Origin of the sequence: Virgibacillus sp. LDC1, assembly GCF_025792345.1 — a bacterium.
In the GTDB taxonomy this organism is placed as follows: Bacteria; Bacillota; Bacilli; order Paenibacillales; family Paenibacillaceae; genus Paenibacillus_AQ; species Paenibacillus_AQ lautus.
In genome coordinates this window covers 519042-634384 of record NZ_JAOXLZ010000005.1, presented here as the reverse complement: position 1 = coordinate 634384, position 115343 = coordinate 519042, and the positions used below count along the sequence as shown (strand labels likewise).

Sequence of the window (115343 nt, the reverse complement as noted above, 5' to 3'; positions counted from 1 at the left end):
CGCCTGCCACTGTTCCATCGGATACCCTCAGATGGTTTGCATCAAATGAACCCAGCGCTCGGCCGTATGATCCCATCTGAAGCGCTGCCGCACCGTTTCGCGACCGGCCATTCCGATCTGTCTGCGAAGATTTTCGTCCTGTAGCAGAGTGTTAATCCGCTGCGCAAGTCCGGCTGGAAAATCATCGCTCTGGACCAAATACCCCGTCACTCCGTTTTCCACAATTTCCGGAATTCCTCCGGCACTTGAAGCGATTACCGGCACGCCTGCAGCCATGGCTTCGACATTTACAAGCCCAAACGCCTCTCTGGGTGCAGATGGAACCACTACGATGTCTGCAAGCGAATACCAATCCGCAATGGCCGGGTATGGTACAAAGGGGCGGAAGTTTACCCAATGTTGGTATGGTCTTGCAGTTCTTTTCAATTCCCGTACATAAGCGGTTTCCCGATCCGATCCGTATCCGGCGCTCCCGATAATGAGCAGCAGCACATCCGGATGCTTCTCCATGATCTGCGGCAGTGCTTCCAGCAAATGGTGAACGCCTTTATCCGGAATCAGTCGTCCGGCAAACAGGATGATGCGCCGCCCGCTCCATCCGTAATGAGCAAGTCTGGCTTCCCGCAATGCCTTGGCTGCCGGGCTGAAGGGCGGAGTAAAATGCTCCAGACTGACTCCGAGATGATTAATCGTAATTTTATCCGACAGCTCTGGATGTCTTATCGTGATATCTTCCAGCAAAAAACGGCTGTTCACCACGATGCCGTCCATCCACCTGGCAATGTTCCCAAAGCGCTGCTCGCTCATATACGGAGGCGATATAAAGGTATTGGAGTGGAGATTAAGTACAGTCTTTACATCCGGGAGATGCATCTTCAGACGCTGTGCTAACAGCGGGCGATTGTGTACTTCGATAATATCCGGTCTCCATTTCTGAAGCCTCCGCAGCAGGGAAGGATAATAATTCGCTCCCGATGGCAGGCGGTAACACGGAACGCCGTTGATCGTGTCTTTTGAAGGGAGTCCTTTTCCAAGCACTCCGAATATGCGCACATCCATGGCTCCCTGTGCCAATGGAATCGTCTGCTCCACTACACGCTCGACCGAGCTGCTCCTCCCCGAAGGAATAACAAACGACCCCGGCGTCACAACTGCCACCTTCCGCAAACCCATAACTCCACACCCTTCTCACAACTTATCTATATGAAAAACCACTACTGATATATCATAGGTACCCATCCCCTTGATACCAGCAGTGTTTCATTGCCCTAATTCAAAATAACGCATACCTGACATGTGTATGGCCTGATACCTTAACATATACCGAATCAGGGTCAATTGGTGACTAATCTCCGGTAAAGATTAGGCCAACCACGGGCGACACCCGTCCATCCAGGACAAACTTCCTCCTGCATAGGATGTGGTACAAAGACTCCATGATCTATGGTAACAAGGAGGATGACCATGCATCCGGAATTTGTCGGCATTCTGCTCAACAACAACACGTATCGCAGAATTTCCAGCGGGAGAATCGGCACTGAATCACTGGCTAACTATGAAGAAGCCGCTGCCATGTACGGACTGGTTCCTTGTTTTTTTACCATTCATCATATTTCATTGGATACCGGAATGGTGACAGGATATATACCCATTCCATCCGGGTATCGCCGTGTCTATATTCCCATTCCGCGGGCTATCCATATGCGCGCCATCTACCACAACCGACGCGAACTCAAGCGGATCGAGGATCTGATCAAACAAGGAATCTTTGTGTTTAACGGCCGTACGCGCTACGGCAAGGATACGATACACCATATGCTGGAACAGGATTCGGGATTATCGAATGCCTTGCCGCATACGGTAAAGGCAACGCCCGTCTCCATTCGATCCATGCTAAGCCAGCATGGTGACCTCGTCTTAAAACCATGCAGCGGCAGCATCGGCATCGGTATTATGCGGCTGAAAAGAAGCACCGGGCACAGTCAGCTGACGTATTCCCGCTCCTCCCCATCGGCTAAAGGATGGAGAACCGTAACGTTAGCCGAGGGCAAGCTTCATCCTCTAATTTACCAGAGAATCAAGCGTGCGCCCTTTCTGGCGCAGGAGCGGATCCCGCTGGCAGAATACAGGGGACGTCCCTTTGACATCAGGGTCACGGTACAGCGGGGAGGCAGCGGCAGCTGGGAAATCGCGGGCATGTTTGCCAAAACCTCGCCGCCTCAAACCTTCGTCTCCAACATCGCGCAGGGGGGCTCCGCCTATCAGGTACCTGACATTCTAACCCGCTGTATGCCGAATGCCCCTGTTGGAGAAACCCTCGAGCGCATTGCGGAATTCTCCCTGCATATCGCCCGGATCCTGTCCCTGTTTATTCCGTATGCTGCCGATTTTGGGCTGGACATTGGGATCACCGAAGATGGAAGGCTCTATTTCATTGAGTGCAACGGCTGTGATCAACGGTATGGTTTCCTGGAGGCCGGCATGGGAGAAGCGTGGAAGAACTCGTATCGGAATCCAATGGCTTTTGTCCGCTATCTCTACGATAACGATACCTGGCCCCCGCATTGAGATAAACCGAATGCGTTGGCGTTGATGCTTACGGTTTGATACCATATGCGGGATACACAGGCCATTGTCTGTAACTAACCTCATGCCATAGAGTAAACAGCGTAGCCTTGGATCAACAGAGCTTTTTCATTGCGAGTACAGCGAGCACAACCAAAACAGCCACTGCCTTTAAGAATAATCAGGCGTGGCTGTTTTGGTGTTAAGTGAAAACTTTAATGAGGTACCTGGGATCTAAAATCCCCTTTGCTGGACTGATCGGCATGATAGAATATGACATCCCCGTCCATCAGAGAGAACCGCTTACCATATGGATCATTATACGTGCGGCTGTATCCTTCAAGCTGCCATTGATTCATGAGTGGGCCATGAATGTATTGCAGATGGGGTTTGGCCGTATTGCCCTCCCGGATCGTCTCGATGTTGAAATTGACCACGATATACCCTTTTTTCAGAAAAACCGAGGATTTCTCGTCCAGTCGGTTCGTCCGTCCATAAGCGGCCAGGTCGGTCCCTTTCTTCACTACGTACACGTCGGCAGGAAGACTGTATTCACCGTACCAGCGCTGAATAGCCGCGTTAGCCCGCTCCGTGTCAACGGAGGCTGGCAACCCTGACTTCGGGCCGATCAGTGTTCGTATTTCGGATGGCAGCAGCATCCAGTCGAGCCGCCCTATCCAGGTCTTATTCTTGCTGGTCTTCTCCAAATACTGCCTCAAGTAAGCTGCCGCGGACATTCCCGCCGGGGCTCCGCCGCGGTTGTACAAATATGAAGCGTTATCCTGCAGCTCGCCTTGCGGAACATTGCGCAGCCTTTCATTCAGAACGACATAGCGCTTCTCCGTGTCCTGCGGGGAACCGATCCGAATGAACTTTCGATTTCCGCTATGGTAATACAGATCAACGGGCTGCCGTCCGCTGCCATCTGGATGAACGAAATAAAAACTCGGTGTAATGGAAATGCCGTCTTGTACACCAAACATATTGCCCTTTGTCTTCAAATCAAATTTGAAGTGGTAGCCTGTCTTTACGGCCGCATTCTTATATCCCTGTGCCGGATGCTTGCCCGGTGCGATGGGAAGTGTGTACGGCAGCGAGTTCCCGCGTGCTCCACCGTCAATATCGCGAAGTCCTGTCCAATAGGACGCGCCGCTTGGTGCCGCACTCCCTTTTTGTTTGCGGAAGACCGTCTCCCAGTTATAATCGGCTATATCCGTGATATGGAAATCATATACGCGTCCGATCACTTCGACCGGTTCTATATCCGTAGCCACATGGTGAGCCAAATCCAGATTTGCGCTGGGCTGTGTCGTAAAGTCGGAAGGAGCGTTCTCCGCGATCGTACGGAAGTATACCTGATAATTGCCTTCATCCACCCATACCGGCAGGAAAAACTCCGTGTCCAGCTGATCCGTCGGAATTGTGATCCAGGTGTCTTTTGGATAAAAGGTGCTCCTGTCGCTGCTGTAGACATCGAACGGAAAATACACCTGCTTCGATCTTACATACTTCGCATAGTCCCGGTCTCCGTACCCCTGGATGTTCCGATGCTGACCCGAGGTAGGGATGCGTACCGTAAACGGCCGATCCAAGATGAAAGCAGACCGCTTCGGGTTCGGGGTTGTCTTCTGATTGTGGGCCTGATCATCCGTCACCGACGAATAATTGACTACCGGCGTATGGACGGTGACGGTGTTAATGGCATGAATCGGAAATTCCTTATTACTTCCACCATTAATATTCCCTGGTAATAAACCATATTGAATAGTACCTGCGCTCGTTGTATTGGCCCTGTTAATCTTATCAATGCTAATCATATTATTGGGCTTGTACAGCACATTGTCACTAATATGTGTGGGAGCAGGGATGCTGCCAGGAGTGGGTCCTTTTTCGAGTGTTCGATTCGAATTCATAATGGTAGACCCGTTAAAAACCAGAGAGTCATTCGTGACCTCAACTTTTTCTACAGCATTCTCAGCTACGCTCTGCAGATTCTCATTTGGCGGGGAAGGCTTTGTTTTATATGAATTTCCCCCGTAAACTCCTGATGGGGCTACAATGGGATCAGGTGGGGATGGTGGATAAAACGCTCCAGATGCACTGGTTGTAAACTGCGGTGGCTGATACCCTTGTGGATAAATTGTGATTTGCTCACCTGGTAGTGCGTAATTCCTTAGAGTCCCCTGATCGATCTTATAGACTTCAAGGTTATCGATCACCCAATAAGAATATGGCCGTTCCACGGTGTATCGTTCTGTGACCTTCTCTTCGGCTTGTTGTGGATCAGGTACTGTTGTAGGATTACCGCTCGGATCATTTGGTCCTGGTTTTCCTGGATCCCAATGCAACGTCCATGTTTTTTCTACATTCACTTTAAAGGAACAGATACCTGTCATGTTTACAAATGTATTCTGATACAGGTAATTACGAGTCAAAATATTACCATATAGACTTTCAGACGTCGGTATTCCTTGCAAAACATCAAAACGTTCACTTCCACGCAGGTCAGCGAGAATCTTCGCTGTGACCACCGGATCCATGAAACGACCATTCATTTTCGTCCCTGGAGAAGGTCTCGTGCAGGAGGCCTCAGGTGGGTCAGGGTCAGGAGGGCGCGGTGTATCGGTCTCATAGTAAAAAAACAGATAATATGTCGGAAATGAGCCATCATACGTAAAACGGCCAGGGTCACCAGGTGTTATTGATCCGCCACTCGGGGCTGAGACAGTACTTTTCTTATGTCCAACATATGTATAGTCTAGATTCCCAGGTGTATGAGTAAAAGAGTAAGGACTGTTCTTCTCTAATACTTCTTCACGATCAGTAAAACCCGGGATGCCGTTCAGTGAACGACCTGTAGTCGTATAGTGTTTTATAATGGCATTACCTACTTCGGGCTCAAGTTCGATTGTGAAAAGGATTGGGAAGTAATACCGAAGTCCCATAACGTTTTCATTCTGCTCTTGTTTTGTGGTCACAACTGGATCTAGTGCATCCAAGTCCCCGATCACTTCAATATTAAAAGTAACCGCATCAGTACCATATCCATGAACATTACCATCAATTCTTGGCGTGTATCTGTTACTTACGCTTCTGTATCGATCATCCCAAGTCTCTTGCTGATACCGGGAACGAAAATAAAGATCCCTGCCATCTGGATCTGACATACTTACATCAAACCATTCAACTGAAACACTCTTTATTTTCCGGTTAGGGATATCGAAACTATAGGTATATGGCATCTTTTTATTGCGCTGTCCTTTATATCCTTCAGGTGTCCAAGTTACTCCATCAGAGTATCTCCAAATTTCATAACTGAACAATCCAACAAAGTAATGTATATTTCGATTACTAGGTTTTGGAGTGGTAGGTAATGCTGCATAGACACTTTGAATTATTGTAGAATTTAATATCAACACCACTAGCAATCCAAATAATACTTTTTTCATTTTCATGGATTGCACCCTTACTTAAATGGATTCTGAAGTAATATCAGAGAATCAGTACCGATGTCAAATCCAATGTATAGAGCTTTATTCAACTTAAACGACTTATAATTCTTATCCCCGTCTCTTAAATCGTCTCCTTCACTCGTTGTTTGATAGGTTATTGTTACAGTCTTATCTTTATTAATTAAGTAGTTGGTATTGCCTCTACTACGGACTTGATCTCCAAGATAGAAGATGTTTGCCCGAAAGTTAGAATAGCGAATCCTTAATGATTGGTACTCACCAAACTTAACCGGCCACACATCGTATATGATACGATCACCGATTTCTAGTGGAAGATCATCCAAGGTAAAGACTTGGACACTTGGTTTATTGTCGATATAGAATTTCTTTGTAGAAACCAAATCTGCGAACCTTTTACTCATTGGTAGTTTTGGGATACCTGCTTCAGCAATTGTTGGAACTTCCCTCGAACCAATCCAAACCCAATTGCCGACTCCATCCCAATTTACGGGAACTCCAAGATTCTCGCTTACAAATCTTAATGGCACATAAGTTCGCCCTTTAACAGCTTTAGCAGCCGTATCCATAGTGACACTTTTACCGTTTACAACGGCCTCTTTACTCCCTAAGGTAAGAGCAATCGATTTTCCATCTTTCTTATAAGTAACAGTTTTACCGCTAAAACCGATTTCAGCCTTTAAAGCTTCTCCAATACCTCTGAGTGGCACTTGCACCCGGCCATTTTCAAAGACAGGATCTCCGCCATGAAACTTTACCTTTCTTCCGTCTACCAAAACTGCTAATTTAGGACCTCCAACAGCACTATCTGCCTCAACAGGAATAGGATCGTAAAAACCGATCCATGCCGTACTAATCAAAGCCATAACCAATAGCTTAACATTCCATTTTCTTACCTTGCTAGTTAACTCTTTTTTCATGAATATCCTCCTATACAAGTTGTGGAATCAACCTATGCCCTTGCTCCATATCTCCTTCCTACGCCCTTGCTTAGGGACATCTACCGCCGTCTCTCACAATTACACATCCATTACATTTTTGGATGGATAAGAGAAATTATAGTTATATTATCATATAATCTTCCATTTTGGTATAATATCCCTATCCTGATTCTAATTTACTAGTACATTCGCATCTCCACAAGATAATGGTTATTTCCCTATAAACTGATAAAAACCTCGACGATAGTCACATGAATATGTGTGCTTTCGTTCGAGGTTTAATTGTTACACGTAGTGGAACCGTTATAAACCGGTGGAGGATTCATCCCGGTCCCCGGCCTGGATTTCAGCTTTTTCCGCGCTTTGCTTATATACAGCAGCCAACACTTTCTCATAAGCGCTTTCAAATTCATCGGGCAGCATCGGCTTGACTTTTTCCAATATGGTCAACAGTTTAAATAACGCCTGTACCTCCTCTTCCGTTAAACCAAGCGGGTACATTGCAAAATGCCCGATAAATGTGTAACCGCGGCCTCGTCCTTGGTGAGTGATGGGAATATGCATGGCGCTGAGGGCATCCATATCCCGATAAATGGTTCTTTCGCTGGTTCCACAACGTTCGGCAAGCTCTCGAGCCAGTATACCTGGTCTTGCTTGTACAAGGGTAATGATTCTCATTAGTCGGATCAGTCGGTCTGTCATATGGCATTCTCCCTATCTTTCTAGTAAATTAGACATATTTTGCTTGACTGCTAAGTAGTACATTCGACCCTGAAATCATTTTTCCTTTTTTATATACAGATTCTTGATTCCTAGTTAATTTTTAAGCCTAAAGTCCCTTTTTCTGTTCGCATTTTCAGAAGATAATTGCCGATATGTATCCAGATACAAACCAATTAGTTGATAAAGGGTTTCTGCTTCCTTCAAATAATCCCTATCCCGAAATCGTATTGCGTATAAAAGCATCTCATCTGCCTGTCTGCGAATCATTTCTTCCCCTCGAGCCAACTTCCCCCGTTCCAGCTCTCTTCTTGCTTGCTCCAGAATGGAAGCATTCTGGTATAACTTCAGCACCTTCTCAACACGATAATCTGCTCTTCGGTATTTCAATGCCGTATGATTGCTGAATTGAAGCGGTATCGTGCGGGAAGGCTGCAAAACCACCTTCTGCTTCTGAACATCCATATATGTCCATAGGGCGGTAATAATGGGATACACCCCCGATTGCCTAGCTCCGACACTCAGCTCAAGAACCAGCTGTTTGGATCTCCCTTCCAGCAAAGAGCCTAAAGACAACGACATGTTGCGATCATTCAGCATCTCACCATGGCATCCATACATATGTTCCACTTGAACGCGTTCCCCTAATTGAAGGTGTAGTTGGACATCTTCAGCCAAGCGCTGATTAAAGCCATGAGACTGCGTTTTTTGCTGTGACGTACCAACCCTCCACTCGATCAGCAGAAAGACTTGACTAGTCCCCCCAGCGAATACATGGCTGTGGCTCCATGTAAAATCCGAAAACAAGCCAGACTGCAATACATCCACCTCTTTCCTCTTCTTCTAATAATGTACCAATACAGATGGACATCTTACTGTCACGGAACATATGTTCCCATTGCGAATTCGACAAAAAAAGACCACAGCCCTATCAGCTGCGGTCTTTTAGTTATGCAGATTTTTGTCACAATTCGGACAAGGGAATCTTTTACTGCCCCAAATTTCCTTATTCCTACAATAAAACGGTCTGTACAACGGCTAGAAATAGAACATAAATGCCTAAAGCAACCCCTAAAAATTTAATCCATTGGCTTGATCCCATGCGGTACAATTCGATAACGGCTGCGCTGTTCGCTGCCAATCCGGTCATTAAAGCCAATACAAGGATGAGGAATGCCAGCTTTAACGACATGAAACTGATCAATCCGCTTAAGATAAGCGCCGCTCCGAACGGCAGCTGGAAAGAACCCATCTTCGCAATGAATTCCTTCATGTCAAGCTTCTGCTTCGTAACCATATTGCCCGTAAACCAGAAAGAACCCAATAAAATAACGGTTGAGAACAATCCCAGCAAAAGCGCCCGGCTCCCCATGCTGAAATCGCTTATCAAGGCCGACATCATGCCCAGCCCGGAATAGAACATCTGCTTGATCCCAAGACCAAACAACCAAAAACCGATGATGCTGGAAGCCATCCCGATGATGCCGTAGAGCATGCCTGTCTGATCCCCTCGCATGTTCAATGCACTCATCGGATTTTTCAATAGATTCAGCAGCACCTGTCCATCGACTTGAACGGCGGATGAGGTTTTGGCATGCGGAGCACCGGCAGATTCGGAATCTGGACGCCCTTGTTCCGGCTCCGCCGCTGCAGCCGTGTATTTCATAGGATTCCCTGAGCTGTCGTTAACACATTGATGTGTGAGGCCATCCCTTAATTCGTTACCGCAATGTATACAATAGGCCATTTCTTCAAAACTCCTTTTCTCAAATTATGGTTTATGTATATTGGATCATCTTACAACCTAGTATAAAAGAAAATTGTATAAATTTGTAATGATATCTTCCCTAAACCGTCATATTCAGACGAATTCTCTGTTTTATCCCAAGCCCATGCACAAAAGAGCGAAGTTCCATTATGAATCAAACGCAAAAAAACCGGAGGTGTTCTCCGGGTTTCAAAGGCTTTTGATTTCATACACAGCGTCTATTAACCTATTTCTGCTGCCGAAACGGGTTTGGTATCCCCCATATGTCTTGAAGTGCGTTGAATGGGAGCGTACGTTACTTTATCAATTAACAATCCGTTACCCACGGGCTTTCCATTCACTGTAATCATAATTTTCTTCACGTTGTTATCTTTCATCATGATCGAAATCTCCTTTTTATCTGCTAGTTCATTTTATGTTCATTTCGTATGGGATGGCTTCTATGCGCTTGCTTGATTACATTACCCTCCACATGAGCAAGTTAAACAACTTAGCTTCTAATAGATTCACTTCCCATGCGAATGTGGGTAATATATATTAATAGAAACCTGTCGAAATTTGATTCGTATTTACTATAAATAATCGAATGGTGGTGATCCCACATGCATAAGCCGACAAAATCCAGACTCATCCAACTTTCTCTCATACTGCTGGTGGCGGGGATCGCGCTGCCGGCCGGTGGACGGACCGCCAGCGCCAATTACTTTAACAATTTGTACGATAATATCCAGCAGTTCTCCGAACTGCCCGATGAAATAAACCAGCTCAAGAGCAACTATAACCAAGCCCTGCAGGAGCTCGATAAAGCCAGAATCGCTTCCGAACGGCTTCAGCAGCAAAATCTGACCCTGGCGGAGCAGAACTCCAATCTCGCGGAGCAAAACCAGCAATTAACTCAAATGGTAAGCCAGCTTCAAGAGGCTGAAGCCACCCGAAAACGTGGGGCGGAGCGTTTAAAGACCGTGGCGATCACCGCCGTGGCATTGGCTGCCGGATACTTTGTCATCATTCGCGTCCTGCGATTCGGCATGCGCCGAACGAACCGTTCTAAATAGGACAAGCTTTTATCCAGATCCCCACCATCCAACCAGCCAAAAGGAGGCGCGGCCATGATTATCCGAATGGAAGATGCAGCGGGCAGCGGAGCGGGACAAGCGGTTACGTTCTCCCTGACTGAGGGGGACACGGCCCATGTCCTTCATCCTGAGCAAATCGTTGCCTATCGGGGTCCCTCCTCCGGACGCAGCGACCGTCTCATGAACGTAAAGGGCATATACCGCAAGAAAAAATGGATTCGTGCCGATATTACAGGACCCAGCCAATTTACGGCTGCGCTCCCCCCAGGCTTCAACATGCATGAAATTCAGCTGGAAGGCGAACAGGACATGCTCTATGATTTTCGTCATGTTTTCTTTTACACCCAGTTTGTTACGATGCAGACAAGAATACTGAAAATCAAAAACATGCTGGTCACGCGAGATGCCATTAAGATGAAGTTTTCCGGGAATGGCAGCATCGGCATTCTGACCCAAGGTCCGGTATGCAAAGTCAAGCTGCATCCTACCGAGCCATTGTATGTGGACGCCGGAAGCATCATCGCCTATCCCGAAGCGGCTAAACTGGACCTGACCGTATATGGCAATCATCTCGCCAGCCAGCACATGAACTATCACTGGAAGCTGACCGGTGACGGGTATGTGTTGTTTCAAGCGGGACGCCAGAATCAGCGGCTCGTAGACGAATTAAATGATGAAGGCATCATCAAGCGTTTTCTGCGGGAAGCAATTCCCTTTGGCGGAGTGTTTATCAAATAATCGAGCCGTGTTATAATGGAGGGCATAATCAGACTGCATGCTGGATCTTAACACCCATGCGGTCACAAGGACAACAGAAGACAATCCATGCGCCTATCGCGGTGCATGGGAGAGGTTCGTGAACTCCCTCTATAAAAAACTATCGTGTCTTATTCGGTGCTACACCCTAAGAATAAGGCTTGTTTTTTTACGGATTCAGTTCAATGAACTTCTCTTTCTTCTACAGGTTCAGCCCTTTTCGGCTGCTCTTAAATTATGAAGGATGAGAGGTTTTTTTATGCTTAAAAATGAAAAAGCGGTCGTTGTTTTCAGCGGTGGTCAAGACAGCACCACCTGCCTGTTCTGGGCGAAGGAACGCTTCGCCGAAGTCGAAACCGTAACCTTCGATTATGGCCAACGCCATAAGCTTGAAATAGAATGCGCGGCACAGATCGCCAAGGAACAAGGCGTGAAGCAAACGGTGCTCGATATGAGCCTGCTTAATCAGCTGGCGCCGAATGCGTTAACGCGCAGCGATATCGAAATTGCCGAAGGCGACGGCTTGCCTACTACATTTGTGGAGGGACGAAACCTGCTGTTCCTCAGCTTTGCCGCTGTGCTGGCCAAGGGCATCGGTGCAAAACATCTGATCACGGGCGTATGCGAGACGGATTTCAGCGGTTATCCCGATTGCCGGGACAGCTTCATCAAATCGCTCAACGTTACGCTAAATCTAGCAATGGATTACCCGTTCGTCATTCACACGCCGCTTATGTGGCTCGACAAGTCGGAAACCTGGGAGCTCGCCGACCAGATGAATGCACTCGAATACGTTCGTGACCATACGTTAACCTGCTATAACGGCATCAAGGGCGGCGGCTGCGGAGAATGTCCTGCATGCAAGCTGAGAAAAGCGGGGCTCGATAACTACATGCAGCGCCGTAACCGTGTATCTGATGGGGGGCGCCTGGTATGAGCCGCGAGCCAGGGGCTTTCCGCATCGTAGAGCATCTGCAGAAGCTTGGCGAAGACATCGATGCCGGAAGCCTGCGTTACCACCGGAAGCGGGTGCTGGTCTCCAAAGAGTTTACCTTTGATGCTGCCCATCATCTGCATTGCTATGAGGGAAAATGCAAGAACTTGCACGGCCACACGTACAAAGTAGTCTTTGGCATCAGCGGTATTCCCAATGAAGTGGGCATTACCGTGGATTTCGGGGACATTAAGGATTGCTGGAAAACGAGTATCGAACCGTATCTGGATCACCGTTACCTGAACGAGACTTTGCCGCCGATGAACACGACAGCAGAGAACATGGTTGTATGGCTGTTTGAAAAAATGGAGGAAGCCCTCCGCAGCAGAGAGTCGTACGAGCAGCAAGGCACACGAACCGAATTCGTTCGCCTGTTCGAGACGCCGACCAGCTACGCTGAGGTCAGACGGGAGTGGATGATCAATGAATAATGTGCATGTTAAGCCTGAGAACGATTCAAATGCCTCCTCCCCTGTCATAGCAGTGGACCGTCCGATTCCCGTGATGGAGATTTTCGGTCCTACCGTTCAAGGTGAAGGCATGGTCGTTGGACGCAAGACCATGTTCGTTCGTACGGCGGGCTGCGACTATCGCTGTTCCTGGTGCGACTCCGCGTTTACGTGGGACGGTTCCGCCAAGGACAACATATCGCGCATGAGCGCAGACGAGATCTGGCAAGAGCTGTACCGGTTGGGCGGCGAACGGTTCGATCATGTCACCTTGTCGGGTGGCAATCCCGCTCTTCTCTCCCAGCTCGGCACGCTTGTGGATGAGCTGCATCGACACGGAATTACCGTTGCCGTGGAGACCCAAGGCTCACGCTGGCAGGATTGGCTGAATGATATCGATGAAGTGACCATCTCTCCCAAGCCGCCAAGCTCAGGTATGGATACGGACTGGGGCAAGCTCGATGATATCGTCTCCCGGCTGTCCGCACGGGCGCCCGGCAGAACCTTCAGCCTCAAGGTTGTCGTATTTGACGATAAAGACTTAAGTTATGCGGAAACGGTCCATGAACGATACCCGAACGTGCCGTTTTATTTGCAGACCGGTAATCCCGATGTAGGTACAGGCGATACCGCTTCGCTGGTCTCCCATCTGCTGGATCGGTACGAGTGGCTTGTCGATGCCGTCATGCAATCCGACCGGTTGAACGATGTGCGTGTCCTGCCGCAATTGCACACGCTCGTCTGGGGCAATAAACGCGGAGTGTGACGTTGTAATAAAAAAAATCGCTACACTTGATTGTGCATTTATTAATATGAATAAAGGAGCTATCCCATATGGCTGGAAGACAAAAAGAAGAAATGGAAGACGTTACCCTGCTCGGCAACCAAGGCACAAAATACACGTTCGAATATGATCCCGACATTCTGGAGAGCTTTGACAACAAGCATCCCTACCGGGATTACTTCGTCAAATTCAACTGTCCCGAATTTACAAGCTTGTGCCCGATTACAGGCCAGCCGGACTTTGCAACCATCTACATCAGCTACATTCCGGATATTAAAATGGTGGAGAGCAAATCCTTGAAGCTGTACCTGTTCAGCTTCCGAAATCACGGGGACTTTCATGAGGACTGCGTCAATATCATCATGAATGACCTCATCAAACTGATGGATCCGAGATATATCGAAGTGTGGGGGAAATTCACCCCGCGGGGCGGTATTTCCATCGATCCGTATTGCAATTACGGTCGTCCGGGGACCAAATACGAGGAGATCGCCGCGAACCGTCTGATGAATCATGACCTGTATCCGGAAAAAGTGGATAACCGATAGGAAGCCTTTTGCGTGAAATACGTCCGTTCTAATTACCGTAATGATGATAAAAAGGGTTGCCCGCCTATGGTGGGGCAACCCTTTTTTTGTTAATTTATCAGGAGAAATAAACGGTTACAGGGGATGTTCCATATTCCTAAGCCGGTAATTTAGACGCCGCTTCTTGTAGAGCATTTTCCCTGCCTCAGCCACATCGCTAATCGTCCCTTTGTTACTGATCGAACCGAATACAATGCCGGCAATCGGAATCAGCTGAAACAGCTTCTTCATCCCGAAGTTATCGGTATACGACTGAACGACCTCACGCCAGCCCTGCAGCTGAGAGAATACCTGCTCCGTCACTTGTTCATCATCAAAACTGGCGAGCTCCTCAAGCACCGCTTTTTTTCCCACGATATCGGCAGATGCAAACTGCAAGCACTTCACGATAAACACCCGCTCCCGGGGATCGTTCGGATCATACCCGTAACAAAGCGCCATCTCCTGCAGCACCTTGAGCGATTGACCAAGCACCATCGGCAGATCGGCCGCAATCGTAAAGATGCCCCCGATTCCCGTTGCTGCTCCTTGCGCTGCGGCAAATTTGACGCGTTTTACCGTCAGCGTATCCGCTGCGGTATCCATGACTTGGAGCGGCAGCTTCGCTGCAGATGCCAAAGTAAGCCCGGAAGCCGCTGCCACCCCTCCGTCCTCATCTTCCACTTCCATGTATTCCTCCTGAGCGGACTTTTCGGAAGGGCCGGCACCCACATTCGGACCGTTCAATCCTGCTGTCTGCGCCAAAACATTCAGTACCGACTTCTCGCGAACCAGATGTTTCCCGCCGCTCTGAATAAATCCGCCTACCTCATTCAAGGCGCTTCCGATTTTCTCTTGAACAGCCTTGGGCGTGAGGCGATCCAGCAGCATAAAGGGAATTCTTCCGAGCTTCTCCCAGAACATGACGTCCTTCTGCTCTTTCTCCCATTTCAAAATCTCTTGAAGCTGCGATTCCAGCTGTTGTCGTGATTCCATCTCTGTCATCCTCACTACTCCTATCCGCAATTAAAAATAACTATAAACTGTATACGTTGCGCATTGAAGAAAGACGCAATAAATTTCAAATTTAATCTTACAACATCACTCGCAAGGTGAACAAAAAAAAGAGATCGACCCCTATCCGTCGATCTCCCTCCCTATATTCGCAATCCGTCATGAGACGGCAAGCATACAAATGTGAAATTTATTTACCCAAGAAGGCATTCAGCATCCAGGAATGCTTCTGTACATCGCTGACCATACCGGTCAACAGATCGGATGTAGCGTCGTCCCCTTCTTGATCCGCGGCAGCGATCCCCGCCTTCAGTTCACCGGCAAGCTGCTCAAAATCCGCAACCAGTTGTCCGACCATCTGTTCAGCCGTATTCTCATTGGAAACCTCTTGCAGCGTAGCCAGCTTCAAATATTGCGCCATGCTGGCTGCCGGTTTACCGCCAATGGCCAGCATCCGCTCGGCCAGCTCATCCACATAACCTGCTGCTGTGTTGTACAGCTCCTCGAATTTCTCGTGCAGCACGTAGAACTGAGGACCTTTTACATACCAGTGATAGTGGTGAAGCTTTACGCCAAGCAAACTCCAGTTGGCTACCTGCGTGTTCAAAATTTGTTGAAGTTCATCGGTTGTCGTTCCTTGTGTTTGTTGGGTTAAATTACTCATCTATATCGTCTCCTTTGTTTTTGTATTTAGACTTATTCTAAATCCTTGTATTAATCATAACAGATTCTTGTCTCTTTTGCAAAGGGAATTGAAACTTATCAGATGAAGATAGGATGAAGAAATTACCTCCTATTTATACCTATCCTAATTTATTTTTAAGATCGATAGCTATGATAGGCATCATATTTCTCCGGCCGCTAAGAACCCTAAGACAACCCCAGGATCGTTTTCATTTCCTTCCGCTTTTGTTTCGGATTCATCACATATAAAGTATCCCCTGCCTCAATAACCGTACTCCCCCTAGGCGTAATGATACGCTTCTCCCGAATAATAGCCGTAAAGAGGATATCGTCCGGCAGATTCAGCTGCTGAATCTCCTTGCCGATAATGGGCATATCCCCATCCACCAGAATGTGGTTGATCTCGGAATCCGCTTTTCCAAGAGCCATTAACTCTAATAAAGTCGGCGCTTTGGCTTTATCCTTCTCCACCAACGAAAGCTTTTGCGTGAGCGGGGAGATCGTGGTGCCTTGGATCACCGCTGAGGTCAACACAACAAAGAACACGACATTAAAAAACAATTCTCCATGCCTGATTCCCGCCAGAACGGGATATGTAGCCAGGACGATCGGTACGGCCCCACGAAGGCCCGCCCATGAAATTAATATTTTCTCCCGTACGGCAAATTTGGTAAACAACAGGCTGCTGAACACGCCGATCGGCCTGGCAATAAAGATGAGAATCAAGGACAACAACAGTCCTTGCCATACGACTTCCGACAGCTCGTTCGGGAAGACAAGGAGCCCGAGCAGCACAAACATGACGATCTGCATCATCCATGCAAAACCTTGGTTAAATGCTTGAATCGTCTTGCGGTACGTCAGCTCGGTATTGCCGAGCAGCAAAGCCATAACGTATACGGCCAGCAAACCGCTGGCTCCAAGCCATGCGGCAGCGGCATACGTCAGCACCGCGAACCCCAAGGCCGTCACCGGATATAAACCCGAGGAATCAAAATTGATGCGATTGATCACATATACGGCCAGCATCCCGATAAGAACACCGATAACCAGGCCCAGTCCCATCTCCATCACGAAGGAAAAAATAAGACCCATCAAATTTAGTTTCGGATGTTCGATCCATTCGATTAAGGACACGGTTAAAAACACCGCCATCGGATCATTGCTTCCGGATTCAGCCTCCAGCGTCATTCGAATCCGTTTCTTGAGATTCGTTGCGCCGAGAACCGAGAAGACGGCCGCTGCGTCTGTCGAACCAACAATCGCACCAATTAACAGCCCTTCTTGTAACGAAATATCCAGAATGAATGCAGCACATATTCCAACGACAACCGTTGTCAGCAAGACACCTATCGTGGCAAGTGAAATGGCCGTCCCCATAACCGGCTTGATTTCTTTGAAATCGGTCTGCATCCCGCCTTGAAACAATATGACAATCAGCGCAAATATCCCGACCAGCTGTGTGAGCTCCGCATTATCGTAATATATGAAGCGACTGAGAATCATCCCGATGGCGATAAACAGTACTAGGGCGGGCATGCCGAAGCGAGAAGAAAACTTGGTGGTCAGTACGCCTGTCAGAAGCAAAGCGCCGCATAATAAAATCATGGAATCAACAAAACTTGGCAAGCTCATCCCTCCGGTGTCAGATTCGTAAGTTATATTACCCGAAAATCATCCCTTCCTCGCACACAACAAGTGCCTCTTCAAGAATCGATTCGACGGAGCCGGACGGACAAAGAAGTTGCAAACGTTTACTGGATATTCCACACCCAATGACTTTATACTGGTAACAAGTGACATACATAGGGGAGGCGTCAACGAATGAACATTTCTATTATGAAAAGCGATCAACTACATCAAGCTGTCGAGCTGTCCGACCGTATTTTTCTGAAGCAGCCGGAACAGCCTTCGATGGGGGTATCCTTTCCTCCGATATTTTCGCCGGGAATCAGCCATTCCTACGGTGCCTGGGATCAAGACAAACTCGTCTCATTCATGGGATTCGTACCATTTTCCATCCAGACTCGCGGTGCCCGATTAAATATCTATTCCATCGGCTCCGTCTGTACGGATCCGGATTACCGGGGTCAGCGCCTTGCAGGCAGTCTCCTGGAACAGTGCATCCGTCATGGCGAAGCTTCCGGGGCATCCTTAATCCTCATTTCCGGCGGCAGATCCCTGTATACCCGGGCAGGCAGCCGTTTGTTCGGCCGTGCATTCCGCTTCCGTCTTGACCCGGGCTCCATTGAGCCCTTGCGAGCGGTGACGGGAAAACAAGTGCGCATTCGGGCAATGCAGCCGCAGGATCTATTCCACCTTCAAAAGCTGATGGAGCAGCGGGAAGCCGGTTATGTTACTACGGCTTCGGAGCTTAACAAACTGCTGGGTGCAAGCGCCTACTCCAACGTGATCCGCCTTGAGCAGCAGGTGCTTGTCGCCGAAGAAGACGGCGTGTTGACCGCATTTGCCATCATAGCCGTGCCTGGGACCGTGATGACTCCTTCGAGAGAGTCTACCCTTGTAGAATGGGGAGGAAGTCCTGAAGCGGCTGCACTGGTCATCGCCGAGGCGATCTCTTCCTTCAACCTTTCAGCGCTAACGATTCCGCTGCCTTGGCAGGATAAAGAGCTGGCAGCATTAATCCAATCAGCCGGCATTACGCCTGAATATATTCAAAATGAGGGAACCGTTTATGTAGTTAGCGGCCCACAACTGCTACGCCAGCTGGCTCCTGTGCTGCCTGAGGGGTTGATTCAGGCAGATGGCGAGCATGGTCCTTACCGACTTACCCTGAATAATGAAGCATTGGAACTGGATGATGAGGGTTTACTCTCGATCCTGTTTGATCCGGAATCATCTTATCGGGCTAACGGCAGCGTAACCTTTGAAGCCATCCCTCTTCCGTACACAGCGGGTCTTCAATATATTTGAATATAGTAGGTAGACACTGAAGGTGCATTTGATCCTTACCCTTAACGGGGAGGTCATTTGCACCTTTTTATTCACCAGGTGTTATACCTGAATTATTCTGCCCTGACAGCACAGCACTGATATTCATACCGACGATGGACGTCCGCCTAATTTTAACTGGATATGTGCCCTTCTTCTCCGCTTCCACATAGGATGAGATAACGATCTGGCAGAAAGAGGTGCATGGCTTGAGTCATCATCATCCTAAAAGAGGCCTTCAATCCCAAACAAGCCTTGGTATTCCAGGGCTCTTCCCCGGATACCCGTTCTATCCTTATCCATACTATCCACCTTATTATCCATTCTATCCTTACCCTCCGTTTTATCCGGGATATCCTGGTGGCCACGGATATCCCGGACACGGACACGGGCATGGACATGGTCCATGGCATCCTGGGGGTCCTGGACATGGACCCGGCGGTCCTGGTGGTCCTGGACACGGACCTGGCGGTCCCGGTTACGGGCCGAGGGGAGCGCAGAGACAGCGCAGTAAGCGGTAAACACTCGTTAAACGCAATAATAAACCGCCCGGATTTATCCCGGGCGGTTTGTTATTGCCAATTCATATTTTTAACATTAACCCTTATCGTCTCTTCGAGATCTCATCCCGATCCGGACTAATGGCACCGCCATTACCATCACCATAACCTTGATACAGATTAGGGTCCGGGACCGCATCCTCGGTCGCAGCCGCTGCTTCAGAGCGTGAATCTACTGGCGCACCGGTACCGCTATAGGTGCCTTCCTCACGGTAATGATGTTCATTGAGGGCGCTATTGCTGCGGAATATATCATATACCCGGCCACCATTTGTTTCATCTGCATCCACCATGACCAGAATATGGCCTTCGTCCACATATCCCCCGTACTCCTCCGCTTGTTCTTCCGGAATTCCTAGGCCAATCAAACCACCTACCAATCCGCCCGCGCCAGCGCCTACGGCTGCTCCCGTAAGTGTTGCCGCGATCGGACCAGCCGCGATGATCGGACCAATGCCTGGAATGGCCAATGCACCTAAGCCGGCCAGCAATCCGGTTACACCGCCTAACACACCGCCTGTGGCGGCACCGGATGCCAAGCCCTCAGGGGCCTTGGTGCCGGTCTCGTCCTGAATATGAGAAGATTCTCCGCGATCCTTGGCAATGACAGAGATTTCATCGGCTCTGAAACCTTGCTGCTTTAGATCCTCAATGGCCCGGGTTGCTTCCTGCTCCGTCCGAAAAGCTCCTACAATTTTCTGAGTCATATGAATTCCTCCTAAATGGTCATTTTCGATTTATCGCTGTACATCCCTAACTTAAACGCCAGTCGCCATAATCAAACAATAAAACCGATGTACCGCCTGTAAAAGAACCCGTCGCAGCATCAAAAAAACCATATTTAGCCATTTTATGGGACTGGTAATATTTAACTTTATAAATATTCATGTTAATATAGCAAGTAAGCACTTGTTCCTTATATATAGAATAGGTTGGTGATTCCATGAACTGGTTCAAACCTTTCGAGGACGATCTTGCAGCCGCATTCTCAGTCTGCGAAGCAAGGCTATCCGAGCTCCCTGCTCCCTTGAATGAAATTGGTCTTTCATACTTGAGAAAGTTTGACGTGTTCGAGCAGGACAGTTCCAAAAATTACATTTGTTATCTGCTTCCCTTCTGGATGAAAGAACTGACCGCTCTCCCCGCCGATGTATACCGTCACCTCTCAGCGGCCAACATTATCGGCATGTTATACTACTTCATTCAAGATGACATTATGGACTCGCCCCATGACAGTCAGTCTACCATAGAGCCGAAACACCATCTCGCACTTGCCAACCTGCTGTATTACGAATTTCTCACATCCTATCAACCCTACTTTTCAGCGAATTCCGACTTCTGGTCTTATTTCAAAAACTACACACATGAATGGTCCGAAGGCGTCCTCCACGAAACCCGGGACGATTACTTCAAGCACAACCGAGCCATGATCGCAAAAAAAGCGGCTCCCGTAAAGCTGGGAAGCACTGCCTCATTGCTTTTATCTGATCAAGCAGGCCTCATTCCACGAACGAATGATGTGATGAACCATGTTCTGCTTACCTTGCAGATGATGGACGATTGGACCGATTGGAAGCAGGATCTTGCAGATGGCAGCTACAACTGCCTGCTGTCTCTCATTAAATCGGAATTGGGTCGACCACGCGAAGCGAACCTGACGCTGTCCGAAGTTCAAGAAGCCATCTATGTTAACAACATGTTGAAGCCCTATGCAGACATTGCTGCAGCGACCCACGCCCAGCTCTTATCGGTAGATATAGACGCCCCCCATCTCATCTCCTTTCATCAAACGATGGTGGATGAGCTTCAAGCCGAAGCGAATCATATCGAAAACAGTAAAGAAACCCTTTCTTTTGGCGGGTTAAACTATTATTTGTCTATTCTCAGCAAAAAATAATAGATTTTATATTTGTTCCATGGTATTCTTTAAGAGTAAAAAATAACCAATTTATTTGAAAGGGTGATTCTTATGACGACAGAAGCCATCTTTCAAACACAATTGATTCAAAAAGCTTGGGAGGATCCTAGCTTTAAGGCAAAATTGCTCAGCGATCCGAAATCCGCCATCAAGGAAGTTCTTGGGGTACGGATTCCCGACCACATCGAGATTCGAACACTTGAAGAGAACCCTAACGAGCTGTATCTGGTCATTCCTCCGAATCCATCAGGCGTGATCAAGTCAGAAGCCAAAGAAAGAGCCATCTGGTAAAGACTACATAACAGCTTGGACATTTCATAAATAGATGTAATCCGTACAAAGAGTGGGGACGATCACCGTCATCGCTGCCGCAGCTTAGCGAATTATTCGCCAGCTGCGGGAAGCGTAATGACGGCATCCGTCCCCACTCCTTTTTTACTCGTAAAATAAACGTTTCCATCCATGGCCTCGATAATTCGAAAGGTCACCATCAGGCCAAGCCCTGTCCCCTTGGTTTTGTTGGAGAAATAAGGCTCTCCCAGCCGTGCCAACACATCCGGCCCCATCCCTTCGCCATTATCCACAACATGAATAAAAACCTGGTCCTGCTGGCGATAGCAGCGGATATGAACCCATCCCTCTTCGCCCAGCGCCTCGATGCTATTCTTAACAATGTTGATGAAAGCCTGCTTGAATTTCGAGGAATTCCCCCGAATCGTAATATCCTCCGGAATATCCACGGTGATCTTGCCTCCTTGGAGGTGGGCAAGCGGGCCGAGTATGCCTTCGATATGCTTGAACTCCTCCGAAACCCGAAGCACGGTGTCTTTGCCGAACTCCGGTTTAGCAAAGGTTAAGAAATCCGTAATAATGCCGGAAGCACGGTCCAGCTCCACCAGAGCCAAATCCAAATATTCGCGTTCCGTGGCTTGGGCTTTTCCGGTGAGAAGCTGCAGGAATCCCCGCGTTACTTGCAGCGGATTACGAACCTCATGGGCAACCGATGCTGCAAGCTCACTGATAATCTCCATTTTCTCCGAACGCTGCAGTTCATTGTTGAACATCTCAAGCTCCTTGGAGTATTGAAGAATCCGTTCGTGATTTTTGGCAAAATGCCGCCCGAGAATGACGATCAGGGCAATGATGAAGCTGACAATCCCCCATTTCCATAGAAAGAGATTGTAGCTGCCCCGGGTAAGGAAAAATTGCAGCAGCTCGCTTAAGCCCACAACAGCGAATACCGCAAAGCCTGCATTGAAAATAACAGCGTCCTTATTCCCCTTAACGGCATAATACATGGAGCTCCCGACCAGCAATACAAATTGAACGATCATCACAACACCCATGACCTGAACGGAGAAGAAATAATACAGGTCGAACCATTGATTCGAACCCCATTGATTGACAATCAGAAACAACCCGCAAAACAGCGAGTAGCATATCTGGAACTTGCGGAGTTTCCGCAGCGTGCCCTTCCAGCCGGGCCCGAAGATTTTTTCAAAAAAGAGACTGAACGAAGGAAGTAAGATAAATAATGAGATGTCATATAAATGAGTGTAAAGATTTCCATATTGATTAAAAATCGTATAAAGGAACGGGGAGTATGTAAACACCAGTATGCCTACAGATAAAATAATTAAAGATAGGGATAAAACCGTGACCAAATATTTTCTGTTCAAAAAAATAGTGCAGATCAACATCACCAATGCGATAAATATAAAGGCGCTTCCGAGAATGATGTCCATCAAATTCGACTTAACAAACCGATTAAACATGTCCTGATAATCGCCGACAAGGATTTTCCCTTCAATCATCACATGATCCCTAGCGGTCTCCAGCCAGATGTGAAGATCCTTGCCGAGCATGTCCTGGTGCAAAGGAAGCAAGATGTAATTAAGCTCATAATTGTACGTTCGGGTAGATTCGTAAATCTTCTGGTGGTCCGCATAAACCGCAATCTGCTGTCCGTGGAGCTTATCAATCAAAATGCCAGGGGATGCGGATGCGATCTCGGGAATCCTCATATGAATCCACGCGGATGCCTTGGTATGCGGCTTATAAGGCTTCGAATCACCGGGCGAAGTCTCCATCCAGTCATGGATGTGGACGGGCACATTCTCCGGTATCCCCCGGGATTCCGACCAGAGGATTCTCCACTCCTTAATCGCTGCACGAGCTGCCGTTTCTTCGGTGGCAAAGACAAGCCTGGGGAACCCCTGGCTTAAAATAAAAACGATGATCAGGAACACAGCGATCTTCCATCCAGACCTCATTGACGCACCTCAAACATTATAATGAGTAAAACTCTTATTGTGTTATTCGATGCAACAAAACCTTCCACCTTCTAATATTCGGAAAAATGATAAAATTTTCTATTAAAGATAGAACAAAGAGAGATACCGTTATGGCATCTCTCTCGAATTTATACTTCCCCTTCCTGCGAAGCAGGTATGGACGGAAAGCGGATAATAGCCTCGGTCCCGCTTCCTTTTTCACTAACAAAATGAATGGTGCCACGCATTGCTTCGATGATTCGAAAGGTAACCATCAGGCCGAGCCCCGTCCCTTTGGACTTATTGGAGAAGTAAGCCTCGCCCAGTCTCTCAAGATCCCCGGCGTCCATCCCGATGCCGTCATCTTTGATGTGAATGACCACTTCTTCACCCTTGGCATAGGCCCATATGCGAATAACCCCTTCTCCATCCAGTGCTTCTATACTGTTCTTGACGATATTAATCATCGCTTGTTTGAGTTTGGAAGAATTACCGGTCATGTATAATTCCTTCGCGTTATCCAGCTCGATCGAGCCCCCGCTGAGATTGGCAAGCGGCAGCAGGATGCCTTTCACATGCTTGAGCTCCTCATACACATTCAGCTTGACCTCATTCTCCAATTCTGGCTTAGCAAACGTGAGGAAATCCGTGATGATCCCCGAAGCCCGGTCCAGCTCCTTCAGCGCCAGGCCAAAATACTCCTTTTCCGCCTGCTTGGAATTCTGTGCCAGAAGCTGCATGAAGCCGCGTGTCACTTGCAGCGGGTTTCGAACCTCGTGTGCAACCGAGGCGGCCAGCTCGCTGATGATCTCCATCTTCTCCGATCGCTGAAGTTCGTTATTAAACATCTCCAGCTTTCTGGAATACTGCAGCACTTGCTCATGGCTGCGGACGAATTTACGGCCCAGCATGACAATCAGGGAGACAATCAGTCCGATGATGCCCCATTTCCATAGAACGAAATGATATTGCCCGTCATGGTAATAAAAAGCCGCAAGATCTCCGAGCGTCGCTAACGCCATTATCCCGAAGCCAACAGAAAAGATATAAGCGTCCTTGTTCCGCTTGGAAGCATACAGAATCGTGGTACCGACCAGCAGCAGCATTTGCAGGATAACCAAAATGCCCAGGATCTTTACCGAAACAAAATAGTAGATCTCGTAAAATGAATGATGGCTGACAACATGGGCAACTAGAAATATCAGGCACATTCCGGAGTAAGCTATTTGAAATCTTCGGCAGTAGCGAATGACTCGATAGGGCCCGGGACCATATATTTTCTCAAAATAGTAATACAGCGCCGGCAGCACGGCGAAGAGTGAAATATCAAACACCGAGACCCACACGCTGCCTAAGTCTCCATAGAACGTGTATAGGAATGGCGAATACGTAATAAGCATAGCCCCGCTTGCCAGAATGACGACGCTAAGAGACAACCAGCTGGATACCGTATGCTTTGGCAGGAATAAGCAGCAGAAGAACATGACCACCGCGATAAACATAAACGAGCTGCCCAATATGAAATCTTCCAGGTCATTCTTGATAAAATTTCCACGCAGATGCTCATATTCGCCAAGTATAATATCGCCATCGATACCTAACGTCATATCCCTGACGCCGTTTGTCCATATATAAACGGTCTTACCAGCATCATCCGGATGGACCGGAAGCAGAAGAGAATGATCCGTATACATATAGTCTCGTTTGGCTTCATACACCTGTTCGTCATCCAAAAAAGCCAAAACATCCTGTCCCTTGAAGCGGTCAATCATGATGGCCGAATGTTTCCAAGGGAGAGCGGGCAAAGTAAAACGATTCCATGCTGAATACACCCCATCTGACTTTGGGGGTTCCTTCTTGCCTGATATTCCCGCCAACCAACTTCCCTGCAGGTTGACCGGCGAAACAACATCCCGTTGTTCGTCATCCCACATAAACTGCCAATCAGGTATCACGGTTTGAGAATTCTTTGCGTCCGATTTTCCCGGTGATATGATCGATATAAGCAGCAGCAGCGGCACCATCAGCAGAAGCAGGAATATGTATTTGGGCATATCCTTCATCTTGTCAGCACCTCTAACCGTCTATAGTCAATAAAAGTACGCATCTTCTCCATCCAGATGATTCGACAAACTTCGTGTTCATTTACAATCAATATAACATGAAACGTCTGTTCCGTTTGTAAAATTTTTATTACATAAAGGCAAAATGAAAAGGGATTGCCCTTAACCCTAAGGTTAAAAGCAATCCCTTACGTTTCTAGTGTGTGGAGCTTGAAGCAAGGCCGACTTTATCAACCATCCGCTGACTTTCGTCGTTCAACCCCACGAGCGTGACGGCTTTACCCGCTTCCTTGTACTTATTCAATACCTTGGAAATGGCATTTGTGGCTGACTGATCCCATACATGGGATTTGGAGAAATCAATCACGACATGCTCAGGGTCCTCATTCACGTCAAACAGGTTTATAAAATACATCATCGTTCCGAAAAATAACTGCCCCCGGATTTCGTATATCTTCGTACCGTTTGGCTGAACATGCGGTACCGCATGGATTTTTGCCATTTTCCAGCCGAAATTCAGCGCGCTTAAAATAATACCAATCATGACCCCGATGGCCAGATTATGCGTTGCCACCACGATGATTACCGTTGCCAGCATGACAATGGCATCACCTAGCGGAACACGGTGAAGCGTGCGAAGCGATCCCCATTCAAACGTACCGATCGAAACCATAAACATAACCCCGACAAGCGCTGCCATCGGAATTTGTTTCACGACATCGCCGAGCACAATGATGAGAAACAGCAGGAACACACCGGACACCAGCGTTGATAACCGGGTGCGCCCCCCCGATTTCACATTAATCACCGTCTGTCCGATCATGGCGCAGCCGGCCATGCCGCCGAAGAACCCAGTGATCACGTTGGAAACACCCTGACCGCGGATTTCGCGGTTCTTGTCGCTTCCGGTCTCCGTCATCTCATCCACGAGCGACGCCGTCAGCAGCGATTCTGTCATCCCGACGACGGCAAGAGCCAGCGATATGGGCAATATCGTCATGATCATATCCAAGCTGATGGTTACATTCGGAAGGTGGAAGAACGGAAGAGCCTGCGTAATGTTGCCCATATCCCCCACCGTTTGCACAGGAGCTTTGAACCACACCGCGATGATCGTCATCACGATGATGGCAACAAGCGCCGAGGGAACCGCTTTGGTAACGAGCGGCAGCAAATAGATGATAAGCAGTGTTCCGACGACCATCAAGTACATGGGCCACGATTCGCCCTTGAAATTCGGAAGCTGGGCCAGAAAAATAATGATGGCCAGGGAATTCACGAACCCGGTGATGACCGGCTGGGGAACAAACGTAATAAACCGCCCAAATTTGAGCGCCCCCATCAACAATTGCAAGATTCCTGTAAGAATGGTTGCCGCATACAAATACTCGATGCCGTGCATCGCCACGAGCGGTCCCATTAAAGATGCCATAGCCCCTGTCGCTGCGGAGATCATGCCGGGACGTCCGCCGAAGAATGAAATACTGACAGCAATCACGAAAGAGGCATAGAGTCCTACCATGGGATCGACGCCAGCCATGATGGAGAATGCGATTGCTTCCGGTATGAGAGCGAACGCTACCGTCAATCCTGACAAAATATCCCTGCGTGTGTTGCCAAAGAAGCCTTGTTTAATCCATTGAAACAAAGTCCTGATCACTTCCTGTTCTATTGTAGTTGTTTGACAATCCACTCTCAGGATTGTCCCGGTCCGATAGTCACTTTTTCGATTATAACGGGATCATTTCAAAATATCATTATCTAATTTAGCGGATCTATTCCACGAAATCATTCATTTTCTCCAGTTTGTGTTGGATTTCGTCCCTTTTTCTAATTTGAAAATTTTCATAATACGGCAAATGACAGGGAAAGATAGAACTTGTTTGGTTTTATCATAACCTGAAGGTACCCACGATTCATTCTTGATTCAGCGGGTAAAGTCGATGTATAGAAACCTATTGTGTTTGAACTCAAGGAAGGAGATGGACCCTATGCGAGACGAAAACAATCGGAATACGCTGGCAGACTTGACATATTTGGAATTCGAGGCCAAACGGAAAGTCGAGGATACGGATATGATTCCGCAAGATGATCTGAGAGACGTCAACACCTACACGGAGCAAAGCCTTAGCAGCGAAGACGCGGATCATATCGCGTACGATCAGAATGAAGCGGCACCTGCGGATGCGAAACCGGAGGAACGTTTGAACCCGGATCACAGCGCCATCGATGCATGGAAAGCTACCGGCGCCGATCCCGATCAGCGGACCATTGCCGATGAGAGAAACTTTTCCTTATCACCCTCAGGGCAGGCTGAAGCAGACCGGATAGAAAGGGATCGACCCGTCGATGAAACCTACATGCGCGATGTCGCAGATGATGTAACGGATCGGGAATGGCGGGCCATCGAAGGTGAACCCCCTTCTCGCCCCGGAGACGAAATAATAGGCCAATATTCCGGCGACACGGAGCGGCGCCTTGCAGCTGACGCTTCATTAACCGGCAGCGGGACTGCGTTTTTAAACCAGGACATTTTCAAAGATTACCCGTCCGGAGAAGATGAGTACCAGCCGCTGGAGGATGTACCGGATGCGGACGCTATTGCGGCTAATAGCCCGGTGGACCCCGCCGCCCCGCCAACGGAACAGATGCACGGTACCGATCTACTGAACGGCAGCCATGGTGAGGACGACTAAACCTGCACAAAACCCGCCTCTCCTAATAGGAAGGCGGGTCTTTTCCTTATATGGGTACGATCCTCTATTTTCAGAATAGGATATCTAGCCAGCCTAGAAGTGACATCCACAGCAGGATGCCGATCAAGGTACCCCATATGAGTGCTGTTAATATGTTTCCCTTTCTTTCCATGCCTACGCCTCCCATACAACATCTTTTATAGTAAAACAGTATGGGTCGAGCTATCAGTTCTTATACTAGCCCTACATTTCAAAGACTAGATTTAATAGGAGGAACAGCCAATGAAGAAGCATTCTGACGAGAACCCACGTTTAGTGACCGAACGCGACATTGATGAGGATTTCGGTCTGTTTGTTGAGGATTCATATCCGGACAGTATTCCGATTCCCGACAGCATCAAACACGAGAAGCCGGATGGCAGTGAAACGAGCAACCGCGGAAACTCTTCATCTTCCTGATCCTTCACGCCGGATATGCGAACCTCTACGTTCACCCATGTCATACCTTCCAACATACACTACACCATACGACCCTGGAAGGATGATGCTGAATATGAAAGGATTGCCGATCCATCCCTGCGGCCATAAAATCACGCTGCAGCAGCGACTGGCCTCTTTAACCGGTCATCTGGTAGAAATCAACGCACCGAACACGGGTTTGGAACCCGGACGTTTGCAGCGGGTATTCCCCAAAAATTTCATTAAGGTTCAAGGCGAGCTTTTTGTGCCGTCCAGTCTCAACTCGGTTCGGGTATTTGATGTCAAGCCGCCGGTCAAAACGATGCTGGTCGGTGTGCGGACCACCTTCCCTACCCGCGGTGCCTTTAACCGGATTCGTCTGATCAGAATCGGAGCCGATTTTATTGAATTACTCGCCAAGGATAAGAACCGTTCCCGGATTCTGCTCCCTTTAAACAAAGTGGAGGGCATATTTCCGGTGAAGTAGAGACAGTTAAAAGTCCCTTTCCCTTAAGCTTCCAGACTTGCGACAAGTCCGGAGGCTTATTTTTTGATTATAGATGCGGGCTGAACCCAACTCGATCATCGTTTTCAGCGAAGCTGAATCGATTCTATAATCGCAAGGAAAACATCCTCCAAACGCAGTCTCGCCTCTGTGACATTTCTTCGATAACGTTTTCTTAATGTATACTCCGCTTTTTCGATTTTCAGTACTTGTCCAACCTGTGATAAAATATGAAACAGATGAAACACTTAAGGCTTGATAAGGAATTACACAGGAGGAATCAATGATGTTGAAACGCAGAACACGCTGGATGCCCGCCCTATTCGTCATCCTTGCGCTGCTGCTCGTCATGACGGCATGCGGTCAGAATGACAAGGGAGCCGAAAGCGGCGCAGGCGGCGGAACGGGCTCGACGAACGGGGCCACAGCACCCGAAGCGGAACCCCCGAAGGAGACCGAGGTTAAGCAGAATGTGCCGGACCCGAACGCCAGCCACCCCATTGTCACGATTGAAATGGAGAACGGCAAAACGATAAAGCTTGAGCTTTATCCGGAGGTCGCGCCGAATACGGTGAACAATTTCATCTCCCTGGTGGAACAAGGATTCTACGATGGGACGGGCTTTCACCGCGTCATCCCCGGCTTCATGATTCAGGGAGGCGACCCTGACGGTAACGGAACGGGGGGACCCGGCTATGCGATTCCCGGCGAATTTACGTCCAACGGCTTTCAGAATGACCTGAAGCATACAACAGGCGTATTATCGATGGCCCGGGCACAGGATCCAAACTCCGCCGGATCGCAATTCTTCATCATGGTGGCGGATGCGCCTTCCCTGGATGCTCAGTACGCATCCTTCGGAAAGGTAATCGAGGGGATGGAAACGGCTGAGGAGATCGTGGGTTTGGAGCGGGATCAGATGGATAAACCGCTTGAGGTTCCCGTCATGAAGAAAGTGACGGTCGATACGCTTGGCAAGGATTATCCGGACCCCGAGAAGCAGGAATAGCATCTTTCGGATAATCACCGCATCGGAAGTTTTGGCAATGGTGCGCATCCCGGATTACTTGTGAACACAGTGACATCGGCAGGTTTAACGACACAAAAAAACAAGGACCTGTACGCGGAAACGAGCGTACGGGTCCTCTTTTTTTAAGATACAGCCTATTATTGTCTCTTCTAGGAAAGAGCCGGCTTCTCGATAACATACAAGCAAGTGCTGTCAGGCAGCGTCACTGGCTTCCCTTCTTCATCCATGAATTCGATGCGATCAGCCAATGCCTCGGCATATCCTTCCTGCAGATAGTGCTGCTGCAGACGGATGATCGCCTCGGGGCCTAGCGTCCTGCGTATACACTCCGCATACTGCGTAGGCGTAAAGTAGCCGAACTGCTCCTGCACCTCATGAACATAGGCTTCAGCCCCCCAAGTATAGGTATACAGGAACTCCATGGCATCGTTTACGGGCATGAGTACTTCCGTCTCGGCCAGCTGCTCGTATGTTATGACCCGGCCCTTGAAATCCGAGGCATACCGGGTCAGCCATTCCAGCCCGTCCGCCTCCCGGAAACGAATCCTTCTCCAAATGTCCCCGGGCTCGGTCATAATCCCGTCACGGATAATGATACGGCCGCCGGGTGCAAGCACCTCGTAGGCACTGGTCAGCGCGGCCTCCACAGTGGCGGTATTGAAGCGGGATCCGTCCATCTCAATATACGAATACAACTCATGCAAGATCGAGGAGAAGATGACCGTATCGACACTTCCCGGCTTCACGTAGTCCCTGAGATTCAGCGCGTCCCCCTTCATCACTTCCCATGTTTTATGCTCCAGGCGTTTGCGTTTTTCCAGCGCTTCAATCACGTTCGAGGAGATATCGATCCCGACGGGACGCACATGCGGCAGTCGTTCCTCGATCAGGTCAAGCAGCACCCCGCCCCCGGGACCGATATCCAGCACCGCCGTTCCCGTGATATAATCCAGAATCACTTTTTTGTAATCTCCCGTGCTGTTCATATCGCTCAAGTAACTCTCTTCGTTATGAAAGCGGTCGTAAGCATCTCGGCGCAGACCGAACAGGTCAAACAGGAGCAGAACCGCTTTCTCATAGAGCGGCGACTTCTCCGCCTCGATGCAAAATTCAATTAATTTCTCCGCCGCTTGCGAGAATTCGAAGGTAAAGAATACCGTATCCGGCAGCTCCGGCTTCCATTCGATCCGGTGGCTCAGATGCGGATTGGCCATCACCGGCCCATGAAGGCAAGCCTCCCAATCCGTTTGGCGCAAATATTGCTCAATCATTCTCTTCTTGTATACGTTCAGCTTCTTGACGCCTTTGTAATCGTAATACATATCGTTCATCAGCGGCTCAAAGCTTAAGTGGCTCACCGAACCCGGCAGCAGCTGATCTCGCGGCGCCTCCGCAACTTGCCGATCCGGATCCCTCTTCTCCGTATGGAGAGCAAGCAGAAGAACCTTCACGAACTCATTCAACGAGAAATCCTGCAGGGCAGCTTCCACATACCAGAGTGTCATATCCTGAAATCCATGCAGGGCAGCTGACAGATCACTCTGCTCACGAATGCTTTGCAGCTGCTTATCGAAGTCTTCTCCCCGGGCAATCGAAGCGGACCGAAGACGGCGCAGCCGTTCCTCGTAAGTCCAACGATCCGGTACGGTCCCTTGGGCAAGATTGCGGATAAGCTGAGTTATTTCTTCCTGAACGGAATGCCAAAGCTCCTCCGATACGCCACCGATGATGCAGTGATTCAAGGGGATTAGCAGCCGGATCAACTCATCTGAGGTCAGCCGTCCTTCCTCCGTAAGCTTATGCAGTGGCAAGTTTTCTTCGAAGGCGACTTCCCCCCGAATGTGTTGCCCGAGCAGTCCATGGGTAAGTATGAGTGTGTGTACCATCTCTTCATGCGGAGACATGGTTCCATTACGGTCCCGGACATGTCTCTCGTATAGCTGGGCGGACCCGATATTATGAAGGAACAAGTTGATACCCGACTGCTGCCAGCGGAGACGTTCCCGCATGGTGCCGCCCTTGGCCGTTTCCGCCCACACCAGTACTTCTTCCAGCAGTTCTTTGATCCAATAGGAAACAGGCAGCGAATCCAGTATCTTCAATGTCCGTTCTACATAATCCAGCACGGGATTTGCATGGGCCAATTGACCGATGGACGTAATCCGTTCCAGATTCACGATTCGTTCTTCGGCCGATACCAGTTTCATTAACCATGGATGCCCCTTGGCAGCCGCTTCATCCCCCTGCCGAAAAGCGGTTATGATGTCCAGTGCGTGCAGCATAGGTTGTTCCTCCACTTCCTGAAATAATGATGAACACGTTTATGTATGTTTTTTCGCTGCTACGATTATAACAAATTCCTGTCGATGGATCGCAAGCATTTGGTAGCAGCCGATGTTACAGGGTATACTGGTCAACGAAGCCATATTTTTTATTGATGTGAAGGAGTGAGTGTACATGAGCCTGAAAAATAAAACAGCCCTCATCACGGGTGCAGGTAAAGGGATTGGACGTGCTCTGGCGATTGCTCTTGCCAAGGAAGGCGTGCACGTTGGGCTTGTCGCCCGTACGGCAGCCGATCTCGAGCCGCTGAGCGCCCTGATTGTTGAACAATATGGTGTCCGAGCCGTGGCCGCAGTTGCCGACGTTTCCGTGCAAAGCGAGGCTGAGGCTGCTTTTGCAGCGGTAAACATGGAGCTGGGCTCGGTGGACATTCTGATTAACAATGCAGGCATTGCCCAGTTCGGCAATCTGCTGGAGATGGAGCCTGAAGCCTGGAAACGTATCGTCGACGTGAATCTGATGGGGACTTACTACATGACGCGCGCAGCACTGCCCGGCATGATCGAGCACAACAAGGGAGATATCATCAATATCTCTTCTACGGCCGGAGAACGCGGATTCGCCACGGGCTCTGCCTATAACGCATCTAAATTTGCCGTTATGGGACTGACCGAAGCCGTGCTGCAGGAGGTGCGCAAGCACAACATTCGCGTGACCGCGCTGACCCCAAGCACCGTTAATACGGATCTTGCCGTCAATGCCGGCTTAAAAATCGGCGACGAGGATCGGATGATGCAGCCGGAAGACGTGGCTGAGCTTGTGCTTGCTGCGCTGAAGCTGCCGCAGCGGGTATTTGTCAAATCCGCCGGGATTTGGACGACCAACCCGCAATAACGACGCGTCGACAGACGTTCCTATTGCTGTAGCCATTCAAGGGTGTTCCCTGGTCATCGACCAAGGGAGCACCCTTTTTCCGTACAGCCCGGGTATAAAGCGTGCCAGCAACAATTGTTCTTTTTTCCATACGGAATCAAGTGTCAACCATCCTTTGTCATGATATAATGACATGGCGTCATACGACAGCCAGATATATACCTTAAGCTACACTCATGGAAAGAAGATGACAACAGCATGATCGCCGATATTTTACTTGAAGTGGTACTTCCCATCTTTGTCCTGATAGGCTTTGGCATTATTATGCAATATGCTTTTAAACTCGATTTGTACACACTCGCCAAAATCAACTTTTACTACATTACGCCCGCAGCCGTATTTATGAGTATGTACGAGTCCAAGATGTCACCGCAGCTCCTGGGCATGGTGGCCTTATTCTATGCGCTCTATATCGGCGTCCTCTATCTGATCAGCATGCTGGTTGCCAAACAGCGCAAGTTCAATCGGGGGATGAGAGCTGCTTTTACCAACAGCCTTCTGCTCGATAATTCGGGAAACTACGGCCTTCCGATCAATGACCTCGCCTTCAAGGGAGATCCGATGGCCGGCTCGGTACAAGCGCTCATCATGTCTTTTCAGAGCCTCCTTACGTTCACGTACGGAGTTATTTCCATTCAGGGAGCCAAGACGGAAGGATTATACAAACAGGCCATCATCGGATTCCTAAAAATGCCTGTTCCCTATGCCCTAATCATCGGCATTGTGCTGCATGCCCTGGCACTGCCGCTTCCGGTCTTTATTTCGCAGCCGTTGATGTATGCGGACCAGTCCATGGTAGCGATTGCTCTGCTGACGCTCGGCGCACAGATCATTAAATATCCGCTCCGCCTGCGTCGACTCGATGTTTACCTCAGCGTACTGCTGCGTCTCCTGGTCGCGCCAGCCATCGGCATTCTGATTGTGCTGCTGCTCGGCTTAAAAGGGATCCCGGCTCAAGCGCTCATCATCGCTTCAGGCATGCCGGTTGGCGTAAATTCATCCATTTTGGCGGAAGAATATCAGAATGAGCCTGATTTTGCTGCACAAACTGTCCTTATATCGACCATACTAAACGTAATTACGATTACCGGCTTAATCACATTAGCCAAATTTGTAGCTTAACGCTAACTCATCTTTGCTAGGAGGAATTTACATATGAATTTTGATCTTGCGATAAACCGAACCTGTACCGACTGTCATAAGTGGGATAATGTTCCCACCGTCTTCGGCGTGCCGGATGCGCTTCCGATGTGGGTGGCTGACATGGATTTTGCCGCGCCACCCGCCGTTATCAAGGCGCTCCATCAACGGGTGGAGCATGGCGTATTCGGATATACGTTCCCGTCCGACTCTTACCGTGAAGCGATTAGCGACTGGATGAAGAAACGCCACAGCTGGAGCATTCAGCAGGAGTGGATTCAATTCTGTCCGGGTGTCGTTCCGGCACTCAGCCTTATCGTGGATGCGTTCACCGAGCCGGGCGATCAAGTTGTCATCCAGACGCCGGTCTACCCGCCGTTCTATAGCGTCGTTCAGGACCATGGCCGTGAGCTGGTGCATAACCCGCTTCTTCTAAGCGAAGAGGGGGATTACTCGATGGATTTCGAAGACCTGGAGAAGAGTTTTTCTACGGGCAAAGTCAAAATGATCATTCTATGCAGTCCGCACAACCCGGTGGGCCGGGTGTGGACCAGAGCAGAATTGGATCGTCTGGCCTCCCTCTGCCAGCAATACGATGTGCTTGTTGTATCCGATGAAATCCATGCGGATCTGTTGTTTGAACCCGGTGCGCATACGCCATTCGCCGCGCTGTCCGAGGATGCCGCCGAGCGCTCCGTCATCTGTACCGCACCTAGCAAGACGTTTAATATCGCCGGTCTGAACACGGCAAACATCATCATCCCGAATGAGCAGCTGCGCAGCAAGTTCCGCAAAATATTGAACCGATACGCCATCGGCTCCATTACACCGATGGGTGCCGCCGCTACCGAGGCCGCTTACCGCGAAGGCGGACCATGGCTGGATGAGCTTCTGGTTTACATCCGCGGGAATATGGAGCTGGTTTCGAATTACGCACAGGAGCATCTGCCCGAGCTGAAGGTGGTTATTCCGGAAGCTACTTACCTGCTGTGGATTGATTTCCGGGGAATGGGCATGTCCCACGAAGAGTTAAACCGCTTCCTGGTTCAAGAGGCGAAGCTTGGATTAAACAGCGGCGCCGCCTTCGGCAAGGAAGGCGAAGGTTTCATGCGCATGAACTTGGCCTGCACGCGCGCCACCGTTCAGGAGGCGTTGTCCCGCTTGCACAAAGCCATCGAGGTATGGCGGAAAGCGTAAGACATAAGCTCAATCATAAAAGGAGCCGCGCTATATGCGCAGCTCCTTTTGTATTGCTTCTTATATGACGACAGAGACCTATCGGGATGACATCTGTATGTAATCCAGGTACGACTGTAAATCGGATCTGCAGCTTCGGTCATTGTTCGTTAAACTGTTATCCTGTTCCGTACCTCCGATCAGTCAGTCTTACATCATACTTCCGCTGTCGTCCGCACCTGAAGTCAGCCCCTCCGTCGTTACGGCTCCATTCAGACTGTCACCAGTCGCCTGTCCCCGCTCCATCTGATAACCTGCGTCCAGCATCGAGCCATCCAGCTGATGAAGCTGCTGGCTGACTTGGTCCATCTGCTGGAACAGCTGACGATGTTGATAAGCTTCGGCGTACTCACTCTGCTGCATGGTCTCGTCCATTTGCTCGAATGCCGTTTTGTTATCGCCCAGCACTTGGCGGTACTGATCCGCCGTAGCTGTTCGGATATCCTGCACTGCGTTCATCATCCCATGCAGGACCATCCGGCAATTCACCAATTCCTGCCGGACGGCAGAAGAAGTTTCAGGCGTAACCGCAGCCTGGGCGCTTTGAAGCTCGGCTTGGATCTGGCTGAGCTGGCTTACGATCATCCCGACTTCGTTCATTCCCCCGTTTTGCGCTGCAGTAGTCAATTGGCCCGATAGCTGGTTGAGTCTCGTCGACATATTTTGAATATTGCTCATTGCAATTCCCCCTTTTCCGGATAACGTCCATTTTATGAATAGGATGCGATAAACCATGGATTGCTATTCATGTCGTTATCTGGTCAGAAGATTACGTCTGTTGGAATACGGGGCGGGATGCCGATATAATAGAGTAAGCCATCATATGAAAGTAGGTAGATTAAAGAGTCCGCATGATCAAACGCAAAAAAACGACACTTTTCCTAATTGCTGCCTTATTACTCGCCATATTTTACATGCAGCTGCAAACCGCCATACCGGGATTCATCAATGATCTCGATTTTGATTTTAATAGCAAAGAAACCCCTGAAATCTCCCAGCTCCACCCGTATGTATTACAGCAAAAGAATGAGCTTGTCCGTCTCACCAAGAAAAAAGGGATCACCATCATTATAACGGACGGTTACCGCAGCCATGAAGAGCAGACCCGCATCTACAATCAGGGCCGTAGCACCGAGGGCGACATTGTGACGAATGCCAAGGCTGGAGAATCCCTCCACAACTATGGGCTTGCGATTGATTTTGCGCTAAGACTAAAGGATGGCAGCGTCATCTGGGATATGGAATATGACGGGAACGGAAACGGAAAGGCCGATTGGATGGAAGTGGTGGAGATTGCCAAAGGCTTAGGCTTCCAGTGGGGCGGCGATTGGGCCAACTTCCCGGATTATCCGCATCTGCAGATCGATTTCGGACTGTCGATTCGTGATTTGAAACGAGGAAAGCTCCCTCCCATGGACGCTTCCGAGTATTCGGAAGCAAAGTGAGATGCTATAGCAATTTGCAGAACTCGATAGGTATGGTATGTCCAGTTAAACGCAGCCTGAACCCATATATAGAACATTAACGGACACCATCGACGTTATTTACGACTTTATGCCATATTCTCAGAATTTAACGGACACCAAAGTCGCTATTCTAATAAAAATATAGTATATATCCGCTTATAATCGTAAATAAGAGATCCCCTGTCCGTTACGGAGAGAAGAGCGTCTGTTTTTAACGAAATAACGTATACTGAGTCCGTAAGAATTACTGAAATTTTGGTATTACGCATCGTCATGTTTTATTGGAAATCGAGGTTCGCATACGTTAGTTATATTCAAAAATATGACTTATACGCATCCGCGTGTAGATGAGGTCAACCAGATCATGCCTGGTTGGCCTTTTTTATCGTTGTTCTCTGCAAAAGCGTCTTGATGGATTCGTGACAAACAACCAAATGCTTGACATTCCATTCACCTTTTGGTTATATAGTCATATATATAAGCATATAACCTTAGCAGGACAATGAAGGTAAGGCGGTGATTCTTATTGAGCGGTACCGTGCATCCAGATAATAAGCCCCTGTTCATCCAGATCAAGGAGAAGATCGAGGACCAGATCGTCAATGATCTACTGCTTGAAGGTGAACAGGTTCCTTCCACGACGCAGCTGTCCCAATTTTACAAAATCAATCACATCACGGTGTTAAAGGGCATCAACCTGCTGGTGGATGCCGGACTCATCTATAAAAAGCGAGGTGTCGGCATGTTTGTTGCTGAGGGGGCCAAGGAAATGCTGCTCCGGACCCGAAAGAGCGCATTTGCGGAACATTATGTGGTGCCTATGGTACAGGAAGCGGACAAACTCGGTTTGTCCACGGATGAGCTTGTTCAAATCATAACCCAGTTAAAAGGAAGTGATCCCCATGAATCTTGATGTACAGTTTGACCGCGTATCGGTGACATACGGAAGCGTGGAAGCTGTCCGCGATATTTCCTTACGTCTCCCGGCCGGCAAAATTTACGGTCTCCTCGGGCGCAACGGCGCAGGTAAAACCTCGCTTCTTTCTGTTCTTGCTTCATTTCGTGAAGCCTCCTCGGGGTCGGTTACGATTGGCGGCGAGCAGCCCTTCGAAAATGCCAACATCATGAGGGAAGTCTCCTTCATCTACGATGTCGACTATAAAGAGGAGACCGACAAGGTCAAGGCAGCAATTGAATCCGTAGCCAGGTACCGGCCTCATTTTGATACGGGTTATGCTCTTGAGCTCGCCCGCAAATTCAATTTGCCCCTGGATAAACAGCTGAAGGAGCTCTCCAAAGGTATGCAGTCCGCTTATAACGTATGTATCGGTCTCGCCAGCCGGTCGCCGGTTACCATTCTGGATGAAGTTTATCTCGGCATGGATGCGCCGTCACGCGAGATTTTTTACCGGGAGCTGCTGGAGGACCAGGAGCTCCATCCCCGTACGTTCATTCTTTCCACCCACCTGGTATCGGAGATGGATTATCTGTTTGAAGAAGTCATTATCATTCACAAGGGTCGGTTCGTGCTGCAAGACGATTATGAAAGCCTCACGTCCCGGGGAGTATCCATTACAGGCCCCGCGGCAAAGGTAGACGAATTCATCCGAGGCATGAAGGTGCTCAACGTGCAGCAGCTCGGTTCCACCAAGGCCGTCATGGTCTACGGAGAATTAAGCGAGGAAGCTCAGCTGGCCGCACATCGGGCGGGACTTGAGATCGGGCCGATCTCGCTCCAGGACTTGTTTATCCATCTGACGGGGGAGGAATATTCAGCATGAAGAAGACGTCATCTGCCGTAACCAGAGTATCGACGGACATGTTTATTCATCAAGGCAGCTGGGCCTTGGGATTTCTATTTGTTGTGCTGCTGATCAATATTGGAGTCGGCATCGGTACCAGCATGGGTGTCAATGTTCGCGCAGGAATCGCAGAGGAGGATTTCTTCTCTATCACTTACCGCTCAACCAAAGGATTTATGCTCGTCATCGGCATCATTTCGGCCTACGGCTTTCTGAGCTATTATGTGAGACACGGGATTACGCGCAGGGATTTCTTTAAGGGAGCCGCATTGGCGGCCGTCTATCTATCATTGGCCTTTCCAGTCGTGGTGGGTCTGGTCAATTGGATCATCGGGATGGTTACCTCCCATGATGCCAGCAGCACCTTGCTGCTGCAGAAGTTCGATAACAACTGGCTGCTGATACTTGTCTCCTATGGCGTCCAAATCTTTATCTACTATTTGATGGGATGGATGATTGGATCCGGATTTTACCGGTTTGGCTGGATCCGCGGCTTGGGATGGATCGCCGTAGCCCTCGTGTTGATCGGCTTCATGGATGCATTATGGCAATTCGAGCTGGCTTCCATATGGGAACAGTGGCTGCCGGTCACGACAGCCCTTTCCGTCACGCTGCCGATCTCTCTTGCAGGCTCCGCGGCCGTCATTCTGATTGCACTTTTTCTGATTCGGCTGATCACCCGAAAAGTCACGATCAAAATGTAATATATACGCAAAATAAATGGCTGATCCATGGGTAACAGCATCTACCCCGGAGTCAGCCATTTTATTATCTAACGCCATCGTTTAAATTAAGCGGCGCTGCTCTTCTTCTTATTATAAATATCGAAGGCTACTGCAGCGAGGAGAACCAAACCCTTGATGCCTTGCTGCCAGTCGATGCCGAGACCTACGAGTGACATCCCGTTATTGAGGACGCCCATGACGAGACCGCCGATGATCGCGCCGAAGACCGTACCGATCCCGCCGGTAGCCGAAGCGCCGCCGATGAAGCTCGCCGCGATGGCATCCAGCTCGAAGTTCGTACCGGCTCTCGGCGTCGCCGCGTTCAAGCGGGCAGCAAAAATCAAACCGGAGATCGCGGCCATAACGCCCATATTGACGAATACCCAGAACGTGACCTTCTTGGTTTTCACGCCGGACAGTGCCGCCGCTTTCTCGTTGCCGCCAAGCGCATAAATATGACGGCCCATCACGGTTTTGTTCATCACGAAGGAATAGATGATAATGAGCACCAGCAGCAGGATCAGGATGTTCGGCAGACCGGCGTAACTGGCCAGCATGAACGTAAAGGCATTGATCACCGCCGCGATGAGCACCAGCTTCAGGAGGAACAAGCCGCTTGGCAGAACGTCGAAATTGTATTTTTTATGCGACTTTCGCTCCCGCAGCTCATTGATCAGGAAAATAACCGTAAAGACGATGCCGGCCAGAATCGCGATCAGATTGGTGCCGGTGTTGCCGAAATCCGGAATGAAGCCGGAGCTCAGCTTCTGGAAACCGCCTGGAAACGGCGCAATGGATTGGCCCTCCAGCACAATCATGGTTAGACCGCGGAACAGCAGCATTCCCGCAAGGGTTACGATAAAGGCGGGTATCCTCACATAAGCAACCCAGAACCCCTGCCAAGCACCGATCAGACCGCCGACAATCAAGGATACGATAACGGCAATGACCGGATGCAGCTGCATATCGACCATCATGATCGCTGCCACAGCGCCGACGAAGGCGGCCACCGAACCGACCGACAAATCAATATGACCCGTAATGATGACAAGCACCATGCCGATGGCCAGTACGAGGATGTAGCTGTTCTGGAGAATCAGATTCGTGATGTTGATCGGCTCCAGCAGCAGCCCTCCCGTAATGATCTGGAAAAATATCATAATGACAACAAGGGCAATGATCATCCCGTATTGGCGGATGTTGTTTTTAAACATTTTTTTGAGTGTCTCCATGCTTAAGCCCCTCCATTCTTGGTCATGTATCTCATCAAGGTTTCCTGCGAAGCCTGCTCTCTGCTAACTTCTCCGGTCATCCGTCCCGCGCTCATGACATAAATCCGGTCGCAGATCCCTATAATCTCCGGCAGCTCCGAGGAAATGACAAGCACAGCCTTCCCCTCATCCGCCAGCTGGTTAATGATCGCGTATATCTCATATTTGGCCCCCACGTCAATCCCCCGCGTCGGTTCATCCAGAATCAGAATGTCCGGCTCGGCGTAAATCCATTTACTCAGGACAACCTTCTGCTGATTCCCCCCGCTGAGGTTCCCCGTCTTCTGGAGAATGTTCGGCGTTTTGATCTTAAGCTTCTTCCGCATATCCTCCGCCACGAGAATTTCTTCCCGATCATTGATGACCATGTTCTTCGCCAGCTTGGACAGCCCGGTAAGCGAGATGTTGCGCTTGATATCGTCCATGAGGATCAGCCCGTATTCCTTGCGGTCCTCGGTCACGTAAGCAAAGCCATTATCAATGGCCTCGGTGATGGATTGATTCCGGATTTCCTTCCCGTCTTTCCGGAGCGTTCCGGTAATATTCCGGCCGTAAGCCCTGCCGAACATACTCATCGCCAGCTCGGTCCGACCGGAACCCATCAGTCCGGCAATGCCCACAACTTCCCCCCGGCGGATATTCATGCTCACGTTGTCAATGACTTTTCGGCCTGCTTGCAGCTCGTGATACACCGTCCAATCCTTAACCTCCAGGATGACCTCCCCGATCTTCGGGGTCCGCTCCGGGTAGCGGTTCGTCAAATCCCGGCCGACCATGCCCCGGATGATCCGGTCCTCGTTCACCTCGCCGCCTCTCATATCCAGCGTTTCAATGGTCTGGCCGTCGCGCAGAATCGTAATGGAATCCGATACCTTCGACACCTCGTTCAATTTATGGGAGATCAGGATACAGGAAATTCCCTGCTTCTTGAACTCCAGCATCAGCTCCAGCAAATTCTCGCTGTCGTCCTCATTGAGCGCCGCCGTCGGTTCGTCCAGAATAAGCAGCTTCACCTTCTTGGATAAGGCCTTCGCAATTTCGACCAACTGCTGCTTGCCGACGCCGATGCTGCCGACCTGCGTGTTCGGGTTCTCGCTGAGCCCCACCTTATCCAGCAGCTCTTTGGCTCCCAGCATTGTCTCATTCCAGTTCATGATGCCCTTCTCGGCACGCTCGTTCCCCAAATAAATGTTCTCGGCAATCGACAGATAAGGGATCAACGCAAGCTCCTGATGGATGATAACGATGCCCAGGTCTTCGCTTTGCTTGATATTTTTAAATTCGCAGACGCTGCCTTTAAACAAAATATCTCCCTCATACGAGCCGTGTGGATACACGCCGCTCAGTACTTTCATCAGCGTGGATTTGCCCGCTCCGTTCTCCCCGCACAGGGAGTGGATTTCGCCTTCGCGAACCTTCAGATTCACATGGTCCAGCGCCTTCACCCCGGGAAACGCTTTCGTAATGTTTCGCATTTCAAGAATGTACTCTGACATCTGGCTTCACCTTCCTATCGTTTCGTGTTCGCTGCTTAAGACTATTTCAATCCGATTTCTTCCTTGGAATAATAACCCGTCTCCACAACCTCTTTCTCCACGTTGGAAGCATCAACGGATACCGGAGGGAGCAAATAGGCAGGCACGACCTTGATGCCGTTGTCGTACGATTCGGTATCGTTCACCTCGGCCTTTTCTCCCTTCAGCACGCTCTCCGCCATCTTCACTGCCTGCTCGGCAAGCTGGCGCGTGTCCTTAAACACCGTCTGGGTTTGCTCACCGGCCACGATCGATTTGATGGAAGCAAGCTCCGCATCCTGCCCCGTGATGATCGGCAGCGGCTTGCCTGCCGTCCCGTAGCCTACGCCCTTGAGCGAGGAGATGATGCCGATGCTGATCCCGTCGTAGGGAGACAGCACCGCATCCAGATTTTCGCTGGAGTAGTTGGCGCTGATCAGGTTATCCATCCGCGACTGGGCCAGGGCGCCGTCCCAGCGCAGGGTTGCAATCTGGGCCATCGTGGTCTGCTTGCTCCGAACCACAAGCTTGCCCGAATCCATATAAGGCTTCAGCACGGACATCGCGCCGTCATAGAAGAAGTAAGCATTGTTATCGTCCGGCGATCCGCCGAACAGCTCGATATTGAACGGCCCCTTCCCTTCCTTCAGGCCAAGCTTCTCTTCAATATAGGAGGCTTGTTGAACGCCGACCTGGAAGTTGTCGAAGGTGGCATAATAACTCAAATGCTCGGTGATGCGAATCAACCGGTCGTAAGCGATAACCTTGATTCCCTGATCATGAGCCTTCTTGATCACGTCGGTCAGCGTATTGCCGTCGATCGAAGCGATGACGATTACGTCGACCCCTTTCGTAATCATGTTCTCGATTTGGGAAATCTGGTTTTCAATCACGTCCTCGGCGAATTGAAGGTCGGTTTTGTACCCTTTTTCCTGAAACAGCCGCTCCATATTCTTCCCGTCAGCCACCCAGCGTTCGGATGATTTCGTTGGCATCGCAAGGCCGACGTATCCCTTCTCAGCATCGCCGGTTTGGCTTTCGGCGAGGTTGCAGGCCGTCAGGGCCAAGAGCAGCACCGCGATCAGCAATCCTGGCAATCCTCTCTTCATCGGTAGTTCCCCTTTCCGAAAAATGGAATCGAGAGCGCTTACAACCGAAGGGTTCGAAAAGCCTCTCTGTACTAAAAAGGATACCTCCGCTAGGGTGGAGGGGTCTTTCCACGAAAACAACCTTTTTTATAATTTTCATACTTTTGTTGTTCTGGGATTCACGCGGTATGTACAGGGCTGCATAACTTTCCGGCTCCGTTCACACCATGCCCCAAGCGGTTGCCGACATCCAAAAGGGGGAGTCCCAAAAGATCTTAGATCTTGCGGGAGGCCCCCTTGGTTGCTGTTAGAAGACGCTCCATGTACGAATCGTTCCTACCATCGCTGTTGCCCCCACATTTCTTGGAATGGTTCTGAGCAAGGACGAAATGTGGAGGCAAAGGCGAGCGACGCTTGTCCGGAATCGATTCATCCTCTCCGCTACGCCGTGCAGATTGCTTACTTTTTTAGACGCAAAGAAACCGTTCCTTGGTAAATGGAGGTGTCACCCAAACCACCATTTACGTAAGGAACGGTTTCTTTTGTACATTCAATATACATGGACCAATTCACCAGACGACCGAATCTTTGTAAGTGCCTATCCCGGCGGCGGTCGAGACTGCTACCATCCCAAGATGCTGACCAAAGTTTATCGTCTACGCTTACACACAACGTATTTACTCTTCTCGTCAGATCGCCAATGCCGTCCGCGTGCGCGAGAATGTCATGTTCATATGGATTGCCGGGAGACAGCGTCCAGATTTCCGCACCATCAATCGCTTTCGTTCCGAGCGTATGAAAGACGTACTGAGAAGAATCTTCACGAGCGTGCTTCAGTTTCTCGCCCAGGAGAATTACGTCAATTGGAACATTATTTTGTGGACGGCACCGAGATCAAAGCGAATGCCAACCGCTATACGTTCGTCTGGGACAAAGCGGTCGTCAAGCACAAAGCGAAGCTCCAGGAGAAGGTCCAGACATTGTTTTCACCATCGCCCCCACTTCAAGATCCTCGCTCAACCACCTATTCTTCCTGAACCGTCGCCCCTTTGCGGTACCGGTTCGGCGATACCCCCATCACCTTCTTAAAAGCCGTGCTGAAATAATGCTGGCTGTCATATCCCACCCGCTCCGCGATGTCCAGGATACTCAGATCGGTGGAATTAAGCAGCTGGATCGCCTTTTGAATCCGCGTCTGGGTCATAAGTGTAATAAAGGACGTGCCCAGTTCTTTCTTTAGCGTTCGGCTCAGATAGACTGGCGAAACCTGCAGCGCCTGGGCAAACGATTCCAGCGTCAGCTCCCGAACGGCATACTGCTCCTGGATGAGCTGCCGGGCCCGCCGTACTAACGGAGACAGCTGCGCATCCTTGAACACCCCATCCCGGCAGGCCTCATAGGCTGCCGCAACCGCTCCCACTCCTTCCGATACAAACTCCATATGAACGTTGACAGTCAGCTTCAAGTACTTCTGAATGGATTGCTCGGCATCGGCTGCGATTTCCACATCCGTCTCACCCCATAAACAGATGCCAATCCATCCTGTATGATCACGGAACAAAACACAAGGAGCGGGATGGATCAGCTCGGAAATGATATTCTCCATCGCGAACAGATACAGCTGCCGGTCGCTTTCCTTCATCAACGGCTGCGGAGCCGTCATCTCCGGCCATCTGGCGATGCCGACCTGGGTAGGCTCACTAGGAGGAAGCCCGAGAAACTCCAGCTGCTCCAGCGCCTCCTCCTCATCCAGCAGGCCATGCATCCATTCCAGGCAGAATCGTTCCCGCAGCAGCGGAATATTCTTCTCGATTTGCTCGGAGGCCTTCTTCAGATAACTCTCCTGGATTTGCCGGTCATTCAGTTCATCCCTTACGCTTCCAAGCACTCGAATCAGGTGATCCGCATTCACCGGCTTTAATATATAATCCTTAACCCCGAGCCGGATCGCTTCCTGCGCATAAGCAAATTCGTCATGGCCAGTAATAATGACGAACCGGCATTCGGGACGTTCTTCCTTCATCCGCTTCATGAGCCCGATGCCATCCAGGAACGGCATATTCATATCGACCAGCATAATGTCGATCGGCCGGCTGAGCGCAAGCTCCAGCGCTTCCTCGCCATCCTCCGCTTCGGCAGCCACCTCCATGCCAAGTGCCTCCCAATCCACCGCATCCCGAATACCTTCGCGGATAATCGGTTCATCGTCAGCAATCAGGACTTGATACGCTTTATTCATAGCCTGTCTCTCCTATCATCATCGGAGGACGAAGGGCCGGTATGCAGCAGCGGATGCGTAATCATTACCGTGGTTCCCTCGTTCTCTATACTGTCAATTGCGATTCCGTACTCATCGCCAAACGTTAGCTTGATACGAGCCTGTACATTCAGCATGCCGTAGCTGCGGCTTTCGCCTACCCTTTCTCCCGGAGTCGTCTCCATGGCCGCTACCGGGTCGGCAAGCTGTTTGCGAAGCGCCTCCAGCCGCTCAGTAGACATGCCGGCCCCATTATCCTGGACGCCTAGGAGAAGAACATCTCCGTTCACCTGCGCTTTGATGACAATGCGCCCAGGCCCCCTGCGGGCCTTAATGCCGTGGTATATCGCGTTTTCCACCACCGGCTGCAGAAGGAGCTTCAGCACGTACATTTTCTCAGCCTCAGGCGAAAGCTCCATCTCAACCTGCAGCCTGTCCCGGTAACGCGTCTTCTGTATCTGCAGGTAACTGCTGATATGCATCCATTCGTCGGACATGGGAATGATATCATCCCCTTTGCTGAGCCCGATTCGAAACAGCCGCGACAAGGATTCTACCAGATCCGATACATCGTCCGCTCCTTTCTTGCGGGCCATCCAATGGATCGTATCCAGCGTGTTATACAGAAAATGCGGCTTAATATGCGCCTGCAGGCTGCGCAGCTCCGCTTCGCGCTTCTGCTTCTCCCGCAGCTCGCTCAGCTTCATCAACTTGCGGATCTGCAGAAGCATGCGGTTAAAGCTGCGTCCAAGCATGCCCACCTCATCCTGCCGGTTTCCCCAATAACGGGTCGTCAAATCCCCGGATTCGGCTTTTTGCATGAAGGACATGAGCTGCCAGATCGGTCTGGATATCGACTGTGAAAGCGTGTAGGATGCAGCTACGCCAAACAAGCACACCACAAACAAGAAACAAATCATATAAAACCGAATCTCCCGAACCTCATACACCGATTCGCTGGTTGGAAACACCCCGATCGTCCGCCAGCCGGTAAAGGAGGAGGTGCCGTATATCAATTGCAGCCGCTCTCCATTCACCTCACGGATCAAGGCTCCGCTGTCCTCGTCCGGAAACCACGAAGGGGGGATGGACGGGATGATGGCATCCTCCGGCGTGTAAATGCTCGAGCCGCCGGCCTCGGCCACCATCAAATACCCGCTTTTTCCAAGCGTGACATCCCGGACCGCTCTCGCGACTGCCCGCAGCTTCAAATCGATCAATACCGCTCCGGTTACTTCCCTCGTGTCCGGATCCACAAACGAGCGAACGACCGACACCAGCTCTTCGTTGCCGTAATGAACATGGGTGGTGACCTTACGGTCTGCCGGATGGCCCAGCACTGTAAAGATACCTTCATTTAAAACAGCCTCATGGTACCAAGCTTCCTCCGTCAAGGTGGCAGGACCGCGTGCATACATTTCGTTACTGATGTATTCCCCATCACGATTGACCAGAAGAATGGAGGCGATTTCCGGGTACAGCGTCGTGAAGCCTTGAAGATATCGCTTAATTTCGTAATTTTCCTCATTGTCCTGCTTCACCGAGAACGACTGCGGGCCGGAATTCCCCGTATCTTCGGTCCCTGCGGCCGGCTTATCCCCTTGGATTTCCCCCTGCAGAAACCGCTCCGTGCGTGGGTCAAATCCGATCAAATACGTAATATTCTGGAGATTCTCCATATCATTGTCCAAGGTCTGATTGACCTTACCGATTAATTGAATGGTGTTTGAGGTTACCTGCTGATCCACAATGCGGTTAACCGTCCAATTAACGAGGACGCCCAGTGCGATCGAGGGCAGGATGCCAACCATGAGGAACAAGATGACCAGCTTGTATCTCAGCGGCAAATCCCCGAACCGCAGCCACCGCCAGATGCCTTCGCGCCAGGATTCCGCTCTGTTTCTATTTTGCATAATAATCATTCACATTCTCTCGGGTCACGATCGAGATCCCGGTGTCCACCCTAACAGGAAGCGGAGACACATCGTTGCCGAGCGTCGGGGCCGGTACGGTAAGACCATGATGCAGATGAAATAAATACTGCAGCGACCAATAGCCCATATTCCACGTTCCCTGGGCGATCGTTGCCGCGATGGTTCCATCAGAGATCCGGTCCAGCGTCCCTTTATTCGTATCGAATCCGATAATGGTAATCCGGTTCGCTTTATTTGCGCCGATAACGGCATCTGCCACGCCCATTCCGCCACTGGCCTCCGTTACGAAGATCCCTTTGAGATCCGGGTGTTTGTCCAGCATGTCGGCAGCAGCCTCTTTGGCAACAAGGGTATCCCCTTTGCCTTCCCTGATCTCCACCACGGACATGCCCGGATATCGCTGCGCTAAGGTGTCTCTGAAGCCTTCGGAACGGTCATCATGATTCTGCTGCCCAGGCTGGGTAACAATCCCGATCTCCCCTTCCCGGCCGAGAAGCTGCGCCATTTTATCCGCGGCCGCAACGCCAGCGTTGTAATTGTTGGTCGCCAGGAAAGAATAAGCCTTACTGTCAGGTGCATCCGCATCGAACAGCACAACGGGGATCCCGGCTTCCACGGCTTTATTAATCGTTGACGTCAGCGCTTTGGAATCGATGGCCGATAAGGCGATACCGGCGGGCTTTTTGGCAATCACTTGTTCCAGAACGGTGATCTGTTCCTCCACGTCATATTGTGTAGAGCCGCGGTAATCAACCGATACGCCCAGAGCATCCCCTCCATCCTCGAAGCCCTTTAAAATATTCTTCCAATATTCCATGCCGGATTGAAAAGTCACCATGACATAATTCTCCCCAATGCTGCCGTGCAGGCCGCCCTCCTCCCAAGCCGAAGAACGCTTGTCCTCCAGCCTGTACATGAACACATAGGTGAGAAAAGCCAATAGAAGCGCACCGTATACCAGCATCATCTTCTTCATGAATAAGTCCCCCGATCCTTGATCCTTCGTTCGTCATCTGCAGTTGCAATCGGTTACATAAACGTATAATGAATATACTGCAATTCTTTGAAAAAGATCAAACGCTTGCTGGGATTGGGCTCTGGTCAGCAGTAAAAACAGGCCGTCCACGATTATCCCTACCCGTGTCACAGCCTGTTTTCCGATACTTTAATGATCTTACTTTTTATACAATAAATTTCACAGCCTTATGTAGTCCGCTTAGCCGGATAAATGCTGATGCCGTGCATAAATAAACTCACCACATGACGCGCGAGATCCTCAGGAGTACGCTTGCCTGTCAGAAGCTGCTGGGAGGTCAGTCTTTCAATGACACCGACTAAGCACTCCGCAACAATGTGCATATCGGAATCACCGTCAAAGTACCCGTCCCGCTGCTCAGCTTTCAGATTTTGCTCAATCATGGCTGCCATTTCAGATTTTATGATGACAGAGTCATCCCCAATGAAAAAACCGATTTGCGTCAGATCCGGGTCTTTGCCAAGAAACGCGAACAATCCCGTCAGCACACTCTGCAAACGACCGGTCACATGATCCTCATCGATTCCGCTTTCCAATCTGCTACCCTCGAGCAGAATCTTGAGCTCAGAACGAAATTTCTCCACCAGCTCCTTGAAAACAGCTTCTTTGCTCTCAAAATACAAATAGAATGACGGCTGCGTCAATCCAGCCCGGGAAACGATGGTGCTGATCTTTGTCTGATGGTATCCTGACTTTGCAAATTCATTGGCAGCGACAATCAGTAGTCTAGCCCGGCTTTCTTGTCCATTCGCACCCTTCTTACGCAAAGCTATCCAACCTCCGAATCTAGTCATGATGTAGGTAAGTTACCGTCCATTATACTCTATATCGGAAAGATGCTGCTACACATAAAGTCCAAGCTTAACATGCACGAGACTTTACATCGCCACAAGAACGTTATAACGTAAAAGGATAGCGATGTTTATCGTTACAGCCAAGAAGGAGATTAATACCATGCAGAAACAAACCCAATCCAACTCGGTGGATATGACCGAGTCACATAACTCGCCAGACCCGTCTTCCAAGCGCGTGCTTATTGTTACGGCAGTCGATGCCGAAAAAGAAGCCGTACTACGCGGGCTTAAGGGTGCACACGGATTTGATGTGATCGCGGGTGGAGTTGGTCCCGCGGCTACCGCTGCTGCGACTGCCCGCCAGCTGATTCAAGGCACCTATGACTTTGTTGTCAGCGCAGGTATCGCCGGAGGATTTGCCGGCCAGGCTGAGGTTAGTTCCATCGTCATTGCGGACACCATCATTGCCGCTGATCTCGGTTCGGAAACCGAAGACGGCTTCAGCAGCGTCCAGGAGCTCGGCTTCGGAATGGATCGGGTACAGGCAGATCCAGCCTCTGCCAGAAAATTTGCGGAGGCCTTAAAGATTGCCGGCGCGTCCGTAACCCTCGGGCCTGTGCTGACGGTCTCCACCACGACGGGAACAGCAGCTACGGCTGCACGTCTCCTCCATCGGGTGCCGGACGCCGCAGCCGAGGCGATGGAGGGATTCGGCGTGGCCACCGCTGCCGCTGCAGCCGGTGTGCCCGTGCTCGAAATCCGTTCCATATCCAATCAGGTTGGACCGCGAGACCGCAGCGCATGGAAGATTAAGGAGGCGCTGCTGGCGCTTGAGACCGCAAGTTCATTACTACCGGAGGTGCTACGATGAAAATCGCTTTTTCCCCTTGCCCTAACGACACATTTGTATTTCATGCCTGGGTTCACGGACGGATTCCGGGCGCCCCCGAGCTTGATGTATCCTACGCGGATATCGATATCACCAATCACTGGGCGGCCGAGGATCGAGAACATGATATCTTAAAAATATCCTACGCCGCGCTGCCCTGGGTGCTGGATGAATATGCCCTCCTGCCCTGCGGAGGAGCACTTGGCCGCGGATGCGGGCCTCTCGTTCTGACGGCGGACAAGCTGACAGACGGGAAGGCCCCGGACAGTCCGGCTGCGCTGTCCGGCCGGCGGGTAGCCGTTCCGAGTGAGCGCTCCACGGCTTATCTGTTGTTCCGTCTGTGGGCTGCACAGAACGTACCTGGAGGACTCGGCGAAATCGTGGTGATGCCGTTCGATCAAATAATGCCGGCTGTCCGGGATGGAGCGATCGATGCCGGGCTTGTCATCCACGAGGCACGATTTACCTATCCGTCCTATGGATTGAAACTGATGACGGATCTGGGCAGTTGGTGGGAATCCGATACGAATCTGCCTATTCCTCTGGGTGCGATTGTGGCCCGCAGGTCGCTGGATTTGGCAAGCATCTCAAACTGGATCCGCTCCTCTGTCGAATATGCCTGGGAACATCCCGAGGACTCTCGGGCCTATGTCCTCCAGCACGCTCAGGAAATGGACCCGGATGTCGCCGATGCCCACATCGACCTGTACGTCAATCCGTTTACCGCAGAGCTGGGCGAAGACGGCTATGCCGCGATTTCAGCCCTGCTGAACCGTGCAGCCGATGAAGGACTTGTGCCGCGAATCGATCCCGAGCTGCTGAAGCGTCCATGATACGGCAACCTACCTCTTATGAAAAATCTCAATGGAGGTACGATCTCATAAAACAAACCGCGTATAGTGTTTTCTTGCGTGATCGGAAGATTTAGCTTCACGGAAAGCTTATATATTTTATGTTCAAAAGAGGAGCACCAAGAATCCGACAAACCGGGTCTTCTGGATGTTCCTCTTTTTCATTATCCCTATGAATGCTTCTCGTCCAGCTTCCTTGTTTAGAATTCATTCTTCGATATAAAATCATTCAATCGCCGATAAATTCCGATAATCTCATCCATTGGCATTCGTACCAATCCACTGGAAGAAGGAGCTACAAACTCGTGGACGCCGTCCACGACGGAGTCCGGCTGAATTCCCCAACCCACCTTGGCTTTACCGCTGAATTCGGTATACACGCCCTTGCCGACAAAACAAGCAACCTCCGGTCTGTACTCCGCCAGCTTCTCACGCAGCGTCTCTCTTCCGAGTCTGTACTCTTCGCGGGTAATGTCTTCGGCCCCCCGTGTAGGTCTGGCCACAATATTGGTAAACCCATACCCCAGTTTAAGCAATTCCCCATCCTCCGAGGCATCATATAAGCGAGGGGTCAAACCGGATCTATGCAGAATCCTCCAAAAATTGTTGCGAGGGTTCGCATAATGATGTCCGACTTCCCCCGACCGCAAACTGGGATTAAATCCGATAAATACAAGAGTCAATCCATAATCGAGATGATCGCTGACTTCGTTCATTCTGACTCCTCCTATCATCGTCTTATTCTGGGTTATCCTGAATTTAGTGAGAGCTCGATGCGGCAGCGCTGTTGTTGCGTTTGCGTATTTGGTGAATGCCCATCACCACGGTAACGAGCTCCCAGTCTCCGAGAACGTTGCTCTCATTCTGCAGCAGATAGGCCCCGGCCTGAAGCCAGCCGCTAATGCGGGAAAAATGGGCGATTCCCCTTCCAGCATCATCCGTTATTTCATATTCATTGGAAAAGGCAGGCGAAGTGATCTCATATACGCCCCGCGATCCCGCGTTGTATTCGAATTTTTTCGTGAAGAAGCTCATACGCATACGCAGCACGCCCAGCTCTTCCCCGCTGCCGCTCGCGATATGCCACTTGTTGGAGAAGAAACGAAACGAACCGCTGCATACCGGATCTCCCGAAGCGTTATACACGTCCAGCGAGGAGCCGAAAGCGCTCTTCAAATCCAGGCTTCCTATTACACTGCCTTCCCTATCCATAATATCTGTTATACCCGAGCTAAAAAAGTTATCCTTGAAATATAAATGCATACGCCTTCTCCCCTTCCTCGATTCCCTGCATACCTGTTATTCATTACAACGATTTGCACGTTAAATTGTTTCAAATTTTCGGGGGAATCCGGGAACCGATCCTTTGTTCAATTGTCTAATATTCGAGGTGATGCGATTGGAGTACCTGAAACAAATGGTGGCCGTAAATGAAGCAAGCACGGTGCTGAGCGATTTAATGGAGTCCTTCGGCCAGGACGTGTGGAACTATGCGTTCTTCCTAACAAAACGCAAAGATGCGGCTGATGATATCAGTCAGGACGTGTTCTTGAGAGCATTTAAGCACTGGAATGATTTTCAGGGCCGGAGCTCTGTCAAAACATGGCTGTTCACCATCACCCGCAACCTGTCCCTGAACTATCTCAAATCTCCCTTTATGACGAGGGTGTCTCTAACCGGCTGGATCACCTCCAAACAGACTGAGCCCTCCGCCGAAACAGAGTTTATGGATGCTGCTGCCGTCTCGCAGATTTGGAAGTACGTGATGGAGCTGCCGCCCAAATACCGGGAGGTGCTTATCCTGGAATCCCATTATCAGCTGCCGCGAAAAGAAATGGCGGAACTGCTCGGCATATCCGAAGGAACAATCAAATCCAGACTGCACCGGGCTCGCGCCCGAATGGAAAAGATGTTGAAAGGAGAGGATGTCCAGTGAAGACCGAACAAGAGCCGCAGCCGGATTGGATACAGGAACTCGCTTCTTCTCCATTCAATGAGCCGATGTTTACCGAGAAGATGAAATCCCGTGTATTGAACAGTGCCGCTAACGGCTCTGTAAAGAAGGGCCGAAACAAACGGAGGTCTCCAACGCGTCTGCGTGTTATAAGCGCATGTGCATTCATGATTCTTCTTCTAGTAGCGGTATGGGGATGGCGTGAGTCTCCTGCGCTTCAACGGATGATCCCCATCCAGGGCTGGGGATACGCAGCCAAGTGGACTCCCCGGAGCGTATATACGGATGATGGCGTGGATAAACTTCAGGCATTTCCGGGCGGGGATGCTGCCGCGGGCTCTCCGGTCGGTGCCTGGTGGAATCTGTTAACCCCAATTCAAGCGCTTGAAGGGAAAACGATCCGCATAACCGCCGTACACCGGGATACGGGAACTACCCTTGAAGAGCTTGCCGAGACGGTGATTACCTCCGATATGGCTTACGATAACTTCACCCGGGTCTCTTCCCGCTTTGCCCTGCCGCTCTCCGGGTTATGGCGATTCGACGTGATGGTGGACCAGGAGAAATACGGCGATATCGTGATCGATGTGCCGGACAGCAGCTGGGAGCCGAGCCCGAGCTTCGTTTCGGCTGCTTCTGAAGACCCGGTGGAGGCGATGCTGTCCTCCCAGTTTCCTCCCACTGAAATGACCGGCATTAAGGGACATCTCGGCTTTATTGATCCTGGGTTTATCGCAGGTCACCCCAATAAATATATGTGGCACTTTTGGGGAAGCAAAGAGGAATTAACGGGGGATCTGGTCATCACTGCCTTGAAACAAAATACGTCAAAGCTCATCGATGTATTTAAATCTCGCGTCACTCCTTATCCTCATAATGGTGCCGATGCCTCATTGCCGACAACGATGTCACTTCCTTCGCCTGGACTGTGGCGCATTATGGTCTCGATCAACGGTCAATTGTTCGGCAGCGTCATTGTCGAAGTTGCTAAACCATAAATTTGGCGATGCCCAAAGATCCATGAGCCGCTGGCCGTTAACACAAGCACGCCTCACGGCAAGCCTCCTAGTCAAACAACGGAGGAAGCCGTTGCCTTGACCCTACCGTTGAAATGAAATGGATTCCATCAAATAAGGCTGCCTCGGTCTGTAGAACATCTACAGAACCGAGGCAGCCTCTTCATGAGGAATATCAATCATTTCATATTCCGCTTATTTCATCAGCCAAACAGCATTACTCCGCGTTCAAAGCTTCCTTCGGCACTTCAATCTTGCTGATTTCGTTATGCTTGGAGTAAGCGCTCTTCATTTTCATATCCAAGGATACCTTCTGACCTTCGGCATCCATTGCCATTACCATGTCCAAATCGGTTGTTACCGGCAGGTAAGACTCCTTCTGTACGCCATAGATAATATGAATGCTCTTGATATCCATTTGATCCATCATGGCTTCCATCTGCGGATCGTTGCCCGCTTGGCTCATCATGGACTTGGCAAGCTCCTTCAGGTTGTCGCCGGAAACATCCGCCGTCAGGACGTATGTGTCTCCGTCCTCCGTTACTTTGAAGTCCTTAGCGAGGGACTTGAACTGCTCTACCTGCTGCTCTGGACTCGCACTGCTCATATCCAGGCTGTCGCGGATCTCCTGCTCCGATTCCTTCGGAACCTGCATCCATTGACCATCCATAAGCATGTAAATGCCGTCTTCCGTTATATACTGCTTCATCTCGACCTTGCCTTCCGGAGAATCCATCACAACGTTCTGCATCATCTCCACCGGCTCGAGCGTAAGTTCCGAATCAAGCGACATATTGACGTCTTGCTCCTGCTTCTCTTCGCCTTCAACCACGATATGCTGTTTAACATCGGCTTTCATCGCAAAGCTCTTCAAATTCTGGGAAGCTTCAGCCGATTTCTGAAGAAGCTCGTCAGCAGTTGGAAGAGCATCCTCCTTCGGTTCTTCTTTAGCTGGCGGCGTCTCTGTCGAAGGAGTCGTCCCTTGTTCCGTTGCCGGCGGCGTTGCGGCGTCCTCCGCTGCTTTGTTGTCCTTGCCGCATGCTGTCATGCTCATAACCAAAATTGCCCCTAGTAATACTGCTGTCCACTTCTTCAATCGAATTTCCTCCTAAAATATGTATTCCGGTTTACTTACCCATTCTATACGATTTGTAACATCGATTGATCAAAATTTCCGAAAAAGGTACACTAGACCTAATTCTTGTCAGGGAGCGTGCTCGATTGGAAAATCTTCTGATTACCGGATATCGGGCCCACGAGCTCGGTATTTACAACAACAAACACCAAGGCATACCTTATATACGCAAAGCAATTGCCAACCGCTTGGTTCCGCTGCTTGAGGAAGGCCTTCAGTGGGTCATCACTCCCGGCCAATATGGCGTGGACCTGTGGGCCATTGAAGCGGCTATCGAACTAAAGTCCCAATACCCCGACCTAAAATGCTCCATTCTGACGGCCTACCAGAATCCCGAGGAGCAATGGAATGAGGATAAAAAGGCTTATTTTCAGGAAGTGATGAAGGGGGTAGACTTCTATGCGCCGGTCAGCAAGAGCCCTTATCAGGGGCCGTGGCAATTTACGGCCAGAGACGATTTGCTTCTCCGCAAAACCGATGGCATTCTGCTGGTGTATGACGAAGACGGCGGCGAAGCCAGCCCCAAGTTCATCAAAGAACGAGCGCTGAAGAAGCAGGCAGCGGACGGCTACCGCTTCATCAGCATCGGTTCGGAGGAGATACAGGCTGTTGCAGACGAAGAGAACATGTCGCAGGATTTTTACTAGGCTCGCTTGCTCCCCGGTTACCACTTCGATCCGCCAGAGGAGGAAATGAGGAGAGGAGCTAACTAAATGAACCTGTGGCATTATTACACATGAGAAGCGGTGGAGCATGCGAATTAACAAATATATAAGTGAAACGGGATTTTGCTCGCGCAGAGAAACCAACCGATTGATTGCGGCCGGACGGATTACGATCAATGGCAAGGTGTGTGAAAAAGGGGCGGATGTTGAACTGCACGATCTCGTATTGATAGATGGGAAGGAAATTCCTCATAATGATAGCGAGGCGGTTTACCTGGCTCTCAATAAACCCATCGGTATTGTCTGTACGGCAGCAGAACATGTGGCGGGAAACATTATTCAGTTTGTTAACTATCCATCGCGCATATTTGCCATTGGGAGGCTGGATAAAGCCTCTGAAGGTTTGATTTTGCTTACGAATGACGGAGATATTGTGAACAAAATGATGCGTTCGGAACATAATCATGAGAAAGAATATGTGGTGACCGTGGACAAACCCGTTACGGACGCATTTATTCAAGCGATGTCTCAAGGTGTTGAAATCCTGAACGTAGTAACCAAACCATGCACGGTTTACAGGCAAAGCGAAGATGTTTTTCGTATCATTTTGACACAGGGCCTTAATCTGCAAATCCGCAGAATGTGCAAAGCCTTGGGGTACAGCGTGCTGAAGCTGGAGCGCGTCCGAATTATGAATATTACGCTGGATCAACTGGAACGGGGTGAGTGGAGGCATTTGGAGGAAACGGAACTGCATAAGCTCCTGTTTATGTTGACCTAGGCGAAGATGACCTCGTTGCAAGATGCCATCCAACATGGCAGGAACATAAAAAAGCCATTTTTCAACTTTGTCCACACTGGCCAACGAAAGCCCCCAAGGTTTACGTCATAACCCCCGGTATCATGTCAAATTTTTGAAAAATGGCTCTACATGCTTTAAACTTGTTATCTCTATGCCAGCAAATAATCGTCAATGCTGGTGTACGCATAACCATGAGCCGCCGCAACCGCTTCATAGGTTACCTTGCCGTCGATGACATTAATGCCCTTGGCAAGCGCTTTATCATGACGTGCGGCAGTCCGTAGTCCTTTACTTGCTATTCTCAACCCATAGGGTGCCGTTACATTGGTCAGTGCCATGGTGGAGGTTCTGGCTACGGCGCCCGGCATGTTGGCTACAGCATAATGGATAACACCATGCTTTTCATAGGTCGGGTTGTCATGCGTGGTGATCCGGTCGATCGTCTCAATGGAGCCTCCTTGATCAATCGCCACATCCACGATGACCGATCCCGGACTCATCTCTTTTACCATCTCTTCCGTTACGAGGCGCGGGGCTCGTGCACCGGGGATCAATACCGCACCCACAACAAGGTCGGCGGCCTTCACCGTTTCCGCAATGTGATACGGATCGGACATGATCGTTTTGACCCGTCCCTGGAAAAGATCATCCAGTTGACGAAGTCGGCCGGGATTAATATCGAGGATGCTGACGTCCGCACCGAGCCCCAGCGCAATCCTTGCCGCATTGGTGCCAACGATGCCGCCGCCGATAACGGCAACCTTACCCGGTGCGACGCCCGGTACGCCGCTTAGAAGGACACCCTTGCCGCCGTGCGCTTTTTCCAGGAAATGCGCCCCGATTTGAATGGACATTCTACCTGCCACTTCACTCATCGGTGTCAGCAGCGGCAAGCTGCCATCCGTCAATTGTATCGTTTCATAAGCAACGGCACTCACCTTACGTTCAACAAGCGCTTTGGTCAGTTCCGGCTCGGGGGCCAGGTGCAGATACGTGTATAGGATCATTTCCTCTTGAAAGTATTCATATTCCTCTTGCAGGGGTTCTTTCACTTTCACAACCATCTCGGCTTTCCACGCTTCGGCAGCCGTTGCAACCACTTTGGCTCCAGCCGCTCTATATGCTTCATCCGTAAAACCGATCCCAAGGCCGGCCCCGGATTGTACGAGAACTTCGTGCCCGGCATTTCTGAAGCTGACGACCGTACCCGGCGTCATGCCTACGCGACTTTCGTTATTTTTGATTTCTTTGGGAACCCCAATAATCATCCCCATGCCTCCTTAATGGTGAACTTTGCCTATCTAATTGAATTGTAACCATTTTTACCCAAACTGTGTACCTGTCTAAGGTCAGGGATTGTCCATCCGAATTTGTATCTAGGTATTCGTAGTATATGCAGGTAAAAGATGAACGGCTTGCAGAAAAAAACACTTCTGGCAGAGGGATTATAGCGGATTTTTGTCCGTTATACCATCCAAGCCCAAAGTGTTTGTTTAATTCGCATTTATGAAACTCTAAGTATTTCTATTGTTGATACCTTCGTTAATGTGCAACCGGATTACCTTTTTCGCGATCCTTCCCTTTGTCGGATTCACCTGCGTTTTTGTTTGCCTTCTCCCGATCGAGCTGCATCTCCTCCACCGTCTTCACCTTGAGTCTGGCGGCTCCTTCATACGGACGGGTAGGGATCAGATTGCCCGCTGTTAGACGTGCCTTCGCTTCGGCGATCGAAGCCGCATACTGAGGAAGCCATGCTTCACCGGCTACCAGCATTTCATCGACCAGCTGCCAGATTTCCTTCGGATTACATACCGCTCCGACCAGCGGATCCATCATAAATGCCTGACGAAGCAGCTTGTCATCTCCATGAACCGCCGCTTCAACCGCCAGCCGTTGAACGGATATGCTTACACTACACACCGCAGCCGGCCCTAACGGCAAACTCCCTACATGCGGCATGGATATGCCGTTCCGGTCGACGTAACCCGGCGCCTCAATGATGGCATCTTCCGGCAGATTTGCGATAATGCCTTCATTCACGACATTAAAATGTCCCCGGTATACCCGGCCGGTCTCCAAACCTTCAATAATGTAGGAGCCGTGCTCCTCTCCCCGTTGCTCCGGCGTGTACTCCATAGCCGGATCTTTCATCCAGTTCGGGAAATCGGTCTCGAACCAGTTGCGTCCCTCGGTACAGACTCGCAAATATCCGCCCGTCTCTCCGTTGATCCAGCTGCTGAGGTCAATCCACTCCGTAATTTCCTCCGGCCGTTTACGGTACCAAGGAACATATTCGCTTAGATGGCCGTTGGATTCGGTGCTGTAATATCCGAAACGCCTCAGCATATCGATGCGAACCTTCTCTGTCCTGCTGTACTCCGGATGTCGTTCAAATGCCTCCAGCAGCCCAGCCGTCAAGTCCTTGCCTTGATGTGAGGCTCGAATATACCAAGTCTGATGATTAATCCCGGCACAGACAATATCGACCTCTTGTTTTTTCAAGCCATACACCTCGGCGATCTGGTGATGCCCATGCTGCACGCCATGGCATAAACCAATCGTCCGCACGCCGCCATACTGATTGCATGCCCATGTCAGCATGGCCATCGGATTCGAATAGTTCAATAGCAGAACGTCAGGTGCGCACACCTCGCGAATATCCCGGCAAATGCTCAGCATCTCGGGGATTCCCCGCTGGCCATACATAATGCCGCCTGCACAGAGCGTGTCGCCCACGCATTGATCGATGCCATATTTCAGCGGAATGTCCACATCCGTACGGAATGCCTCCAGTCCGCCCACGCGAATGGTGCAGATGACATATTTGGCATCCTGCAGGGCTTGTCTTCGATCCGTGGTGGACTGGATGGCAATCGACAGTCCATTCTCGGTAATGTCCCGCTGACACAATTCCGTGACCATATCCAGGTTATGCTGGCTGATGTCGGTGAAAGCAACCTCGATATCCCTGAACTCCGGTACAGTCAACAAGTCACGTAGAATTCCCCGGGTAAAGCCGATGCTTCCCGCTCCGATAAAAGCAACCTTAAATGACATTCTATCCACTCCCTAGCTGCAAATTAGATTGTAGTTATTGTAGCAATCGAGCGGTAGAAAGCGTTATCAAAATCATGACCTCTTGAACTCTTCCGAGTCAAAAATCCTCACTTCTTATCTGCTGCGGCATCCGGATCACCATATTTCCAGGCATTCCGGTCCTTCCGCAGCCGATATTCCACCGGCGTGGTTCCCGTATACTTCTTGAATAACATATGGAAATACTGCCGGCTGCCAACACCTACATAATCCGATATTTCATGTATGGGGATATCGGTCTGCTCCAGCAGCATTTTGGCCTTTTCCATGCGAATCATGGTCAGATACTCGGTGATTGTCCTGCCCGTTCCTCTGCGAAATACCCGATGCAAGTAGCCGGGATGCAGATTCACCTCGGCGGCAACGTCCTTCACCTGAATATTGCGGTCATAGTTCTGATGCAAGAAATCGACACTTCGTTTAATATAGAACTCGCTCTGCTGCACTTCGCTGCGTTCCCTTTCTTCATACAGACGGGCAATGCATACAAGGAGCTGAATAAACAGCATATGCGTCATCATTCTGCCCTCGGTCCCTCTCTGATCGAGTTCAAGCACGAGGCTCTTGAGCACCGGATATACCTCCTCCTGATCCGCTAGCACCAAGTAGGGAAACGGCCGATTCAGGAGAAAGGACACCTCTTCCTCCTCACCGGCAATCTGCCTAAGAGAAAGCGTCCTCCCTTCACATTCCATAAACCCGAACTCCACATTCAGCATTCGGCAGGAGACCGCCTGCTCAACGATTAACCGATGCGGGACATCGGCATCCAGCACCATAAACTCCCCTTTTTTGAGCGTGACGCTCTTTTCCGTATCGCCTACCTTCACGTCAATCCGGCATACCCCTGAAATCATATACATAATCTCGGTTGAATCATGCTGGTGGTAAGGCATTTCATAATCCATCCACTGCTTATAGTAATAGGCGTAAAAGCGGGGGACATAATCTCCCTCTTCTAATATCTGCTGAAACAAGCTGCCATTCACAACACGTGTTCCTCCCTTCGTCCGAGCAGTCCACCATGATTTATGGACAAAAACTTCTATCGACGTAATTCACAGAAGACAGACCGCGTTTAAGAGTAGTTATAGGTGTATTAAAATCTCACAGCGTACATAAATCGTCACTTTATATATAAAAAAAGCCCGGCCCTTAGGCCAAGCTTATCATCAATATGCCAGTGGTGCTACGAGATTTTGAAGGCCGATACGGTATGGTTCAACTCTTCGGCAAGCTCGGCAAGCGATTGTGCTGTTGCAGCCGATTCCTCGCTTGTAGCCGCCGTTTCCTCCGTCGACGAAGATATCGTTTCAATCGCGGTTGCCACCTCGGCAGCCTGGGCTGCCTGCTCCTCGCTGGCGGCTGCAATATCCATCACCTTACCCGCCGATTCGTTCACCATGCTTGTAATGTAGGCAAAGGCTTCACCGGCTTTTTCCGTGTGGATGACGCCTTGATTCACCGCCTCCACGCTATCGGTCGTATTCTTCTGCATGCCCTTGATGATATCGGCGATCTGCTTTGTGGCACCTCCGCTACGTTCGGCTAGCTTACGCACTTCATCCGCCACCACAGCGAAACCTCTTCCTTGATCGCCGGCACGGGCAGCCTCGATCGTGGCATTGAGGGCAAGCAGATTGGTCTGCTTGGCGATGTCGTCGATGACCTCGATGATCTCGCCGATCCGCTGGGAGTCAGCTTCGAGTTTGGCAACCTGCTCCCGTACCCGATTCATGCCTTCCACCGACTGCTGGACGATGCCGCTGCCTTCCGCTGCAATGCCGGAGGTTTGATTTACAAGCTCGGATGCAGCCGAGGCATCGCTCGCCACGGAATTGATGGCATTCGACCATTCATGGAACAATTCGCTAACGGTTTGCACGGATTCAGCCTGACTGCTGCTTCCAACGGCCAGTTCCTCGGCACCAGCCGACAGCTGCTGTGAAGCCGCGGCTACCGATGATGCGTTTATGTTCACTTTGCCGATCATTTCCTTCATGCTCTCCAGCAGCTGAGCGAATACTCTGGACAACGTGCCGATCTCGTCGGCTCTGCGAAGATAAACCGCAGGAACCTTCTGCGTGAAGTCTCCCTTCGACATGAACTCGCCGATAGCAACGGAAACGCCCAGCGGCTTCACAATGGATCTCGTTAACAGGACCACTACAGCCGCCATGGCCACCAAGGTGGCTGCACCGGCAACGATAATGGAGATGATCAGTGCATCCGACTTCGCCGTAATCTCATCCATCGGGATAATGATAGCGGCAGACCATGGCGTTTCGGTTAATCCGGTCTTGATCGGCGTATACAGCTTGTACAGCTCTGAATCTTCCTCGGCATAGACATCTCCTTCCCGAATCGCATCCAGTATGAGAGGAACCGTCTTGCCGGGATAGGCCTTTTCCAGCGTCTGCCCCATCAATCCGTCCTCCGGCGACGTTACGATCACGCCGGTATTCGAATAAATATGCGCATACCCCGTATCGAACAATCGGAATTGCTCCATTACGCTTTGCAAATGTGCCAGGGAAATATCGACGCCAACCACGCCGACGGTCTTTCCGTTATCGATAATCGGAACAACGAGCGATGTCATCATGACATCTTCGTTGCCTACTTTGAAGACGTACGGATCCATAATGATTTCTTTGCCGCTGTTCTTCGCCAGGAGATAGAAATCACCTTCCCCTTCGTGCTCATAATCCTCGATTACGGAATGTTCCAGGCCGGACTCCGTTCTTGCCCAGTAGGACATCATTCGTCCCGATTGGTCACTGCCGAGTTTGTTTTTATATTCGCTATCCTGTCCGTCAAAAGCATCCGGCTCCCACAACGTCCAGATCCCTTTCCAGGACGGATTGTCTTCCAGATTTCTTCTCAGTATCTCAGTAACGGCTGCACGATTCGTGGTATCGCTCTCTTTCATTCCAACAAAGCTTACAGCCAATGTACGCGCGGAGTTCATTACATCGTCGAGCTCTGCTTGTACAATCGCGCCGATCTTCTCACTCGTTGTCACCGCAAGCGTCTTGGCCGAATCCAGCGCTTCCTCCGTTGTAGTCATACTGATATAAGCCATCATGACAGCTAGAAAAATCGTGATCGACCCCAAAATGATAAGCAGCATACGGCTCTGGAGTTTCATAGCAAACAGAGCTTTCAAAGATTTCCATCGTTTCATTATAAGTCACCCTCGCTTCTTCCGGCTGTTAAATTCATTCCACTCTTCTTCGAGCTGCGCCAACACTTCCTCAATCTCTTCCAGTGACAAGAGGTCATCGACACCATATTCAAATAGGTCCTTTGTCATGCCGCAAGCAACCATCCTTCCTACTTACAGACTATATCCATCCAGTAACATAAGCATATACACTTACATACCTTTCGTAACCGAAATTCTCTTGCGTGCTCACGCAAGAATTTTGCGGGCTTCCCTGCGATTGTTGTCGAAGGGTAGCGAAATCATCTTTGAACATGTCAAGGGATGCAATGCTTCATGATCTGAATCGGAAGGAGAGCTAGCCTATCAGCCCATCTGGACAAAATCCGAATCCGAGAGGATTCCCATTTGCTTTGCCTTCAGTGCAGCTTCTATGCGTGACTTTACATTCAACTTTTGAAAGAGATTGGTTAAGCAGTACTCGAGTGAACGCTGGCTCATGATCACCGTTCCCGCAATCTCTTTGTTGCTCTTTCCGCGAGCGATTTCCTTGAGAATACTATATTCTTTATCGGTTATAGACGGGGCTGCCGGCGCCCCTGCCGTCCGTTCCGGACCATTTGCGGTCACACGACGAAGCTGCTTCACGAGTGTCAACGGCAGAACGACTTCTCCTCGCAGCGCACACCGAACAGCCGTTACCAACTGCTCTTTGCCCGACGTTTTCGAGACAAAACCAGCCAGTCCGGCCTCCATAATCAAATTAAAATGATTGCTGACTTCAAAGCCCGTATAAATCAGCATCACCGCGTCCGGAGCAATCCGGAGGATCTGCTTGGCCAAATCAATTCCGTTCATGCCCGGCATGTGCATATCAATCAGCATCACGTCAAAATGCAGCCTGCTCACCAGCTCCAGCGCCCGCTCCGGCGTATTCGCCAGCTTCACGAACATATCCTTTTCCTGCTCAAGCAGCACCTTGGTTCCCTCCATCACCGAGGGATGGTCATCCACCAATAAAATTTCGATCATCGTCACTCATGACTCCTTCAGTCTGATATCTTGCTTGCTTTGCTGCCGGCGGAATTTACCTTGCCGTTATGGATATATAGACAGCCAACCCCCCGCTATCCGATGAGTCGAACTGGATTTTGCCGTTCATGCTTCTCACCCGTTCCTTCATGCCGCCGATCCCCATGCTGTTGAATTGGTCCGATTGCTGGCTGGGGTCGATTCCAATCCCGTTGTCTTCATAACTCAGATTGACTTCATCCGACTGGGTGGACAAACGGAGCTTTACCTCCGTCGCGTTCGAATGCTTCGTTGCATTGGCCAGCAGCTCCTGGACAATTCTGTACAGTCCAATCAAATGATCGTCACTGATATCATCATCGAAGTTCGAACAGTCGAACTGTATCGAATAATTGGTGCGCAGCTGGGTAAATTCAAACAATGCCTCGAGCGAACGTTCCAACCCCTCCTCCTTCAGCAGTGGGGGACGAAGCTCGTTGCACGTAATTCGAATCTGATAAATCACATCCAGAAGCCCCTGCTCGATTTCCTCCAGCTGTGGACGCAGATGCTCTGGCAGCTCATGATCCGATGTAATCTGATTTAATTTCCTGTACCATATAATCTGTTCCTGGAGCGCGGCATCATGAAGATCCTGGGACAATCGCTTTCGTTCATTCTCGGATAAATGCAGCATCAGTCGCAGCAGCCATAGGGGCATGATCTGCTGGGATGAACCCAGCTTCTCCAGTTCCCTCGTCAAATCCTCAATGACGCGGAAGTTATCGTACAGAACACTTGCATAGCGCGTAATGGTCTCCAGCCATATTTTTTGGGCCTGTATCATAGGCTGAGGAACCACCTCTCCGCCAATGCAAACAATACTGCTGTCCCCATTCATTTCTCCAATCTTGACAAAATATCCGTCAGACATCTCAAACAGTTTACAGAATGGAATATGCTCGGGACCGCATGTATGGATCGCATGCAGCACCCCTTGTGGCGGATCTTTATGGCCCCCTTGGATCTTGATATGCAGGCTGTGGTGGTTGATCTGTATGAGGCTCACCCGATCCGTCCCCAGCACCTTTTTGATTTCCCGCACAATACGGGCATTCAATTCGCTTATCTTCACCATCCCGAAAAGATCGGAGGAGAATTGATCCAGACTCATCTGCAGCCTGAAATACAGGTCCTCGCTCTCCCGGACAAGCCTTTCGGCCGCAATCCGTTCCCGTTCCGCCCTCTTCTGCTCTGTGACATCCCGAATAATGGTCAGTGCTGTATTGCGTCCTATATATGGGATCGGCGTGGTAATGGCTTCAATATCAATAATCGTTCCATCCAGCCGGACCAGTTTGTTCCCGGCGAGCTCCGAGGTGTTCCCGCTTTCGTACACATGCTCAACCTCCGAAATCACGAACTCAACCTGATCCGAGGGAATGATGTCCTGGAGCGAAGTACTCGCCAATTGTTCGATATCCGTAATGCCCAATAAGGAAAAGCCCGCGGGATTCGCATAAATATAAGAAAAATCGGAGTGCAGGAACATCGCGACCGGAGCGATATCGAGGATATGGCGGTTGATTCGATCACTCTCCATAAGGGCTCGTTCCGCTGATTTACGGGCGGTTATATCCTCAAAAAAAACTTCAATCGTGTCCGATTCCGCATCATACAGTGCCGTTGCCACGACATCGACCCGCTCTCCGTCTACTCGTTTTATGGCTAATTCCTCTGGCACAACCTCCCCTGTTCGAATAAGCCGTGTGAGCCGTCTGCGTGCCCACTCCTCATAGGGATCAAGCACCCAGTCCCAAGGATCTGTATCCAGGATGTTCTCAGGACCCGGCGCTCCAAGGATCCGAAGTCCGGCGGGATTCACGTACATGAGCTTGCGGTCCTTGCAGACTGCAATGGCAATAGGAGATACCTCCACCAGCCTGCGATACCGGTTCATGCTTTCCTTGAGCGCCTGTTCCATCTTCTTGCATTCCGTAATATCATACAGCGCCTCTTCCATGCGAAAGCGGGTGGTAATGTCAATGGCAATGCCATCGGTCCGAACGATTTGACCGGTTTCATTCATCGTCGGAATCATCTTCACCTGAACCCAGCGTACTTCGCCCTCCGCATGGATGATGCGGTATTCGGTATGAACGGCGTCGCCTTGTCGAAGTTTGTCTATCAACGATCGGAACAGCGTCATATCCTCTGGGTGGATCAGCGTTTCCCAGGGAAGACCGTCCGCGAAATCACGTTGTGAATAACCTGTGATTTTATGAAAAGCCAAAGAAGTATTTTGGATCCTCCTTATGCCGAAATCGTACGACCAAATGCCAACATCAAGTGTAAGCAGCATATCATCTAGCAGGCGGAATCTGTCCTCGGCCATGTCCAAGGCCTGATGGCTTAACTTCCGCTGATAACCGCTCCTGTACAAGAAAATCCAGAAAATGATGGTGAGGGCGACTAATGCCAAGATCGTTGCCCCCAAGATGTAAGTACACATGATGTTTGATGGTCTCCTTATGAAGCATACACGCAGTCACGTCTGATGCTTTGCGGTATACCGAATGCGAGCTGCGGGATAACTCAAATGGCAGCCATATCATTTATCGGCAGATCCTTCACAAATGCGAAGATCAAGAATAGAGAAATTTTACCGTAACCACTCGGAGTGTCATATTCACGAAAATAAACGAAGCGAATAGGGACTCTATTCTGTGCGCGCTATAACAAAAATGTCTATCGACGTACTTTCTCAGAGGACAGATCGCCTATAGTTGAATTTTTTAACAAAATAAAGCCCGAAGCGGCATTACGCTTCGGGCTTTTCCATCATGAGATTTCCACCATTCACGTCGCTCATGCCAAATCCCACTCGGAGTGGATCTTGGGCACATCTGAAATCAACTGCTGGGTATAAGGATGCTGCGGATTTAAGATAACCTCTTCCGCCGGTCCCCGCTCCACGACTTTCCCCTGCTCCATAATATACAGCGTATCGCTTACATAATAAGCGAGCCCTACGTCATGGGTAATGAAAATAATCGTCATGTTGTTCTCATCCCGCAGCTTCAAGAGCATATCCAGTATCGTAGACCTTGAGCATGCGTCGACCATGGAGGTCGGTTCATCCGCAATCAGCAGTTTCGGATGAAGCATGAAGATCCGGGCGATCATCAGGCGCTGCATTTGCCCGCCGGACAGTTCGAACGGGTATTTATTGTGCAGCTCTTCAAACTTCAGATTGACGAAGGAGCACGCTTCCTTCATTTTGCGGAATTGCTCCTCCTTCGTCAGTTTATCACCCTGCAGCTTGATGCAATCGAGCAGCAGTTTCTCGACTTTGTAGAACAGATTGAACGAAGAGAACGGGTCCTGGAAGATCGCCTGAATGTTTTTCCAATAGCGCTTCCGGTCTCTGTGCCGCTTCAACTGCCTTGGCTTGCCCATATATTCAATCGTACCGCTGCTCTCCTTCAGCAGGCCCATGATCATTTTGGCCAGTGTCGTTTTGCCGCTTCCGCTCTCGCCGACAATCGATATGATTTCGCCTTCATGGAAGGTAAAGCTAACATCCTCTACGGCGGTTGTCTTCTGTTTCCCGTAACCGAATACCTTTGTAAGATGCTCTCCCCGAATCAGGACATCATTCCTCTTCATTCGCATACCACTCCTTAAGCACACCCGGTTCCACGATGCAGCGATAGATTCGATCCTCCACGGTCTGGCTCGTAATCTTTCCCTTCCGACAGGCGTCCTGCACATAGGAACAGCGATCCGCGAACCGGCACCCCTCCGGCACGTTCTTCAGATTAGGCGGGGTTCCCGGGATGGCGGCCAGCTTATGTCCTTTCATACCTTCCTCCGGCACAATGATGGAACCCATCAGTTTTTTCGTATACGGGTGTATCGGGTCAAAAATCATTTGCTCTGCGGTTCCGCGCTCCACGATCTCCCCTGCATACATGACAATGATGTCATCCGTTACGTGATAAAGCAGCGGCAGCTCGTGCGTGATGAATACCAGAGACTGAATATAGCCCCGATCCAGCAGACTCTTCAGCAGCTTGATCACCGCTTTCTGCGAGGTTACGTCCATCGCCGAGGTCGGTTCGTCCGCTATCAGCACTTTGGGATTCAGAATGGTGGAGATTGCGATAACCGTCCGCTGCTTCATGCCGCCTGACAGCTCGTTCGGATAGGAGTTCAGTACCTTGGTCGACAAATTCAAGGTTTCGAACCGTTCCGCCGCCATATCCCACACCTGCTTCTTGTTCAGCTCAGGGCGATGCTCCTTCATAATATCCTCGACAAAATGAATGATTTTGAGCGTAGGATTCAGGGCATTCATAGCTGCTTGCGGGATATACGATATCTCTCTTCCCGACACCTGGGAACGGAGCTGTTCCTTGCCAAGCTTCATAATGTCCGTACCGTTGATGACAATGGAGCCGCTGCCAAAATGCAGCGGTGGAAAATAGAATCCCATCAGGCTGAGCGCAAGGGTCGATTTACCGCAGCCGGATTCACCGGCAATGCCAAGCGTCTTCCCCTTCTCGAGTGAGAAGCTCACGCCGTCTACGGCATATACATGCTCCTTCAACCGGGTACGGTAATAGGTTTTCAATTCGTTAACTTCCAGTATATTTGTGCTCAAGGCCCCATCAGCTCCTAATCTTCGGATTGAATATTTCATCCATGCCGGTGTTCATCATGTACAAGGAGAAGGTGATGATGGCGATGGAGATCGCCGCCGGGATGAAGGCCCACCACGCGCCGGCAACGGGTGCTTCAAATACGAGTGCCCAGTTCATGATAATGCCAAGGGAAATCGTGTTGTACGGTCCCAGCCCCAGCATCGAGATGGAAGCCTCGGACAGAATGCCCGATGCCGTCTGCAGCACGAAAGCCATGACAACGTAGGAAGCGATGTACGGCAAAATTTCCGAGATGATAATGCGCGGCGTGCTGTATCCGGATATTTTCGCGATATTCACATGATCCCGGTTGCGGAGCGAGGATGTCTGTGCACGTACGGCCCTGGCCGTCCAGGGCCAGCTGGTAATGCCGATAATGACGGCCGTAACAAACGAGCTGCGCGAATCGATACTGACCGAGATCAGAATCAGGATGACAAAGGAAGGTATCACGATGAAGATGTTGGTGATCGCGGTCAGCAGATTATCGATCATGCCTCCGATGTACCCTGAGGCTAAACCGATCACAAGACCGATCACGGTAGCAAATACGCCGGCAATCAGCCCGACCTGCAAGGAGGTCCGGATACCATAGATCAATTCAAGGAATAAATCCCTGCCGAAGTTATCCGACCCCAGCAGCAGCTTCGAATCCGGCGGCTGGTACGCCAGTGCGATCATCTCCAGCGGGTCATTGCGGTTAAAGAGCGGGTAGATCAGCACCATGCCGATCATAGCCAGCAGCATGCAGGCTCCGAACATAAACTTTGGCGATTTGATCAATATGCGAAAGGAACTATTCATATTATTGATCCTCCATCTGAGCGGCCTTGATTCTTGGATCGATCCAGCCGTAGATTAGGTCAATCGTAAAGTTGGCCAGCAGCACAGCCAGGGCGATCAAGAGAGTGCAACCCGAAATTAACGGATAATCCAGCTGACGGATCGCCGTGAACATCCAGGTTCCGATTCCCGGATAACTGAATACGATCTCACAGATCAGCGAACCGCCCACCATCGTACCGATGGATAATGCCAAGCCCGTGATCTGGGGCAGCATCGCATTCCGGAATACATACCTCGCGATCTTGGAATCCCGTATCCCGAGAAGTTTGCTGTACAGCACATAATCCGAATTCAGTTCATAGATGGACATCTCCCGCATGCCAATGGCTTGGCCGCCAATCGTAACCAGCACGATCGATAGAAATGGAAGCGTGTGATGCCTAAGTACGGAAGCGAAAAATTCAAAGCTGAGTGACGGCACCATTTGATAATCGTAGCCCCCGTGCAGCGGAAACCAGTTCAGGGACAGGGCGAACACATACAGCATAATAATGGCCAGGGTGAAGAACGGAATGGAATTCACGAACAAGGCCACCGGGAATATCACTTTATCAAACACGCCTTTGCGGTAAGCCGCAACGGCGCCCAGCACGTTCCCGATCAGCCAGCCAACCAGAATGGCCGGAAGCTGAAGCCCGATCGTCCAGGGAACCGCCGAGGCCAGAATTTCCGTTACCGGTTTCGGATACAGCCCGAATGAAGTGCCCAGGTTGCCTGTCGCCAAATTTTTCAGATAGATGAAGAACTGCTCCCATAAAGGCTTGTCGATTCCGAACTCAACGAGAAACGTCTCATAGACCCGTTTGATCGTATCGCTGTCGGTCATCCCCTGCGTCATCTCGGACACAATCATGCTTACCGGATTCCCCTCAATCATCCGGGGCAACAGGAAATTCAGCGTGACGGCAATCACCAGCGTTAGAAAGTACCAGAAGAACTTCTTGACGATATATTTTCCGTAAACGCTCAAGCAGCTCACCCCCATGGATCACACCTTCGAATTTGGTGGAAAAGAGACCTATATCAGGGGTGTAAATCCGCTAATATAGGTCTTGGTTCATTGAGTTATATGCATCAGTTATGAATCTGATACAGCGACTTGATGCCGGCTCCATCCATCGAAATTTGAGGCGGGATGTTGCTGCCGTCTCCTTCGGTCGGGAACCCTTTCCACACCGACTCATTGACGGTGTCGAATACCCATGGACGATACATGAGCGGAATCGATGGAATCTCCTTCAACCAGATTTGGGTCAATTCGGTGTAGAGCGCTTTCAATTCAGCTTCGTCCGTGATTGTAGGAATCTTCTCGATGATGGCATCTGCTTGATCGTTCTTATACCGGCCCCAGTTGTAGAATGCCATTTCGCCCATCGGCGCAACGCCCTTGGAGTACATGATGGTCATGGCACGGTTCCACGGCTGGCTCGGGCTGACCCCGCCGGCAGGCGTGTTCATGATGATATCGAACTTGCCGGTCTGTAAATCATTGGTCCATACGGGCGCTTCCGGGAATTTGGTTCGAATCTCGATACCGATGGCCTTCGCGTTCTGAGCGACAATCTCAAGCGCCGCATTCCAATCCGACCAGCCGTATGGACATTCGATTTCGAACGGGCCGAGGCGGGTTCCGTTCAAAACGCGAATTCCGTCTTTTCCCTTCGCGGCGCCGATCGAATCAAGGAGTGCATTGGCCGCATCTACGTCCGTTGTCCACTGTAGCGGTTTGATGGCCGCCTGGTCTACATATTTCGCTTCGGCCTCCGTATTCAGCGTCAACGACGGCTCCATTGGAGCCGAGTAGCCGCTGATGGCCAGCTCCGAAATTTTGCCGTAATCAATCGCCATGGCAATCGCTCTTCTGACATCCGGATGGTTGAGACCTTCCTTCGACATGTTGAAGAAGATCGATGGCATGGAGCCGGGCACATAGTATGGAGCGTCTTTGATATAGGTTTTAACCGGAGCCCCGCCCTCCCACATTTTCCATACCTGCGGAATAAACTGCTGCGATACGTCGACCTGACCGCTCTTGAATGCCAGGTCACCCGCTGCATTGTCTTTATAGATGACATGGGTAATGTATTTGGGAGCCGGCAGCTTGCCAAAGAGCGCCTGACCCCAATAGTTATCGTCCCGGACAATCGTGATCTTCTGATCATTGTAAAAATACATTTTGTAAGGCCCTGTTCCGATCGGGTCCTCGTTGACTTCTTTACGAATGGTGGCAAGGTCGTTATTAGCTTTCTTCTCGACCTCTTCCCATACATGCTTGGGCAGCATCGGCATAACCTCGATGCTGTCGAGCACCGTCAATTTGTTCGGATTGTCTTTATTCAGCTTGATGTTCACCGTTTGCGGTCCATCTGCCGTTACGTCCTCGATGTAGGTCCAGAAGCTGCTCCAGTTGATGTCATACTTTTTGCCGAGCTGGTAGGTATAGACGACGTCATCGGAAGTGAACGGCTTGCCGTCGCTCCATTTGGCATCCTTGTTCAATTCGATCTTCAAGGTCAGATCGTCGGTCCATTCATACTTGGTACCCAGCAGCGGCTCTAACTCGCCTGTCAGCTGATTGACCATAAACAAGGTTTCATAGACGAGTTCCCTGGAGTTTCCGTAGTTAATCGGAAACGCCGGGTTTCCGCTAAGCAGGTTAAAATTCGTAGGTGCCCCCCATTGCAAACCGTTCACGTAAAGCGTTTCATTTCTCGGCGTCGCTTTCGCATCGCCCTGCGGTGCAGGCTCATCACTGCCTCCGGGTGTCTTTACCTCTTCTTTAGGCGGCGGATCTGATGCTGTCGGTGGCGTTACACTCTGGCATCCGGCAGCAAAAAAAGACGCGACCAACAAAAGAATGAACATGGGTCTCAGAACGGTTTTCAGCTTCACTTGTGAACCCTCCATTCATGGAAATGTGTTCGTCTCTTAAATGCTGAGTGTCTGGATCATGTGTGCATCGATTGTCTGCAAGCGTTTTCTTGATGGATTTATATGTTCCTCGTTTCAATCTGAGTACGAATAAATTTTGTTATTTTTATTCAACGTTCAAGGATTTTTCGTTTTTGACGTCGAACTTGAATGGACATGGTTAATCTAGCGGACGATTCGATATCCTTTAAAGGGGTGGGCCTACTGCCTGTGATTAAAGATGTTTTACTGCAGCTTTTGTTTGCGTTGATGCCTTTTGTCGCATACAACATCTATTACAGAAAACTGACAGTCAACTATTCCCGTAATTTCATTATTGTTATTTGTTCGCTGTGCATGCTGTTGTCCATGACCTTTGCTTCGAGTGTTCAAAGCGGGGTGATTTTTGACGTACGGTATGTCATTATGTTCTTCGGCATGTTATTTGGAGGGTTCACGACAGGAGTAATTCTGCTTGTGGAATTTCTAATTTATCGGCTGTACATTGGCGGAGCCGGCATGATCGACGCCATCATTATATTGATCTTCACTTTTCCGCTGTCTATTCTGCTGTCATTCCTGTATCACCGAAGCAAACACAAATTTTGGATCATTTTTATAGCCGGTATCAGCTTCTCTTTCCTTCCGCTACTGGTACTCTATATAACCAAACCCGAATACATCACGAATTACATCATATTTAATATTTTAGCTATGCCTGTTCATAACTCGCTCGGGATATGGCTTCTCGTGACCCTGTTTAACAAATCCGTATCCGACAAAGAACTTTATCTGCGGTATATCCAAAATGAGAAAGCCGAAGCCGTCAATCATGTCGCCGCATCCCTTGCCCATGAGGTCCGCAATCCGCTGACCACCGTGCTTGGATTCCTGCAATTGATTAAGAGCGGTACGTTCCCTCAGGAAAAAACCGAACGTTTTCTGGAAATCAGCATGGAGGAAATTCGCCGGACCGAGCAAATCTTGTCCGAATACCTCTCGATCAGCAAACCTCACTTGCCGTTTCAGCAAAGAATCGAGCTCTCCGCCCAGATCAAGTCTGTCGTTGAGCTCATGACGTCATATGCTAATATGAGCAACGTAACCCTCAGCGCTGACTACCCTCAGCTCCCCATCTACATTTTAGGCAGTCCGGCGGAGCTCAAGCAGCTGTTGGTCAACTTTATTAAGAATGCGATTGAGGCCAGCAAAGACGTCGACAGAGGTACGGTCCACATCACCATCTATGAAGAAGCGGAGCAGGTGGCCATCGAAATCAAGGATAACGGGGTCGGTATGACCCCTGAGCAATTGAGCCGTCTCGGTTCGATCTACTATTCCACCAAAATGAGCGGCACCGGGCTTGGACTCACCTTCTCCTATCAAGCCATCCGTGCCATGAATGGAAGCGTATCGGTACGGAGTTCGCCAAGATCAGGGACCGAGTTTCTCATCACACTCCCGCATGCCAATATAAATCCATAGATGATTTCCGCATGCCATCCGTTAACAAAAAAGAGAGACGCTTCTGTAGTTACCAGAGCGTCTCTCTTTTATTGATGCAGTAATACAATTTCTTTTGCTGCAAAACTTCTGTTGTTTTTGCTTATATTCAACGGCTTTTTTAATGTGATCCGGATAAGATCGCCGTTCTTTAGTTCTTCCAGCTTGATAGTTTCTCCCCCACTTTCCTTCAGGGAAGTGGCTTCGGTAACTAGCACCTCACAGTGATACCCCTCATCCGTGTGGTTCTTCCGGTTACGGTTCACTTCGTCGGAACAATCAACGTTGATCATGTCGTCTCCAAGTGTATAAATTGTAGATTCAAACACGGACACATCCCGGGTACATCCTGCCGAGAACAGCAGCAACAGCAGACTGATGAGTAACCTCAGCTTCATTCCGGGCCCCCTTACGGCTAGTTTCATATGGGATCCAGGAACTCCGATCCCATGCCTTTGTCGTTAAAACATAAGGCTAATCCTCGAATTTTTATTTATTATATCATGGCGACCAACGATAGAATAAATCGAACAAAAAACTCAAGGAGCGAGAATCTACTCGCACCTTGAGTTTGCGTTTATTCCATCTATTTAACTTATTGGTATTTAGGGAGCCAATCACCATGTGCTTCGATCAGATCGTCGCACAGGCTCTTAATGTCATCGATGGACAACTCGGAAGCTGTATGCGGGTCGAGCATCGCTGCATGATAGATATGCTCCTTCTTGCCGGTTGCCGCCGCTTCCAGCGTCAGCAGCTGGGTATTAATGTTGGTGCGGTTCAGCGCAGCACATTGCGGTGGCAGATCGCCGACATAGGTCGGCGTTACGCCGCTGGCATCGACCAGGCACGGAACCTCGACGCAGGCTTCCTTCGGAAGGTTCGTGATCAGTCCCGTATTCATCACGTTGCCGCCGATTTTGAACGGAACATTGGTCTCGATCGCTTCTAAAATGTAGGATGCGTATTCATGGGAGCGGTTGTGCGTCAGATCCTGGTTGTTTACCAGATCCTCGCGCATTGCCTTCCATCCCTCGATTTGGTTCACGCAGCGACGTGGATATTCATCCAGCGGGATGTTAAAGCGCTCAATCAGCTCCGGATAGTTACGCTTGATGAAATACGGATGGTATTCGGCGTTATGCTCGGACGACTCCGTGATGTAGTAACCGAAGTTTAGCATCATCTCGAGACGGACCATATCATGATGCTTCTCCTTCTGCTTCTCGGCCGCACGCTTCTTAATTTCCGGATAGAGGTCCACGCCGTCCTTCGTTACCTCAAGCAGCCATGCCATATGGTTGATGCCGGCGATTTTGGCCTGCACGCCTTCCTTTTCCATTCCCAAATTATCGAACAAATGCGGAATGCATGCTTGGACGCTGTGGCACAAACCTACGGTTTGCACGCCGCCCAGCGTGTTCATGGCATTGGTCAGCACGGCCATTGGATTCGTATAGTTCAGGAACAATGCGTTCGGACAAACCTCCCGCATATCAGCTGCGAAATCCAGCATGACCGGGATGGTACGGAGGTTACGGAAAATCCCGCCGATCCCCACGGTGTCGGCAATCGTCTGTCTGAGTCCATACTTCTTCGGAATCTCGAAGTCCGTGATCGTACACGGATCGTAGCCCCCAACCTGAATCGCGTTAATGACATATTGTGCTCCGCGAAGAGCCTCCTTGCGGTCACTGTATGATTTGACGACACAGGTGCTGCCGCTGGTTTTCTTTATATTATTCAGCATGTTCTCCGAGTCTTTCAAACGGATCGGGTCAATATCATACAAAGCAAGTTCAAACCCCTGCAAAGCCGGTGTCTGCATGCAATCCCCCAGAACGTTCTTGGCAAACACGGTACTTCCTGCTCCGATAAATGTAATCTTAGACATCAATAAATTCCCTCCCTAAACTCCATAAATTAATACGCTTTCACAAGACTAACTATATGATAATCGGTCTTTTTTGAATATGGAGCAAAACAAGTGTGATATGGACATTTGTTGTTTCATTAGGTAAGCTAACCCTAACACAGCATCCACTTCATCAATTGATATCGCACACGTTTAAGGGGGGGCCAAACGCATGTCCATTTTGCCGGACCATACACTCTACACGATTGGTATGAATCCTTCGCCGGGCGGTCACGACCTGAACATCCTGTTCAGCGGGGAGGGAACTCCCATACCGCGCCACAAAATCGGGCCCATCATCCATGATTACTGCCTCATTCACACCGTCTTGACAGGTCAAGGCATATTTGAGTGTGCCGGCATCGTACATCATTGCCAGGCAGGCGATACCTTCGTGATCCTTCCCGGCGTTCTTTTCAGCTATGAAGCGGACGACCGGAATCCCTGGCATTACAACTGGGTAGCTCTACAGGAGAAGGGGACCAACTTGCTGCTGGCTGATATGGGCGTCACACCCGCTAGACCGATTATCCGCTGCACGGATGAAGCCGAGCTACGCTCCCTGGCCGAGATGTATCGTCATCTGCGCATCGGCTTTAACCAATCGGATCACCCCTGGCTTGAGGATCTTCAGGCATCCGGGTGGCTCCGATTGCTGCTCCATAAGCTGGCGATGTTAAACCGCGACCATCTTCCGTCGAACTCCAATGACGTGCCTGATATCGAGCGGGGCGTAAGGCAGACCGAGAGATGGATCTCGACCCAGTATCACCAACAGCTCTCCATCGATCAGATGGCGAAGGCGCTTGGCTATCACCGGGCGCACTTATCCAAGATGTTCAAACAGCATACGGGCCTCTCCCCCATGCAGTACCTCATGAAGGTACGCATCGAAAAGGCCAAATCGCTCATGAAATCGTCCTTCTCCATCCATGAAATTGCCTCCTCCGTCGGTTTCAATGATGCCCTCTATTTCTCCAAGCAGTTCCGCAAATGGACGGGCATGACCCCAAGCGAATATAAATACAGCCTGGAGAAAAGCTCTCCTAAAGCATCATCTATATAGGCCTAGGTACTAATGCGGGTCAAACAAGAGCAGACGAAAAAGCCGCCGGCACTCCTGCCGGCAGCCCTTTTTGAAACGATATAACTTATGCCTGCGCCTCATACAGCTGCACGATCTCAACAATCGTTTGAACGGCCAATACCATATTGTCGGCCGATACATACTCATACCGCCCGTGGTAGTTCTCCCCGCCCGTGAAAATATTGGGTGTCGGCAGGCCCATGTACGACAGTTGAGAACCGTCGGTGCCACCGCGGATCGGTTCGATGATCGGGTTGATTCCCAGCTTCTCCATTGCTGTCTGGGCGATGTCGACCACTTCCTTGACCGGCTCGATTTTTTCGCGCATATTGTAGTATTGATCTTTCATCTGAAGGATGATTCGCTCGGCTCCATATTTGTTTTGAAGCTCCTCTACGATGGAGGCCAGCTTGGCCTTTCTTCCTTCAAACAGCTCCCGGTCATGATCGCGGATAATATAACGGAGCTCGGTCAGCTCCACATCGCCCTCGATGGAAGTAAGATGATAGAAGCCTTCATAACCTTCGGTATGTTCAGGCGCTTCTTCCGCAGGAAGCATACCGTTCAGCTCCATGGCGATTTTCGCCGCGTTGACCATTTTGCCTTTGGCCGTTCCGGGATGGACATTCTTGCCTTTGCAAGTTACAAGCGCCGCTGCCGCATTAAAGCTTTCGTACTGCAGCTCTCCCAGCGGCCCCCCGTCCATCGTATACGCGTATTTAGCCCCAAAGGCCTCCACGTCGAACTTGTGCGGTCCTCTTCCGATCTCCTCGTCCGGCGTAAAAGCAACCCGGATTTTACCGTGCTTCAGCTCCGGATGCTGGATCAGGTAATTCATAGCTGTCATAATCTCGGCAATTCCTGCTTTGTCATCAGCTCCAAGCAAGGTGGTGCCGTCCGTTGTAATGAGTGTATGTCCCTTGTAGCCGTTCAGCTCCGGAAAATCCCGCGGGGAGAGCACCACATTCTGTGCTCTGTTCAAAATGATGTCTTGTCCGTCATATTGTTCGACAATCTGCGGCTTGACACCGGCACCCGTAAAATCGGTCGCCGTATCGATATGTGCCAAAAAGCCGATGGTCGGGATTGGTTTATCCGAGTTTGCCGGAAGTGTAGCCATCACATAACCGTTCTCATCCATCGTTACGTCCTGCATGCCGATTTCCTTCAGCTCGTCCACCAGCAGCTGACCCAGCGTCAGCTGTCCCGGTGTCGAAGGGCAGGTATTACTATTCTCGTCTGACTGCGTATCCACTTGTGCATAGGTAATGAGTCTGTCGATTACTTCTTTTTTCATAAATTCTCAACTCCAATACGTATGGGTATGTAAGATGCACCTCTCAAATCCATCAAGAGTATACCATATTTGGCCGCGCTCAAAAAAAACCGTTCCCCCAAAACCTCGGAGAACGGTTTATGCGAACCATAAAATTCGCGCTTTATTCAAAAGCCGGCAGCGCAATCTCGGAATAGTTCTCCTCGAAGAACTTCTTCACTTCCGGGCTGGTCATCGCCTTGGCAAGCTTCTGAATCGGCTCGGAATCCACATTATCTTTACGGGCCACCAGCGTAATGGTGAAATCGGAGTCGTTGCCTTCGGTTACCAGGGCATCTTTCTTAGGGGTAAGTCCCAGCGGTTTCGCATACGCCGGCGTCATGGCAACCATATCGACGTCGTCGAGGGTACGGGCCAGCATCAGCAGATCGACCTCGGTGAACTTGTATTGGTGCGGATTCTCCACAATATCGGCCTGCGTCGCATGGATGCCGACCCCTTCCTTCAGCTTGAGCAGACCGTTCTTCTCGAACATCACCAGGGAACGACCGATGTTGGAAGGGTCGTTAGGAATCGCTATCGTCGCACCATCCGGAAGCTCTTCAATGTTTTTATATTTTTTGGAGTAAGCCCCAAAAACGGCATTATAGATCGGCGTGACCGGAACCAGCTCCGACCCGTTGTTCGCATTGTATTCTTCCATGTACGGCACATGCTGGAAGAAGTTTGCATCCACCTCTTTATGGGCCAGCGCATTGTTCGGCTGCACATTATCGGACAGAATCTGGATATCCAGATTGATGCCTTCTTCCTTCAGCATCGGCTTCACCAGGTCAAGCACCTCGGTCATTGGCGGAATGAGCGTTGCGACTTTTAATGTAACTTCTTTCGTGGTATCGGATGCAGCGCTCTCCGGAGCTTTGTCCTTGGCAGGTTGCTGTCCGCAGCCTGCCAGCACCAGCAAGAGGGTCAGCATCAGCAGCATTAATTTCTTATTCATCGTTGGTTACCTCCCGGTAAAATATAATTTGTGTAAATACGTTTCAGAAGAATAATTAAACTTTTCTCTTATCCAACAGCCTGGATGCCAGGTTCCCGCCGAACTGGATGGACTGTACCAGAATGATCATAATGATGATCGTAAATGACATAAGCTCTCCCTCAAATCGCTGGTACCCATAGCGGATTGCGAAATCCCCAACGCCGCCGCCACCCACGATGCCCATTACCGTGGAGTACGAGATAAAGCTGATCGTGGATGTTGTCAGCCCAAGCACAAGACCCGAACGGGCCTCCACATACAGGAATTTGTATATCATCTGGAGTGTGGATGCCCCCATGGAAGCGGCAGCCTCCATCACTTCCTTCGGCACCTCCAGCAAGGATTGCTCTACCAATCTTGAATAGTAAGCCACCGCAACGACGGATAAAGGTACGGCAGCTGCCAGCGTCCCAAGGGATGTGCCGACGATCCACCTCGTGACCGGAATCATCATGACAACCAGAAGCAGGAACGGGAAGGACCGTATGACGTTAACCAAGGCATTCAGAATGGAGAATAACAAGCGATTCTCATACTGCTGGCCTTTTCGGCACAAAAAGAGAAGTGTTCCGACCGGAAGACCCAGTATTATAGCGGCAGCAATCGATATGCCCACCATGATGAATGTCTCGCCAATCGCCCGCCATATTTCATTCTGATACTGCAGGACATAGGCGAAATAATCGCTCAAATATGGAATGATATCATTCATGGAATCAAAAATCCCCCACTTTCCCTGCACCGTCCGTTGAAGATCCAGAACCCCGAGAAGCTTCTCCATCGCTTAGCTGATTACGGTACGTTCTGTTCAGACGCCCGTTCTCCATCACGGACACATGGTCGCAAATGCCGTTCACCACGTCCATCTCGTGGGAAACGATCACGATGGTTACCCCCAGCGTCCGGTTGATATGCCGGAGCACCTCCAGAATATCTGCAGTTGTCTGCGGATCCAAAGAAGAGGTCGGCTCATCGCACAACAAGACGGTCGGCGAATTGGCTAACGCTCTGGCAATCGCTACCCGCTGCTTCTGCCCGCCGCTTAGCTGAGCCGGATACGACTTCGCTTTATCCTCAAGCCCGACAAATCGCAGAACCTCCTGGACACGATTCGCCCGCTGGGCCTTCGGTACCTTCGCCAGCTCAAGCGGCATGGACACATTGCCCCATACCGTCCGGTTGCTGACCAGCTGGAACAGCTGAAAGATCATGCCAATCGATCTTCTGGCCTCCCGAAGCTCCCTGCCTCCAAGTGAAGTCAGCTCCTGACCATTCACCACGACTCGGCCGGAATCCGGTCTCTCCAGTACGTTCATGAGGCGCAGCAGCGTCGATTTCCCGGCTCCGCTCGTGCCGATGATGCCGTGTATGCTTCCCTCCTCAATATCGAGAGAGACAGCGTCTATCGCCTGATAACGGTCACTGCCGCTGCCAAAGCTTTTACTGACCTCTTGCAGTGAGATCATCATAATCCCCTCCTTGCACATGAAGAAAGCCCGCTTGGCTATACAGCCTGCGAGCATGTTATGCTGCAACAACTATTGAATCATACCATAATTTTAAACAAAATGTGACACCACTTCATCGCTGCCAGAAAGTGCAAGTCCTCAGGACAAATAAAGCTGATGCCCATACATGCCCGTTAACCGTTCTACCGCCTTATCCAGCACACCTTCCTCAAAGCCCTCCAAACCTTCGATGGCTTGGATTTTGTCCGCCGGGGACATCTCCTTCTGAAGATGCAAGCTCCAGTTCACGATCGCCTGTATGGCATCCTCATGCTCGAACTGGCCGTAATAGATATGGGCTTTGTACAGATAGCTGTCGGCATGCTCGGGAACCAGCTTCAGTACCTCGTCAAAAGCAGCCAATGCCGCATCCTCGTCCTGATCCTTGTAATAAATCTGTCCCAGTCTGAAATAAGCGCCCGGATGTCCCGGCGAAAGCTCCAGCACTTGCAGCGTATCTTCCTTCGCCTGCGCGTAATCCGCCATCGTATAATAGATTCCGCTTCGCAGGCTGTACAGGCTTCCTTGTCCCGGGTTCAAGCTGAGACCTTGAGCGCAGTCCGCTAGTCCACGTTCAAGCTGTCCGGTCTCCACAAAGCAAACGGCACGAAACTCATAAAATCTCGGATTCGACGGATGCGCCTGAATCGCCTGGGAATAAGCATCGATGGCGAGATCCCACATGCCCATCTCCTTGTAAATATGACCGCTGGCCGCCAGGTATGTCGGATGCTCGGAGAAGGACTCCTCCTGCTTAACCGCTTCCTGCAGCTCAAGCAGCGCTTCCTCATTGCGCCCTTGAAGATAGAGCACGTAACTGAGCTTGTTGCGGATCTCGGTCCCGTCCTGGAGCGCAGCCGCTTCCTTCAGAGCCTGCTCCGCAGACGGCAGATCATTCATCTCCATATAAATATCGGCGCGCTGCACATAGTTGGGGGCATCATCATTTTCAAGCTTAAGCAGCTTGTCATTGATCGCCAGCGCCTCCTCCTGACGCCCCAGCCGGTAGTAGCAGTCGGCCATCCAATAGCAGGCCAGCGGGGATTCCGGCTGTCTTGCATACAATTTCGAAATCAGCTCGTAGGCTTGCTCTTCCAAACCATCCTCGCGATAGATCCGGGCCAAATCGAAATACGCCCGGTAATCGTCCGGCGCCGTTTCAATCGCCCACTCCAAATCCGTTTTGGCCGCATTTTTGTTTCCGGACCGGTTGAAGACCTCCGCTCTCTTTAAGTAAAGCTCGTATGAATCCGGATACCGCTCAATGGCCTCCGACAGATAGTGCTCGGCCTGTCCCATGTCCCCAAGCTGCACGTACAGGTCCGCCATGGCTTTCCGAAAGGAATACGCCTCCCGCACTTGCCGCTGAAACGTCTGGAATGCCCCATAACTGTAATTGGTGCTGCCTGCGAACAGCGCATATCCTCCATCCGCTTCCGCCTCATACCGATCGGCCAGCTGGATTCCCTCCTGCAGAACACCCACGGCTTCCTGCACATGATCCATCAGATCCAGCGATACGGACAGCATGTAATAATACATCGGGATGGCGCGTTCCGGCCGCCGGATGCTTAGGCGAAAATAATGCGCCGCTTCCGCGGGGTTGCCGCTCTCGTAAAAGGTCATGCCCAGCTCATAGTATGTCGAAATAACCGTGCTGTCGTCCTCTCTTTTAATGCTTTCCTTCAAATCCCGGATCGCCTCATCATATTGGTTCAAATCTTTGTGGGCAATCCCCCGGGTATACCAATTCATATAATTGTCGGCATTCAACCGAATCGCTTCATTCAGATCCTCAATGGCCTCGCGCTCCCGGTTCAGCTCACGCAAAATATGAGCGCGCCGCTCATAAGCGCGATGGCTTCCGCTCGTATCGATCACGCGCCCCAAATAAGCTACGGCCTCTTCCGAATGGCCGCTGTTGTGCAGCAGTTCCGCATAGTGCAGCTTATCATTGAAACTGGTAATGGCACTTTCGCCTTTTCTCATATATTTAAGGGCTTGTGCAAAATCCCGCTTCTTCCTGTAATGGTTACCGATACGGAACCAGATCCGCTTCATCAACTTCATGGTGGCTCATCCTTTGTATGTAGATGTTATTCTTGGGCTCGTATGATTAGAGCAGAGGACTCCATCCTCTCATCTCTATATTACACTTCCTCTATGTCCATTTGCACCCAAATTAAAGAGGAACCCTGCTGGCTCCTCTTTAGGTGTGTATCCTATTATATTGTACAAGGTTACCAAAAATGTCCAATCAAAAAGTTTACATGCGTTATTTAGTGAAATCATTTGATTTATTCTGCTTACGTACTTTTCCAGCATCGTATGCTGCAATCCCCAGTGAAATTCCCCAGATCAGAAAGAGTGCGTACCAGAAGTATCCCCACACCGCCATAGGACTTGCATCTTGAGTGGCATACATGGGGGCAGACTGAACGCGGCCAACCGCTAACAAATACTGCAGAACGAAGTAGATAAATCCCCATAATGACAACAAAACAGAGCCAATTGCAGCTGGAATCGTTAACATCCATTTCGGTAAGCGTAACCCCCACGGCCTGGCGAACGCAAGCGCGAATACAGCTGCCAATAAGGCCAGGGTACCCATCCCCCAGTAACCGATCACATGCGTCCAAAATTCATCAGGTGCTTCCTGGAAATCCCCCGGGAATGCAAACCCGATGCCAAGTCCCCACCAGTAATGGGGGAGGCCATACAGAACGGCGGCAATGCAAGCCGCATACCCGGCTTTCTTCATTCTTGAATTATTCATATCATTCACCTCAAGCTCATCATACTTAACGAAAAGAGCATTAAGGTGACTTGAAGTTTAAGTTTAGATTAAATATGCGAAACTCACTTTTGACTCTGTTCAATAGACCTTATGAATCACATCCTCAAAATCGGGATCTTCCATATCGATATCATCCAGCTCGCCCCAGCGGCCCAGCTCTTTAAAAATATCAAGCGTGTTCATCTCGCGGCGGTTCACCTCTATAGTGACGGTGTTGTCCAGCGCGCTTGTCACCCGGATCGGGACGGAAAGACCGTCTTCGCGTAAAGATTGATCGGGAATGACAAAAGGACCGCGGAAAGTGACCGTAATTACGGTGGGCAGCCCAATGGTGTCCCGTAAAGACTTTACCGTTCCATCATAAGACAGCTCGCCGTTGTTAATGACCATCACGCGGTTGCACAGCTGTTCGATATCATCCATGTCATGCGTCGTGAGCAGTATGGTCTTGCCGAATTGCTCATTGATTAGCTTGAGAAAATGACGGATGTTCCGTTTGGCGTTCACGTCCAGGCCGATCGTCGGCTCATCCAGGAACAGCACGTCCGGGTCATGCAGCATCGCGGCCGCGAGGTCGGCGCGCATGCGCTGTCCGAGCGACAGCTTGCGCACAGGCGTTTCCCAGAACGCCTGTAAATCCAGCAACTCGGCAAACTGTTCGAGTCTGCGCTCCTTGTCCGCCTGATCCACACAGTACATTTTAGCCAAAATATCGTAGGAATCCTTCACCGGCAAATCCCACCACAGCTGGCTCCGTTGACCGAAAACGACGCCCAGGTTGTTCACGACGCTGCGCCGTTCCTTGTGCGGATTCATGCCTCCGATCGATACGTGACCCGAGGTCGGGTGGAGAATGCCGGTCAGCATTTTGATGGTGGTGGATTTGCCCGCCCCGTTCGGTCCGATGTAACCGACAAATTCCCCCTGCCCCACTTGAAAGCTGATTCCCTTCACGGCTTCCTTCGTCCGGTATTCTCGCGTAAACAGGGTTCGCAGCCCGGAGAAGCGCCCCTCCTTCACAACCGGCGTTTTGAACTCCTTGCGAATGTTGTGGACTTCAATCATTGACGCGTTCCTCCTTTAGCTCCCTGTACTTTGATACTTGGTTAAACCAAATTGCCAGAATTTCAGACTTAAGAAAAGGCATAACAGAGCCGCTCCAGCCAATGCAGGCAGCACCCAGGCTCCGAGCTCGCCCCGCAGTATGTATAATGACGGGATGTAATTGACTAAACCGACCGGGACCACGATCAGCAGGATCGATGACATCCATTTGGGATAGAGCGTGAGCGGGTACTGGGCTGCCGTCCGGGCCGCGTCCTCCGTAATGTTTTGAAGCTCGGTGATCCGGGTCGTCCAAAAACCGAACGTTGCCGTCGCGAGGCCGATCGAGAACAGGATGACCGCCCCCGTGACGATAATGTACAGCGATTGCGGTATCGCGCTCCATCCCACCTGACCTGCCGCCATCATGCCATGCAGCGACCACCCGAGCAGAAAACCGCCCTGCAGCACTTCCCCCAGCATAATCCGGAATTTCTGCGGCATGAGTGCCAGCAGTACCGGCATGGGACGGGTCAGCAGCTGATCAAGCTCACCGTTAACCAAGTAGTGTTCAAGATGATGCACTTCATCCGCAAACGTCCGGTAGAGCGTCTTCGATAAGGTCATAACGGCAAACAAATACCCGATTTCATGCATGGACCATCCCTGTATGGCCCCAAACTTGTAGAGCACGATAGCAACCATCAGAAATTCGGAAATTTGAATCAATGCGGCGAGGAACGAAGCCAATATGAAATTGAATTTGTACTGCATGCGGCTTTTGATGCTGGTTCGGATCAGCAGCGCGTACAGAGATAGCCAGGATCTTGTGGTCATCCTCCCTGCACCTCCACTTTCCGTCTTAGGAAGCCTGTAGCCAGCAGGCTGGCCAGCGTGAGCAGCACGCACCATAGGAGTGTGCCCCATAGATAGGAAATGTCATCAAAACCCAGATAGATTCGGGTCGGCACATAGAGCAGATAAGGATACGGCGACCACCAAGCCATCGTCTGAAGCCAACCCGGCAGCCATTCTATCGGAATAAAGAAGCCGGCAAGAAGATTGATCATCGCGTGGTTGCCCCAATACAACCAAGACGATTCCGTTGTCCATAATGCGGATGCGCCGATGAGATAGTTGATGCAGATCGATAAATAGGCGGCACCTGCGAGCGCCATGGCAACATAGAGGAAGGTAGATGCTTTTCCGGGTACATTCAGCGAGAAGGCAAAGTAATACACCAAGTAGATCGGGATCGATTTGTAAACGAATTGGTAGGCGATTTGCCCCCATTCCTTGGCCATCAAATGACTGAACAAGTGAACGGGACGCATCAAATCCAGAGAGATATGGCCGGTTCGCACGGCTTGGGGAATGCCGAGGCCATTCGTGACGAAACTGGAAACCCAGAGCGCAGCTTGCGTAAAGGCGATATAACCGACCATTCCCTGCGTTCCGTATTCTCCGAGCGCGTAGTCTGCACCGAGACCGATCCAGATACAGGCATACATGAAGCCGAACATCGCGCTGGCGATATTGTGCACCATGTGGGCGCCGCGGTACTGCAAATTGCGGGCATAGGCTTTGGAAGCCAATGTGAAATAAAGCATGAAGCACCTCCGATAAGCATTTTAGATGGCGGACCCATCCACTTCAGACAAGGCGAAAATGAGAGAAGGACAATAGCATACCAGAACGTTCCATTTCAGGCAAGGATTTTTTCGGAAGGTAAATCGTGCGGGCCAGCCGGCATACAAAAAGAAGTCTTCTCCACCCGGGCCGGTTTCGAAACAAACCGCCTAGGAGTTTGAAGACTTCGTTGTCGCGAAATGAAATTCTCAGGCATCATCATGACTTTGTTGCTCAGCGTCAAAATCCAGTGAAACCGGCTCTTCGAAAGCATCGTTACCTATCCCGGCTTCAGCTTGTAGGTCATCAGTTTCTGCGTGAAGGGATTATCGTAAATCTGTATGTATGGGAGGCTCGGCTTATGTAAAAGGGGATGGGCCCGGACAGGAAAAAGACGTGACTTGTCAGATCACGTCCCTATGCTTCATCGGCTCCTGAAACTCGCCGAAATACTCTATCAGGAAGGACTGGAATTCCTTCGCGGCCCTGGACAAATATCGCCGCTCCAGCCAAGCTACGGTAAAGGTGCGGTAACAGGAAGGCTTCTCGATGCGCACCATCGCGTAGGGCGGCTTTTCGTCCCCTTTGCACCCGGGTACAAATGCGGCTCCAAGTCCGGCCGATACGAGACTCCCCAAAGCTGCCGGTTCATCCACTTCACAGACGACGTCACGGTTAATTCCCGCCAATCGGCAGAACTCCTCGTTCATTTTTCGAAAAGGATGGCCTGCTTTGTATTCGATGAACGCTTCTCCCGCCACTTCTTGAAGGGATATGCTGGTCCGTCCCGCCAATGGATGTTCGTGAGGCACCGCCAGGAACACCTCGGCCTGGAGAACCGGGATCTCCTGAATGTTGTCTTCGTCCAATGCCGCTGCGGTAAAGCATAGATCGACCTCACCGTTTTCCAACATTTGAACCATCTCCATCATCGAGTCGGGCGCAATCTGGACAATGCGGAAATTCACATCAGGATACCGTGTGCGGAAGGCACCCAGCGCCTTGGACAACCGGCTTAACGCCGTCGTTGCAACGCGAATGCTCCCCCGCTCCATCCCTGCCAGATCCGACACCTCTCTCTTGCCTTCCTCAATGGCCGATAATGCCGTATCTACGCTTTTCAAAAAAGCTTTCCCGAATGAATTGAGTTTGATTTGCCGATTCTGCCGATCAAACAGCTGGACGCCCAAATCTTCCTCCAGCCGGGCAATCGTCTTGCTGAGCGCAGGCTGAGCGATTCGAAGCTCCTTTGCAGCTTTGGTCATGTGCTCCATTCTGGCCACCGTCTGAAAATAATGCAGCTGAAGCAGTTCCACGGTAACTTCCTCCTTTATTGATAACCTAAAGTATATGAATGCATGTCATAATATATATTTTTATTTATTAACTATCGATTGTAGAATAAATCGTAACCAAAGGAAAGGGGGAAATATCATGAACGAACATCAGCAACAACCGCCATCGGCTGAAAAATTAATACGCATTCTGGCTTTTACGATGATTCTCTCATCAATGAGCGCAACGATGTTTAATATCGTGCTTCCGGAAATCAGCAAGCAATTCCAGCTTTCCTTTGCCCAGGTCAGTTGGGTATCTTCGGTCTACATGCTGATATATGCCATAGGCTCTGTCATATATGGAAAATTGGCTGACACCTATAAGCTCAAAAATCTGCTCACTTTCGGTTTGCTTCTCTTCTTTGTCGGTTCCATTACAGGGTTATCGGCACAAACCTACTGGATGGTCCTGCTGGGCCGGATCCTCCAGGCTGCGGGGGCTGCCGTCATTCCGGCAACCGCCATGATCATTCCGGTCCGTTACTTCCCTGCGGAAAGCCGGGGCCGCGCGCTCGGCATAACCGCAACCGGACTCGCTATCGGAAGCGCCATTGGACCGGTGGTCTCGGCTTTGATCGTCAGCGTGTTCCACTGGAGATGGCTCTTCTGCATCCCGCTGTTGATCCTCGTCACCTTGCCTCTGTACCGTAAATATTTGGGCAATGAGCAAGGCCAGGGCGGACGGATCGATTGGCTCGGCGGCGGTCTTCTGGCAGGGACGGTCGCGCTGCTGCTCCTTGCGGTGACGCAGGGAGGCTGGATATATGGCTTAGGCAGCTTCATACTGTTCCTATTATTCCTCCTGCGCATTCGATCGGCTAAAGAACCTTTTGTTCAGCCCCGTATATTCAGCAACAAAAGCTACTCGGTCGGACTTGTGCTCGGCATATTCATCGTGAGTGTCGGTTACGCCCTGCCCTTTCTGACTCCGCAGCTGTTGGCGGATATTAACGGTTTAGCTCCGGGATGGATCGGATTTGTTATGGTGCCGGGAGCCGTCGTTACGGCCATGCTTGGCGGTAGAGGCGGCAAGCTTGCGGATACCAAGGGAACCCGTTATCTATTCTATATGGCTTCTACCCTGCTTCTGCTCTGTTTCGCCCTGTTGTCCACCTTCGCGGGCATATCGCCATTCTTCATTGCACTGTTTCTGATCTTCGGCAATGTTGGGCAAATGTTTATGCAAATCTCACTCTCCAAAACGATTTCCTTGTCGCTGCCCAAAGAGCAAACCGGCGTCGGCATGGGATTATTCTCTCTCCTTAACTTCCTGTCCGGCGCGATCGCGACAGGGGTATACGGCAAAGCCGTCGATCTCGGCGCCGGCAGCTCCTGGAATCCGCTGAACTTGTTCCAGGGAGCCTCCACCTACAGCAACATTTATATCATCCTGTGTGCCTTACAAGGTGGAGTTCTTCTGCTGTTCTTGCTGCAATTTGGCAGAGCAGGGCAGCGTAAGCTGCAGGTTCAAACAACAGGCTCGAAGTGAGGTGTGAACAACAGGTTGTCACACAAAATCTAATGTTAACAACATCAATAGAAAAACCACCGGAGTAACAATCGGCTTCTTCAAGCCTCTCCGGTGGTTTTGATTCTATTTTAATGCATAATCCAATTCCAATGACATGTTACATAGCCGCCCGTTTCAGCTGGCTGTTATACAAGTCGCTATAGAATCCTCCCTGCTTCAGCAGTTCATCATGGGAGCCTTGCTCCAGCAGGCGCCCATCCTTCAGCACAAGGATGCGGTCCGCCGAGCGGATCGTGTTTAGACGGTGGGCAATGACGAAGCTCGTCCGCCCTTTCATCAACCGCTGCAATCCTTCCTGGATTTTGATTTCCGTTACGGTATCGATGCTGCTTGTCGCTTCATCCAGCACCAGCATGGAAGGGTTCGCCAGAATCGCCCTCGCGATCGCAAGCAGCTGTTTCTGGCCTTGGCTAATGCCGCTGCCGTCAGGCTTGAGCAGTTTGTCGTAACCGTCCTTCATCCGCACGATGAACGAGTGGGCATTAGCCAGTTTTGCGGCTTCTTCCACTTCCTCATCGGTGGCATCCAGCCGTCCGAAGCGGATATTCTCACGGATCGTGCCCTGGAAGAGGAAGGAATCCTGCAGCACGAAAGCCATCTGTGAGCGAAGGCTCTCCCTGCGAATCGAAGAAATATCCCGCCCGTCGAGGGTAATGCTTCCACTGTCCGGATCGTAAAACCGGGAGAGCAGCTGAATTAAGGTGGTCTTCCCTGCACCGGTCGGACCGACCAGCGCAATCATCTCGCCGGGTTTCGCTTCAAAGCTGATTCCTTCCAGCGTGTCCCCGTCTTTCTCATAAGAAAACGAGACGTTGTCGAACTTCACCGCACCCTCCACGCTGTTCAGCGTGACGGCGGCTCCTTCATCCTTCGCTTCAACCTCTTCATCCAGCACTTCGAATACGCGTTCCGCACCCGCAATGGCAGACAGCAGCGTATTCCACTGGTTGGCCAGATCGTTCAGCGGCCTCGTAAACTGTCGTGCATAACTCTCGAAGATAATGATGACGCCGATCGTAATATGTCCCTGGATCGCCATAATACCGCCAATGCCCGCTACGATCGCAAAGCTCAAATTATTGAGCCCGTTCATCAGCTTCGGAATGAAGCCCGAAATGCTCTGCGCCCAGAAGCCTGACAGACGAATCCGTTGATTGCGCTCATCGAATTCGCGGACCACCCGTTCCTCCTGGGAAAAAGCCTTAATAATCCGCTGCCCCGACAGCGTTTCTTCAATATAACCGTTCAGATCCCCAAGGTTGCGTTGCCGCTCTTTGAACAAAGGACCGGTTCGCCGGGTAATCCAGCGCATCCCCATCATCATTAGAGGCACAACCAGGAACGTCAGCAGCGTAAGCAGCGGACTAAGCCATAACATGACGGTTACCGTGCCGATTAAAGTCAGCACGCTCGAGAAGATTTGGATAGCCGAGCTGTTCAGCGTTGAGCTCACGTTCTCGATATCATTCGTCAGGCGGCTCATGATTTCGCCCTGCTGGCGCTTGCCGTAGAACGGAATCGGTAGCCGGTGCAGATGCGTGAACAGATCCATCCGCATCCGGTACACGGTCTCTTGCGCGATGCCGATCATCCAGACGTTGTGCAGCCAGGTGGTCACGGCCTGAAGGACATAGACGACGGCCAGTCCAACCAGAAAGTACAGCCAGGCCGAGTCGATGGAGCTGTCGGGATTTCTTACATCATCCAGAAATCTGTCCACCCCGACGCCGAGCAGATAGGGACCGAGCAGCGCCAGGCCCGAGCTGATCATCACCATCAGCAGCACGAGTGCGAGCTTGCCTTTGCGGCGGGCGAGATAAGCCCATATTCTGGAGAGGGTGCCCGACCAGTTTTTGGCCTTGGCTTTTGGCTTGCCGCCCTGGCCGCCATCCTTATTCTTGCCAAGATCGAGCTTCGGTTTTGGATGACGAAACGGTTCAGTGAATGCCTTGAGCATGCTGCTGTGCCTCCTCTCCGTACTGGGATTCATAGATGCGTCGATACAGAGCGGAGCTTTCCATCAAAGCATCATGATTCCCCTTTCCTATCAAACGCCCATCGTCCAGCAGCAGAATCAAATCGGCCGAAGTGGTCGAGCTGATCTTCTGCGTGATCAAAAACGTCGTGCAGGACAAATCCTTCAGGGCATCCAGCAGAGCGCCCTCCGTTCGGACGTCAAGAGCACTGGTGCTGTCGTCCAGAATGAGGATGGCGGGTTTTCGCACGAGCGCCCTTGCAATGGACAAGCGCTGCTTCTGTCCGCCGGATAAGTTGACCCCGCGCTGACCCAGCATCGTGTCATAGCCGTTAGGCAAATGCTCGATGGTATCATGGATTTGGGCTCTGCGCGCCGCTTCTTTAATTTCTTCCATGGAAGCATCCTCGCGTCCCCAGGCAATGTTCTCACGGACCGTACCGGAGAAGAGCAGCACTTCCTGAGGCACATAGCCGATGCTGCTGCGCAGATTCACCTCATCAATCGATCCGGCATCCATTCCGTCTATGCGCACTGTCCCCTTCTCTTCCTCGTAAAGCCGTGGAATCAGCTGTACTAACGAAGATTTGCCGGAACCTGTCGCTCCCATAATCGCGATCCGCTCTCCGGGGCTCGCTTCAAAGGAAATATCCGTCAGCACGTCGATGTCGCTGCCCGGGTAACTGAAGCTCACTTGCTCGAACTTCACGCCCCCTTGAATGTCAACCTTTTTATTTTTATCCTTCCCCGCGCTTGCTGCCTCCTCTTCGGTCTTTAGCACCTCCTGCGTCCGCTGGGCGGAAGCGCGTCCCCGGGAGAAGGCAACGACAACCCAGGACAGGGCGGACATGGCACCAATACAGCGCAGGGAATAATTGACTACGGCAACCACTTCGCCGACGCTGGCACTGCCGGACGCGATGTCTTTGCGGCCAAACCACAGGACCGCCATGATCCCGGCATTCATGATGAGCAGAATAAACGGCATCGTTGTCTCCGTTAATCGCAAGGTCGAGACGGTGGTGCTCATCAGCTTGCCCGAGGTACGGCCAAAGCGCTCAATCTCGTGACCCATGCGAACGAATACGCGAATCAACCGGATCCCTGTCAAATTCTCCTGAATGACACCGTTCACCGCATCCAATCGCTGCTGTACATGGCGGAATGCATCCGCTGCCCGCTTCATAATCCAAGCGATAAAAATAAACAATAACGGCACGGTAAGGACAAGCAGCAAGCCCAGCTTCACATTCACTACCAATGCCATGATAATGCTTCCTAGCACGACTAGCGGAACGCGCGTCATAAACCGCAAGCCCATGAACACCGTATCCTGAATCTGGGTGACGTCACCCGTAAGTCTAGTAATCAATGATGAGGTAGCAAACCGGTTAAATATCGAATAGGAGAAGGACTGCACCTTTTCATACAGCTGATCACGCAGATCATAGCCGAGTCCCTGACTCGTATGCGCCGCAAAAAAAGAGCTGGATATCCCGGCTATAAAGGCAATAATAGCGCTTCCAGTTAAAACGGCGCCCCACATCCATACGACGGACAAATCCTGTTTCTGAATGCCGTCGTCAATGATTTTAGAGATGAGCAGCGGCTGAATCAGCTCGACAGTGAGCTCAATCAGCATCATGACCAGTGCCGCAATCGCTGCCACGCGGTACTTTTTCAAAATCGAGAAGACCATTCCCATATGCATTCCTCCGAGGCTGAAGACCTTTTTCATGTTCTAAACATCAATTACCCACTGGTCTTCATGTAGTAGCAATATTGGTTCGTACAAGAGCTGGATATGTCTATTATAATATATTTTCTCCTAGAACTTACCGGCTGATTAAAAAATATCACGGGAAATCACATTCCAAACCGCAGCTTCTGGCCTGTATCGGGAGCTGTACAACGGAAATGACAAAGAGAGCCTACTCTTCAGGATCGTCTCCTCTCGAATAGGGCTCTCTCGTTGAAATATATAGCTATTCTACCGATTTCAGCGCTTCAATCATATCAATCCGCTTCAGTTTGTAATGCATGGAGGTCATGACAATGGCCGAGAACAACAGCGTCAGCAGTGCCGCATAGCCGTAACTGATTCCATGGATGGTGGGACTGAACATCATCGCATCCACTTCCGCGGTCAGGAGCACGAACCGATGCAGGAACACGCCTCCCAAACAGCCCGCTATGATCCCCAGCACGGTCAGAATCATATTTTCGCGATAAATGTACATGGTTACTTCCTTATCATAGAAGCCAAGCACCTTGATCGTTGACAGCTCCCGTATCCGCTCGGATACGTTAATATTCGTCAGATTGTACAGCACGACAAACGCAAGTGCCGCAGCAGATATAATCAGGACAACGACCACGACGTTCATGCTGTCCATCGTATCACTGAAGGCATCGCTTACTCCGCTCGTGAAGCTGACCATCGCCACCCGTTCGCTTGCGGTTAACGATTCTCCAAGCCGGTCCTCCCACTCCGGATCGTGACCGTTGTGGTCATACGCCAGCAATTGGCTGTTCACTTCCGGCGCTGCATCAAAAATCTCTTCGTAATATACCGGCGTCATATAGACGTAGTGCATGGCGTAGTTCTCCGTTATCCCGGCTACGCGCATTTCAAAGGGTTCATTGTCGCTGTTCTGAACGGTGAATGTGCTGCCAATCTCAAGATCAAACAGCTTGGCCAGCTTCTCGGTAATGATCGCGCCGTCATCCGTCAGTGACAGCTTCTGCTCCTGCTCACGAAATTTCAGGACGATGAACGAATCGATCTCCTTCGGTGATTGGGGCACGAACAAACTTACATCCTGGGCGTTCACCCCTGGGGCGGCCGCAGTCATTGCCTCTTGGGTCACATTCATAATCCCCGTAATCTCCGGCGTATCCGCAATGCGCTTGTTATAATCCTCCAGCATGCCGCTATCGCCGTTATCATCTTGAAATACAACCGTCGCCTGATGCTGCATAATCTTTCCGTATTGCAGCGGCGCGATATCCCCGATGGAATCCTTGAGACCGAAACCGGTCAGAATCAGGGCCGTGCAACCGGCAACGCCGCAGACGGTCATAAACATCCGCTGCTTGTAGCGGAACAGATTGCGGGCGGTTACTTTTCCAATAAAGCCGAGCCGGTTCCACACCCAAGGAACCCGCTCCAGCCATATGCGCGATCCGTTCTTGGGCGCCCTGGGACGCATCAGGACCGAAGCATTGCTTCGAAGCTCCACCCGCGTGGCCACATAAGCCGTCATGGTCGTACAGAGCACAGCCACAACAATCGAGATGATGCTGTAGCTGAGATAAAAGCGGGTTCTCACATCCGGCAGATTATATAAAGCGCCGTAAGCATCATAGATAATGGCGGGAAACAAGGTGAAGCCGATAGCCAGCCCGGCTGCCGAAGCCGCAACACTGGCCAGCGTCGAATAGACCAGGAATTTTTTCATCACATCCCGGTTGCTGTATCCGAGGGCTTTCAAGGTTCCGATCTGCAGCCGCTGCTCCTCGACCATCCGGGTCATCGTTGTCAGGCTGACGAGGGCGGCGATCAGGAAAAAGAATACCGGGAATGCCGTTGCAATGGAAGATAAGCGGTCGGCATTATCGCTGTACTCGGTATACCCTGGATTGACGCTGCGGTCCATGACGTAGACTTTGGGCAGCTCAAGCTGATCCAGCTCCTTCTGTCCCTCTGCCACTTCCTTCTCGCCATCGGCGATCTCCCGCTCAGCCTTTACTTTTTCTTCATTAAATTTCTTTAGACCTTCCTGGTATTCCTCCCGCCCTTGGATAAGTTCCGCTTTGGCATCCGCGAGCTTGGCTTCCCCTGCCTGTATGGCAGTTGCAAGCTCTTCTGTTCCTTGCTTCAACGAAGCTTCCCCCTGCACAAGCTGACGCTCGGCTTCCCGAAGCTTGGCCCGTCCTTCTTTCAGCTCTGCTCGGCTTGCATCCAGCTTCTGCTGAGCGTGATCCAGCTGCAGCGAAGCTTCGTTTATACCGCTTTGGAACGCAGAAGCAGCCTGTTGCAGAGCCGTGCCGTCCAGTGCGCCTTCCATGAAACCCGCAGTGGCTGCTCCTAGTTTCGGATCTGCCGCCTGAGCTGCCGAGAGCAGCTCTTGCCTCTGCTCTTCCGGTATGCTCTCCGGATCTAAACCTGAGATTTGCTGCAGTGCCTTCGCCAATTGCTGCCCTTGTGCCAGCTTTGGCGCAAGCTCCGACTTCTGTTGATCCAGTTGACTTTGACCCGTCTTAAGCTGGGACTGTCCTTGCTCCAACTGCTGCTGATTCCGCTTCAGCTCCGCTCTGCCTTGCGCAAGTTTTTTTGCCGCGGAATCCAGCTTGGCTTGTCCCTGTGCCAGTTCGGTTTGAAGTTTATTCACGCCATCGCGGTAGGATTGCTCGCCTTCATTCAGCTTGATCTTCGCTTCCATTAACTCTTGCTCCGCATCGGCCAGCTGTTTCTTGGCATCCTCGATCTTGTCCACGGCCTCATCCAGCTTCTTCTGACCGTTGGCACGAATCTCTGCCAGCCGCTCCTGCGGCATAGTCTCCAGTGCCAGTTCTAACGCTTCCTTATGCCGTTGGATCTTCTCGTCATACTCAGGCGTATAAGGAGCTAATCCAGCGGTGTCTTGGAAGGTCAGGTACGCTTCCGTATATACAGATAGTTTAAAATCCTTCTCCGGTATAACGGCGAACACATCCGCCGTCCCTTTGCCGATGCCGCTCGTTCCCCGACTCATGCTGCTGATGAACAGCGGGCTCTTCGCCCTCCCCACGACCGTGTATGTGAGGTGATCAAATGTTGTCTTGAGGTTGACTCCGTGGTCCGGATTGGTGAAGGTAATCTGATCCCCCAGTTTAAATTCGTTTCCGCGGTCTCCCGCGTCGATGACGATTTCACCCGCGGCTTCCGGCATTCGGCCTTCTGTGAGCACATATTGATTCAGATTATTTCCTGGGTCATAGGAGAGTATCTTCGCGATCCGGCCGCTGTCACCGAGGAAAACGTCCGAGCTGTAGCCGGGCTGGACCACATCCACGTCGGCAACCTGCTTCAGCTTTTCTATATCGCTTTGTTCGAGACCCAAGGTGGACTGAACCTTAAGATCCATCAGCTTTAAGTCGCTATAGTAATGATCCGCTGTATCCAGCATATCAGGACCTGTGGCTTTGATCCCCGCAAAAAAACCGACGCCGAGCATAATGATGGCAAAAATGGACAGAAACCGCGCTTTTGTCCGCGATATTTCCCGGAAAATATCAGTCCACAACGCTCTTTTCTTCATGATATGTATCTCCCTACCACTCGATGTTGTCCACAGAAACGGGGTTCGGATTCAAAACCGTGTTCCGAACCTTGGCATTGTTGATCTCAATGACCCGATCCGCCATCGGCGTCAGGGCAGAATTATGCGTAATGACGATAACCGTCGTTCCGGTATGGCGGCAGGTGTCTTGGAGCAGCTTCAGCACCTGTTTCCCCGTATGGTAATCAAGCGCACCCGTAGGTTCATCGCAGAGAAGCAGCTTCGGCTGCTTGGCGAGCGCTCTGGCAATCGCTACCCGCTGCTGTTCCCCGCCGGAGAGCTGTGCAGGAAAATTGTTCAGACGATTACCCAGGCCGACATCCCGCAACACTTGCTCCGCGTCCAAAGCCCGGGGAGAAATCTGCGAAGCCAGTTCCACATTCTCTTTTGTCGTCAGATTGGGAACCAGATTATAGAATTGAAACACAAAGCCGACGTCATTGCGCCGATAGCCGGTCAACTCCTTGCTGTTAAACCTGGCAATATCCGTTCCATCCACCAGCACTTGTCCCTCATCCGCGGTATCCATGCCGCCCAATATATTCAGCACCGTGGATTTGCCTGCGCCGCTAGGACCGACAATGATCGCAAACTCGCCTTGTTCGATCTCCAGGTTGATTCCATCATTGGCTACAATGGTGGTCTCTCCCATCCGGTAGCGCTTATATTCATCCTTCATGCTCACAAAAGCCATGTTTACTCCACTCCCAACTCATGGTTGCAATTTCGGCTTGAATCGGTTTGTAATCTTTTTGTAGCCCCAAAGCGGCTTATCCTGCGCTATAGCCGTAGGGCTGTTCACCGCTTATATGGATACCCTTCGGCATCTGTCGTAGCCATGAGGCTATGTCTCGCATGCATTTGTGCATTCTCCGTTGTTAGACTCCTTATTTTCTTACGTTCATTCAACGAAATCGTCCTGTGAACAAGTGTAGCATAAACAAATCGGCTAAAGAAAACGTTGCATTCCCAGCGATGACGATGTCACAGAATGTTCCAAATTCGAAATAGCCAAGCAGCACAAAAAAAGCACTTCTTCATCTGGGAAGAAGCGCTTCACTGATGGTTTTATTCAAATTGTCGAGCAGCTTACGAAGTCCAGAAGGCTGCCCGGTCCTCCGCACGCAACTTGGATACAAATCCCGAAGGGTCCTGGTCCATGTACTGGATCGAATCCACGATCCATCTGTCTCTCGACTTCTTGTATTGAATCGTGGCTAATCCGGAATCCCGGAGACGATGTTCGCTTGTTGCTGTTTCTTGAGTCTGATCGGTCATAAGCTTAAAATAGGGGTCAATCCGTTTGACGTCAAGAGCATGCGTTTCTCCTGGAACCAATGCTTCAAACTCGCTCCGTTCCGGCAGGCGGCTAAGCCGCCACTGATCCAGGAGATAACCTCCTTGGGGATGAAAGAACGAAACCAGTTTGCTGCCATCCGCCATTTCGCGTATTTCATACGTATAATCCTGTTCTTTTCTTACGATGTCCGGTTTGCCGAATTGGCTGTCAACATCGTCTTTGGACATGCCAAATGACATGATGATCCGGTACAAAAAAGGGGAATTGATCTCGTTATGGAGCGTTATTTCCTCATGGACTTTCCCTGCGCCAGGCAGCATGATACATAACAATAACGCGACTACGCCCATCGTTAGCCCTGCTTTACGGGCTTTAAATACCCCGTTCATCCTCAATCGATATGCCCTGTCAACGCCGCTTCCTGGATATCATGGCCCCGGGCCCAATCCCTGAACGAGAAATCAAGCACGCTGCCTTGAGCAAGCGAAGTCATGACTCTTCCTTCTTCGAAGGAGTACGAAAAGGTATGCAGCGTTCCGAACAAATCGTCGTAATCCGTAAAAAATAACGGGGACTTATGCTCCTTAAATAAACCGAAAGCCTCGGTTTGGGTTAACTGTTCAGCATCCAGGCTATCGATGTAACGTTTACGCCGAAGGGAATGCTCGATGGAAGGCCTGTTTTTACCCGTCAACGCTTCATAATGGTTAACGCAGGCGATTGCCGCCTCCTCACCAGCACGGGTGATCACTTGATCCGGGCTTGCTTCCACAACGCCCGTGTTCCCCCCTGCATCCCCGATTGAAAAGTTATAACAAGCCGCATGGGGTATATGGCGCAGCATGTAAGACGCTTCTTCTACGGTAGCACATGATTCCAATATCATCCGAACGCTGATCCATGGTGACAGACCCGTCTGGTATCCGTCAAAGCTAACAAAATGCAGCCCGGCAGCGAGCCCTTTTTCATTTACCCCGTCGTGCCGGCCCAGCGCCTGCAAATTATAGCCTGCGCTCGCTAAGCCTTGATCGGCTTGAGCCATAGTAAAATAACCATCGTAAAACGCAGGCGAAAAATCGTAATTTCTTACGTAATACGAAGGGGTAATCATCGCCGAACAGCCCATGGCCGCAATCTTCGGAACGTCGTATCCCCCTAGGAGAGCCGCCGCTTTGGGAAGCGGCATTTCCAAGCCTTCCGCCAGTCCTTCAAGCTCCGATAGCAGCTGCGGGGCAAACTCATTATAAATGCTCTTCAATTGTTCCGTGTCGATCTCCGACTTGGTGATCGCTTCGAATGCTTTTAATATCGGTTGATTTCGCAGACGGCGACCCAGTTTTAGCCCGTTATGATAGTTATCTTCCCTAAGCTGCAAGATGTGTACCGTGTAATCCGGCATTTTAACCCCTCCACCCAAGCGGTTTCCATATGGGAATATATCCCTAACCCGATTATAGATGCATTTCATCCATCTTCCAATAAAAAAGCTCCGATCCGGCATGTTTACATACTGGGTCGAAGCAGATTGTTATGCGCGGGGCAAGTGTTCAAATACTTGCACGTATTGCTCGTATTTTTCGGACCAGGCATCCTTGCGCGATTCCAGCGTCCTGCCCTCCAGCAGTGCTTCAATGACGTCCAGACATACGTCCCAACCGGCAATATCCTTCGGTGTATGATCCGTAATGTTGGTTATCGTCTCGATCAGCACAAGACGACACCCTTCGGCCTCTGGATGCAGCTCAAAACGCACCCGGTCCTCTCCCCACGTGTATTCCAATACCGATAACTCTCGATAATCCGTAATTTCAAATTCTTCGAACGTTCCGTCCTGCATGTCAAATGTCATTCTCCCGCCTTGGCGCAAATCTTCCACCTTAAGCTCCGAGAACCACTGCGTCAGCTTGTCGTTATCCGTCAGATAGGACCATACCTTCTCAACCGAATGCTTCAGACGGCGTTCAAATCGAACGGTCGTTCCAAACTCGTCTTGCTGTACAACAGCCAGCATTTTTCCCACTCCTTAGAATTGTTTTACTCAATGGATCTTCCAAATCAAACTACAAAACGATGCTTAAGGAGTTTCATCCTCATCCAGCAGCCTCTCCAGATGATCCAGCTTGTTCGTCCAGAACTGCCGGTAGGGCATCAGCCAGTCGTGGATCTCCTCCAGAGGCTTGGCATTCAGGCTGTACACATGCCTTTGTGCTTCTTTCCGCAGCGAGACCAGACCAGCCTCCCTCAAGATGCGTAAATGTTTGGACACGCCTGGTTGACTGAGTTGCATGAGATCCACCATCTCGCCCACCGTGCATTCTTTCACGCGCAGGTAGTCCAATATCGTCCTGCGGTTCGGTTCTGCCAATACTTCAAAAAGGTTATCGTTCAACATATTTATTATATTACTATACAGTTATATTTCCGTAAAGTTATATACAAAGGCAGACGCGATCTTTGAACAACCATAACGCCTTCCTTATAATGAATCTATGGATGGTTGAAGGAAAGGAATGACGGAAATGACCGATATTATTTTTTTGCGTGACCCTGACCTACCGTTTCTCGAAATCAAACGATGCGATACTGTAGACAATCTTTCATATAAAAAGCATTTTCACGAAGAAATTTCCATTGGCCTCATTGAAAAGGGAGCCACCCGCATATGGTCGGCTGGGAAACGGTTCGAGGCTGCACAGGGGCAAATGGTTTATTTTCCGCCGCTGCTCCCTCACGCTTGCCATCCCGAGAATCCCGCCGACTGGAAGTATACGATGATTTTTATCCATCCCCGTTGGCTTGGTCAAACCCCTTCGGATCATGATTCCCATCAACCCCATATGCCCATCCTGCATCCGAAATATCAAAACGAACGGTCCCGGCATCTGATCCGTTCCTGCAGGACACTGCTTCAGCAAAATGCCACTCCCCTGGAAGTGGAGTCCATGCTTATGGCATTAATGAGGGAGACGGGCCTCCTTCAAGAGGAAGCCGCTTGGGCATCAAGTGGCAACGTTCATACATCCCCGGCTATTCTGCGAGTGAAGCAGTATTTGGACGATCATTTCAAAGATCGCATTACACTAAATATTCTGCAGGACATCTCCGGAATCAGCAAATTCCATCTGATCCGTTTGTTTGCGGAAACCTATCATCTTGCACCCCACGCCTACCAGAATTTATTGCGCATCAATTACGCGAAAGAGCAGCTGCTACAAGGAAAAGCCATCGCCGACGTTGCTTCGGATTCCGGGTTTTACGATCAAAGCCATTTCACTAGAGCTTTTTCCGGCTGCGTTGGCACAACGCCTCTTCGGTATGCAAAAGCCGCGTCATCGTAAACAAACCGCAATTTTATACAAGACCGCCTCGCTTAAACGTTGATAGAATCACGGAAGATCAAAATTATGCGAGGTGTTTTAAACATGAACGATTCATTATCGGAACTGGCTTTTGCCGATGCTTTAAAGTCTGTCGCACGTCATATCCAACTCAAACAATATGTCCAGCAATCCGCCGAATTGTACCCCATACTGCTGCGTGCAGCTCAGCGTTTTGTCACAGGCGACGTGCTGGAACAAGGTTTGTTATGCCGAGATTTACTAAATACAAAAGGTTACCGGACTTCGCTGGAATATATCGGGGAGAACACCTTGACCGAAACGGAATGTACACGGGCCTTCCTGGAGTTCTCCCGGTTAATTGAGGCCAGTTCGAATGGCAGGCCGGGAACCCGAGTTTCGCTCGATCTTTCCCATATCGGATTATCGGTAGACGAGGATTTGGCATATCGGCATCTTCATGGGCTGGCTGGCGAAGCCGAGAAAGCTGGATTGGAGCTGGTCATCAGCATGGAGGAATCGGCCAAAACGGATGCCATCCTTGCACTTCACAGAAAAATATCGGTCCGATTCACGAATGTCGGCATCACGCTGCAAGCCCAGCTTCCCCGGACCCTGGAAGATCTCGAAAGGATTCTTACCTACCGCTCCGGCACGATCCGCATCGTAAAAGGCGCCTATCAAGAACAAGAGGGGGACTATATTCCCCGTTCCGAGGCCCTGACTTCAAGGTATATTCAACTGGTCGATTTATGCATTCAAGCAGGCAGGCAAGTATCGGTCGCCACCCATGATGAAACGATCCTGCGGCATATCACAAGCAACGAAACGTATCGCGAATCGGCTGTCGAGATTGAAATGCTGTACGGCATACGTCCGGACCTGTCCAGACAATTAAAAGATGACGGCTTTCCTACTCGAATTTATCTAACTTATGGTGAAGAATGGTTCCTTTACTTATGCCACCGCATCGCCGAGTACCCGCCGAATATATATGATGCAGTGACCCGGTCGATCCTAGGCGGCACCGACACAATTAAACAATATTGATCAACATCAGTTAGGGAAGAGACGGCGAATACTCGCTGTTTCTTCCCTTATTTATGATCAGGTACTAAAAAATATTTTCGGATTGCCGATGTTATAGTTGAAACTTTATTCCATGCCAATGCGTCATATTGTAGAGGAAAATAATAACAAAGCTAAATTCCAGGAGGTTGAGTGTGTGAAAAGAATATGGACTGCCTTGCTAGCAGCTATACTGTTAATCCCCATGACATTCCAATCGCAGGCACAGGCGGCAGTGAACATCAGCGTCTTGATTGACGGCGTCAAGCTGTATACGCCTCAAGCACCTGTCATGATTCAAGGACGGGTCATGCTTCCGATGAGATCCATTTTCGAAGCCTTGGATGCATCGGTCAAATGGAATCAAAAAACGAAAACCGTCACAGCGACCAAGGATGGCACAACCGTCATTCTAAAAATCAACTCCAAGACGGCCACCATCAATAACAAGACGGTAGCGCTGGATGTTCCAGCGAAAAACTTAAAAGGCAATACCATGGTGCCGGTACGCTTTGTAAGTGAAGCCCTCGGCCAAAAAATCGGCTGGAATTCCAAAACGAAAACGGTCACCGTCAAAACAACGAACAATTCAGGCGGCGGCGGAAATAATACCGGCATCGTACCGGTGAATTATGTGACTCTTCGGGACATCGGCAATGCCGGCGACGGCCGCGATCTGCAGGTCAGCTTCTCCAAATCGTCGACCGAATCTTTAATTTCACATTACCGCGTGCTGATTGTGAAGCAGTCCAAGACGTTAAACCAATCAGAGGCACAGCGCGTGTCCTCCGCAGCTTACACATCGGTGTACCCGTCCGGCTCGGATCCGACGCTGACCCTCACGTCGGGCTCAAGAGATGTTGATAACGACCCGATCCGCGATAACCAGGCTTATAAAGCCTACGTATTGGCAGTCAGCAAAACAGGTGGCACATATGCCCTTTCCTCGGCTTCGCCGTCATTGACGCTGACCAACACCAATTCGGTGAACGGAGCAACCAACGTGAAAGCGAGCGATGTGAGCGACTACGGCGATGGCCGTGATCTGCAGGTCAGCTTCACGCGTGCTCAGAATGAGAGCAATGTAACCAACTATCGCGTGTTTGCGGTAAAAACGAAGGATGCTGCCAAGTTTAATCTGGCGGCTGCCAAATCTGTTCAAAGCCAAAATTACACGACGGTGAGCAAAACCAGTACGACGAATACAACGCTGTCCACGACGCTGAGTTCTTCCGCTCGCGATACGTCAGGCGAGCTCATCCGGAGCGGAGTCGCTTACACCGTGTTCGTCCAGTCTGTGAGCAGCAATGAGAGCGTGCTTGCAAGCAACCTGTCTTCAGGTTCGTCTTCCATCACCCTCAGCACGGGTAATTCAACGGTTCCTTTCATTACGCAGGTGACGGATATCGGTGATGCTGGTGATGGCCGCGATCTTCGCGTAAGCTTTAACAAGGTTTCCAACGAATCCAACATCCACTCTTATCGTGTCTTTGTCGTAAAGGACAGCAATTATAACAGCTTCAACTTAAGCAAAGCCAATACAGCTTCCAGCTATAATTACTATACCCATGTCAACAAAACCGGCAACAACATCACTAACCTGACGCTGTCATCGGGCGCTAGAGACGTGGATGGAGCAACGATTCGCAACGGCGTATACTATCGCGTATTCGTCATGGCCGTGGACAGCAACAACTCCAATAACAACGTGCTGTCTGCTCCTTCGAGCTCCATTATCTTGAGTTCCAGCTACAATGTTGGCGCGGTTACCAGTCTGTCCGTTACCGACGTGAACAACTACAATGACGGACGTGACCTGCAGGTGTCATTCTATCGTCCGTCCGATCAATCGAATATTAGCCATTACCAGGTATTCGTCGTAAAATCATCCGATAGTTATTTTGACCTGTACAGAGCAACCAACTTAAACAGCTATTATTATACGCAAATCAGCAAAAACAACAGCAGCAGCAATTACATGACGCAAGTACTGAATTCCGGCAGCCGCGATATCGACGGACAGTTGATTCGCAATGGCGTCAGCTATCGCGTATATGTCCTATCGGTAGGATATTCGGGCAATAACAGTGCATTGTCCGATTATGCATCCATTACGCTTGGGAACAACAATCAGAACGTAAACCCTGTTTCTACGCCAACTTTGACACTGAACGGCAACAACGGAAACGGAAGCGATCTGAGAGTCGCCTTCAGTCCCGCTTATCGCGAAAGCTACATCGATCATTACCGGATTCTCGTCGTGAAATCAAACAAAAGCCTGAACGTGTCGCAAGCTTACAACAACGCGTATTACACCACGGTTAACAAAACCGGCGGCGCCATCACTCGGGATTTGGCCAACACAACCCGGGATAGCGATGGGGATCTCATTCAAAGAGGTTCAAGCTACCGCGTGTACGTCTTATCTAGAGGCAACAGCTATTCGAATTACAGCAATGCTCTTTCATCGGTTTCTAATGCCGTTACCATTCAAGGCGTGACCCAGGTAGAAGCGGTAAAGGGCGTTACGGCTGCTGATGCAGGCGACAATAATAACGCAAGCGACTTGAAAGTATCGTTTACCAAGGCTGCCAATGAAACCAACATTAGAGAGTATCGGATCATGGTCGTGAAACAAGGCAACGCTGCTAACTTTAATTTAAATCAAGCTAATAGTGTACGTTCTGGCAACTACGATAGTGTACCGGTCGGCAGCATTTTCGATAACGTTCTGAGATCTGGAATAAACGACGTCGAAGGTCAGCCGATTCGTAATTTGGTGGACTATCAAGTATTCGTATTGTCCGTAAGCAACAATGGTACAATAAACAGTGCCCTGTCGGCACCATCTGCGCCGATTAAGCTTACAGGTACCGCTGTAACGGTTCCTTCGGATGTGTATGCCGGGATTGAAAGCACCAACGGTAACAGCAGCGACATTGTTGTCAAATTCAATCCTTCATCAGGAAGTGTTAAAGAATACCGAATCATGGTGGTACCGGCTAACCAGAGTTTTGGATTAGACGATGCCAACAAAATCACCAAAGAACATTTGTATACGAAGGTAGGTCCATCTCCTAACAGAATCGAGCACAAATTGTCCGCAGGTTTAGCAGACGTGAACGGTGCAGCTATCGTAACTGGTACGAAATATAGAGTTTACATCCTTGCTGTAGCTGATGGCACAGTTTCTACCAACAACAACATCTCCAATTCTTCTTCGGAGTTCGAAATCCCGAACCCGACCCGAGCAACGGGCGTTACAGCCAAGCTGGATGCAAGCGGGAAGCTTCAAGTCGATTTCAAGAGGGCAATCGATGAGCGCAGCATTACGGCTTACCGCCTATTATTTGTAGAGAAAGATAACATCAAGACCTTCAATCTTAAAGCAGCAGCGGACGCCGCTGCCAAAGAGGATAAGAACGCAACAATAAAACCCGATGGCAAAGATATCTCGACCCTGATTGATATCCCTACTAAAGATGCCTTCGGTAAAGACATTAAAGACAATACGGATTACGCCGTATATGTCCTGTCCGTACTGTCCAAAGATAAGAAAATCGCTTCGAGTGCTCCATCCGCAACACCTTTATCCGAAGCATCCAAAACACTTGTTTTAATTAAAAAACCTTAGTCGAAGGTAACATATCAATCATCTCTAACATAAAGAGCTGTTCCTCCGGTCAAATTTGACCATGAGGCACAGCTCTTTTTTTATCCCTTCCTCCATCAAGCCCCATTCTGGAACTACCTGTATCTTATAACTAATTTTCACATGATTTTAGGATGAATTATCCGGGTAGTTATATATGGGGAAATATGATAATTTATAAATTAGAAAGCGCTTTCAATAAACGATTGGAGGTGAATGTCTACCCTTAAAATCCGCTCATGACAGCTAGAACCTCAACAACCGATAGATACCTCACACGGAGTCACTCTAGTTAAACCATCACTTTATAATTTCATGACAAAGGAGATGCTAATGATAAATCTGAATAAGCGATCCCTATGTTTCTTGGCCCTCATCGCTGCTGTGGTCATCTCGCTATTCCCATCTTCCGCATCCGCAGCAAAAAAAGAACATGCAAGACCTTTTAGCAGTGGTCCCCAAGCCTACGTCAATGATATGCAGCCCGGCTGGAACCTTGGCAATTCGCTGGATGCCGTTGGGGTTGACGAAACAGCATGGGGAAATCCGCGCATCACCAAAGCCCTGATCGAACAAATCGCGGCACAGGGTTATAAAAGCATCCGCATTCCGGTAACCTGGAGCAACCATATCGGAAGCGGGCCGAACTATACCATCGACGCTGCTTACATGGACCGGGTCGAGGAGGTTGTCGATTGGGCGCTGGACGCCGATCTGTACGTCATGATCAATGCCCATCACGATTCCTGGCTGTGGATCAGCCATATGGAGAACAACCGCAGCGAGGTCGTTGCCAAGTACAACGCCGTGTGGACTCAAGTTGCCCAACGCTTCCGGAAGCATTCCAACAAACTGATGTTTGAAAGCGTTAATGAACCCCGCTTCTCGGATGGCGGGACCACCGACGAGTCTAAAGCCTTTCAGATGCTGGATGAACTTCATACGTCGTTCCATCGGATCGTCCGCGGCTCTGGAGCGCGTAACGCCACTCGACCGTTGGTGCTATCTACCTTGGAAGCATCACCGACTCAGACCAGAATGAATGAGCTGTACAACACCATGACCAAGCTGAATGACACCAATCTTATTGCCACAGTCCACTATTATGGATTTTGGCCGTTCAGTGTGAACATCGCGGGTTATACCCGTTTTGAGACGGATACCCGGAACGATATCGATCAAACGTTTAACCATGTGTATAACACCTTTATCGCCAGAGGGATTCCTGTCATCCTGGGTGAATACGGACTTCTTGGCTTCGATCAGAGCACGGGAGTCATTGAGCAGGGAGAGAAACTGAAGTTCTTCGAGTATCTAACCTATTATCTCAAACAGAAGAACATTACCCATATGCTATGGGACAACGGCCAGCACTTTAAGCGAACCGCTTTTACCTGGTCCGATCCGGAGCTGTACAACATCATGAAGGCGGGTTGGAGCGGGCGTTCTGCAACGGCTGATACCGATCTGGTCTTCGTAAAAAAAGGAGCGGCCATCCAGAATAAGAGCATCCCTTTGAACTTAAACGGCAACACGTTAACCGAAGTCCGTACAAACGGACAGCTGCTAGTTGCCGGGCAGGATTATACGCTTAACGGAAATGCGATTACGTTTACATCCAGCCTGCTGTCCAGACTGACTTCATCCGGCCAATTCGGCGTGAATACTGTATTGACGGCCAAATTCAACCGCGGTGCGGACTGGAATTTCAGGGTCATTTTCCATGATAAGCCTGAGCTGCGTGACACGCAGGGTACAACCGATTCGTTCAGTATTCCAACGACATTCAACGGAGATCAGCTAGCCACGATGGAGGCGGTATACGCGACGGGAGGCAATGCAGGACCGCAGGACTGGACCTCCTTCAAAGAGTTTGAATATACGTTTTCCCCTTCCTACTCGACCGGTGAAATCAAGCTCAAGCCTACCTTTTTTAAAGAGGTCAGAGACGGAGAAGTGATCCTCAAGTTCCATTTCTGGAGCGGTGAGGTTATCACCTACAATCTTACGAAAAGCGGAAGCAGTGTAACCGGTAGCGCTTCTTAGGAAACCCTTTATAACATTAACGGCCTGTCGGGATTCTTCCCGCAGGCCGTTTTGCATTCACTACGGCTGCAACCCTCATATACGCGACGGCAGATGAGCAGCTGCAAACTGGATGCGATGTGGTTCCTATAATTAGAATGAACAAAAGCTCAAGCGATATCACTTGAGCTTTCATCTGTTTAGGCTTGAGACCTATCTCGCTCAGCCAGAAACTTATCGATAATGGCCGAGATCACATTCATGCTCACAGGCTTGCTTACATACTCATCCATGCCCATCCCTAAATATTTCTCGCGATCGCCCTTGATCGCATGAGCCGTGACAGCCACGATATAGGGCTGTTTTTCGGACGATGCCGATTCTTTAATGAGCCGGGCCGCTTCCGTTCCATCCATGAAGGGCATCGAAATGTCCATGAACACGATGTCATACGAATTACGCTCGAAGGCTTCAACCGCCTCGAGTCCATTCTGGACGGTGGTCGAATTGTATCCCAGCTTCTCAATCATTTTCTTGAGGACTAACTGGTTCACCTCATTATCCTCGGCAATCAAAATTTTCAGATCGTTCCCTGAGGAGTGAATCTCGTGAACGGCCCCATTCTCCTGTTGATTGCCATCATTCGACTTAAACGAAAAATCAACCGTAAACGTAAAGACAGACCCCGACTGGTTCGGATTCTTCTCATACCAGATATCTCCGCCCATCAACTGAACGAGTTTTTTGCAGATCGCCAGCCCCAGCCCCGTTCCTTCCACCTGGCGGGTCATATAGTGGTCCACTTGATAAAAAGGTTCAAATAGCTGCGCAACCTTCTCACTCGGCACGCCTATGCCCGTATCCGTAACGGAGAATTGGATAAGGGCCGAGTTCCCCTGGTTCTCGACACACTGCACAGAGATGGAAACGGCACCATTAGGCGTAAATTTAATCGCATTACTAAGCAGGTTCATTAAGATCTGCCTCAGCTTCGTCACATCTCCGTAAACCTGATTCGGAACGTCCGAAGCAACGGATGTGGTTACCTCAATATTTTTCTCCAGCGCCTTCGGAAGAATCAGATTTAATGTCTCGGACAAAGCTGTCCTTAAGTTAAATGTTTCCTCCATCAGCTCCGTTCTGCCCGATTCGATTTTTGAAAAATCCAAAATATCATTGATGATGTTCAGAAGGGTTGTCCCACTTTTCTTAATGATCTGTACATAGTCCCGCTGCTCCTCATCAAGCTCTGTCTCAAGTATCAGGTCCGTCATCCCGATCACACCATTCATCGGCGTACGGATCTCATGGCTCATCATCGCCAGAAACTCGCTTTTGGCATTATTCGTTTTCTCGGCTGCTTCCTTCTCGATGATGAGCCTCTTCTGCTCTGTCATGTCCTTGGCAATAATGTAGAAACCCACATTCTTGTTATGAATGACAATGGGTGCCAGTGTAGCGAGTACTTCAACCGTATGTCCGTCTTTGTGATGGATAACGTTTATAGCTTTCTCGACAGCAACGAAATCGGCTGTAGGAGAGAGTATACGGGCAAGATTACCTTTACCGATCAAATTCGAAATCTTGGTTCCAATTAACTCCGGAATTTTAAAACCAGTCAGCTGCTCTGCCATCTGGTTCCCGTTAATGATCCCTCCCTCCAGATTGAAGGAGATGATCGCATCATGGTTATACTTCTTCAGCGAAGTGTAGCGTTCAATGCTCTCTTGGAGCTTTTGCTCGGCTACCTTGCTTTTGGTAATATCAACAATTTGCGAAATGAAAAATAAAGGGGTTTGATCCTTTTCGTCACGAACTAGAGAAACATGCATCGATGCCCAGATGCCATGGCCGTCTCTATGTACGAATTGTTTTTCCACCGCAATGGTTGAGGACGTCCCGTCCAAAGACTGAAACAGCTTATCTTTATTGTGAATGCAATCAGAATAAATATAATCGGTTGCCGGCTGTGCCATCAATTCTTCTGCCGTGAAGCCAAACATTTTGCAAGCCGCAGGATTTACGCTGATCCAATTTCCATCTATCGTAACCAGGGCAATGCCAATTGGAGCACTTTTGTAGACATGTTCAAACAAAGCCTGATGGCCAAAAATGTTGATATCACTCATACTCTGCACCTCCTGATACCGATTATTATACATCAGCATCTTCGAAAAGGGGCTTTTTCAGAGTATTTTTATACTGCTAATCATTAGCAGCGTCATCATCGGTAAATTAAACAATAAGCGCCATCCCCTGCATGGCGAAAACTTCCCGACATCACCAAGCGATTCGCTGCCGCTCTCGAAAATACTCCCCGCTCGGTCCATCATCCTCCATCGTCGCCAGCCAAACAGCTGTATCAGCCCCTTCGGCAACGGTTAACGGAGCATCCGCCCCGCCCATATCGGTCTGAACCCGGCCCGGGCATACCGCGTTTACCTTTATGCCGGTACCGGCTGTATCCTGTGAAACGAGGCAGGTTAACGCATTCAGCATCGTTTTGGAGATGCGATAAGCCGAGGATGACCCTTTTAAACCGTAACCCGCCTGCATCAATTCGAAGGCTCCCAGACCGGAAGAGATGTTTACGATACGCCCGTAATGATTTAGCTTCATCAAAGGAATCGACGCCTGCGTCATTCGCAAAGCACCAAAAAAATTCGTCTCCAGCGTTGCGCGCACCACCGACTCCTCTACCTCCAGCACAGAAACCCCCCGGTCCAAAATAATCCCGGCATTGTTCACCAGAACATCAAGGCGGCCGTAGTCTGACTGTATTCGCTCCATCATCCGCGTCACATCGTTGATTTCATGGACATCCGCCACGTGCAACTCTACATGGAGCCCGTCCGCAAGCAATTCTTGGACAGCTGCCCCACCCTTCCCTTCGTCCCGGGATGTAATGATCACTTGAAGTCCTTTGGCAGCAAGCTGCCTTGCAATCTCTTTTCCAATTCCGCGGTTGCCCCCCGTCACGATAGCAACTCGCTTTACTTCCTGTCCGTCAGCCTTGTTCATGATCCCGATCCCCCTTGTCTAAAATAGCTTCCCATGCCGTAATGTTCTCCTGCAAATGGATTTCCGCCTGTTTCAGCAGCTCGATCTGCAGCTGGATTTCATCCAGCTTCCGCTTACCCACCTCAACCGCATTCGGGAGACATTCGATTTTGAGCTGCTCATCAAATGCGCACTGGAAAAAACTCATAATCTCCTTCACCGTCAATCCCAGGCTAAAATACATCTGGATCAACCGAACCCGCTCAATATCCGTCTCCCTATATTCACGATAGCCGTTATCCTGACGAACCGGAGACAATAGTTCCTTCTCCTCGTAATAACGCAAGGAACGCAAACTTACGCCCGTTGTACGTGACAATTCACTAATATGCACACGAAGCAGCTCCTTTTTCACTCGGTTAACCGCATTGTAAACCATCACATCATGTGAAGGTCAATCCGGAATTCCACAAGCACATATTATTTCAAGTAGTCCATTGCATAAACATAATCTTTTGCCCATTCGGAAAAGGCAAGCTGCGGATCCCAAGTGACTGCACCCATCGCTTTGGCACATCCCCAATCCAATATACGCTGATGGAGCATATGCACCCTAAATCGATCAACAAAGCCTTCCCTAATTGCAGAGCCCTGTAAGTACATCTGTATAAAATGCCGAGCTACTTCCTGTTCCTCGAAATTCCAATACATAATCACCATCTTGGGCAAATCCGCTACTCCATCCCCAAAATATCCGGTCGTAAAATCAAAAATGCCGCTGATTCGCCACTCCTGACAAACCGTATCATACGCTACCAGCATATTGTCTGCCTTGAAATCCCCCATAACAAAAGTGGGTGAGCAAAGCTTATCGAACGCATCCGCCGAGTCACGCAGCACCCCTTCAACCCATTCCGTATCGGTTGGAGTGATCTGGGAATATTGTTTGGCATCCTGCAACCAAAACCGAATTCGATGGTAGAGCCACGCTTTATAAGATCCCTCAAACGGGCGAATCCTTTGCGTTTTCGGGTCGAGCTCGCCATACTGCTCCACTTTCCAGCCGTGCATTTCATTTAACATGTTGGCTGCTGAAGAGGCAATATCGATTCGATCCGCTGCACCAAGCCCTTTTCTAAATGGTGAATCATTCATATGTACGCCATGAAGACGGGGCATGATCGCGTAGCTCCAGCCGAAAATATCGCCGGATTCATCCAGCAGATATGGGGTCGATAAAGGCAGTGATGTATATTCCTGCAAAGAGTCCGTATAAAATTTCTCTTCTGCGAACTGCCCTTCATAAATGGGATTTCCCTTCAATACATAGCTTCCTTTGCTCGAGTGAATGAACAACGTCTGATTTCCTACTCCCTTAGACGTTTTCTCAGCAGAAACGAGGTTCCCTAGATGGTGCCTGTTCAGCATGGTTTGAAGCTGTTCATCCGTTACATGGCCGATGGGCTTGGTTGAGAAAAAGATCTCTGTTGTCAATTAAAACGCCTCCTTCAAAATTCCATCGCGTTGCCAAGCATATATTTATCCGCAAACAAATCCTATGATCAGATGATCCCGAACAGCATAAATCCGATCGTGTTGATAGCAAGATTAGCAAACATATGGACCATCCAGGACGCATAAATATTGCCGCTGCGCTCATTCAACCAGTTAAACAGCAGTCCCGCGACAACCAGACCCGCGATTAACAACAGGAATAGTCCTACGGAGAACCAGCTGGACATCATCGCTATATGGTACACTGCAAAGGCCCCGGCACTGAATAGATAAGCAAACCGTCGTCCGACCTGCTCCTTCAGCGTGAAAAAGGCAAAGCCACGGAAAAAGAACTCCTCCAGCAGTGAATTCGCAATCGATATGTAAAGGGCTACAAACACAAAATTGCCCGCATTCACTCCCATATTGTCCTGCAAAGCCCCTGTTACGTTGGTGAAATCCAATAAAGGACTCAACAAAAAATATCCGCCGAGTATGAGAGTGAATACGCCGAATCCCAACAGCATGGACATCAGGAGGCCCTTTTTCTCGAAGGCGAACAGCCTGCGAAAGGGTACCCCGCCGGCGATCAGGGCGTAGCCAATCGGCAATGTCAGAAAGAGCATGATTTTGATGGCGGATTTGACGGCATAATCCGGACGGATCACCGCGTCTACCAAGCTCATGGCTAGACAGCTTAGTACGATGATCGTCAGAAGAGAAACGATTTTCCTTCTTGATCTCATGAAAATATCTCCTTCGGCTGCTTATTACGGTTGCTGTATAAGAATTCGATATACGGCGCATAATGCCCTCTACATCAATAGAAAACGCCCCTGTGTCATGAAACTTCAGAGGCGTTTTCGCTCATTCATCTATATTCAATTCTGTGATACATAGCGGCCTAGCGCCGCTTGATACACACTCTTAGGCCGAAGTCCGATCAATTTGTCTGCCGGTTCTCCGTTATGAAACACGATCACCGTCGGCATGGACATAATACCGAATTGAGCGGCAAGCTCCGGGGATTCGTCACAATCCACCTGATAGACTTCCAGGCGACCCGCTTCTTCCTGACTCAGCTCTTCCAGAATGGGAAGCAGCACCTTGCACGGCGGGCACCATTTGGCTCCAAATTCAACCAGCGTGACTCCATTCTGTTTAATCGCGCTTTGAAAGCTGGCTGCATCTATTCGTGGTAAACTCATTTGAATTCCTCCGCTTCTTCCGATTCTCGTTCATCCAGAATCGATTGCATGCGTTCCTCCAGATTCATTTTGATATGATTCAGCTGGTGGATTTGTGCCTCAATCTCAGCAATTTTTTGACGAAAAATCGGGAACACCTCCGCGCAAAACGCCTCTTTATTTTTCAAGACGCAATGCAGGAAACCGGCGATCTGCTCGGTGGACAATCCCAGATTCAAATATAACTGGATGGTACGCACCTGTTCTTCTGCGAGCATCGAATACTCCCGGTATCCGTTCTCGTTGCGAACCGGCGTAAGCAATCCTTGCTGTTCGTAGTATCGAAGCGAACGGATGCTGACGCCGGTACGGGCTGCAAGTTCTCCGATCTTCATGCTTTTACGCCTCCTAGATGAACGATTCGATTTCATTGTAAACCCTGACACTAGTGTCAGGGTCAAGCGGATTTTTGCGAATATTTTAAAAGTGAACGTGTTGGAAACGATAGAGATCTCCATCAAGTGTTATTTTCTTTTCTTGAATTTGCCTTTGGAGCTTGCAGAACGTTTGGGCCAACGATTCGACGGCACATGCTGGAGCATCGTATGGAAGACGGTTCCCCACTGCTCTTCGTTCAGCCTGCCGATAGGGAGCTCTCGATCTACCCCCAGCACTCGGACCAGCTTCGTAATCTGGGGAGGCGTGAACACACCCGATAAAGCCGCGAATAACGGCAGCCGCGAGTCGCGCAATCCGTAGGCTGCCAGCGCTGTAAACTTCGGCTGATGCTGCGTGGCAATGAGCGGCTTTTTCCTCCGGTTGATGGCTAGAATAGCGGAATCCACTTGGGGAGGCGGCGCAAAATGTTGAGGCGATACGGTCCGCACGAGCCGAATTTCATAATGCATCCTCCAGCTTAAGATACGCGAATCCTGAACAGGTGCCGCCGTAAAACGTTTGGCAGCGCCCTTTTCCACAAGCAGCACGGCTCGCTCCAGCGGCACGCCGGGATGATCCAGCAGCTTTGCCATGATCGGCGTGGTGATCGAATACGGAATGTTCGCCACGACGACAAACGGACTTCTCGGAAGAGGAACCTCCAGGAAATCAGATTGCTTAACGCGAATGTTGCTTCCATCTCTCATCTTGCTGAACAGTTTATCCACAAACCCCGGATCTGTCTCAATCGCGAGCACGTGTGCCGCTTTCTCTGCGAGCGGAAAGGTTAATGCCCCTGTCCCCGCTCCGATATCGAGAACGGTATCGGTGGAGCGGATTTGGGCCAAATCGATCATATCATGAATCAGCCTTTTGCTGATTAATAGATGCTGAGCGGAAAAGTTAGATACTTTCTTCCACTTTTCCCGATCATTTTTATTATATTTAAACACAAAAAAGCACCTCATTCATTCGTATAGTAATGAAAAAGGCACAGCCCAAATAATCCTTCGCATTTTTACATGAAAATGGATGGATTTAGATGTTCTGTACCCTCATTAACGAATACGTATGAATGCGATGCAACACATGTTAAGACAATCC

General features: G+C 50.1%; 102 protein-coding genes, 1 pseudogene and 1 riboswitch. Of the genes and pseudogenes, 35 read left to right on the top strand and 68 right to left on the bottom strand.

The window, feature by feature from the left end; genetic code table 11:
• Positions 1-27 precede the first annotated feature (27 nt).
• Positions 28-1173 carry a glycosyltransferase family 4 protein gene (locus tag OHJ21_RS27395; protein ID WP_100540744.1) on the bottom strand — a complete coding sequence of 382 codons (1146 nt, stop codon included), beginning with the start codon at positions 1171-1173 and terminating at the stop codon, positions 28-30.
• A gap of 291 nt (positions 1174-1464) precedes the next feature.
• Between OHJ21_RS27395 and OHJ21_RS27390 the strand changes: the two genes are divergently transcribed.
• Positions 1465-2568, top strand: coding sequence for a YheC/YheD family endospore coat-associated protein (locus tag OHJ21_RS27390; protein ID WP_100540743.1), 1104 nt, complete (start codon positions 1465-1467; stop codon positions 2566-2568).
• 212 nt (positions 2569-2780) lie between these two features.
• Here OHJ21_RS27390 and OHJ21_RS27385 read toward each other — a convergent pair whose 3' ends face one another.
• The 6 genes from OHJ21_RS27385 to OHJ21_RS27360 form a co-directional block, all read right to left on the bottom strand.
• Positions 2781-6020 (bottom strand): DUF5704 domain-containing protein, encoded by a 3240-nt coding sequence (locus OHJ21_RS27385; RefSeq protein WP_486021643.1) that lies wholly within the window; start codon positions 6018-6020, stop codon positions 2781-2783.
• An 11-nt stretch (positions 6021-6031) separates the two neighbouring features.
• Complete coding sequence (locus tag OHJ21_RS27380) at positions 6032-6955, bottom strand: copper amine oxidase N-terminal domain-containing protein (RefSeq protein WP_486021642.1); 924 nt, start codon at positions 6953-6955, stop codon at positions 6032-6034.
• A 324-nt stretch (positions 6956-7279) separates the two neighbouring features.
• Positions 7280-7678 carry a helix-turn-helix transcriptional regulator gene (locus OHJ21_RS27375; RefSeq protein ID WP_100540740.1) on the bottom strand — a complete coding sequence of 133 codons (399 nt, stop codon included), beginning with the start codon at positions 7676-7678 and terminating at the stop codon, positions 7280-7282.
• A gap of 114 nt (positions 7679-7792) precedes the next feature.
• Positions 7793-8524, bottom strand: a complete 732-nt coding sequence (locus OHJ21_RS27370; RefSeq protein WP_486021641.1) for a hypothetical protein — start codon at positions 8522-8524, stop codon at positions 7793-7795.
• A 184-nt stretch (positions 8525-8708) separates the two neighbouring features.
• Entirely contained in the window at positions 8709-9362 is a 654-nt protein-coding gene (locus OHJ21_RS27365; protein WP_486021640.1) for a hypothetical protein, read from the bottom strand.
• A gap of 323 nt (positions 9363-9685) precedes the next feature.
• Complete coding sequence (locus OHJ21_RS27360) at positions 9686-9844, bottom strand: hypothetical protein (protein WP_164817240.1); 159 nt, start codon at positions 9842-9844, stop codon at positions 9686-9688.
• A gap of 222 nt (positions 9845-10066) precedes the next feature.
• On the opposite strand from OHJ21_RS27360, the gene OHJ21_RS27355 reads away from it, so the two are divergent.
• The 6 genes from OHJ21_RS27355 to queF all read left to right on the top strand — a co-directional run bounded on the left by OHJ21_RS27355 (position 10067) and on the right by queF (position 14071).
• Positions 10067-10519, top strand: a complete 453-nt coding sequence (locus tag OHJ21_RS27355; protein WP_100540737.1) for a cell division protein ZapB — start codon at positions 10067-10069, stop codon at positions 10517-10519.
• Between the two features lie 54 nt (positions 10520-10573).
• Complete coding sequence (locus OHJ21_RS27350) at positions 10574-11278, top strand: AIM24 family protein (protein WP_326095303.1); 705 nt, start codon at positions 10574-10576, stop codon at positions 11276-11278.
• 105 nt (positions 11279-11383) lie between these two features.
• A riboswitch (PreQ1 riboswitch) is annotated at positions 11384-11421 on the top strand.
• A gap of 134 nt (positions 11422-11555) precedes the next feature.
• Positions 11556-12233 (top strand): 7-cyano-7-deazaguanine synthase QueC, encoded by a 678-nt coding sequence (gene queC / locus OHJ21_RS27345; RefSeq protein WP_326115395.1) that lies wholly within the window; start codon positions 11556-11558, stop codon positions 12231-12233.
• The gene (queD, locus tag OHJ21_RS27340) at positions 12230-12721 is read left to right on the top strand and encodes a 6-carboxytetrahydropterin synthase QueD (RefSeq protein ID WP_100540734.1); all 492 of its coding nucleotides are present in this window, start codon (positions 12230-12232) and stop codon (positions 12719-12721) included. Before queC ends, queD begins: the two co-directional genes overlap by 4 nt.
• Positions 12714-13505, top strand: a complete 792-nt coding sequence (gene queE / locus OHJ21_RS27335) for a 7-carboxy-7-deazaguanine synthase QueE (protein ID WP_411830457.1) — start codon at positions 12714-12716, stop codon at positions 13503-13505. The genes queD and queE overlap by 8 nt, the downstream gene beginning before the upstream one ends.
• A gap of 68 nt (positions 13506-13573) precedes the next feature.
• Entirely contained in the window at positions 13574-14071 is a 498-nt protein-coding gene (gene queF / locus OHJ21_RS27330; protein ID WP_100540733.1) for a preQ(1) synthase, read from the top strand.
• A 114-nt stretch (positions 14072-14185) separates the two neighbouring features.
• On the opposite strand, the gene OHJ21_RS27325 is transcribed toward queF, so the two are convergent.
• From OHJ21_RS27325 to OHJ21_RS27315, 3 genes are all read right to left on the bottom strand, one after another.
• A complete protein-coding gene (locus OHJ21_RS27325; protein ID WP_100540732.1) occupies positions 14186-15094 on the bottom strand; it encodes an EcsC family protein in 909 nt (302 codons plus the stop codon).
• 199 nt (positions 15095-15293) lie between these two features.
• A complete protein-coding gene (locus tag OHJ21_RS27320) occupies positions 15294-15767 on the bottom strand; it encodes a Dps family protein (RefSeq protein WP_100540731.1) in 474 nt (157 codons plus the stop codon).
• A gap of 206 nt (positions 15768-15973) precedes the next feature.
• Positions 15974-17422, bottom strand: coding sequence for a potassium/proton antiporter (locus OHJ21_RS27315; RefSeq protein WP_207797541.1), 1449 nt, complete (start codon positions 17420-17422; stop codon positions 15974-15976).
• A 189-nt stretch (positions 17423-17611) separates the two neighbouring features.
• Between OHJ21_RS27315 and OHJ21_RS27310 the strand changes: the two genes are divergently transcribed.
• A complete protein-coding gene (locus OHJ21_RS27310) occupies positions 17612-18721 on the top strand; it encodes a GNAT family N-acetyltransferase (RefSeq protein WP_100540729.1) in 1110 nt (369 codons plus the stop codon).
• Positions 18722-18964: 243 nt separating this feature from the next.
• On the opposite strand, the gene OHJ21_RS27305 is transcribed toward OHJ21_RS27310, so the two are convergent.
• The 3 genes from OHJ21_RS27305 to OHJ21_RS27295 form a co-directional block, all read right to left on the bottom strand.
• On the bottom strand, positions 18965-19264 hold the full coding sequence (locus OHJ21_RS27305; protein WP_165789768.1) for a hypothetical protein: 300 nt from the start codon (positions 19262-19264) through the stop codon (positions 18965-18967).
• A gap of 79 nt (positions 19265-19343) precedes the next feature.
• A complete protein-coding gene (locus tag OHJ21_RS27300; protein ID WP_100540728.1) occupies positions 19344-20006 on the bottom strand; it encodes a general stress protein in 663 nt (220 codons plus the stop codon).
• A 46-nt stretch (positions 20007-20052) separates the two neighbouring features.
• The gene (locus tag OHJ21_RS27295; RefSeq protein ID WP_279300486.1) at positions 20053-20187 is read right to left on the bottom strand and encodes a hypothetical protein; all 135 of its coding nucleotides are present in this window, start codon (positions 20185-20187) and stop codon (positions 20053-20055) included.
• A 55-nt stretch (positions 20188-20242) separates the two neighbouring features.
• On the opposite strand from OHJ21_RS27295, the gene OHJ21_RS27290 reads away from it, so the two are divergent.
• Together OHJ21_RS27290 and OHJ21_RS27285 are read left to right on the top strand one after the other, a co-directional pair.
• Positions 20243-21196, top strand: coding sequence for a hypothetical protein (locus tag OHJ21_RS27290; RefSeq protein ID WP_100540727.1), 954 nt, complete (start codon positions 20243-20245; stop codon positions 21194-21196).
• Between the two features lie 72 nt (positions 21197-21268).
• A complete protein-coding gene (locus OHJ21_RS27285) occupies positions 21269-21508 on the top strand; it encodes an NHLP leader peptide family RiPP precursor (RefSeq protein ID WP_098742453.1) in 240 nt (79 codons plus the stop codon).
• Between the two features lie 92 nt (positions 21509-21600).
• On the opposite strand, the gene OHJ21_RS27280 is transcribed toward OHJ21_RS27285, so the two are convergent.
• The 3 genes from OHJ21_RS27280 to OHJ21_RS27270 all read right to left on the bottom strand — a co-directional run bounded on the left by OHJ21_RS27280 (position 21601) and on the right by OHJ21_RS27270 (position 27201).
• Positions 21601-23490 carry a sensor histidine kinase gene (locus OHJ21_RS27280; protein WP_207797540.1) on the bottom strand — a complete coding sequence of 630 codons (1890 nt, stop codon included), beginning with the start codon at positions 23488-23490 and terminating at the stop codon, positions 21601-21603.
• Between the two features lie 149 nt (positions 23491-23639).
• Positions 23640-25553, bottom strand: coding sequence for a sensor histidine kinase (locus OHJ21_RS27275; RefSeq protein WP_100540726.1), 1914 nt, complete (start codon positions 25551-25553; stop codon positions 23640-23642).
• Positions 25554-25749: 196 nt separating this feature from the next.
• Positions 25750-27201, bottom strand: a complete 1452-nt coding sequence (locus OHJ21_RS27270; RefSeq protein WP_100540725.1) for a SulP family inorganic anion transporter — start codon at positions 27199-27201, stop codon at positions 25750-25752.
• A 343-nt stretch (positions 27202-27544) separates the two neighbouring features.
• Here OHJ21_RS27270 and OHJ21_RS27265 point away from each other — a divergent pair, with 343 nt between their 5' ends.
• The 4 genes from OHJ21_RS27265 (at position 27545) to OHJ21_RS27250 (ending at position 30222) form a co-directional block, all read left to right on the top strand.
• Complete coding sequence (locus OHJ21_RS27265; RefSeq protein ID WP_486021639.1) at positions 27545-28249, top strand: hypothetical protein; 705 nt, start codon at positions 27545-27547, stop codon at positions 28247-28249.
• A 282-nt stretch (positions 28250-28531) separates the two neighbouring features.
• Positions 28532-28708 (top strand): hypothetical protein, encoded by a 177-nt coding sequence (locus OHJ21_RS27260; protein WP_164817244.1) that lies wholly within the window; start codon positions 28532-28534, stop codon positions 28706-28708.
• Between the two features lie 94 nt (positions 28709-28802).
• Positions 28803-29195, top strand: coding sequence for a hypothetical protein (locus OHJ21_RS27255; protein ID WP_100540723.1), 393 nt, complete (start codon positions 28803-28805; stop codon positions 29193-29195).
• A gap of 304 nt (positions 29196-29499) precedes the next feature.
• Positions 29500-30222, top strand: a complete 723-nt coding sequence (locus OHJ21_RS27250; RefSeq protein ID WP_100540722.1) for a peptidylprolyl isomerase — start codon at positions 29500-29502, stop codon at positions 30220-30222.
• A gap of 170 nt (positions 30223-30392) precedes the next feature.
• Here OHJ21_RS27250 and OHJ21_RS27245 read toward each other — a convergent pair whose 3' ends face one another.
• Complete coding sequence (locus tag OHJ21_RS27245; protein WP_100540721.1) at positions 30393-32525, bottom strand: class I SAM-dependent methyltransferase; 2133 nt, start codon at positions 32523-32525, stop codon at positions 30393-30395.
• A gap of 175 nt (positions 32526-32700) precedes the next feature.
• On the opposite strand from OHJ21_RS27245, the gene OHJ21_RS27240 reads away from it, so the two are divergent.
• From OHJ21_RS27240 to OHJ21_RS27230, 3 genes are all read left to right on the top strand, one after another.
• Positions 32701-33420: a 3-ketoacyl-ACP reductase gene (locus OHJ21_RS27240; protein WP_100540720.1), complete on the top strand. Its 720-nt coding sequence runs from the start codon at positions 32701-32703 to the stop codon at positions 33418-33420.
• Positions 33421-33657: 237 nt separating this feature from the next.
• The gene (locus OHJ21_RS27235) at positions 33658-34581 is read left to right on the top strand and encodes an AEC family transporter (protein ID WP_100540719.1); all 924 of its coding nucleotides are present in this window, start codon (positions 33658-33660) and stop codon (positions 34579-34581) included.
• Between the two features lie 33 nt (positions 34582-34614).
• Positions 34615-35796: a MalY/PatB family protein gene (locus OHJ21_RS27230; protein ID WP_326117164.1), complete on the top strand. Its 1182-nt coding sequence runs from the start codon at positions 34615-34617 to the stop codon at positions 35794-35796.
• A 189-nt stretch (positions 35797-35985) separates the two neighbouring features.
• On the opposite strand, the gene OHJ21_RS27225 is transcribed toward OHJ21_RS27230, so the two are convergent.
• Positions 35986-36513 (bottom strand): hypothetical protein, encoded by a 528-nt coding sequence (locus tag OHJ21_RS27225; RefSeq protein WP_100540717.1) that lies wholly within the window; start codon positions 36511-36513, stop codon positions 35986-35988.
• A gap of 173 nt (positions 36514-36686) precedes the next feature.
• Here OHJ21_RS27225 and OHJ21_RS27220 point away from each other — a divergent pair, with 173 nt between their 5' ends.
• The 4 genes from OHJ21_RS27220 to OHJ21_RS27205 all read left to right on the top strand — a co-directional run bounded on the left by OHJ21_RS27220 (position 36687) and on the right by OHJ21_RS27205 (position 39807).
• Positions 36687-37280, top strand: coding sequence for a M15 family metallopeptidase (locus OHJ21_RS27220; protein ID WP_127589599.1), 594 nt, complete (start codon positions 36687-36689; stop codon positions 37278-37280).
• Positions 37281-37827: 547 nt separating this feature from the next.
• Positions 37828-38214, top strand: coding sequence for a GntR family transcriptional regulator (locus tag OHJ21_RS27215; protein WP_326115414.1), 387 nt, complete (start codon positions 37828-37830; stop codon positions 38212-38214).
• Entirely contained in the window at positions 38204-39082 is an 879-nt protein-coding gene (locus OHJ21_RS27210; RefSeq protein ID WP_486021638.1) for an ATP-binding cassette domain-containing protein, read from the top strand. Before OHJ21_RS27215 ends, OHJ21_RS27210 begins: the two co-directional genes overlap by 11 nt.
• Positions 39079-39807 carry a Tat pathway signal protein gene (locus tag OHJ21_RS27205; RefSeq protein ID WP_100540713.1) on the top strand — a complete coding sequence of 243 codons (729 nt, stop codon included), beginning with the start codon at positions 39079-39081 and terminating at the stop codon, positions 39805-39807. Before OHJ21_RS27210 ends, OHJ21_RS27205 begins: the two co-directional genes overlap by 4 nt.
• An 86-nt stretch (positions 39808-39893) precedes the next feature.
• Here OHJ21_RS27205 and mmsB read toward each other — a convergent pair whose 3' ends face one another.
• The 3 genes from mmsB to chvE are packed head-to-tail and all read right to left on the bottom strand — an operon-like array spanning position 39894 to position 43722.
• Positions 39894-41060 (bottom strand): multiple monosaccharide ABC transporter permease, encoded by a 1167-nt coding sequence (gene mmsB, locus OHJ21_RS27200; RefSeq protein ID WP_100540712.1) that lies wholly within the window; start codon positions 41058-41060, stop codon positions 39894-39896.
• Between the two features lie 2 nt (positions 41061-41062).
• Positions 41063-42595: a multiple monosaccharide ABC transporter ATP-binding protein gene (gene mmsA / locus OHJ21_RS27195; protein WP_486021637.1), complete on the bottom strand. Its 1533-nt coding sequence runs from the start codon at positions 42593-42595 to the stop codon at positions 41063-41065.
• A 41-nt stretch (positions 42596-42636) separates the two neighbouring features.
• Positions 42637-43722, bottom strand: coding sequence for a multiple monosaccharide ABC transporter substrate-binding protein (gene chvE, locus OHJ21_RS27190; protein ID WP_486021636.1), 1086 nt, complete (start codon positions 43720-43722; stop codon positions 42637-42639).
• A gap of 545 nt (positions 43723-44267) precedes the next feature.
• Between chvE and OHJ21_RS27185 the strand changes: the two are divergent.
• A pseudogene (locus tag OHJ21_RS27185) lies at positions 44268-44690 on the top strand (transposase); the annotation flags it as partial.
• Positions 44691-44725: 35 nt separating this feature from the next.
• On the opposite strand, the gene OHJ21_RS27180 reads toward OHJ21_RS27185, so the two are convergent.
• The 4 genes from OHJ21_RS27180 to OHJ21_RS27165 all read right to left on the bottom strand — a co-directional run bounded on the left by OHJ21_RS27180 (position 44726) and on the right by OHJ21_RS27165 (position 49695).
• Positions 44726-45940 carry a response regulator transcription factor gene (locus OHJ21_RS27180; RefSeq protein WP_486021635.1) on the bottom strand — a complete coding sequence of 405 codons (1215 nt, stop codon included), beginning with the start codon at positions 45938-45940 and terminating at the stop codon, positions 44726-44728.
• Positions 45937-47880 carry a cache domain-containing sensor histidine kinase gene (locus OHJ21_RS27175; RefSeq protein ID WP_486021634.1) on the bottom strand — a complete coding sequence of 648 codons (1944 nt, stop codon included), beginning with the start codon at positions 47878-47880 and terminating at the stop codon, positions 45937-45939. The genes OHJ21_RS27180 and OHJ21_RS27175 overlap by 4 nt, the downstream gene beginning before the upstream one ends.
• Positions 47861-48868 (bottom strand): substrate-binding domain-containing protein, encoded by a 1008-nt coding sequence (locus tag OHJ21_RS27170; RefSeq protein WP_100540708.1) that lies wholly within the window; start codon positions 48866-48868, stop codon positions 47861-47863. Before OHJ21_RS27170 ends, OHJ21_RS27175 begins: the two co-directional genes overlap by 20 nt.
• 227 nt (positions 48869-49095) lie before the next feature.
• A complete protein-coding gene (locus OHJ21_RS27165; RefSeq protein WP_100540707.1) occupies positions 49096-49695 on the bottom strand; it encodes a TetR/AcrR family transcriptional regulator in 600 nt (199 codons plus the stop codon).
• Positions 49696-49882: 187 nt separating this feature from the next.
• Between OHJ21_RS27165 and OHJ21_RS27160 the strand changes: the two genes are divergently transcribed.
• Together OHJ21_RS27160 and OHJ21_RS27155 are read left to right on the top strand one after the other, a co-directional pair.
• Positions 49883-50593: a futalosine hydrolase gene (locus tag OHJ21_RS27160; RefSeq protein WP_100540857.1), complete on the top strand. Its 711-nt coding sequence runs from the start codon at positions 49883-49885 to the stop codon at positions 50591-50593.
• Positions 50590-51444 carry a 1,4-dihydroxy-6-naphtoate synthase gene (locus OHJ21_RS27155; protein ID WP_100540706.1) on the top strand — a complete coding sequence of 285 codons (855 nt, stop codon included), beginning with the start codon at positions 50590-50592 and terminating at the stop codon, positions 51442-51444. Before OHJ21_RS27160 ends, OHJ21_RS27155 begins: the two co-directional genes overlap by 4 nt.
• 218 nt (positions 51445-51662) lie before the next feature.
• Here the strand turns inward: OHJ21_RS27155 and OHJ21_RS27150 are convergent, their stop codons facing one another.
• Positions 51663-52178 (bottom strand): mismatch-specific DNA-glycosylase, encoded by a 516-nt coding sequence (locus tag OHJ21_RS27150; protein WP_394058498.1) that lies wholly within the window; start codon positions 52176-52178, stop codon positions 51663-51665.
• 43 nt (positions 52179-52221) lie between these two features.
• A complete protein-coding gene (locus OHJ21_RS27145) occupies positions 52222-52725 on the bottom strand; it encodes an LURP-one-related family protein (RefSeq protein ID WP_326115423.1) in 504 nt (167 codons plus the stop codon).
• A 154-nt stretch (positions 52726-52879) separates the two neighbouring features.
• Between OHJ21_RS27145 and OHJ21_RS27140 the strand changes: the two genes are divergently transcribed.
• Together OHJ21_RS27140 and OHJ21_RS27135 are read left to right on the top strand one after the other, a co-directional pair.
• Entirely contained in the window at positions 52880-53398 is a 519-nt protein-coding gene (locus tag OHJ21_RS27140) for an RNA polymerase sigma factor (protein WP_100540703.1), read from the top strand.
• Positions 53395-54414 carry a DUF4871 domain-containing protein gene (locus OHJ21_RS27135; protein WP_394058500.1) on the top strand — a complete coding sequence of 340 codons (1020 nt, stop codon included), beginning with the start codon at positions 53395-53397 and terminating at the stop codon, positions 54412-54414. Before OHJ21_RS27140 ends, OHJ21_RS27135 begins: the two co-directional genes overlap by 4 nt.
• A 235-nt stretch (positions 54415-54649) precedes the next feature.
• On the opposite strand, the gene OHJ21_RS27130 is transcribed toward OHJ21_RS27135, so the two are convergent.
• Entirely contained in the window at positions 54650-55528 is an 879-nt protein-coding gene (locus OHJ21_RS27130) for a DUF6612 family protein (RefSeq protein WP_100540701.1), read from the bottom strand.
• 125 nt (positions 55529-55653) lie between these two features.
• Between OHJ21_RS27130 and OHJ21_RS27125 the strand changes: the two genes are divergently transcribed.
• Together OHJ21_RS27125 and OHJ21_RS27120 are read left to right on the top strand one after the other, a co-directional pair.
• The gene (locus OHJ21_RS27125) at positions 55654-56214 is read left to right on the top strand and encodes an SLOG family protein (RefSeq protein ID WP_100540700.1); all 561 of its coding nucleotides are present in this window, start codon (positions 55654-55656) and stop codon (positions 56212-56214) included.
• Positions 56215-56320: 106 nt separating this feature from the next.
• Positions 56321-57013 carry a pseudouridine synthase gene (locus OHJ21_RS27120; protein ID WP_100540699.1) on the top strand — a complete coding sequence of 231 codons (693 nt, stop codon included), beginning with the start codon at positions 56321-56323 and terminating at the stop codon, positions 57011-57013.
• 170 nt (positions 57014-57183) lie between these two features.
• On the opposite strand, the gene ald is transcribed toward OHJ21_RS27120, so the two are convergent.
• From ald to OHJ21_RS27060, 12 genes are all read right to left on the bottom strand, one after another.
• The gene (gene ald, locus OHJ21_RS27115) at positions 57184-58302 is read right to left on the bottom strand and encodes an alanine dehydrogenase (RefSeq protein ID WP_394058503.1); all 1119 of its coding nucleotides are present in this window, start codon (positions 58300-58302) and stop codon (positions 57184-57186) included.
• Positions 58303-58576: 274 nt separating this feature from the next.
• The gene (gene melA / locus OHJ21_RS27110; RefSeq protein WP_326115428.1) at positions 58577-60091 is read right to left on the bottom strand and encodes an alpha-glucosidase/alpha-galactosidase; all 1515 of its coding nucleotides are present in this window, start codon (positions 60089-60091) and stop codon (positions 58577-58579) included.
• 107 nt (positions 60092-60198) lie between these two features.
• A complete protein-coding gene (locus tag OHJ21_RS27105; protein ID WP_394058505.1) occupies positions 60199-61119 on the bottom strand; it encodes an AraC family transcriptional regulator in 921 nt (306 codons plus the stop codon).
• A 200-nt stretch (positions 61120-61319) separates the two neighbouring features.
• A complete protein-coding gene (locus OHJ21_RS27100) occupies positions 61320-63317 on the bottom strand; it encodes a methyl-accepting chemotaxis protein (protein WP_394058507.1) in 1998 nt (665 codons plus the stop codon).
• A gap of 6 nt (positions 63318-63323) precedes the next feature.
• A complete protein-coding gene (locus OHJ21_RS27095; protein ID WP_279300485.1) occupies positions 63324-63446 on the bottom strand; it encodes a hypothetical protein in 123 nt (40 codons plus the stop codon).
• A 216-nt stretch (positions 63447-63662) separates the two neighbouring features.
• Positions 63663-64328 carry a response regulator transcription factor gene (locus OHJ21_RS27090; RefSeq protein ID WP_394058509.1) on the bottom strand — a complete coding sequence of 222 codons (666 nt, stop codon included), beginning with the start codon at positions 64326-64328 and terminating at the stop codon, positions 63663-63665.
• A 55-nt stretch (positions 64329-64383) separates the two neighbouring features.
• Entirely contained in the window at positions 64384-66789 is a 2406-nt protein-coding gene (locus OHJ21_RS27085) for a sensor histidine kinase (protein ID WP_243390957.1), read from the bottom strand.
• Positions 66790-67175: 386 nt separating this feature from the next.
• Positions 67176-67976 carry an ABC transporter ATP-binding protein gene (locus tag OHJ21_RS27080; protein WP_100540692.1) on the bottom strand — a complete coding sequence of 267 codons (801 nt, stop codon included), beginning with the start codon at positions 67974-67976 and terminating at the stop codon, positions 67176-67178.
• Positions 67963-68973 (bottom strand): ABC transporter ATP-binding protein, encoded by a 1011-nt coding sequence (locus tag OHJ21_RS27075; protein ID WP_486021633.1) that lies wholly within the window; start codon positions 68971-68973, stop codon positions 67963-67965. Before OHJ21_RS27075 ends, OHJ21_RS27080 begins: the two co-directional genes overlap by 14 nt.
• A gap of 7 nt (positions 68974-68980) precedes the next feature.
• The gene (locus tag OHJ21_RS27070) at positions 68981-69817 is read right to left on the bottom strand and encodes an ABC transporter permease (protein ID WP_071223543.1); all 837 of its coding nucleotides are present in this window, start codon (positions 69815-69817) and stop codon (positions 68981-68983) included.
• Position 69818: 1 nt separating this feature from the next.
• Positions 69819-70829 (bottom strand): ABC transporter permease, encoded by a 1011-nt coding sequence (locus OHJ21_RS27065; protein WP_113056503.1) that lies wholly within the window; start codon positions 70827-70829, stop codon positions 69819-69821.
• Between the two features lie 104 nt (positions 70830-70933).
• Positions 70934-72751, bottom strand: a complete 1818-nt coding sequence (locus OHJ21_RS27060) for an ABC transporter substrate-binding protein (RefSeq protein ID WP_394058513.1) — start codon at positions 72749-72751, stop codon at positions 70934-70936.
• Positions 72752-72946: 195 nt separating this feature from the next.
• Here OHJ21_RS27060 and OHJ21_RS27055 point away from each other — a divergent pair, with 195 nt between their 5' ends.
• Positions 72947-74254, top strand: a complete 1308-nt coding sequence (locus OHJ21_RS27055; RefSeq protein ID WP_326117475.1) for a HAMP domain-containing sensor histidine kinase — start codon at positions 72947-72949, stop codon at positions 74252-74254.
• A gap of 68 nt (positions 74255-74322) precedes the next feature.
• Here OHJ21_RS27055 and OHJ21_RS27050 read toward each other — a convergent pair whose 3' ends face one another.
• Together OHJ21_RS27050 and melA (OHJ21_RS27045) are read right to left on the bottom strand one after the other, a co-directional pair.
• Positions 74323-74670, bottom strand: coding sequence for a hypothetical protein (locus OHJ21_RS27050; protein ID WP_100540688.1), 348 nt, complete (start codon positions 74668-74670; stop codon positions 74323-74325).
• 197 nt (positions 74671-74867) lie between these two features.
• Complete coding sequence (gene melA / locus OHJ21_RS27045; protein WP_486021632.1) at positions 74868-76166, bottom strand: alpha-galactosidase; 1299 nt, start codon at positions 76164-76166, stop codon at positions 74868-74870.
• Positions 76167-76359: 193 nt separating this feature from the next.
• Here melA (OHJ21_RS27045) and OHJ21_RS27040 point away from each other — a divergent pair, with 193 nt between their 5' ends.
• Positions 76360-77253: a helix-turn-helix transcriptional regulator gene (locus tag OHJ21_RS27040; RefSeq protein WP_326117180.1), complete on the top strand. Its 894-nt coding sequence runs from the start codon at positions 76360-76362 to the stop codon at positions 77251-77253.
• Positions 77254-77338: 85 nt separating this feature from the next.
• Here OHJ21_RS27040 and pepT read toward each other — a convergent pair whose 3' ends face one another.
• From pepT to OHJ21_RS26990, 10 genes are all read right to left on the bottom strand, one after another.
• Positions 77339-78571, bottom strand: a complete 1233-nt coding sequence (gene pepT, locus OHJ21_RS27035) for a peptidase T (RefSeq protein WP_100540685.1) — start codon at positions 78569-78571, stop codon at positions 77339-77341.
• A gap of 142 nt (positions 78572-78713) precedes the next feature.
• A complete protein-coding gene (locus tag OHJ21_RS27030) occupies positions 78714-79550 on the bottom strand; it encodes a MetQ/NlpA family ABC transporter substrate-binding protein (protein ID WP_100540684.1) in 837 nt (278 codons plus the stop codon).
• 55 nt (positions 79551-79605) lie between these two features.
• A complete protein-coding gene (locus OHJ21_RS27025; protein WP_100540683.1) occupies positions 79606-80304 on the bottom strand; it encodes a methionine ABC transporter permease in 699 nt (232 codons plus the stop codon).
• 4 nt (positions 80305-80308) lie between these two features.
• A complete protein-coding gene (locus OHJ21_RS27020; RefSeq protein WP_100540682.1) occupies positions 80309-81058 on the bottom strand; it encodes a methionine ABC transporter ATP-binding protein in 750 nt (249 codons plus the stop codon).
• 141 nt (positions 81059-81199) lie between these two features.
• Entirely contained in the window at positions 81200-83170 is a 1971-nt protein-coding gene (locus OHJ21_RS27015) for a tetratricopeptide repeat protein (protein WP_486021631.1), read from the bottom strand.
• Between the two features lie 205 nt (positions 83171-83375).
• Positions 83376-83876, bottom strand: coding sequence for a DUF3995 domain-containing protein (locus OHJ21_RS27010; protein ID WP_100540680.1), 501 nt, complete (start codon positions 83874-83876; stop codon positions 83376-83378).
• Positions 83877-83975: 99 nt separating this feature from the next.
• Positions 83976-84962, bottom strand: coding sequence for an ABC transporter ATP-binding protein (locus OHJ21_RS27005; protein ID WP_100540679.1), 987 nt, complete (start codon positions 84960-84962; stop codon positions 83976-83978).
• A gap of 15 nt (positions 84963-84977) precedes the next feature.
• Positions 84978-85778: an ABC transporter permease gene (locus OHJ21_RS27000; RefSeq protein ID WP_100540678.1), complete on the bottom strand. Its 801-nt coding sequence runs from the start codon at positions 85776-85778 to the stop codon at positions 84978-84980.
• Entirely contained in the window at positions 85775-86551 is a 777-nt protein-coding gene (locus OHJ21_RS26995; RefSeq protein WP_100540677.1) for an ABC transporter permease, read from the bottom strand. Before OHJ21_RS26995 ends, OHJ21_RS27000 begins: the two co-directional genes overlap by 4 nt.
• Positions 86552-86974: 423 nt before the next feature.
• Positions 86975-87886, bottom strand: a complete 912-nt coding sequence (locus tag OHJ21_RS26990) for a LysR family transcriptional regulator (RefSeq protein ID WP_100540676.1) — start codon at positions 87884-87886, stop codon at positions 86975-86977.
• Positions 87887-88004: 118 nt separating this feature from the next.
• Between OHJ21_RS26990 and OHJ21_RS26985 the strand changes: the two genes are divergently transcribed.
• Positions 88005-89396, top strand: coding sequence for an MFS transporter (locus OHJ21_RS26985; protein ID WP_326117187.1), 1392 nt, complete (start codon positions 88005-88007; stop codon positions 89394-89396).
• A gap of 139 nt (positions 89397-89535) precedes the next feature.
• Here the strand turns inward: OHJ21_RS26985 and OHJ21_RS26980 are convergent, their stop codons facing one another.
• The 8 genes from OHJ21_RS26980 to OHJ21_RS26945 form a co-directional block, all read right to left on the bottom strand.
• A complete protein-coding gene (locus OHJ21_RS26980) occupies positions 89536-91395 on the bottom strand; it encodes an ABC transporter ATP-binding protein (RefSeq protein ID WP_486021630.1) in 1860 nt (619 codons plus the stop codon).
• Entirely contained in the window at positions 91376-93118 is a 1743-nt protein-coding gene (locus OHJ21_RS26975) for an ABC transporter ATP-binding protein (protein WP_486021629.1), read from the bottom strand. Before OHJ21_RS26975 ends, OHJ21_RS26980 begins: the two co-directional genes overlap by 20 nt.
• A 280-nt stretch (positions 93119-93398) precedes the next feature.
• On the bottom strand, positions 93399-96716 hold the full coding sequence (locus OHJ21_RS26970) for an FtsX-like permease family protein (RefSeq protein WP_486021628.1): 3318 nt from the start codon (positions 96714-96716) through the stop codon (positions 93399-93401).
• A 13-nt stretch (positions 96717-96729) separates the two neighbouring features.
• On the bottom strand, positions 96730-97431 hold the full coding sequence (locus OHJ21_RS26965) for an ABC transporter ATP-binding protein (RefSeq protein ID WP_326115459.1): 702 nt from the start codon (positions 97429-97431) through the stop codon (positions 96730-96732).
• 395 nt (positions 97432-97826) lie between these two features.
• Positions 97827-98426 (bottom strand): hypothetical protein, encoded by a 600-nt coding sequence (locus tag OHJ21_RS26960; protein WP_243390954.1) that lies wholly within the window; start codon positions 98424-98426, stop codon positions 97827-97829.
• 2 nt (positions 98427-98428) lie between these two features.
• The gene (locus tag OHJ21_RS26955) at positions 98429-99436 is read right to left on the bottom strand and encodes a C45 family autoproteolytic acyltransferase/hydrolase (protein ID WP_394058537.1); all 1008 of its coding nucleotides are present in this window, start codon (positions 99434-99436) and stop codon (positions 98429-98431) included.
• A gap of 129 nt (positions 99437-99565) precedes the next feature.
• Entirely contained in the window at positions 99566-100048 is a 483-nt protein-coding gene (locus tag OHJ21_RS26950) for an SRPBCC family protein (protein ID WP_326115463.1), read from the bottom strand.
• Positions 100049-100111: 63 nt separating this feature from the next.
• Positions 100112-100429, bottom strand: coding sequence for an ArsR/SmtB family transcription factor (locus OHJ21_RS26945; RefSeq protein WP_100540668.1), 318 nt, complete (start codon positions 100427-100429; stop codon positions 100112-100114).
• Between the two features lie 127 nt (positions 100430-100556).
• Here OHJ21_RS26945 and OHJ21_RS26940 point away from each other — a divergent pair, with 127 nt between their 5' ends.
• The 4 genes from OHJ21_RS26940 (at position 100557) to OHJ21_RS26925 (ending at position 108141) form a co-directional block, all read left to right on the top strand.
• Positions 100557-101375 carry a helix-turn-helix domain-containing protein gene (locus OHJ21_RS26940; RefSeq protein ID WP_486021627.1) on the top strand — a complete coding sequence of 273 codons (819 nt, stop codon included), beginning with the start codon at positions 100557-100559 and terminating at the stop codon, positions 101373-101375.
• An 84-nt stretch (positions 101376-101459) separates the two neighbouring features.
• Entirely contained in the window at positions 101460-102425 is a 966-nt protein-coding gene (locus tag OHJ21_RS26935) for a proline dehydrogenase family protein (RefSeq protein ID WP_100540667.1), read from the top strand.
• A 175-nt stretch (positions 102426-102600) separates the two neighbouring features.
• Positions 102601-106077 carry a copper amine oxidase N-terminal domain-containing protein gene (locus tag OHJ21_RS26930; protein WP_486021626.1) on the top strand — a complete coding sequence of 1159 codons (3477 nt, stop codon included), beginning with the start codon at positions 102601-102603 and terminating at the stop codon, positions 106075-106077.
• Between the two features lie 351 nt (positions 106078-106428).
• Positions 106429-108141, top strand: a complete 1713-nt coding sequence (locus tag OHJ21_RS26925; RefSeq protein ID WP_486021625.1) for a cellulase family glycosylhydrolase — start codon at positions 106429-106431, stop codon at positions 108139-108141.
• Between the two features lie 179 nt (positions 108142-108320).
• On the opposite strand, the gene OHJ21_RS26920 is transcribed toward OHJ21_RS26925, so the two are convergent.
• The 8 genes from OHJ21_RS26920 to erm all read right to left on the bottom strand — a co-directional run bounded on the left by OHJ21_RS26920 (position 108321) and on the right by erm (position 115192).
• Positions 108321-110249, bottom strand: a complete 1929-nt coding sequence (locus tag OHJ21_RS26920) for a PAS domain S-box protein (RefSeq protein WP_486021624.1) — start codon at positions 110247-110249, stop codon at positions 108321-108323.
• 151 nt (positions 110250-110400) lie between these two features.
• Complete coding sequence (locus OHJ21_RS26915) at positions 110401-111141, bottom strand: SDR family oxidoreductase (protein WP_486021623.1); 741 nt, start codon at positions 111139-111141, stop codon at positions 110401-110403.
• Positions 111128-111514 carry a MerR family transcriptional regulator gene (locus OHJ21_RS26910; RefSeq protein ID WP_100540663.1) on the bottom strand — a complete coding sequence of 129 codons (387 nt, stop codon included), beginning with the start codon at positions 111512-111514 and terminating at the stop codon, positions 111128-111130. The genes OHJ21_RS26915 and OHJ21_RS26910 overlap by 14 nt, the downstream gene beginning before the upstream one ends.
• Positions 111515-111600: 86 nt before the next feature.
• Positions 111601-112614, bottom strand: coding sequence for a phosphotransferase family protein (locus OHJ21_RS26905; protein ID WP_486021622.1), 1014 nt, complete (start codon positions 112612-112614; stop codon positions 111601-111603).
• Positions 112615-112682: 68 nt separating this feature from the next.
• Positions 112683-113360, bottom strand: a complete 678-nt coding sequence (locus tag OHJ21_RS26900) for a CPBP family intramembrane glutamic endopeptidase (protein ID WP_486021621.1) — start codon at positions 113358-113360, stop codon at positions 112683-112685.
• A gap of 135 nt (positions 113361-113495) precedes the next feature.
• Positions 113496-113822, bottom strand: a complete 327-nt coding sequence (locus tag OHJ21_RS26895) for a thioredoxin family protein (protein WP_100540660.1) — start codon at positions 113820-113822, stop codon at positions 113496-113498.
• Positions 113819-114196, bottom strand: a complete 378-nt coding sequence (locus tag OHJ21_RS26890) for a MerR family transcriptional regulator (protein ID WP_486021620.1) — start codon at positions 114194-114196, stop codon at positions 113819-113821. The genes OHJ21_RS26895 and OHJ21_RS26890 overlap by 4 nt, the downstream gene beginning before the upstream one ends.
• 129 nt (positions 114197-114325) lie before the next feature.
• Positions 114326-115192, bottom strand: a complete 867-nt coding sequence (gene erm, locus OHJ21_RS26885) for a 23S ribosomal RNA methyltransferase Erm (protein WP_486021619.1) — start codon at positions 115190-115192, stop codon at positions 114326-114328.
• Between the last annotated feature and the right edge of the window lie 151 nt (positions 115193-115343).

Coding starts and splice junctions, on each gene's coding strand:
- OHJ21_RS27395 (WP_100540744.1), bottom strand. CDS start 1,173: ATGGGTTTGCGGAAGGTGGCAGTTGTGACGCCGGGGTCGTTTGTTATT.
- OHJ21_RS27390 (WP_100540743.1), top strand. CDS start 1,465: ATGCATCCGGAATTTGTCGGCATTCTGCTCAACAACAACACGTATCGC.
- OHJ21_RS27385 (WP_486021643.1), bottom strand. CDS start 6,020: ATGAAAATGAAAAAAGTATTATTTGGATTGCTAGTGGTGTTGATATTA.
- OHJ21_RS27380 (WP_486021642.1), bottom strand. CDS start 6,955: ATGAAAAAAGAGTTAACTAGCAAGGTAAGAAAATGGAATGTTAAGCTA.
- OHJ21_RS27375 (WP_100540740.1), bottom strand. CDS start 7,678: ATGACAGACCGACTGATCCGACTAATGAGAATCATTACCCTTGTACAA.
- OHJ21_RS27365 (WP_486021640.1), bottom strand. CDS start 9,362: ATGAAATACACGGCTGCAGCGGCGGAGCCGGAACAAGGGCGTCCAGAT.
- OHJ21_RS27360 (WP_164817240.1), bottom strand. CDS start 9,844: ATGATGAAAGATAACAACGTGAAGAAAATTATGATTACAGTGAATGGA.
- OHJ21_RS27355 (WP_100540737.1), top strand. CDS start 10,067: ATGCATAAGCCGACAAAATCCAGACTCATCCAACTTTCTCTCATACTG.
- OHJ21_RS27350 (WP_326095303.1), top strand. CDS start 10,574: ATGATTATCCGAATGGAAGATGCAGCGGGCAGCGGAGCGGGACAAGCG.
- queC (WP_326115395.1), top strand. CDS start 11,556: ATGCTTAAAAATGAAAAAGCGGTCGTTGTTTTCAGCGGTGGTCAAGAC.
- queD (WP_100540734.1), top strand. CDS start 12,230: ATGAGCCGCGAGCCAGGGGCTTTCCGCATCGTAGAGCATCTGCAGAAG.
- queE (WP_411830457.1), top strand. CDS start 12,714: ATGAATAATGTGCATGTTAAGCCTGAGAACGATTCAAATGCCTCCTCC.
- queF (WP_100540733.1), top strand. CDS start 13,574: ATGGCTGGAAGACAAAAAGAAGAAATGGAAGACGTTACCCTGCTCGGC.
- OHJ21_RS27325 (WP_100540732.1), bottom strand. CDS start 15,094: ATGACAGAGATGGAATCACGACAACAGCTGGAATCGCAGCTTCAAGAG.
- OHJ21_RS27320 (WP_100540731.1), bottom strand. CDS start 15,767: ATGAGTAATTTAACCCAACAAACACAAGGAACGACAACCGATGAACTT.
- OHJ21_RS27315 (WP_207797541.1), bottom strand. CDS start 17,422: ATGAGCTTGCCAAGTTTTGTTGATTCCATGATTTTATTATGCGGCGCT.
- OHJ21_RS27310 (WP_100540729.1), top strand. CDS start 17,612: ATGAACATTTCTATTATGAAAAGCGATCAACTACATCAAGCTGTCGAG.
- OHJ21_RS27300 (WP_100540728.1), bottom strand. CDS start 20,006: ATGACTCAGAAAATTGTAGGAGCTTTTCGGACGGAGCAGGAAGCAACC.
- OHJ21_RS27295 (WP_279300486.1), bottom strand. CDS start 20,187: ATGAATATTTATAAAGTTAAATATTACCAGTCCCATAAAATGGCTAAA.
- OHJ21_RS27290 (WP_100540727.1), top strand. CDS start 20,243: ATGAACTGGTTCAAACCTTTCGAGGACGATCTTGCAGCCGCATTCTCA.
- OHJ21_RS27285 (WP_098742453.1), top strand. CDS start 21,269: ATGACGACAGAAGCCATCTTTCAAACACAATTGATTCAAAAAGCTTGG.
- OHJ21_RS27280 (WP_207797540.1), bottom strand. CDS start 23,490: ATGAGGTCTGGATGGAAGATCGCTGTGTTCCTGATCATCGTTTTTATT.
- OHJ21_RS27275 (WP_100540726.1), bottom strand. CDS start 25,553: ATGAAGGATATGCCCAAATACATATTCCTGCTTCTGCTGATGGTGCCG.
- OHJ21_RS27265 (WP_486021639.1), top strand. CDS start 27,545: ATGCGAGACGAAAACAATCGGAATACGCTGGCAGACTTGACATATTTG.
- OHJ21_RS27260 (WP_164817244.1), top strand. CDS start 28,532: ATGAAGAAGCATTCTGACGAGAACCCACGTTTAGTGACCGAACGCGAC.
- OHJ21_RS27255 (WP_100540723.1), top strand. CDS start 28,803: ATGAAAGGATTGCCGATCCATCCCTGCGGCCATAAAATCACGCTGCAG.
- OHJ21_RS27250 (WP_100540722.1), top strand. CDS start 29,500: ATGTTGAAACGCAGAACACGCTGGATGCCCGCCCTATTCGTCATCCTT.
- OHJ21_RS27245 (WP_100540721.1), bottom strand. CDS start 32,525: ATGCTGCACGCACTGGACATCATAACCGCTTTTCGGCAGGGGGATGAA.
- OHJ21_RS27240 (WP_100540720.1), top strand. CDS start 32,701: ATGAGCCTGAAAAATAAAACAGCCCTCATCACGGGTGCAGGTAAAGGG.
- OHJ21_RS27235 (WP_100540719.1), top strand. CDS start 33,658: ATGATCGCCGATATTTTACTTGAAGTGGTACTTCCCATCTTTGTCCTG.
- OHJ21_RS27230 (WP_326117164.1), top strand. CDS start 34,615: ATGAATTTTGATCTTGCGATAAACCGAACCTGTACCGACTGTCATAAG.
- OHJ21_RS27225 (WP_100540717.1), bottom strand. CDS start 36,513: ATGAGCAATATTCAAAATATGTCGACGAGACTCAACCAGCTATCGGGC.
- OHJ21_RS27220 (WP_127589599.1), top strand. CDS start 36,687: ATGATCAAACGCAAAAAAACGACACTTTTCCTAATTGCTGCCTTATTA.
- OHJ21_RS27210 (WP_486021638.1), top strand. CDS start 38,204: ATGAATCTTGATGTACAGTTTGACCGCGTATCGGTGACATACGGAAGC.
- OHJ21_RS27205 (WP_100540713.1), top strand. CDS start 39,079: ATGAAGAAGACGTCATCTGCCGTAACCAGAGTATCGACGGACATGTTT.
- mmsB (WP_100540712.1), bottom strand. CDS start 41,060: ATGGAGACACTCAAAAAAATGTTTAAAAACAACATCCGCCAATACGGG.
- mmsA (WP_486021637.1), bottom strand. CDS start 42,595: ATGTCAGAGTACATTCTTGAAATGCGAAACATTACGAAAGCGTTTCCC.
- chvE (WP_486021636.1), bottom strand. CDS start 43,722: ATGAAGAGAGGATTGCCAGGATTGCTGATCGCGGTGCTGCTCTTGGCC.
- OHJ21_RS27180 (WP_486021635.1), bottom strand. CDS start 45,940: ATGAATAAAGCGTATCAAGTCCTGATTGCTGACGATGAACCGATTATC.
- OHJ21_RS27175 (WP_486021634.1), bottom strand. CDS start 47,880: ATGATTATTATGCAAAATAGAAACAGAGCGGAATCCTGGCGCGAAGGC.
- OHJ21_RS27170 (WP_100540708.1), bottom strand. CDS start 48,868: ATGAAGAAGATGATGCTGGTATACGGTGCGCTTCTATTGGCTTTTCTC.
- OHJ21_RS27160 (WP_100540857.1), top strand. CDS start 49,883: ATGCAGAAACAAACCCAATCCAACTCGGTGGATATGACCGAGTCACAT.
- OHJ21_RS27155 (WP_100540706.1), top strand. CDS start 50,590: ATGAAAATCGCTTTTTCCCCTTGCCCTAACGACACATTTGTATTTCAT.
- OHJ21_RS27150 (WP_394058498.1), bottom strand. CDS start 52,178: ATGAACGAAGTCAGCGATCATCTCGATTATGGATTGACTCTTGTATTT.
- OHJ21_RS27145 (WP_326115423.1), bottom strand. CDS start 52,725: ATGCATTTATATTTCAAGGATAACTTTTTTAGCTCGGGTATAACAGAT.
- OHJ21_RS27140 (WP_100540703.1), top strand. CDS start 52,880: ATGGTGGCCGTAAATGAAGCAAGCACGGTGCTGAGCGATTTAATGGAG.
- OHJ21_RS27120 (WP_100540699.1), top strand. CDS start 56,321: ATGCGAATTAACAAATATATAAGTGAAACGGGATTTTGCTCGCGCAGA.
- ald (WP_394058503.1), bottom strand. CDS start 58,302: ATGATTATTGGGGTTCCCAAAGAAATCAAAAATAACGAAAGTCGCGTA.
- melA (WP_326115428.1), bottom strand. CDS start 60,091: ATGTCATTTAAGGTTGCTTTTATCGGAGCGGGAAGCATCGGCTTTACC.
- OHJ21_RS27100 (WP_394058507.1), bottom strand. CDS start 63,317: ATGAAACGATGGAAATCTTTGAAAGCTCTGTTTGCTATGAAACTCCAG.
- OHJ21_RS27095 (WP_279300485.1), bottom strand. CDS start 63,446: ATGACAAAGGACCTATTTGAATATGGTGTCGATGACCTCTTGTCACTG.
- OHJ21_RS27090 (WP_394058509.1), bottom strand. CDS start 64,328: ATGATCGAAATTTTATTGGTGGATGACCATCCCTCGGTGATGGAGGGA.
- OHJ21_RS27080 (WP_100540692.1), bottom strand. CDS start 67,976: ATGAAGAGGAATGATGTCCTGATTCGGGGAGAGCATCTTACAAAGGTA.
- OHJ21_RS27070 (WP_071223543.1), bottom strand. CDS start 69,817: ATGAATAGTTCCTTTCGCATATTGATCAAATCGCCAAAGTTTATGTTC.
- OHJ21_RS27055 (WP_326117475.1), top strand. CDS start 72,947: ATGGTTAATCTAGCGGACGATTCGATATCCTTTAAAGGGGTGGGCCTA.
- OHJ21_RS27050 (WP_100540688.1), bottom strand. CDS start 74,670: ATGAAGCTGAGGTTACTCATCAGTCTGCTGTTGCTGCTGTTCTCGGCA.
- melA (WP_486021632.1), bottom strand. CDS start 76,166: ATGTCTAAGATTACATTTATCGGAGCAGGAAGTACCGTGTTTGCCAAG.
- OHJ21_RS27040 (WP_326117180.1), top strand. CDS start 76,360: ATGTCCATTTTGCCGGACCATACACTCTACACGATTGGTATGAATCCT.
- pepT (WP_100540685.1), bottom strand. CDS start 78,571: ATGAAAAAAGAAGTAATCGACAGACTCATTACCTATGCACAAGTGGAT.
- OHJ21_RS27030 (WP_100540684.1), bottom strand. CDS start 79,550: ATGAATAAGAAATTAATGCTGCTGATGCTGACCCTCTTGCTGGTGCTG.
- OHJ21_RS27025 (WP_100540683.1), bottom strand. CDS start 80,304: ATGAATGATATCATTCCATATTTGAGCGATTATTTCGCCTATGTCCTG.
- OHJ21_RS27020 (WP_100540682.1), bottom strand. CDS start 81,058: ATGATCTCACTGCAAGAGGTCAGTAAAAGCTTTGGCAGCGGCAGTGAC.
- OHJ21_RS27015 (WP_486021631.1), bottom strand. CDS start 83,170: ATGAAGTTGATGAAGCGGATCTGGTTCCGTATCGGTAACCATTACAGG.
- OHJ21_RS27010 (WP_100540680.1), bottom strand. CDS start 83,876: ATGAATAATTCAAGAATGAAGAAAGCCGGGTATGCGGCTTGCATTGCC.
- OHJ21_RS27005 (WP_100540679.1), bottom strand. CDS start 84,962: ATGATTGAAGTCCACAACATTCGCAAGGAGTTCAAAACGCCGGTTGTG.
- OHJ21_RS27000 (WP_100540678.1), bottom strand. CDS start 85,778: ATGACCACAAGATCCTGGCTATCTCTGTACGCGCTGCTGATCCGAACC.
- OHJ21_RS26995 (WP_100540677.1), bottom strand. CDS start 86,551: ATGCTTTATTTCACATTGGCTTCCAAAGCCTATGCCCGCAATTTGCAG.
- OHJ21_RS26985 (WP_326117187.1), top strand. CDS start 88,005: ATGAACGAACATCAGCAACAACCGCCATCGGCTGAAAAATTAATACGC.
- OHJ21_RS26980 (WP_486021630.1), bottom strand. CDS start 91,395: ATGCTCAAGGCATTCACTGAACCGTTTCGTCATCCAAAACCGAAGCTC.
- OHJ21_RS26975 (WP_486021629.1), bottom strand. CDS start 93,118: ATGGGAATGGTCTTCTCGATTTTGAAAAAGTACCGCGTGGCAGCGATT.
- OHJ21_RS26970 (WP_486021628.1), bottom strand. CDS start 96,716: ATGAAGAAAAGAGCGTTGTGGACTGATATTTTCCGGGAAATATCGCGG.
- OHJ21_RS26965 (WP_326115459.1), bottom strand. CDS start 97,431: ATGGCTTTTGTGAGCATGAAGGATGAATATAAGCGCTACCGGATGGGA.
- OHJ21_RS26960 (WP_243390954.1), bottom strand. CDS start 98,426: ATGAACGGGGTATTTAAAGCCCGTAAAGCAGGGCTAACGATGGGCGTA.
- OHJ21_RS26955 (WP_394058537.1), bottom strand. CDS start 99,436: ATGCCGGATTACACGGTACACATCTTGCAGCTTAGGGAAGATAACTAT.
- OHJ21_RS26950 (WP_326115463.1), bottom strand. CDS start 100,048: ATGCTGGCTGTTGTACAGCAAGACGAGTTTGGAACGACCGTTCGATTT.
- OHJ21_RS26945 (WP_100540668.1), bottom strand. CDS start 100,429: ATGTTGAACGATAACCTTTTTGAAGTATTGGCAGAACCGAACCGCAGG.
- OHJ21_RS26940 (WP_486021627.1), top strand. CDS start 100,557: ATGACCGATATTATTTTTTTGCGTGACCCTGACCTACCGTTTCTCGAA.
- OHJ21_RS26935 (WP_100540667.1), top strand. CDS start 101,460: ATGAACGATTCATTATCGGAACTGGCTTTTGCCGATGCTTTAAAGTCT.
- OHJ21_RS26925 (WP_486021625.1), top strand. CDS start 106,429: ATGATAAATCTGAATAAGCGATCCCTATGTTTCTTGGCCCTCATCGCT.
- OHJ21_RS26920 (WP_486021624.1), bottom strand. CDS start 110,249: ATGAGTGATATCAACATTTTTGGCCATCAGGCTTTGTTTGAACATGTC.
- OHJ21_RS26915 (WP_486021623.1), bottom strand. CDS start 111,141: ATGAACAAGGCTGACGGACAGGAAGTAAAGCGAGTTGCTATCGTGACG.
- OHJ21_RS26900 (WP_486021621.1), bottom strand. CDS start 113,360: ATGAGATCAAGAAGGAAAATCGTTTCTCTTCTGACGATCATCGTACTA.
- OHJ21_RS26895 (WP_100540660.1), bottom strand. CDS start 113,822: ATGAGTTTACCACGAATAGATGCAGCCAGCTTTCAAAGCGCGATTAAA.
- OHJ21_RS26890 (WP_486021620.1), bottom strand. CDS start 114,196: ATGAAGATCGGAGAACTTGCAGCCCGTACCGGCGTCAGCATCCGTTCG.